The organism is Nocardia bovistercoris, from assembly GCF_015674855.1.
GTDB lineage: Bacteria > Actinomycetota > Actinomycetes > Mycobacteriales > Mycobacteriaceae > Nocardia > Nocardia bovistercoris.
In genome coordinates this window covers 487,995-603,337 of the sequence record NZ_JADMLG010000001.1, presented here as the reverse complement: position 1 = coordinate 603,337, position 115,343 = coordinate 487,995, and the positions used below count along the sequence as shown (strand labels likewise).

The window sequence follows — 115,343 nt, the reverse complement described above, 5'->3', positions numbered from 1 at the left end:
ACTATCTGGGCCGCATCCGCCAGAAGTACGCCGACGCGGGCCGTCCCGCGCCGACCAAGACCGACCTGTACAAGCGGGCGGTCGAAGACGGATGGTTGCCGGTCCCCGAGCGGCGCGGGCGCGGATGACGGTGTCCAGCACGCTGGACGCCCCCGACGAGCGCGCCGCCGCGCGCGAATCCGCACGCCCGCGTCGCCGCGGGATGTCCGAACGGTTCAGGAACGAACCCGCCGCCGACCGCATCCTGCGCAGGCTCGGCCTGACCTTCGGGTTGGCCGGGGTGATCGCCGGGGTGGTCGAGATTCCCGAGATGCTCGATCAGAGCCGGTTCGCGCCCGCGACGTGGAGTGTGACGCTCGCGATACTCGCGTTCGGGCCGTTCGCGGTGATGGCGGCGGTGTCCGTCGGCATGAGCAGGCGGGTCATCCAGGTGGTGGCGGGGGTGGCGGCGACGAGTTACGTGGCCGCGACGGCTTTGGCGCCGCTCGCCTACGGGGAGATGACCGAGCAGACCACCTCGCTGTGGCTGTACCGGGTTTTCTCGCTCGGTGTTCTCGCGGCCGCGCTGGCTTGGCGTCCGCCGCTCGCGATCGCCTATCTGGCGCTCGCCGCAGCCTTGGCGGCGTTGGCCAACCGCGGGGTGCTCGCCGGCGGCGACGCCTGGTCGCTCGCGGGCGATTTCGCGCGCGGCGCGGGTCTGTCGGCGTTGTTCCTGTGGTGCGCGGTGTACGCGCGCGCCGCCGCCGCGCGCGTGGACCGCGAGTCGGCGATCGCGAGTAGTCGCGCCGCCGGTGTGGCGGGGGCCACGGCCAGGGATCGCGAAAGGGCACGTTTCGCCGCGCTCATCCACGACGCGGTGCTGTCCACACTGCTCGACGCCTCGCGCGGGGGCACGGAGTCACCGGTGTTGCGCAGGCAGGCCGAACGCACGCTCGCCCAACTCGACGAGGCGCGCGGCGGCCACGGCGGACCCGACCGGCTCAACGCCCAGTCCGCGATCGGTTTCCTGCGGGCCGCGGTGCACGAGGTCAACCCCGCGGTCGATTTCACGGCGCGGCGCTGGGCGGGCCACGACGATCTGCGGATGCCGGTGCGGGCGGCGAGCAGTGTGGCGGCGGCGCTCACCGAGGCGGTTCGCAACAGCTTGCGGCACGCCACGATGCCCGGGCGCACGGTGCGGCGCGGCGTCACGGTGACGGTCAGCGCGGGCGGAATCCGGGTGATCTTCCGCGACGACGGCGCGGGTTTCGACCTGCGGGAAGTGCCCGCCGACCGGCTCGGCATCTCGGTGAGCATCCTCGGCCGTATGCGGCAGTTGGCGGGTGGTGCGGCGTTCGTGGAGTCCGAGCCGGGGGAGGGCACGACGGTGACATTGGTGTGGGGCAGCAATGGATGAGACCCCGCGCGGGACCGCGACTCCGGATGCCGACCACGCGACCGACGTGCGTGACACGCAGGTCGAGCGCTCCGCCGAATTCGGCCTCGGCGATCTGCTCGGCCTGCGCGGCCGGGCGGCGTGGCTGTTCCTCGTGATCCTCGAAGTGACGATCGGGCTCTTCATGGCCCGCAACTTCGACACCGCCCCTCTGCCCGCGGCGGCGGCCGCTCTGGTGCTGCTCGTCACGGCCGGTGTGCTCGTGGTCGCGGTGCCGGTCGACCCGTTGCCGTGGCCCGCGACGATCGCGGTGGCGGTCGCGGGACCGGTGTCGACGATCCTCACCACCCTCGATGTCGAACAGGACTGGACACGTCCGGTGTGGACGGCCTTCGCCTCGTCCTATGTCCTCGCGGTGCTCGTGTTGCGCGGCAGGCTCGTGGTGGCCTGGCTCGGGGTGGCGGGTATCGCGGTGGTGATCACGGTCCTCGGTTTCGTGGCGGGACTGCGCGGCGGTGTCATCGCCGGGTCGATCGTGCCGGTGGCGACGGTGGCAGGTGTTTCGGTCTGCGTGGCGATCATGCGGCCGACGCAGCGGTCGCTGCGACTGCTGCGGGAGGAGGCCACCCTGCGCGCGGCGGCCGAGGCGACGATGGCCGCCGAGAACACCGAACGCGTCCGGCAACTCGCCCGCCTGGACCGGGTGGCCAGACCGATTCTGGAACGGATCGCCGAGGGGACGGAGCTGACCGCCGTCGAGCGCGAGGAGTGCCGACTGCTCGAGGCGGAACTGCGCGACGGGTTACGCGCGCCGCAATTGGTGAGCGAGGAGTTGAGCAGCGCCGCCCGCGGCGCGCGCTCGCGCGGCGTCGAGGTGGTGCTGCTCGACGACGGCGGATTCGCCGCGGTACCGCGCTGGGTACGCGACCGAGTGGTCGAGGCAGCCACCCGCGAACTCGACGCCGCGAATGCCGGCGCCGTAACCATCCGGGTGCTGCCCGAGGGCAGACGCATACTCGCGACGGTCCTGGCCCACGCCGCCGACCAGGACCGCAGAACCGAGATCGACGTCACCGGAGCGGTTTCGGTCACCACCTGAGCACGATCCCCCAGCCCCAACGGAGCAAGCCCGACAAGCGAAGATTCACCCCCACCTCACCCCCCAAACCAACCCCGGTAACTCGAAGAGTGTCTCCTTCCAAGCCCCACCCCAGCCCACTCGGGAGCGAGCCCGACGAGCGACGGTTCGCGGCCGTCTCGCGTCCCAGCGTTCGAGACGATGCGACGCAGGAGCAAGTATCGAACGCTGGGACGCGAGACTGAGGGGCCGCGAACCCGCGGCGCCGAAGGCGACGCCAATAAACACTGTCGTACCCCCGTGGCATCCTTCGGCTATGCGGAAGATGAGTGCTGCGGAGGCGCGCAGGACGGCGTTGGCGGCGCAGGGGTTCGGCAGGCGGCGTCCGGCCGCGGTCACGAGGCGCACGATCCTCGACACCGTCGCCAGAACTCGCCTGCTGCAACTGGATTCGGTGTCGGCGGTGGTACGCGCCCACTACGCGCCGGTCTTCAGCCGGATCGGCCCCTACGATCGCACCCTGCTCGACGAAGCCGCATGGAGCGACACCGCCCGCCGCCCGCGCGCGCTGGTGGAGTACTGGGCGCACGAGGCCGCGCTGCTGCCGGTGTCGGACTGGCCGCTGATGCGCTGGCGGATGCGGCGCTACCGCAACGGCCGCTGGGCGGGCGTGCGGCGGGTGATGGAGCGCAACCCCACCTTGGGCAAGGACATCCTCGACGTGATCGCCGAAGTGGGGCCCGCCACCGCGGGCGAGGTCGAACGGCATCTGGAACTGGACAAACCGCGGCCGAAGGGTTCCTGGTGGAATCTGAGCGACACCAAGGTCATCTGCGAGCAACTGTTCGCGGCGGGGGAGCTGTCGGTGCCGCGCCGGGTCGCGTTCGCCCGTCATTACGACCTCACCGAGCGGGTCGTTCCGCCGGAGATACTCACCCGCGAGGTGCCGGAGGCCGACGCGGTGCGCGAACTGGTCCGGCGTGCGGCGTCCGCCCACGGCATCGGCACCGAACCGGATCTGCGCGACTATTACCGCCTGCACCGCGCTCAGACGGCCCCGGCCATCGCCGAGCTGGTGGACGCGGGGGAACTCGAAGAGGTCGAGGTGCAGGGCTGGGACCGGCCGGCGTACCTGCACGCCGAGGCCGCCACGCCGCGCCGCGTCACCGGGGCCGCCCTGCTGTGCCCGTTCGATCCGGTGATCTTCTGCAGGCCGCGGCTCGAACGTGTCTTCGATTTCCACTATCGCATCGAGATCTACACGCCCGAGGCCGAGCGGGTGCACGGCTACTACGTGTTCGCCTTCTTGCTCGACGGCGAACTCGTCGGTCGGGTCGACCTGCGCGCGGAACGGCCCGCCGGACGACTGCTGGTTCCCGGCGTCTTCGCCGAACCCGGCCGCGACACCCCGGAAACTGCTGCGGCGCTGCGGGTTTCGCTTCGTGAGATGGCCGACTGGCTGGAATTGGACGATGTGGTCATCGGCGCGCGCGGCAATCTCGCGCCGTTGATGTGAGATGCGCGTGATGTGAGGTGCGCGTGGCGTCAGATATCGCGTTTCGGTCCGCGCATCTGATCTTTGAGCGCACCGGAGACGGCGTTGGACAGCCACGCGTTGAGCGAGACCCCGTTCTGTGAGGCGGCCTCCTCGGCCTTGGCCTTCATCTGCTCGACCAGCCGCAGGGTGACCCGGCTGATATCGCCGGTCATCTCCTCGAACGTGGGGTGTTCCTCGGCGGCGCCGCTCTTGCGCACGTCGACGCTCGCGTCGGCGCCGTCCAGTGAAACGTGCACGGTGCGGTCGCCGAGGGCCGCGCTGACCTCGGCCGCCAGTTCCGACAGTGCGGCGAGCAGTGCGAGCCGGGTTGAGCTCTCCGTGGCGGTGGCAAGGGCGGCGGCGGTGGCCTGTGTCTTCTCGTCGCCGAGGGCGGCGGCCGCGACGAGGTCTTCGCGGATGCGTTCGGTGTATTTGCTCAGATCCATGACACCAGTGTGGCGTCACTTCTGACATCGCGCAACGAGCGATACGGCGTCATGTCGACGGCGAGAAGGGGGTGATCATATGGCATGTCACCCATTCGCCAGTCGTGGATGTCGAGGCCGCCCCCTCGAACGGGTAACCTTGCTGACCATGACGAACGGTGAATCGACGCCAACGGAGCTGCGCGCATCCGGCACGGTAGGTGTCGCGATGGTGACCCCCTTCGGCCCCGACGGCAAGCTCGATGTCGATGCCGGGGTCGCTTTGGCGGCCCGCCTTGTCGATCGCGGCGTCGATCTGCTCGCGATCTCCGGCACCACCGGCGAGTCGCCGACCACCACCGAATCGGAGAAGGCCGATCTGCTGCGCGCCGTCGTGGACGCCGTCGGCGAGCGCGCCACCGTGATCGCGGGCGCGGGCACCTACGACACCGCCCATTCCATCGAACTCGCGCGCAATGCCCAGCGGGCGGGCGCGCACGGCCTGCTCGTGGTGACGCCGTACTACTCGCGGCCGACCCAGGCCGGTCTGATCGCGCATTTCACCGCCGTCGCCGACGCCACCGATCTGCCGGTCACGCTCTACGACATTCCGCCGAGATCGGTGGTGCCGATCGCGCCCGACACCATTCGGGTGCTGGCCGAACACCCGCGCATCGTCGCGGTGAAGGACGCCAAGGGCGACCTGAACGCGGGCGCCGACCTGATCGCGAGCACCGGACTCGCCTTCTACTCCGGTGACGACTGCCTGAATCTGCCCTGGCTTTCGGTCGGGGCGGTCGGATTCATCAGCGTCATCGGACATCTGGCGCCCGAGCGCCTGCGCGAGCTCGTCGACGCGTACCAGGCGGGTGATGTGGTGCGCGCCAGACAGGTAAACGCGAGCCTGATTCCGCTCAACGCGGCGATGGCGGGTCTCGGCGGCGTCGCCATGAGCAAGGGCGGCCTGCGGCTGCTCGGCATGAACGTGGGCGAACCGCGGCTGCCGCAGTTGATGCCGAGCGCCGAGCAGCTCGAGCTGCTCGCCGCCGACCTGCGGGTCGCGGGGGTGCTCGCATGAGCGAACCGCTATCGCGTCGTCCTCGTCGTGGCGCGAGCCGGGCCGCCGGCGCGCCCGCGCCCGCTCCGCCCGCCGCCGAGCGCGCCGCCGCCGTGCGGGCGCGTGCTGCCGAATCTGCTTCCGCCGCACCGGCTTCCGCGCCCGAGACCACCGCGCGTGCGACCACTGTGCCCGGCCGGGGCGCGCCCGAATCCGCTTCGCCCGACACCGCCACACGCGAGACCACCGCGTCGGAGCGGCCGAAGAAGGCCGCGCGTGCCGCCGAGCAGCCGCGTCGCACCGGTCGCGGCGCCCGCCAGAACGGCGCGCGGCGCACCGAGACCCAGGCCCCCGAACCCGTCGTGGCCGCGCAGGACCGGCTCGGCGCGCCGCCCCCGTTGCCCGCCAACGGTTTGCGCGTGTTCGCGCTGGGCGGCATCGGTGAGATCGGCCGCAATATGACGGTCTTCGAATACGGCGGCAAACTGCTGATCGTGGACTGCGGCGTGCTGTTCCCTGAGGATCAGCAGCCCGGCGTCGACCTCATCCTGCCCGATTTCCGGCCCATCGAGGACCGGCTCGACGACATCGTCGCCATCGTGCTCACCCACGGTCACGAGGATCACATCGGCGCGGTGCCCTTCCTGCTGCGCGGCCGTTCCGACATCCCCGTCATCGGCGCCAAGTTCACCCTCGCGCTGGTCGCCGCGAAATGCCGGGAGCACCGGCTGCATCCTCGGCTCACCGAGGTGGTTGAGGGCGAGACCACGATCCACGGTCCGTTCGAATGCGAGTACTTCGCGGTCAACCACTCGATTCCGGACGCCATCGCGGTCGCCATCCGCACGCCCGCGGGCGTCGTGCTGCACACCGGCGACATCAAACTGGACCAGCTGCCGCTGGACGGCAGGCTCACCGACCTGGCCGGTTTCTCCCGGCTCGGCGACGAGGGCGTCGACCTGTTCCTGGTCGACTCCACCAATGCCGAGGTCCCCGGATTCGTCACCCCGGAACGCGAGATCGGCGGCGTGCTGGACACGGTCATCGGCAAGGCCCGCCACCGGGTCATCGTCGCCTCCTTCGCCAGCCACGTGCACCGCATCCAGCAGGTGGTCGACGTGGCCCAGAAGTACGGCCGCCGAGTGTGTTTCATCGGCCGATCCATGGTCCGCAACATGCAGATCGCGCAGGATCTGGGCTATCTGACGGTGCCCGACGGCGTCGTGGTCGACATCGACGTCGCGGCTACCCTGCCCGGCGATCGGCTGGTGCTGATCTCCACCGGATCGCAGGGCGAACCGCTCTCGGCGCTGTCGCGGATGGCGCGCGGCGACCACCGGCAGATCCACATCCGCCCCGACGATCTCGTGGTGCTGGCCTCCTCGCTCATCCCCGGCAACGAGAACTCGGTGTTCGCCGTGGTCAACGGGCTGGCTCGGCTGGGCGCGACGGTCATCACCCAGCAGAACGCCAAGGTGCACGTGTCCGGGCACGCCTCGGCGGGGGAATTGCTCTACCTCTACAACGCGGTGCGCCCGACCAACGCCATGCCGGTGCACGGCGAGTGGCGGCATCTGCGCGCCAATGCCGCGCTGGCCGTCGCGACCGGCGTGCCCGAGGAGCGGGTGGTGCTGGCCGAGGACGGTGTCGTGGTCGACCTGGTCGACGGGATCGCGGGTATCGTCGGTCGGGTGCCGGTCGGCCACGTCTACGTCGACGGCCTTTCGGTCGGTGATGTCGGCGAGTCGACGCTGTCGGATCGGCTCGTGCTCGGCGAGGGCGGTTTCATCTCGATCACCGTCGCCATCGATGAGACCACCGGCAAGGCGGTCAGCACGCCCGAGGTCAGCGGCCGCGGCTTCTCCGACGACCCGAGCGCGCTCACCGCGGCCGCCGAACTGGTCGAGGCGGAACTGCTGCGGCTCGCCAGCGAAGGCGTCACCGAGACCCACCGCATCGCCCAGGGCGTGCGTCGGGTGGTGGGTCGCTGGGTCGCCGACACCTACCGGCGTCGCCCGATGATCGTGCCCACCGTCATCGGAGTCTGATCCGACCGCGACCTCGCGGCGAAGTATCGCCGCGAGGTCGTCTCGGATCGGCCGAGTTCTCAGGGCGAGTGGATCGCACGGTCGCGGGACTGCGGCTTCGTTGCACACCGGCGACATCCCCGATGGTCACGCCCGTGTCGCAGGCTTTCCCGCGGATGAATGGGTGGCGCATCTCGGCCGGCGGGGCCGAGGGCGGGCCAGGCGATGCCTCGAATGCTCCCGGGCGGCGATCAGGAGCCGTTCTCGGGCGGCGGTCTCCGCGCGGAAGGTCTCGCGGAGTCGCCCGGTGCTCGGTGCGGCTGTGGTGCCGATCACATCGTGCACGATGCATTTGGTCTGCCGCGAGGTGTGGTGCATCGGATATGTTCGGCTGGTGAGTATGGCACAGCGCGAACGTCAGGAACTGGTCGGCGCGATGGCCGCGGCGGGGCCCGACGCGCCCACGCTCTGCGGTCGGTGGACGGTGCGAGATCTGGCCGCCCACTTGATCGTTCGTGAGCGTCGCCCCGACGCGTCGGGCGGCATCATGATCAAGGCGTTGGCCGGGCATCTGGAGCGGGTGCAGAACCGGACCGCGGCCAAACCCTTCCCCGAACTGCTCGATCTGGTGCGCACCGGCCCGCCGCTGTGGTCGCCGCTCAAACCGTTCGACGCCGTGGCCAATATGACCGAGATGTTCATCCACCACGAGGACGTGCGTCGCGCCGCTCCCGATTGGGAGCCGCGTGAACTGTCCGCCGAGGACGAGGCCAAGCTGTGGTCGACGCTGCGGCGCATGGGGCGCATGTCCTATCGCAAGGCCGCGGTCGCCGTCGCGTTGGAGACCCCCGACGGTCAGCGCGCGGTGGTGAAGAGCGGGCCGGGTCCCGAGGTCACGTTGATCGGCAAGCCCTCCGAACTCACCTTGCACGCGTTCGGCCGCGACGAGGTCAGGATCGAGACCCGCGGCGACGCCGACGCCGTCCGCACGGTGCTCGAACTCGATCGTTCGGTCTGAGCCCGACGCCGATCCGCCCGGCGTGCCGTGCGCCGCGTGCGGGCGGCCGGGTCGGGTGCGGTGCGCCGACCTGCGAATCCGCGCTGCTGGCCGGTCGCGAGGCGGGTGAGACCTGTGTTGCGGATGGTCCTGACGGTGCGTTTGCGGCTAGCCTGAGTCCATGGCAGGTAAGCCCCGCAGCACCACGACGAACAGTGCGCGGGCGGGATCGACTCGGGGGAGGACCACCGCGGCCCGGTCTCGCTCGGCCACCCCGCGCGCCGGGGGAGCCGCGCGCGGCGCGACCCCGAAGACCGCACAGCCCCCGAAAACGGCGCAGCCCCGGCGTCCCGCGCCCGCGCGCCGCCCGGCGCGCGCCGCGTCGAACACCGCCCCGCTGGCCGTGTTCACCCGCACCGTGAGCGCGGGCTGGACCATGCTGGCGCGGGGCGTCGGCGCCGCAACCCGCACGCTGAGCCGGGCGGGCGATATCGAACACGGCCACCGCCGCGACGGCATCGCGCTCGCGTTGCTCGCGCTCAGCGCGGTGATCGCGGCGGCGGTCTGGCTGTCGGCGGGCGGGCCGATCGGGCACTGGGTCGACGAGGCCATTCGCGCGGTCTCCGGATCCGCCTCGGCCGCCTTGCCGTTCGTGGCGACGGGCATCGCCGTCGTGCTCATGCGCACCGAACCGCGTCCCGAGGTCCGGCCCCGGCTGGTACTCGGCGGACTGCTGGTCGGTTTGCCGATGCTCGGCATCTGGCATCTGGCCGCGGGCGCGCCCGGTGACGCGCACGGGCGTTCGCGCGCGGCCGGTTTCGTCGGATTCGTGGTCGGCGGGCCGCTCGCCGACGGATTCACCGTCTGGCTCGCGGTGCCGATCCTGTTGCTCGCCATCGTGTTCGGCGTGCTGCTGCTGACCGGGACCACCATCCGCGAGGTGCCGCGCAGGCTGCGCGAATACTTCGGAACCGCCGCGGGCGGCGACGAATACCACCCGTTCGACGGCGAACAGCAGACCTTCCAACCCACCGACTACGAAGCGGGCAGCTTGCCCGCAGGCCGCACCCGCGCCCGCAGGCGCGGTCGCACACCGGCCGAGAACTATCCGCCCGACGAATTCGGCGACCCGAACGCCGTCACCGAGGCGCTGGGCGAACCGCCGCTGCGCGATGCCAAGACCATCGCCACCGCGGCCGAATTCGGCGCCGAGCTCGACGGCGTGCCTGCACCCGCCCCGGCTCCCGCACCGCGCAAACGCCCGGCCCCGAAGGTCACCGATCAGACCCCGCCGCCGCCGAAGGAACCGGAATTCGTCGCCGACCGGGTGATCGAGGGCGACTACACGCTGCCGCCGCTGACCTTGCTGACCGAGGGCGATCCGCCCAAGAAACGCAGCGCCGCCAACGAATCGATGATCGAGGCGATCACCGAGGTGCTGGTGCAGTTCAAGATCGACGCCGCGGTCACCGGATTCGTGCGCGGGCCGACGGTGACCCGCTACGAGGTGGAACTCGGCCCCGGCGTGAAGGTCGAGAAGATCACCGCGCTCGCCCGCAATATCGCCTACGCGGTCGCCACCGAGAACGTCCGGCTGCTCGCCCCGATTCCTGGCAAGTCGGCCGTTGGTATCGAGGTGCCCAATTCCGATCGCGAACTGGTGCGCCTGGCCGACGTGCTCAAGGCGCCGTCCACGCGCAACGACCACCATCCGCTGGTGATCGGCCTCGGCAAGAACATCGAGGGCGAGTTCGTCTCCGCCAATCTCGCCAAGATGCCGCATCTGCTCGTTGCGGGTTCCACCGGTTCCGGTAAGTCCAGTTTCGTCAATTCGATGCTGGTCTCGCTGCTGCAACGCGCCACCCCGGAGGAGGTCAGGATGATCCTGATCGACCCGAAGATGGTGGAACTCACACCGTACGAGGGCATTCCGCACCTGATCACGCCCATCATCACCCAGCCGAAGAAGGCGGCATCGGCGCTGGCCTGGCTGGTGGAGGAGATGGAGCAGCGCTATCAGGACATGCAGGCCAACAAGGTTCGCCACATCGACGACTTCAACAAGCGCGTGAAGTCGGGCGCGATCACCGCACCGCTGGGCAGCGAACGGGTGTACCGGCCCTATCCGTACATCCTCGCCATCGTCGACGAGCTCGCCGACCTGATGATGACCGCGCCGCGCGATGTCGAGGAGGCGATCGTCCGCATCACCCAGAAGGCCCGCGCCGCGGGTATCCATCTGGTGCTGGCCACCCAGCGTCCGTCCGTGGACGTGGTGACCGGTCTGATCAAGACGAATGTGCCGTCGCGCCTGGCCTTCGCCACCTCCTCGCTCACCGACTCCCGCGTCATCCTCGACCAGCCGGGTGCGGAGAAGTTGATCGGCATGGGCGACGCGCTGTTCCTGCCGATGGGCGCGGGCAAGCCGACGCGTCTGCAGGGCGCGTTCATCAGCGACGAGGAGATCCACGGGGTCGTCGAGTTCACCAAGAACCAGGCCGAACCCGAATACCGCGACGGCGTCACCGCGGCGAAGGCGGCCGAGAAGAAGGATGTCGACCCCGATATCGGGGAGGATCTCGATGTCTTCCTCCAGGCGGTGGAGTTGGTCGTCACCTCGCAGTTCGGTTCCACTTCGATGTTGCAGCGCAAGCTGCGGGTGGGTTTCGCGAAGGCGGGCCGGTTGATGGATCTCATGGAGACCAGGGGGGTCGTCGGCCCGAGCGAGGGTTCGAAGGCGCGTGACGTATTGATCAAACCGGACGAGTTGGACGAGCTGCTGTGGAGTATCCGCGGTGGCGGCGACGCGACGGAGGGCGAGTCGGACGACGCGTGAGCCGGGTCGTCCGCGGTGTTCCCTCGGCGAGATTCGAACTCGCAACTACCGGTTCCTAGGGCCGGCGCCTCTGCCAATTGGGCCACGAGGGATTGTCCTGCGTCACATATGGGAAAGGGTCACTCCCGGCGTGGAGTGACCCCTGTCTCGGTGCTGGTGACATCGAGATATCAGGGGCCGCTCCGCGAACGCGCGGGGCGAAGTGACACCTCGGTCGATAGTGCGAGGCGGCCGCGCCGGGCGCCGCGGTGCGACAGCTGTCGCTCCCGTTCGGCATTCCCGGCCATCGCCACACCCTTTCGGTATCCGCCTCACAGCGGCGGTCGATTTCGTCGTCCCCGAAACTAACATTTGGATTCGGTACGTGGAACCCATTCTCGCCCAGTGTCTCCTCGTGTTGCCGGTCGGGGGTTGTGGTCGGGTACGCGCTGGGGCACGCACCGCACGGGGTGAGTGCTCCTCGACCTGTGGAATCATCGACAGCAACTGATCCGCAACGGTACAGGAACGGACAAATCGGGCATGATGGCTGTCATGAGCTTCGATCGGACCACCGCATGCAGGTAACCGCACTGATCTGGGTGATCACCGTGGCGGTGATCCTCGGCCTGTTCGTCTTCGACTTCTACGCCCACGTGCGCACCCCGCACGAGCCGACCTTCCGGGAATCGGGATTCTGGTCGGCGGTCTACATCGGCATCGCCCTGCTCTTCGGCGGATTCGTCGCCTGGAAATGGGGCGGAACCTACGCCGGGGAGTACTACGCGGGCTTCGTCACCGAGAAGGCGCTCTCGGTGGACAACCTGTTCGTCTTCCTCATCATCATGTCCACCTTCGCGGTGCCGCGCATCTACCAGCAGAAGGTGCTGCTCATCGGCATCGTGCTCGCGCTGGTCATGCGCGGTGCGTTCATCGCCGTCGGCGCGGCCGCAATCAGCGCCTTCAGCTGGGTGTTCTACCTGTTCGGCCTGTTCCTGATCTACACCGCCGTCAAGCTGCTCAGCGAGAGCGGGCACGAGGTGGAGGCCGAACAGAAACGCGACAGCAAGATCGTCGCGCTGGCCAAACGCGTGCTGCCGACCACCGACGAGTACGACGGCGACAAATTGGTGACCCGCGTCGACGGCCGCCGCGTGCTCACCCCGCTGCTGCTGGCGCTGCTCGCCATCGGTTTCGCGGACCTGCTGTTCGCGCTGGATTCGATCCCGGCCATCTACGGCCTCACCGAACAGCCCTACCTGGTGTTCACCGCCAACGCGTTCGCGCTCATGGGGTTGCGGCAGCTGTACTTCCTCATCGGCGGCCTGCTCGACCGGCTGATCTACCTGTCCTACGGCCTGTCCGCGATCCTGGCGTTCATCGGCGTCAAACTCGTGCTGCACGCGCTGCACGAGAACACGCTGCCGTTCGTCAACGGCGGCGAGCACGTGAGCGTGCCCGAGATCTCCACACCGCTGTCGCTCGGTGTGATTCTCGGCATACTCGTGGTCGCGACCGTCGCCAGCCTGATCAAGACGCGAGGCACGGTGAAGTCGCCGCCCGCGGGCTGACCTGAGCCCGCGAACAGACCGACGGCCCCCGATCATCGCGATCGGGGGCCGTCGGCGTCTCGCGGCGAACTCAGTCGGCCAGCACGCCCATGACCGGCAGCCATTCGACCACCCGGACCGCGTCGATCAATCGCTGCACGGCGAACGGATCCTTGGTCAACAGCTCCCGCAGCGACCCCTCGTCGTCGTACCGGAAGATCAGCAGTGCGCCCGAACCGTCGGGATAGGGACCGCTGGTGAGCAGCGAACCCGCGTCGACCAGGGCGTCGAGCCAGGTGCGGTGATCCGGTCGGTGGGTGTCGCGGTCGGCGGCGGTGGCCTCGGAGTAGGTGTAGTGGACGGCGAAGATCGGCACGGTTGACGGTTTCCTGTCTCAGAGATTCAGCAACATTCGAGTATTGCCGAGGGTGTTCGGCTTCACATAGCTGAGGTCGAGGAATTCGGCGACACCGGTGTCGTAGGACCGGCACATCTCCGCGTATACCTCGGCGGTGACCGGGGTGCCGTCGATCTCGGTGAAACCGTGCCTGCCGAAGAACTCGACCTCGAAGGTGAGCACGAACACCCTGCGCAGTTCCAGCTCCCGTGCCACCGCGACGAGCCGCTCCACGATCAGCCTGCCGACGCCGTGCCCCTTCACGTCCGGATGCACCGCGACGGTGCGGACCTCGCCAAGATCCGCCCACAGCACGTGCAGCGCGCCGCAGCCGACGACCGCGCCGCCCAGCTCGGCCACCCAGAACTCCTGGACCGCCTCGTACAGGGTGACCAGGTTCTTCTCCAGCAGGATCCGGCCCGCGTAGACGTCGACGAGGCGCTTGATATCGGGGATGTCGGAGGTTCGCGCGCGTCGGACCACCGGGTCGAGAGACCGCGCGGCGGGAGCCGCGCCGGGCATGGCGTCGCTGGTCGAACCACCTTGTGGTCCCCGAGAGGTCATGGGGTGCACAGTAGTCGGCCGAGTTACCGATAGTCTGATCGTGTGTCGCACTTCCTGTCGTTCCGCTCACCGCATCGCGCCGGGCGCCACGACCGGGCGTCGGCGGCGGGCGCGAACCGCTCGCGACCCGGCGCGAGCGAGGCGGGGGCATGAGCGTGCAACCCGACGAGATCGGCACGCACTTCTCCGAGCCCGCGCCGCTACGTCCGGCGCCGCCCGCCGGACAGGCCGAGCCCGCGGCCGTGCCGCTGATGAACATCGCGAACGTGCTCACCATGGCGCGGATCGCGATCGTTCCGCTGTTCGTGGCCGCGCTGTTCGCGGGCGACGGCCACGAGACGAGTTGGCGGATCACCGCCGCGGCCCTGTTCGGCCTCGCCGCCATCACCGATCGATTCGACGGGCAACTCGCCCGCAAATACGGTCTGGTCACCGACTTCGGCAAACTCGCCGACCCCATCGCCGACAAGGCGCTGATCGGGTCGGCGCTGATCGGTCTCTCGGTACTCGGCGACCTCGCGTGGTGGATCACGCTGGTGATCTGCGGACGCGAGATCGCCATCACCCTGCTGCGGCTGGCCGTGGTCAGGCGCGGCGTCATCCCGGCCGGTCGCGGCGGGAAACTGAAGACCCTGGTGCAATCGGTGGCGATCGCGGTCCTGCTGCTCCCACTCACCGGTGCCGCCGCCACCGCGGGCATGGTGCTCATGTACGTGGCGGTGCTGCTCACCGTGGTCACCGGACTCGACTACGTCGGGCAGGCGGCCAGGGTGTGGTTCGCGGGCGGGTCACGGGCGCGCGGGCGATGACCGATCCGCTGGTCGAGGCGGCGCCCGCCGCCGAACTGGTGGCCGCGCTCGCGGCCGAGGGACAGACGGTGTCGACCGCCGAATCGCTCACCGCGGGTCTGGTGTCGGCCACGATCGCCGGGGTGCCGGGCGCCAGCGCCGTGCTGCGCGGCGGGCTCGTCGTCTACGCCACCGATCTGAAGCACGACCTCGCGGGCGTGAGCGCGGAACTGCTGCGCACCCGAGGACCGGTCGCTGCGGGCACCGCCGAAGCGCTCGCGGTCGGCGCACGCAGCCGGTGCGGGAGCGACTGGGGGATCGGCGTGACCGGCGTCGCCGGGCCCGATACGCAGGACGGGCACCCGGTCGGCACCGTCTTCCTCGGGCTGTCCGGGCCGCGGCATACCGAGGTGATGCGGTTGCGCCTGTCGGGGGACAGGTGGACCATCAGACTCACCGCGACCACGATCGCGGTGCGGGAACTGCTGCGGTGCGTCCAGGGCTGATGGTTCCGGACGGGAACCAACCGGCCATCCGCCGTCGTTGTGCCATGAAACAACGGTGCACGCTCGGCGTTCGGTCGCCGCGCGTCTACCCGGTCGACGCTGAGCGAAGGAGAAGAACATGACGCTGCTGCGAGAGGCGATCGGGGACAGTCTGCGGCGGGCGCGTCTGGCCCAGCATCGGACCCTGCGCGAGGTCTCCACGTCGGCGCGGGTGAGCCTCGGCTACCTGTCGGAGGTGGAACGTGGCCGCAAGGAGGCGTCGAGCGAACTGCTCGCCGCCATCTGCGCCGCGCTCGACGTGCCGTTGTCGCGCGTGCTGTGGGATGTGAGCACGCTCATGGCCGGCGCCGACGCACCACCGGTGAGCGAACAGGTCGACGTGCCCGAGCGGGAGACCGTGCCCGCGGAATCCGCGGCGGGGCCTGCGGCCGAACCGGCGGCCGAACCACCTGCCGAACCCGATCCGGCGCACGCGAGCGCGAGTATGACCAGGATCGTCATCCCCGCGCCGAAGTCGGACATGCTGGTGCTGGTCAAGAGCAACTGACGCTCTTGTCCTGCGCGAGGGTCACCGATGCTGTCGTCCTGCTCGAGGGGTGCTGAAGCTCTTGTCCCGATCGGGGGCACCGGTGCTCTCGGCCTGTTCGAGGCTGCTGACGCTCCGCCTGCCGCGGGCAACGCTGCGGTCCGATGCGAAAAGCGGATAGATTCTCTAGTAGGGGTCGCGCGGACCGGGATCGTCCGGTCCGGGCGCCGCATGGTGGAGGATAGGCACACAGCCGGCGCGTGACGGTCGCGCACCGGAGCCGCGCGAAGCGGTGCATCAGATGGAGGCGGGATCAATCGATGGCTAATCCGTTCGTCAAGGCCTGGAAGTACATGATGGCCCTCTTCGATTCCAAGATCGAGGAGCACGCGGATCCGAAGGTTCAGATTCAGCAGGCTATCGAGGAAGCCCAGCGCCAGCATCAGGCCCTGTCGCAGCAGGCCGCGTCGGTCATCGGCAACCAGCGCCAGCTGGAGATGAAGCTGAATCGACAGCTCGACGAGGTCGAGAAACTCAACGCCAACGCGCGTCAGGCGGTGCTGCTGGCCGATCAGGCCGCGGCGGCGGGCGACACCGAGAAGGCGATCCAGTACACCAACGCGGCCGAGGCGTTCGCGGCGCAGCTGGTGACGGCCGAGCAGTCGGTCGAGGACCTGAAGGTGCTGCACGACCAGTCGCTGCAGGCCGCCGCGCAGGCCAAGAAGGCGGTCGAACAGAACGCCATGCTGCTGCAGCAGAAGGTCGCCGAGCGCACCAAGCTGCTCAGCCAGCTCGAGCAGGCCAAGATGCAGGAGCAGGTCTCGGCCTCCTTGCAGCAGATGGACTCCACCCTGTCCGCGCCGGGCACCACCCCGAGCCTGGACGCGGTGCGCGAGAAGATCGAGCGTCGCTACGCCAACGCGCTCGGCGCCGCCGAATTGGCGCAGAACTCGGTGCAGGGCCGGATGATGGAGGTCCAGCAGGCCAGCATCCAGATGGCGGGCCACAGCAAACTGGAGCAGATCCGCGCCTCCATGCGCGGCGACGCGCTGCCCGCGGGCGGTGCGGCGGGGCAGTCGGCGATCAATCCCACGCAGCCGCAAGCCAATCCGGCGCAGCCGCAGATGAACAAGGGGCAGGCCGCTCAGCAGTAGCGGCCCGGAGATGGAGGACGGTTCGGTGAACAGGGTGCGGTGCGTATACGCGCGCACCGGCGCGCCGTCCGTCCGGTCTCGCCGCGCTCGCGGCCGTGTCGCGAAAAATCGGTCATGATGGAACCGAGTGAGGTGCGGTCATGATCGAGCGAATTCCGAGCGGTGCGCGTTCGGCGGGTTTGAGCGGGGTGTGCGGATGAGTCGGCGAACAACACCGGGGACTCCCGTGCCGTATCCGGATCCGCTCGGCGCGAGCGGTGGCATTCCGAGCGGCGGTATGGAGACCTTGCGCGATGTCGGCGAACACGCGCTCGGCGCGGTACGGCGCTGGGCCGATCCGCGCGAACGTGAACTGCGCAGGCGCCGCCGGGCGCGCCGCCGCAGTTTCCAGCTCGGCACCGTCTCCGGGCTGACCACCGCCGGAGCCGTTGGGCTCGTGGTGATCTCGGCGCCCGCCTGGGCGGTGGTGATACTCGGCGGCGGCGCGGTCGCGCTGGTCACCGGCACCGCGCTCAGCGCGAGACGCTATCTGCGCCTGCGCGGTAAACCGTTGCCGCAGGCCGCTTTCGTGCCGCGGCGACAGCCGCCGATGCGGTCGATCGCCCGCGCCCCCGTCGCCCGTCTGGTGCGCGCGGAACGGGTGTTGCACGGTCTGGTCACCCATCTCGGCGCCTCGAACCGGCTCCCGCGTGACGAACTCGCCGAAATGATCGAGACCGCGAATTCCGGTGCGGCGGCGCTGCACGCGCTGGCCGCCGACGTGGTCCAGATGGAACGCGCGACAAGTGTTGTCGGCCAGGGTAATTCTCCCGCGGCCGAGGCCATCGCGGGCAATATGCGTTTCGCTATGGACCGTTTGCACGCGGGCATCGGGGAATACGAGCAATTGGTCACCGCGGCGAGCAATATTCTCGCGGTTCCCGAGCAGACCGTGGTCGCGTATCGGTTCGAGGGGATCGTCGCCGATCTACGCCATGCCGCCGATCGTCTCGACGGGTGGGCTCAAGCCCTCGCCGAGATCGCCGATCGGCCCGTCATCAGCACCGTCGAGCCGCCCGGCTTCTCGAACTGAGTCGCTGCGCGCGTGCCGGTTCGGGGCGTGGCGAAATTTCGCGGCGGCACTCGGCGATCGCTCGAAAGCCTGTGCGCTTGGTATCCCAGCGCCTTGGAAAGTGCTCGTAGTAGCACTCGATAACGCTGTGCTCGAACAATGGGTGACGCCTGAGCAAATTTCAGGCAGAGCGGCGATAGAGACGTAATTGCCGCCCGTCGTTGATACCGGTCCGCGTATCTCCGACGCGTCGTAAGCGGTGCTCCGGAATGGGAGGGGGCGAATCCGCATCGCGGAAAGCGATGGCAGCGTGCGGATGTCGCGTAAGTGCCGTCGGCGAGCGCTCACTCGGGTCGGGCAAGGCGTGGTGTGTCGGTCACGGCGCGCCGGTGGCGGTGTGTCGAACGATCACGCGGGGCCGCCGGTACTGCCACCGGCGCAGGGTAATAGGTGTGCGTAGTGCAGCGGCGGGGTCGTGCGGGGGAGAATCGCCGCGCGCGGACCGGTCGGATTTCGTGTCGACCGGGTCTCGCGGTATCGCCCCGCACACCGTGCCGCGGTGTGCTGCGGATCTCTCACAAGGATTCCTGAAGTAGTCGAAACAGTGCTGAATCAACGACTCGACGGACGAAGACCATGACCGCCGATCAACATCCTGGCAGTTCCAACGGTTTTGGAGCACTGGTTTCCGAGAATTGATCGAATTCGGTGTCCGACAAGGTCTCGAAGGGGTCGGCATATCGCTGGTGAACGTACCGCTACCGTTCGGTAACCGCCCGTGGGGGTCGGTCAAGGGCCTTTGACCGTCGCGCGGTGTCGGCCACGGGTCGGGGACAACCCTGATTTGTACCCGGATATCGCGGCTGAGCTGCTGATTTCCGGGGACGGCACTGTCAGCATGGGAGAGGTCGGGTCGCCGGAGGGCGATTCGCCGCGGACTTCAGGAGGATCACATGCTGTGGAAGATCATCGGTGTCGTCGTACTGGTGTGGATCGTGCTCGCCGTCGTCGGCGCGCTCATCAAAGGGTTGTTCCCGATCCTGATGATCAGCGCCGTCATCTTCGGCCTGTATCTGCTCTACAAGGCGGTCTCGGGGTCGAACAACTCCAGTGTCGGCAAGCTGTGACGTCGAATTCCGCCGGGCGCCAACGGATGTCGGCGCGCTGCGGGAGATGGCCCGTCCGGTCCGCCCGACCTGCTTGAATGAGCGTCGTGGAGCAGTTACCCGAGGATTGGCAGCGCGGCCTTGTCATCGTCGCGCACCCCGACGACATCGAATACGGTGCGGCCGCCGCGGTCGCGCGCTGGACGCGCATGGGCAAGGACATCCGCTACGTCCTGGTCACCAGCGGTGAGGCCGGGATCGCGGGCATGCCGCCCGCGCAGGCGGGTCCGCTGCGGGAGGCCGAGGAGATCGCCTCGGCCGCCGTGGTCGGCGTGACCGAGGTGGAATTCCTCGGCCATCCCGACGGGCGGGTGCGCGAGGATCTGGACCTGCGCCGCGATCTCGCGGCCGCGATCCGCCGCCATCGCCCGGAAATGGTGCTGCTGTTCAACTTCGGCGACACCTGGGCGCCCGGCTTCGTCAACAGCGCCGACCACCGCGCGGTCGGGCGTGCGGGCCTCGACGCCGTCTCCGACGCGGGCAACGAGTGGATCTTTCCCGAACTGGCCGAACTGGAACCGTGGTCGGCGCGCTACGCCGCGGTCGCGGGCCCCGCCGCCACCCACGCGGTGGATGTGGCCGACACGGTCGAAGCGGCCGTCGCGTCCCTCGCCGAGCACCGGCGCTACCTCGAGGCGCTGAGCGACGAACCGGTGGAATCGCAGGTGCGCGCGATCATCGACATGACCACCGGCCCCAAGCCGGGTTTCCCCGCCGAACGCGCTGTCGGTTTCGAGCTGTACCACTTCGGAGGCTGAGCGCGGCCCCCGCGCGGTGCGTCGTGACCACGGCGGCGCGAGCCCGACGGGCCGCACGGGATCGCTCGTGCCGTGTGGCAGGGTGGGCGAATGCGTGTAGCCGTTGTCGCCGGGCCCGATCCCGGCCATGCGTTTCCGGCGTTGGCGCTGTGTGAGCGATTCGCGGCCGCCGGGGACGAACCCGTGCTGTTCACCGGACCGCGATGGTTCGACGCCGCGAAACAGGCCGGTATCGCGGTGCGGCGGCTCAAGGGCCTGGCGCCGCGTGCGGAGGACGACGACGCCGACGCGGGTCGCCGTATCCACGAACGCGCCGCCTACATCTCCACCGAGATCCTGCCGGATCTGAGCGCCATGCTCCCGGAGCTCGTGGTCTCGGATGTGCTCACCGCGGGCGGCGGCATGGCGGCCGAACGGCTCGGGGTGCCGTGGGTCGAATTGTCCCCGCATCCGCTGTATCTGCCCTCGAAGGCGCTGCCGCCCATCGGGAGCGGGCTCGCCGCGGGGGAGGGGGTGCGCGGCCGGATCCGCGACAGCGTGCTGCGCGCCATGACGGCCCGCGCCATTCGCAGCGGGCAACAGCAACGGGAGCAGGCCAGGCAGGGCGTCGGCCTGCCCGCCGTCGATCCGGGCCCGATCCTGCGCCTGATCGCGACCCTGCCCGCACTCGAGGTGCCGCGCCCGGACTGGCCCGACACCGCCCACCTGGTCGGTCCGCTGCTGTGGGAGCCGACGGACCGGATTCTCGCGCCGCCGCCAGGGGACGGACCGCTGGTCATGGTCGCCCCCTCGACCGCGCACACCGGTGTGGCGGGCATGGTCGAGACGGTGCTCGAAGCCATGGACGGGCTCGGCGTGCGGGTCGCGATCTCCATGCTCGACACCCCGCCCTTGGAGCTGCCGTCGTGGGCCACCGCGGGACTCGGTCGACAGGACGAGTTGCTCACCCACACGGCCGTCACCGTCGGCGGCGGCGGTCACGGCCTGCTGGCGAAATCACTGCTGGCCGCGGTGCCGGTAGTCACCGTTCCCGGTGGCGGCGACCAGTGGGAGCTGGCCAATCGCGCCGCCCGCCAAGGCGGTTCGCTGCTGGTCCGACCGCTGTCGGCGGACGCCGTGCGCGACGCGGTGCGCCGGATACTCGACCATCCGCGTTTCACCGCGGCCGCGGAGGAGGCGTCGATGAGCGCCGCGGAGGTCCGCGACCCGGTGGAACTGTGCCACGACGCGCTCACCATGACCGGTCCGCGATAGAGCAGGACGGCGCCGCACGCCCACAGCACTCGCAGGCATGACAGCGTGCGAGTACACGGCAGCGCTCGCGAGTGGCAGTGCACGTGGCGTGACAGCGCGCGCGGGGCGCTCGGGCGCGGTGGGACACGCGAACGCGGCTGCGCTCGTCGGTGTGGCAGGGCACGTGGGTGTGGCAGTGCACGCGAGTATCTTGAATACGGTGCGGTTGACTGAGTTCCAGGAACTGTTGCATACCGAGTTCGGGGTGGCGCGCGGCGACGCCCTGCTGAGCGATCACGTGATCCTCTCGTTGGGGGGTCGTACCGGGGCCGATGCGATCGAGGCAGGCACCGATCCGCGGGATGTGTGGCGGGCGCTGTGCGCCGAGTTCGACGTGCCGAGGGTGCGCTGGTGACGGGTGCCGAGCAGGACGTCGCGCCGCCGGATCGTTTCGACGAACGGCAGTGGATGATCCCGGTCGATCCCGAGGTGTTGGCCGCGCGGTTCGCCGCCGCCCGGCCCGAGGACTTCGTCGGCCATCGCCAGACCGGCATCGATGCCATGCTGCTCGGCCGGTACGAAGACGCGCTTGATCACCTGGACCGGGCGCTGGAACTCGCCGACACCGACGGCCGTCGCCTCACGGTCTGGATCAATCTCGGCGATGTCTACCAGTATCGGGGCGAGTTCGCCACCGCGACCCTGCTGTATCGCCGGGCGGTGGACGCGGCGCGCGCCGTCGCGCCCGACGCGCTGTCCTTCGCCGTCCAGCATCTGGGCAAGGCGCTGGCCGAACAGGGCGATCCGGACGCGGCGCGCGAGACGCTGGGGGAAGCGCTGCGGCTGCGGGTCGCCGAGGGTGACCCCGAGTTGATCGAGTCGACGCGGACGGCACTGGAAACCATCGAACAGTCGCCGATCCCGCTGCCGCCCGCGGTCACGGCCCTGCTCGGCGCCGCACCGGTCTGTTCGGATCGGCACGAGGGGATGAGCGGCGGCGTGGTCTCGGTCGGCGGCGCCTACTGGATGAAGCGGGGTCCGGGCGCCGCCGCGGAGTACGACCGGCTGCGCTGGCTGGCCGAACACGGTGTGCGGGTGCCGGAGATCGCGGTCTTCGAAGGGGATGTGCTTGTCCTGGTCGACGCGGGCGCGCGGAGTCTGGCGACGGTGGCGGACGACGGCGTGTCGGTCGGCGCGGCGCTCGGTGCGGCGGCCCGGCGGCTGCACGACCTGCCGATCGCGCGGTGCCCGTTCGACGGAGGTCTCGACGCGAGTCTCGCGCGGGCGCGCAGACGGGTGCTCGAAGGTCTGGTCGACACCGCCGACTTCGACGAGGAGAACGCCGGGCGCGCACCGGAGGAGATGCTGCGCCGACTTCTCGACACCCGACCGGAGGAATCCGATTTCGTGGTCACCCACGGTGACCTGACGCCCGCGAATGTGCTCGAGGGCGGCATCGTGCTCGATGTGGGCGGGCTCGGGGTGGCCGATCGCTACCGGGATCTGGCCCTGGCCGAACGCGATCTGCGCGGTGGCGGTGGCGGTGGCGAGCGGGCGGTGGCGGCCTTCTTCGAGGCGTACGGCCCGATCGACCCCGATCACGAGCGGTCGGCCTACTACCGACTGTTGGACGAACTGTTCTGAGTGCGCCGGTTCTGTGCGCCCGACTGTTTGAGCTTGCTGCCCGATGGGGCGCCTCTCGCCGGGGTTCTCGGTCGAATCGCACGGAATCACGCGGGTCCGGACGGTGGTCGTGACCGGGGCGAATGTGCGGGACGCGCAAATGTCCGACTTCGGTCCGGGCGCGTCGCTTGACTCGAACACCTGTTCGTTTAAGCTTGGCGCCGGAACTTGTCGGTGCCGCCCTCTACCGTGGGCGCCAACCAGAGAACGAGCTTCACCCGGCGGAAAAGGGGATCAAGGACATGGCACCACAGGCGTACGACCGTGACAAGGCGCTCGAACTGGCGCTGGCCCAGGTCGAGAAGAGCTTCGGCAAGGGCGCCGTGATGCGCCTCGGCGAGGAAGCCCGCCAGCCCATCTCGGTGATCCCGACCGGTTCCATCGCCCTTGACGTCGCACTCGGCATCGGCGGCCTGCCGCGCGGGCGCATCGTGGAGATCTACGGCCCGGAATCCTCGGGTAAGACCACCGTCGCCCTGCACGCGGTCGCCAACGCGCAGGCCGCGGGCGGTGTCGCCGCCTTCATCGACGCCGAGCACGCCCTCGATCCCGATTACGCGCGCAAACTCGGCGTCGACACCGACGCGCTGCTCGTCTCCCAGCCCGATACCGGTGAGCAGGCCCTCGAGATCGCGGACATGCTCGTGCGCTCCGGCGCCATCGACATCATCGTCATCGACTCCGTCGCCGCGCTCGTGCCGCGCGCCGAGATCGAGGGCGAGATGGGCGACAGCCACGTCGGCCTCCAGGCCCGCCTGATGAGTCAGGCGCTGCGCAAGATGACCAGCGCCCTCAACAACTCCGGCACCACCGCCATCTTCATCAACCAGCTGCGCGAGAAGATCGGCGTCATGTTCGGCTCCCCGGAGACCACCACCGGCGGTAAGGCGCTGAAGTTCTACGCCTCGGTGCGCTTGGACGTGCGCCGCATCGAAACCCTCAAGGACGGCACCGACGCGGTGGGCAACCGCACCCGCGTGAAGGTCGTGAAGAACAAGGTGTCCCCGCCGTTCAAGCAGGCCGAATTCGACATCCTCTACGGCCACGGCATCTCCAAGGAGGGTTCGCTCATCGATATGGGCGTCGAGCACGGCTTCATCCGCAAGTCCGGCTCCTGGTACACCTACGAGGGCGATCAGCTCGGTCAGGGCAAGGAGAACGCCCGCAAATTCCTGCTCGACAACACCGATGTCCGCGACGAGATCGAGAAGAAGATCAAGGAGAAGCTCGGTATCGGCGCCGATGTCACCGCCGACGCCGCCGAGGCTCCCGCGGACTTCTGAGTCGGCCCGGCATGAGCACGGCGTCCTCGCGCCCCGATGTGGGCACCGACCCGGTTTCGGACATGCGGCGGCGTCTGACCGAACTCGGCGTCGATATTCCCGCCCCCGCCCCGCCCGCGCGGCGCGGGGGAACCAGGCCGGTCCGGTCGGTCGAAGGTGGTTCGGCCGATACGGACTTCCCCGGTACCCGGTCGAGCGCGCCCGATCCGCTGCGGGCGCGCTCGGCCGGGGCCACACCGCGGGCGCGCGGTGCGCACGGTCGCAGGCGGCGGGAGGAATCCGCCCGCGAATTCGATGACGTCCCCTCGGCCGCAGGCAACGGCCTGATCGATGACGGCCCGACCGACGATGGCTCGTCCGGCGACGGCTTGTCCGGCGTTGTTCCGGCCGACGGAGATACGACAGGTCGAGGGGTGGATCCGGTGGCGGCCGGATCCGGGCGCGGTGCCGAGCGCACCCCGCGGGGCGGGACGGTCGAGCAGGCCAAGGAAGCAGGTCTGCGCCTGCTCGCCGTCCGCGCCCGCAGCCGCGCCGAACTAGGCGGACGGCTGATCGCGAAGGGGTTCACGGCGGAGGTCGCCGATCGCGCGCTCGGCCATCTCGCCGAGGTCGGACTCATCGATGACGCGGCCTTCGCCGAACAGTGGGTGCACTCCCGCCACACCTACTCCGGCAAGGGCAGGCAGGCACTCGCCCGCGAACTGCGCGACAAGGGGGTCGCCCAGTCCGACGCCGCCCCCGCCCTCGCCGCCATCACCGCCGAGGACGAGACGGCGCGCGCCACCGACCTCGTGCGCCGCAAACTCCGCACCATGCCCCGCGATCTGGATCGCGACAAGGCGATGCGCCGCTTGGTCGGTATGCTCGCGCGACGCGGCTACGGTCAGAGCGTCGCGTTCACTGTGGTGAAAGCCGAACTGGCACAAGCTGATCTGGATAACTTCGAAGGCGAGCCTGCTGATCACAGCCTGGATTGATGCGATTCACAGCTGTACCAAGGTGTTCGACTCGGGCGGCGGCTCAGTGTTCGCCGTAGAGCTTTTCGCCCGCGCGCCAGCGTTTCTCCAGGTCGGCCAGGATCTCGCCGATCGCGTCGAGGTTCAGGTCGGTCAGGCGCTTGAAGCGGATGCAGGACTTACCGCAGGACACCTTGCCGAGCCGGTCGGCGTGGATTTCTGGGACGTATCGTCCGTCGATGACGGCCGAGATGTAGAGCGACACATAGTTCTTGCGCGGCGCGAGCGAGACCACCGGCCATTCCGAGGGCTGCTTCATGCTCTTGGACTTGTACGGCAGCAGTCCGTACCCGAGCAGCGGCGCGCCGCCCGATTCGACCAGCACCGGCGCGAAACCCGGTGCACTGGTACGGATCACGGAGTGCAGCAGGCGCAATTCCTCGGCCCTCCGGCCGTCGACGCCCGCCAGGTATTCCTCGATGTCGGTGGGATCGGGAGCGGTCATTTCTTGGTGAGATCCATTCCGGGCGCGGCGTCGGCGATCACCGAGTCGGGGGCGAGTACGGCGCCGCCCTTGGTGCGCCGCCGGGTGCGCAACCGTCGTTCCACCACGGTCGCGACATAGGACAGCGTGCTGTTGAGGATGATCATGATGATCGCGACCACGATCAGCGCGGGGATGATGTTCTGCTCCGCGGCGCCGAGTTGCTGGCCCTGACGGACGATTTCGCCGTAGGTGATCTGGTAGCCGAGCGCCGTGTCCTTCAGCGCGACGACCATCTGCGAGATCAGCGCGGGCAGCATGGCGGTGATCGCCTGCGGCAGCAGGATCAGGCGCATCAACTGGTTCTTGCGCAGGCCGAGCGCGACGGCGGCCTCGGTCTGCCCCTTGGGCAGCGACCGGATGCCCGCCCGCACGATCTCGGCGATGACCGAACCGTTGTAGACGGTCAACGCCACCACCACCGCGGCCAGCGCCAGGTCGTCGGATTTGAAGATCTTGTATTCGGAGAACAACGCGAACAGGAAGATCATCAGGATCAGCACCGGGATGGCCCTGGCGAATTCGACGACCGCGCCCGCGACCAGCCGCACCCAGCGATGATCCGACAATCGCAGGATGCCGAAGATCATGCCGATGATCAGTGCGAACACGATGGACAGCGCCGCGGCGACGAGGGTGCCGCGCAGACCGGGCAGCAGATAGGTCTCCCAGACGTCGCCGTCGATGAACGGCTTCCATTTCTCGGCGGTGAGCTGCCCCTGGTCCGACAGTGTGCGGTACAGGAAGAACCCGGCGACCACGGCGGCCACGACCACCACCGCCGAGTACACGTGGTTGCGCAGGCGCGCGCGCGGACCCGGCGCGTCGAAGAGTACGGACGCGCCCGCGCTCATCGGGCCACCTCGAATCGTTTGGCGAGCCAGCCGAACAGCAGGCCGGTCGGGAGGGTCAGGCAGACGAAGCCGAGCGCGAAGATGGCGCCGATGGCGATGATCGCGGCCTCGTTCTCGGTCATCTCGGCCATCAGGTACGCGGCCTCGGCGACACCGATGGCGGCGGCGATGGTGGAGTTCTTGGTCAATGCGATCAGTACGCTGCCCAGCGGCGCGATCACGGAGCGGAAGGCTTGCGGAAGCACGATGTAGCGCAGGTTCTGGCTGAAACTCAGCCCGAGCGAACGCCCGGCCTCCGATTGGCCGAGCGCCACCGTGTTGATGCCCGACCGCAGCGATTCGCAGACGAAGGCGCCGGTGTAGACGCTGAGTCCGACGACCGCCCAGCGGAAGTTGTTGTCGGCGATGGACTCACCGGCGAGTTTCCAGCCCAGCGTGAGATACAGACCGAGCGAGCAGAACAGGATGATCAGCGTCAGCGGCGTATTCCGGAATATCGTCACGTAGGCGGTGCCGAGCGCACGCGCCACCGGGACGGGGGAGACCCGCATCGCGGCGACGAGGGTGCCCAGGATCAGGGCGCCGATCGCGGAGAGGACCGTCAGTTTGATGGTCACCCAGAACGCTTCGAGAATCCTGGTGTCGTACTCGGAGATCAGGTCGAACACGGTGGGCGCATCCCTCCGATCGGTGTGGACGGGCTAATCGGTGGCCGAATGCCCGCGGGTGGTCCGGAGGTTTCCCGGACCACCCGCGGGCGGAGTGCTCAGTAGCGGTTCACCGCGGGCGGCTGCGGCGCCGGGTAGCCGGAGCTGCCGACCGTGGAGGCGAACGCCTTCGACCAGGAGCCGTCCTTGATCATCTCCTCGATCGCGTCGTTGATCTTGCCGCGCGTCTCGGTGTCGCCCTTCTTCAGGCCGATGCCGTAGTTCTCGGTGGTGAACGGCTTGCCGACGACCTTCAACTGGCCGGGCGACTGCGCCGCGAAGCCCGCGAGGATGATGTCGTCGGTGGTCACGGCGTCCACCGAGCCGTTGCGCAGCGCTTCCACGCACAGCGAGTAGGTGTCGAACTCTTGCAGCTGGACGTCCTTGGCGTACTTCTCCTTGACGTTCTGCGCGGGGGTCGAGCCCTTCACCGAGCACAGCTTCTTGTTGCCGGTCAGCGATTCGACGCCGGTGATCTCGGTGTTGTCGGATTTCACCAGCAGCGACTGGCCCGCCACGTAGTAGGGGCCCGCGAAGTCGACCTTCTCCTTGCGCTTGTCGGTGATCGAGTAGGTGGCGACGATGAAGTCGACCTGCCCGTTCTCGATCAGCGTCTCGCGCTGCGCCGACGGCGACTCCTTGAAGGTGATGTTGTCCGGCTTGACACCCAGCTTCTCGGCGACGTACTTGGCGACCTCGACGTCGAAACCGCTGTACGAGCCGTCCTTGGTGCGCAGGCCGAGTCCGGGCTGATCGAATTTGATGCCGACGGTGAGCTTGCCGTCCTTGGCGCTGTCGAGGGCGGAGCCTTCGTCGCCGCCACCGCAGGCGGTGACGGTGAGCGCCAGGGCAAGCGCCGCGACGCCGTAACGCAGTGCACGAGAGATCCTCATCGAGTTCCTAACTCCTCTAATGGTTTTCGTTGCCGTGTTCCGGTGCGGTCGGGGTTCAGTGGCTCAGGATCTTGCCCAGGAAGTCCCTGGCGCGTTCGGATTTCGGCGCGGTGAAGAAGGCGTCGGGTGCGGTGTCCTCGACGATCTGACCATCGGCCATGAACAGCACCCGATTGCCCGCGCGCCGCGCGAAGCCCATCTCGTGGGTGACCACGAGCATGGTCATGCCCTCCTTCGCGAGGGCGACCATGACGTCGAGCACTTCGTTGACCATCTCCGGGTCCAGCGCCGAGGTCGGTTCATCGAACAGCATGACCTTCGGGTTCATGGCGAGCGCGCGGGCGATGGCCACGCGCTGCTGCTGCCCGCCGGAGAGCTGGGCGGGGTACTTGTCGGCCTGATTCGCGATGCCGACGCGTTCGAGCAGTTCCATGGCGCGGGTGCGGGCGGTGGCCTTGTCGACCTTGCGGACCTTCAGCGGCGCGAGCATGACGTTGTCGACGATGCTCTTGTGCGCGAACAGGTTGAAGGACTGGAACACCATGCCGACCTCGGCGCGCAACGCGGCCAACGCCTTTCCCTCGGCGGGCAGCGGGACGCCGTCGATGGCGATGTCGCCGGAGTCGATGGGTTCGAGTCGGTTGATGGTGCGGCACAGCGTCGACTTGCCGGAACCGGAGGGGCCGACCACGATCACCACCTGACCGCGCGGCACCTCGAGATTGATGTCGCGCAGCACGTGCAGATCACCGAAGTGCTTGTCCACCTTGCGCATCGAGATCATCGGCGGTCCCTCGGCGGACGCGGGGGCGGCCTGCCCGGCGGGTGTCGCGGTGGCGTCCGCTGTGGCGCTCTCGCTGAGCGGGGCGGCCCCGGTCGGGTCGGGCGCGGCGTCGGCGTCGGTCATGGTCACTGACCTTAAGCGGAAAACGCGGTTTTGCCCCGCTTTCTGTGACACGCCGCATCGCCACGCCGACTCGTCATGCGGACGTAACCTGCTGGTACCTCCTCCGAATTCCGTCGCCGCACGGCACGGCATCCGGTCTGCACGGGCAGAGCCTGCGCCGATGCCCGCGTCGGGCCGAATTCGGACGCCCGTACCCTGGACGGGTGGATTCGATCGGACAGACCGCGCTGCGTCCCGCCCCCCTCCCCGCGCTGCGTCCCGCCCTCCTCCCGCCCGAGGGGGATGCGCGCTCCTACGAGGTCCGCACCTTCGGTTGCCAGATGAACGTGCACGATTCCGAACGCTTGTCCGGCCTGCTCGAGGATGCGGGTTATGTGAAGGCCGCGCCCGGCGCGACGGCCGATCTCGTCGTGTTCAACACCTGCGCGGTCCGGGAGAACGCCGACAACAAGCTGTACGGCACCCTCGGCCATCTCGCCCCGATCAAAGCCGGTCGCCCCGGTATGCAGATCGCGGTCGGCGGATGTCTGGCGCAGAAGGACCGCGAGGTCGTGGTGCGCAAGGCGCCGTGGGTGGACGTGGTGTTCGGCACTCACAACATCGGTTCGCTGCCGGTGCTGTTGGAGCGGGCCCGCCACAATGCCGAGGCCCAGGTCGAGATCCTCGAATCGCTGGAAGCGTTCCCGTCCACGCTGCCCGCCAAGCGCGAATCCGCCTACGCGGGCTGGGTGTCGATCTCGGTGGGCTGCAACAACACCTGCACCTTCTGCATCGTGCCCGCGCTGCGCGGCAAGGAGGTGGACCGTCGCCCCGGCGACGTGCTCGCCGAGGTCGGCGCCCTGGTGGCACAGGGTGTGCTCGAGGTGACCCTGCTCGGGCAGAACGTCAATTCCTACGGCGTGAACTTCGTCGACCCCACCGAGGAGCGCGACCGCAGCGCCTTCGCGAAACTGCTGCGGGCCTGCGGCGAGATCGAAGGACTCGAACGGGTCCGCTTCACCTCGCCGCATCCGGCCGAATTCACCGACGACGTGATCGAGGCCATGGCGCAGACCCCGGTCATCTGCCCGCAACTGCACATGCCGCTGCAATCCGGCTCCGACCGGGTGCTCAAGGCCATGCGGCGCTCCTACCGCAAGCAGCGCTACCTGGGCATCATCGAGAAGGTCCGCGCCGCCATGCCGCACGCGGCCATTACCACCGACATCATCGTCGGCTTCCCCGGTGAGACCGAGGAGGATTTCCAGGAGACCCTCGACGTGGTGCGTCGCGCCCGCTTCACCAGCGCCTACACCTTCCAGTACTCCAAACGCCCCGGCACGCCCGCCGCCGATATGCCCGACCAGCTGCCCAAGGCGGTGGTCCAGGAGCGGTACGACCGGCTCATCGCCCTGCAGGAACAGATCTCCCTGGAAGCCAATCGCGCGCTCGTTGGCACCGAGGTCGAACTGCTCGTAGCCGATGGCGCGGGCAAGAAGAACGCGGCCACCGCGCGCATGAGCGGACGCGCCCGCGACGGTCGTCTCGTGCACTTCCGCCCCACCGAGACCGCCGCCCCCATCCGTCCCGGCGACATCGTGACCGTGGACATCACCGGCGCTGCGCCGCATCACCTCATCGCGGACGCGTCCGTCAAGACCCACAGACGGACCGCGGCGGGCGACGCCCACGAGCGCGGCGTCACCCCCAAGACCGAACCCATCGGCGTCGGCCTCGGCCTGCCGCGGATCGGCGCTCCCGCACCCGAGCCGGTCTCGGTGTCGGGCTGCGCCACCGGGTGCCCCAGCTAGAACGGACTACTGCGGGAGGTCGTGTGAACGGCGACGGCGCGGATTCAGGTGAACCGGATCGGTACGCGGACCACGCACGTCGAGGTCCCGAGGGGACAGGTACGCCGCCCGCGGCGGGTGACGGTGCTACTACCGAACGTAGTGGGTCGGCTGCGGCGCGGGCCGGGCGGGATGGCAGAGTGGACGTGTCCGGTGCGGTCGGCGATTCGGGTGAAGGAGGCGATGGCGCGGTGAGTGCGGGCGAGAACGGTGCGGTCGGGAAGGGCGCCGCCGGGAGCGGTGCGGTCGGGAACACCGACGGCGCGAACGGCGACGTTGCCTTCGAGCAGTTCCGAGGCGATATCGACGCCGTCGAACGCCGGATCGCGGGCGAGATCGATCCGGGCGTGCGCGCCATGGTGGTCGCGATCGGAGTCTTCGTGCTCCTGGTGTCGCTGGTGCTTCCGCACGCGGGTACCGCGCGCGGATTCGACGTGCTGCTGAACACCGACGCCGCCCGTATCGAACACATCGGCCTGCCCTCGCGCGTGTTCGTGTGGTTCGTGGTGACCTTCGGCATCGGGTTCTCGCTGCTGGCGCTGATGACCCGCCGGTGGGTGCTGGCCTGGATCGCGGTGGCGGGTTCGGCGATCGCGAGCGTCTTCGGCGTGCTCTCGATCTGGCACCGCCAGACCCCCGGCCTCGGCAATTACCAGGGCGCGGGCCCCGGCATCGGCCTGATCATCGGCGCCATCGCCATCGTCGTCCTCACCTTCCACTGGGTCCGCGTGGTGTGGAGCCGCACCATCGTGCACCTGGAAGCCGAGGAGCAACGCCGCATCGCCGCCGCACTCGCCGAACAGGACGATCGCCGCCGCCTCACCGGCGAATGACTACCTCGTGAAAGCCGAGCGAATCCCTGCGGTCGGTGAGTCGGTGACTTCGTTGTCCGAGCCGTTCAGCGGTTGCTGACCGCTCCTTCGGCGGCCTCGGCCCATTCACGCCACTGTTTGGCCTGCTCGAGCGCTTTTTCGGCGTCGCGTGCCTTACCGGCGGCTTGTGCCTTGGCGGCCTGTTCCTCGAACTGGGCGACCTTCTCGCGGAACTGGGCCGCGCGGGCCATGGCCTCGGGGTCGGAGCGGCGCCACTGGTCGTCGACGGCGTCGCGGACCCGCTTCTCGATGGTGCGCAACTTGCTCTCGAGTTCCTGGATGCGGTCGCGGGGGACCTTGCCGATGGCGTCCCAGCGGTCCTGGAGTTCGCGCAGGGCGGAGCGGGCGGTGTCGAGGCCGTTGGCCGGGTCGAGGTGTTCGTAGGCGTGTAGGAGCTCTTCCTTGGCGACGGCGTTGTGCTCGAATTCCGCGTCGCGTTCGGAGGCCGCGGCGTTGCGGGCGGCGAAGAACACGTCCTGGGCGCTCTTGAAGCGCCGCCACAGCGCCTCGTCGGCCTCGCGGGGCGCGCGGCCCGCGGCCTTCCACTCGGTGAGCAGGTCGCGGAAGATCGATGCCGTGCCCGCCCAGTCGGTGGAGCCCGACAGTTCTTCGGCGCGCACGCACAGTTCTTCCTTGCGCGTCTTGGCGGCCGCGCGTTCGCGGTCGAGTTCGGCGAAGTGCGCGCCGCGGCGGCGGTTGAAGGCCTCACGCGCCTTGGAGTAGCGCTTCCACAGCGCGTCGTCGACCTTGCGGTCCACGCCGCGGATGGACTTCCACTCGTCCAGGATCTCGCGCAGCCGATCGCCCGCGGCCTTCCACTGGGTGGATTCGGCGGCGATCTTCTCGGCCTCGAGGCACAGCGTTTCCTTGCGCTCGGTGTGCTCGTGTCTGGCGCGGTCCTTCTCCTCCTTGGCGTGCGCGGCCGCTTCCTCGGAGTGTTCGGTGATGGCCTGCAGGCGCCGGGCCAGGCCGTCGACGTCGCCGATCACGGCGGCGGTCGGCAGGGTTTCGGCCAGGGCGAGGGCGGCGGTCCTGGTCTTGCGGGCGTCGGCGCCCGCCGCGAGCCTGGCCTCGAGCAGCGCGACCTCGGTGGCCAGATCGTCGAAGCGGCGACCGAAGTGCGCGAGTCCCTCGGCGGCGGCACCGGCCTGCCACGAGCCGACCTCGCGTTCGCCGTCGGCGGTCTTCACCCACGCGGTGCCGTCCTCGTCGACGCGGCCCCAGACGCTGGGGTCGGTGACGGTCGGCACCACCACCGGGTGGGGGTGCTGCTGGGCGGGGCCCGGCGCCGGTTTGACCGCGTGCGGCTTCGGGTGGGGGGTCGAGCCGCCGGGTTTCGGGGCGCCGGACGGTCGCGGTGCACTGCCGGGGGTGGCCTTCGCGGTTCCGTTGCTGTCGCTCATTGCTCTCCGTCCCTGCCGCGCGTCACGGCTGCCTGGTTACGCCCTAGCTCATCCCATTGAACCCGGTCCGAGCCCTCGGGACGATCGATCCATGCCTCCAGCACGGCCCTCGCGGAGTTGTCAACCCGTGATGACCTGCGTGGTCGCACCTCGACACTATCAATCTCGGCCCGAATTGACGCAGAGACACTCGAAGCGGTCCACCGTGGTCGCCGGGACCTGCGCCTGCGCCGCTGTCGTAGGCAACGGCTACCGTTACGTGGTGTTCTCCATAGCGGCCCTGGTCCCGTCGCCGCCGATCCTCGTTCCCGAACTCGGCGGCGCCGTCGCGCGCGCGGATCGCGACGATCCCGCCGCACCGCTGCGTGCGGCGGTGCGGCGGGCGGTCGAGTCGGTGGCGGCGGTCGCGAGTCGCTGGACGGTGCTCGGGGCGGGGGCCGGGCAGCGATTCGTCGGTCCCGACGCGGTCGGCACGTTCGGCGGCTTCGGTGTCGACGTGCGGGTCGCGCTGTCCGAGTCGGCCGCCGCCGACCCCGACCCCGAGCTTCCGCTGCCGGTGCTGATCGCCGGCTGGTTGCGCGGGCTGGTCGCCCCCGAGGCAACCGTCGAGGCGCGCCTGCTCGCCGCGGACGCTCCGGCGGGAGACTGCGCGGCGGCCGGTGCGGCGCTGCGTCGCGAACTCGACGCCGCCGCCGAACCGCATGCGGTACTCGTCGTGGCCGATGGCGCGACGACGCTGACATCGAAGTCGCCGGGCTACCTGGACGAGCGGTCGGCCGACCGGCAGCGGGCGCTCGACGACGCGCTGAGCGCGGGCGACCGCGACGAGCTGCGCGCGTTGGACGCCGGACTGTGCGCCGAGCTGGGAATAGCGGGTCGGTCTGCATACCAGGCGCTCGCGGGTGTCTTCGCCGCCGACGCGACCGATCCCCGTGTCGAAACCCTGTACAGGGAAGCGCCTTTCGGTGTCGGATATCACGTGAGCGTATGGCGGCCGGGAGGTGTCTCGTGACCGGGGCGCGTACGCGAGGCCACATCGCCGAACGCGCGGGTGAGTCGGGGCGAAGGGGGAGCGCGTGACGATCACCCCGATCGCCGTCGTCGGCCCCACCGCCACCGGCAAATCCGATCTCGGACTCGAGCTGGCCGAACGGCTCGGTGGCGAGATCGTCAATATCGATGCGATGCAGTTGTACCGGGGCATGGATATCGGCACCGCGAAGCTGCCGACCGAAGAGCGCAGGGGGATCGCGCACCACCAGCTCGATACCCTCGAGGTCACCGAATACGCGACTGTCGCGGCCTATCAGAGCGCCGCGCGCGCGGATGTCGAGGACATCGCGGCACGCGGTCGGGTGCCGGTGATCGTCGGCGGCTCGATGATGTATGTCCAAGCGCTGCTGGACGATTGGGATTTCCCTGCGACCGATCCCGAGGTCCGGGCGCGCTGGGAGGACCTGCTGGCGCGCGCGGGGGTCGCGGCCGTGCACGAGGCGCTGCTGCGCGCCGATCCGGTGGCGGCGCGCACCATCCTGCCCACCGACGGCCGCCGCATGGTGCGCGCGCTCGAGGTGGTCGAACTCACCGGCCGCCCGTTCGCGGCCTCCGCGCCGACCATCGGCGAACCGCGGTGGGGCGCTCGCATCATCGGCGTCGACCGTGACACCGAGGAACTGGACGCGCGCATCGAGACCCGCACCGCGCGCATGTTCGATCTCGGCCTGGTCGACGAGGTGCGCGCGTTGATCGACCGCGGCCTGCGCGAGGGGGTCACCGCGCGCCGCGCCATCGGATACGCGCAAGTCCTCGCGTATCTGGACAACGAATACGACCTGAACCACGCGCGGGAACGCACCCTGATCGGCACCCGCCGCTACGTGCGGCGCCAGCGGTCCTGGTTTCGCCGCGATCCCCGGGTGCGCTGGGTCGACGGCGCCGATCCCGACCTGGTCGCGACCGCGCTGGCCCTGCTCGACTCGACGGAACGGACCGCAAGGTGATCGGACAGCTCGTACGGATGAATTCCGCGCGCCGGGCAGGTGCGCGATGACGAGTCCGGATTCCTACCGTGCCCGCCAGGGCCACACGGGTGCGCGGCGGGTCAGCACCCGCACCGCGTCGGTGCAGGTGTGGCAGGCGTATCTGACCAATCGGGCCACCCGCAACCGGGACGGCCGTTTCCTCGTGCAGGGCGTACGGCCCATCACCCAGGCGGTCGAGCACGGCTGGCCGCTGGAGACGCTGCTGTACCGGCTCGGCGCACCCGAGCTGTCGAGTTGGGCGCGTCGCCTGCTCGACACCGCCGAGGTGCCGTGCGTCGGGCTGGTGCCGGAGTTGATGGCCGAACTCGGCGAGAAGTCCACCGGCACACCGGAAGTCGTCGCGGTGGCGCATGCGCGCGGGACGGATCTGGCGAGCTTCGAACCGGGGGAGCCCGGGGAGGCGCCGCCGGTGGTCGTGGTCTTCGACCGGCCCAACTCGCCGGGCAATCTCGGCACCCTGATCCGCTCGGCCGACGCCTTCGGCGCGACGGCGGTCGTGGTCACCGGCCACGGCGCCGATCACTACGATCCGCAGGCCGTTCGCGCGTCCACCGGGTCGCTGTTCGCCGTTCCGGTATTCCGCGCCGCGGGAGCCGCGCAGGTGCTCGCGCTGCGGGACCGCCAGATCGCGCGCGGCATCCCTACCCGCGTGGTCGGCACCGACGAGAACGGCACGCACGCGGTGTTCGACCACGATTTCACCGAGTCGACGATTCTGGTGGTCGGCAACGAGACCGGCGGGATGAGCGCGGCGTGGCAGGCGGCCTGCGACGATCTGGTCTCCATTCCGATGGGCGGCAGCGCGAGTTCGCTCGGCGCGCCGTCGGCGGGCGCGGTGGCGTTGTACGAAATTTCCCGGCAGCGTCGAACGTTCGCCAAACGGTGAGGCCACGACGAGCGCGGCGGTGGATTCGCCGCGGCGGTGTTACCGGATAATCGACGTCGTCGAGTCGTCTAGTTCAGGAAGTGGGCAGCGTGGCGGATATCGAGTTCAGCAAGGGACACGGCACCGAGAACGATTTCGTGGTGCTGCCCGATCTCGACGTGCGCCTCGAGTTGACCGCCGAACGCGTCGCGGCGCTGTGCGATCGGCAGCGCGGCCTCGGGGCCGACGGCGTGCTTCGGGTCGCGCGGGCGGGCGCCCTGCGTGACGCGGGTGTGCTCGCTTCGATTCCGGAGGGCGTTGCGGCCGACGACTGGTTCATGGACTACCGCAACGGCGACGGGTCGACGGCGGAGATGTGCGGCAACGGCGTCCGGGTGTTCGCGCACTATCTCGCGGCCTCGGGGCTGGAATCGCGGGAGCGCTACGTGGTCGGCAGTCGCGCGGGCGCGCGACCGGTCGTCGTGCACGAGAGCGGGCCGACGCACGGCGAGGTCACGGTGGACATGGGTGTGGTCCGCGCGCTCGGCGCGTCCACGGCGACCATCGCGGGCTGGGCATATCCGGGCATCGGCATCGATGTCGGCAATCCGCACCTGGCCTGCGTCGACCGCAACCTGTCCGCTGAATCGCTGGCGAAGCTCGACCTGACCGTCTCACCCGGTTACGACCCCGACCTGTTCCCGCTCGGGGTGAATATCGAGATCCTGACCCCGCTCGGTCCCGACCGGGCCGCCGATATGCGCGTCTACGAGCGCGGTGTCGGCGAGACGCGTTCCTGCGGAACGGGAACCGTGGCGGCAGCCGCCGCGTTGCTGGCCGATGAGGGTTTCGATCTCGCCGTCGACACCGGTGAGGTGACGATCCGGGTGCCGGGCGGAGCCGTTGCGGTCGGACTAGAGGCGGGCGCCGCCCGGTTGCGCGGTCCTTCGGTCCTGGTGGCCGCGGGACGCATCGGCGAACAGTGGTGGAACGGGTTCTGAGGCGACGATCTCCGGCGCGGGAGCGGGTCCGATGGCCGCGTTCCGTTTCGCCGAGGACGAATATCGAATGCGCTGACCCGCGTCTACGTGGCAGCATGGATGGTGTATGAGGAATTCAGAGACTTTCGACATCAATACGGCCGCCGGTGACGACCTCGCCGACGAGACCGCTGATTCCGCCGACGCCTCCGCGTCCGACGGCGCTGCGGCGGTGAACGGTGACGTGGCGGCGAACGGTGACGTGGCGGCGAACGGTGACGTGGTGGCCGAGCATGCCGCCCGCATGCGCGCCCGCGACGAGCGGTTGCGCGGCACCAGGCACTCCGGGTGGGCCGCCGCCGAGCCGACCACCGGTGAACTCCAGTTGGAGGATCGCGGTTCGCTGCGCCGGGTCGCCGGTCTGTCCACCGAACTCACCGACATCACCGAGGTCGAGTACCGGCAGCTGCGGCTGGAGCGGGTCGTCCTGGTCGGTGTTTGGACCGGTGGCACCGCCGCGCGCGCCGAGGCCGATATGGCCGAGTTGGCGCTGCTCGCCGAGACGGCGGGCTCCCAGGTGCTCGAGGCATTGATCCAGCGCCGCGACAAACCCGATCCGGCCACCTACATCGGTTCCGGAAAGGCCGACGAGCTGCGGGCGGTGGTACTCGACACCGGCGCCGACACCGTGATCTGCGACGGTGAACTCACCCCGGCGCAGTTGACGGCGCTGGAGAAGGTCGTCAAGGTCAAGGTGATCGACCGCACGGCGCTGATCCTGGACATCTTCGCCCAGCACGCCACCTCCAGCGAGGGCAAGGCGCAAGTCGCGCTGGCCCAGATGGAGTACATGCTGCCGCGGCTGCGCGGCTGGGGTGAGTCCATGTCGCGGCAGGCGGGCGGTCGCGCGGGCAGCAACGGCGGTGTTGGTCTGCGCGGTCCCGGTGAGACCAAGATCGAGACCGATCGTCGCCGCATTCGCGAGCGGATGGCGAAACTGCGCCGCGAGATCCGTGAGATGAAGACGGCGCGCGACACCAAGCGCTCCCGCCGCGAGTCAAGCGGGGTGCCGTCGGTCGCGATCGTCGGCTACACCAACGCGGGCAAGTCGAGTCTGATGAACACGCTGACCGGGGCGGGCCTGTTGGTACAGGACGCGCTGTTCGCCACCCTCGATCCGACCACCCGCCGCGCCGCGCTCGACGACGGCCGCGAGGTGGTGTTCACCGACACCGTCGGATTCGTGCGACACCTGCCGACCCAGTTGGTCGAGGCGTTCCGCTCCACGCTGGAGGAGGTGACGGGCGCGGATCTGCTGCTGCACGTGGTCGACGGTTCCGATCCGATGCCGCTGGGCCAGATCGAGGCGGTGCGCGAGGTGATCACCGACGTGATCAAGGAGCAGGGCGCCGCCGCGCCGCCGGAACTGCTGGTGGTGAACAAGATCGACGCGGTGGGTCGCACGGAGCTGACCAGGTTGCGCGGGTTGCTGCCGGACGCGGCCTTCGTCTCGGCGCACACCGGCGCGGGCATCGATGAACTGCGTGCGCGACTGGCGGAGGTGCTCGGCGGTCTCGACGTCGAGGTCAGCGTGCTGCTGCCGTACACGCGCGGCGATCTGCTGGCGCGTATCCACGCCGACGGCCGGATCATCGGGTCCACGCACGAGGAGGGCGGTACCCGGGTGCACGCCCGCGTTCCGCACGCGCTGGCCGCGTCGCTGTCGGAGTACGCGCACGCCGGTTCCATCGCGTCGGAGTGATCGGGCCGGACTCTCGGAATGCCGGGTGGTCGATATCGATCGACCACCCGGTGTCGTATTCACATTTCTCGCCGGTCGCGGTTGTTTCGGTGTCGAGTACGCCACAGCCGTGTCATTGATCCGTTCCGCCATCGAATCGCGGACGGAGAGCATTTCCGGGTTACCTTGCGGCTAGCGGAAGTTGCCGCTGTGTGCGCGAGTTTCCTTCGTGGGCAACGAAATCCGCTGTGCGGGTGAATTCCGCCTTTTCGTGACATTCCATCGGGTCGGTTTCCGAAATGGGCCGTCGCCGTCCACTTCCCGGTCGCCCCGAGGTGGCGACCCGTTCCATTCCGATGCGGTACGGTTGGTCATCGAGGCCGCAGCTACGTGCGGCGCAGGGGCTGTTCATTCCATTACGACGAAGTGCTGGGATCCGACATTCGATGGGGACACCGATGCCTGAATCCTCGCCCGCCGAGGTAATCCTGACCGACGGCGCACCGCTGGATGTGGCGCTGGACGACACCGATATCCGAGTCCTCGAGACTTTGCTCGCCCCCTTGCGGGCATGGACGAGTCCGCGCTTCTACGGGTTGGAGAACATACCCGCCGAAGGCCCGGTGCTACTGGTCGGCAATCACAATCTGTTGGGGATCATCGACGCCCCCTTGCTGTTGCCCGAGGTGCTGCGCGCCCGGGGACGGCTGATCCGAGGACTCGCCGAGAACCTGCTCATCGCGGTGCCGGGCGTGCGGCATTTCCTGCACCACTACGGTTCGGTGCGCGGCACCCGCGACAACTGTGCGACGCTGCTCGGCCGCGGCGAGGCGGTGCTGGTCTTTCCCGGAGGCGGACGTGAGGCCATTCGCCGCAAGAACGAGAAGTACGTGCTGAAGTGGGAGGGCCGCACCGGATTCGCGCGCATGGCCATCGAGGCGGGCGCGCCGATCGTCCCGGTCGCCATGATCGGCATCGATGACGCCTTCGACATCGTCTTCGACGGTGGACACCCGGTCATGGCCCCGGTGCGCTGGGCGGTCGAGGCGCTCGGGTTGAAGACGGATCTGACGCCGCCGCTGCTGCGCGGCATCGGCCCCACCGTGCTGCCGCGCCCCGAGCGGTTCTACTTCTCGGCGGGCACGCCGATCGACCCCGCGCCCTGGCGCGACGCCGCCGACCTGGACGCCGCGGCCCTCGAGCTGTGCCAGGTGGTGCGCAAGGGCCTGGAAGAGGAGATGAAGTACCTGTTCGCCGAACGCGAGCGCGATTCCGGTCGCAGGCTCGCGGGTCGGCTGCGCGCGCTGCTTCCGGTCTGAGACCGCACCGGCGGGCGGGGTCGCCATTCGTTGGAAATCGGGATGTCGCTGCGGATTTACTCCAGGTGAGACAACAATTTCGGCACCGGAAGTGAACAACGGTTCTCATTCCGGGTACCGTATGTGGCAACGACGGGTCGGTGTGGACCGGCCGGTGTGGTCACTAGGAGGTTGGTGTGGAGCGCACACTGTTCGAACCCGAGCACGAGCTGTTCCGGGAGTCGTTCCGCAAATTTCTCGATCAGCACGTCGCCCCGAACCACGCGAAGTGGGAGGAGGCGGGCATCGTCGACCGGTCGGTGTGGCTCGAAGCGGGCAAACAGGGCTTCCTCGGCATGGCCGTGCCGGAGGAGTTCGGCGGCGGCGGCGTGCTCGACTTCCGCTACAACGCGGTGATCACCGAGGAGTCGTGCAAAGGCCAGTACTCGGGCCTCGGTTTCACCCTGCACAACGATGTGATCGCGCCCTATCTGATCGATCTCGCGAACGAAGAGCAGAAACAGCGCTGGCTACCCGGATTCTGCTCCGGTGAGATCATCACGGCCATCGCCATGACCGAACCCGGCACCGGTTCCGACCTGCAGGGCATCAAGACCCGCGCGATCCGCGACGGCGACGACTGGATCCTCAACGGCGCCAAGACCTTCATCACCAACGGCATCAACGCCGACATCGTGATCGTGGTGGCCCAGACCGATCCGGAGAAGGGCGCGATGGGGTTCAGTCTGTTCGTGGTCGAGCGCGGCATGGCAGGCTTCGAACGCGGCCGCAACCTGGACAAGATCGGCCTCAAGGCCCAGGACACCGCCGAACTCAGCTTCAACGATGTGCGGGTACCGGGCAAGAACCTGCTCGGCACCGAGGGCATGGGCTTCATCCACCTCATGCAGAACCTACCGCAGGAGCGCCTGTCCATCGCGGTCATGGCGGCGGCGGCCATGGAGGGCTGTCTGGACATGACCATCCAGTACGTCCGCGACCGCAAGGCGTTCGGCAAGCCCATCGGCGCACTCCAGAACACCCGTTTCGTACTCGCCGAACTCGCCACCAAGACCACCGCCGTGCGCGTGCTGGTCGACCGCTTCATCGAGGATCTCAACGCGAAGAAGCTCTCCGCCGAGGACGCCGCCATGGCCAAGTGGTGGAGCACCGAGGAACAACTCGACCTCGTCAACCGCTGCCTCCAGTTGCACGGCGGCTACGGCTACATGCGCGAATACCCGATCGCCAAGGCCTACACCGACGCCCGCATCCAGACGATCTACGGCGGCACCACCGAGATCATGAAGGAGATCATCGGACGGTCGCTCAAACTGTCCTGATCGTTCTCATCCGGGGGCGGTGCGGAGTCCGTCGAGGATCAGGTCCACGACGCGCCGCGTGGCCTCGGCGGTGTTCTCGCCCGCACGGGCGTAGATCTGCACCGTCATCAGGTTGGCGATGTCGGCGGTGCCGACATCGGTGCGCAGGGTGCCCTCGGCGTGCGCGGCGTCGGTCATCGCGGTGAGGTGATCGACCACGGCCGCGCGAATCTCCGTGAGTTCGGGGTTGTTTCGGATGCAGGTGTGCAGCGTCGGTTCGAGTGCGGCGGCGAGTGCGCCGAGCCGAGCCTGCGCGCATTCGTGCAGGAAGCGGGCCAGGGCGGTCCACGCGGTTGGTTCCTCGGCGCGTGCGGTCGCGGCGCGGGCGGCGAGGTCGGCCAGATAGGGGTGGGCGATGGCGGTGAGTACGGCGTCGCGATCCGGGAAATGACGGTAAAGGGTGCCGACGCCGACGCCCGCCAGGTCGGCGATCTCCTTCATCGGTACGTCGATGCCCTTCTCGCGGAATGCGATCAAGGCGGCGGCGAGGATCTGATCACGATTGCTCCTTGCGTCGGCTCGCACCGTCACACTCTCCATCCGGACGAAAGTATTCCGGTTACTGTACCGTCTATTAAGTGGACGAAATTCGTCCATTTAGTGAGGTGGGTGAACATGGCCGCGAACATACTGATTTCGGGAGCGGGAGTCGCGGGGGCGACGCTGGCCTACTGGCTGGCGCGGCGCGGCGACGTGGTCACCGTCGTCGAACGCGCGTCGGGGCAGCGGTCCAGCGGCAATCCGGTGGACGTGAAAGGCTTCGCGATCGACGTGGTCCGGCGGATGGGGATATTGCCGCGCCTGCGGGAAGCCGCGACCTCCGTCGACCGCATGACCTTCGTCGATGCGCGCGGCGAACACATCGCGGCACTGCCACTGTCGGCGTTCGGCAGCGGTTCCGAAGCACTGGAACTGCCGCGCGCCGACCTCGCGGGCATCTTGACGGAGAGTGCGCGCGAGATCGCCGACTTCCGTTGGGGGCAGAGCATCGCCGCGGTGGCACAGGACGCGCACGGCGTCGATGTGACCTTCGAGAACGCCGAATCCGGGCGGTTCGATCTACTGATCGGTGCGGACGGTCTGCATTCGGCCGTGCGGCGCCTGGCCTTCGGCCCCGAAACGCGGTTCCGTACCGACCAAGGCATGTACGTCGCGACTCTGCCGGTGCCCACGCCGTTCGGTTCCGAACGCGAGGCGATCTTCCACGGCATGCCCGGTCGCGCCGTCGGGGTCCATCCCGCCGCGGGTCGCGCGGTGGCGGCGTTCTTCTTTCGGCGTGATCCTGTTCCCGACCTCGACCACCGTGACCTCGCGACCCACAAGAGACTCGTGATCGAAGCCTTCCGGGACGCACGGTGGCGGGTGCCGGAACTGCTCGATCAGGTGCGTTCGGCCGATGATCTGTACTTCGACTCCGTGAGCCGCATCGATCTGCCGCGCTGGTCGACCGGACGCGTCGTCCTGGTCGGCGACGCCGCCTCCTGTCTGTCTCTGCTCGGCGATGGTTCGACCCTCGCCATCGCGGGCGCTTACCGACTGGCTGAATCCCTGACGGCGACGGTCGACCACACGGCGGGGTTCGTTCGGTACGAGTCCGCCCATCGCCGCTCGGTCGAACCTCGGCAACGAGGGTTCCGCGTCGGCGCCGCCCTGCTGGTGCCCGAGAGTCGCGCGGGTCTGCTGGCACGGAATACGGCCGTGCGCGTGATCGGGGCGGCTGCCGGTCGCCGTGCGCGGTGCGGTACTGGTGCCTGAAGCGGCGCGAAAGATGAAGACTTTCGTCGCGGGGATTCCCGGATTACGGTCGGAGCATGATCGGTGACGTGATCATCCTGACCGGACCGCCCGCTTTCGCCGACCTCGGGAATCTCGAACACCACGCTCTCGACACCGGCGCGATGGATGTGGACAGGACCGCGGCCGAGGTCAGGCTGCTGGTGGCCTCCGGCGCCTGCCTGCTGAGGTGAGTCGGGGGCGTCAGCGGTCGGGGTGCGCGGTCACTGCCGTCAGCACCGATCGCGGGGTCCACCTGAGGTTCGCGCCGGGCCTGGTGGCCAGGTATTCGGCGATTCGGGGGAGCGGCCAGTCGTGGGATTCGCGGAGTCCGGCGGCCAGGTGGCGCAGGTAGGCGGGAGACGGGGGATTGCCGGGCAGGGCGGTGTATTCGCGGGGCGCCGTGCAGGTGAGCATCGGGTGGCCATCGAGAGTGCCCGTGCGGATGAGGGTTTCGTAGCGTCCGGGGCCGATCGCGGCGTGGCCTGCGGACACGGCCGCGGTGAGGTCGAGATGGGCGTCGGGGGTGCGGTACATCTCCTGGGCGACGATATCGCCGAATTGTTCGGCGGTGACGAGATATGCGCGCGCGGCTGTCACACCGGCGGCCTCGGGGGTGTAGAAGGCGCGGCCGCCGGTCCAGGTGCGGGATTCGGTGGCGAAGTAGAGGAGTCCGGGCAGTGCGAGCGCGCGGGTGCGCCGCGGGGCGGTGCGGTCGCGGCAGCCGGGGAGATCGATCGCGCCGCCCTCGGGGGTTCCGCCCGCGAGGTAGCAGGCGAACCGAGCGGAATGCATATTCGATCCGTAGGACGCGTACCACACCAGATCTGTCATCGGTTCCATTGTCGCGCGCCCACCTCGAGTGGGAGCATCGGGTCGGTGGAGGATTCCGCTCGGTCTGATATTCGTTCTGGCAAAGTTTGGGCGAACGCATCGCGGCTATACCTGGTCTGTGCCGACACGGGATATGGACCGAATGGTCTCCACGCCGGGAGGGTCGCCGATCGCAAGCGAACGGTGATTTCGCGCGGCGGCAGCGTTTTTCGGGAGATCTTCCGGTCTCGGATTCGATCCCATCCCTGTTCCGTGTCACGTCGAATACCTGGTGAGTCAGCGCGACGGCGGTCAGGTCGAGGCGATGTCGATGTGCCCGCTCGCGGGAGCGAGCCGGTTTCGAAGTCTGTGCCCGCGTTTCGGTAGCGAGTTTAGGAGAAAGGAAGAGCCGTGATCCCGAACTTCATCGAGCAGCTCGTCAGCGCGTTTCAGAGTTTCCTCGGGATGCTTCTCATTCCTTGAGGAACGGCCGGGAGCGGTGACCACGGAACGCCGCTCCCGGCCGCAATTCCACCCGTACCCCGTATCCGGCGCAGGGGGCCGAATACGGGGTACGGGGATATAGATCGAGGTATCAGCAGCGCACGGGCGGTGCTTCGTTGCGGAATCTGGCCTCGAGGTAGTTCCAGGCGTCGGCGAAGCCCGCCGCCGCCGTCGTCATGTGCTCGGCGATCTCGTAGGGCACGAAGGTCAGCGGCGCGCCTGCGCGGCAGTACCGGTCCGCGACCTCCTTGACCGAATCGAACGGCGTCAAGGTGTCGTAGACGCCCTGCCAGATGTACATCGGCGCGGTCGGCGTGCCCGAGAAGCGACGCAGGCTGTTCTCGTAGAGGACCTCGCGGGCGGCGGGGCTGTCCATCAGCGACTTCGAGGCCGCGAGTTGATCGGCGCTGCGCATCGCCCCGTGGAAGAGTAGGAAGCGGCGGCATTCGTCGTGTGTGAATTCCCGGAACCACAGGCCGGTCGGGTTGAGCTGGTCGGAGATCGGCAGTCGGTCCGGGTATTCGCGCTCCAACCCCATGGCGGCCGCGAAAGCGAGTCCGAATCCGGGATGCGGTTCGAATCCGAGGCCCAGCGCCATCTGCTCGAGGTCGGCGGGAATACCGCCCGCGACGACGCCCGCGATCGGCAGTTCCGGTGCGTAGGTGGGCTGCAGGGCGGCCGCCCACGCGGAGGCCATGCCGCCGCCGGAATAGCCCGCGATGGCGACCGGGGAGGAGCTCAGGCCGATCTCGGTGGCGCGCCGCACCGCGCGCACGCCGTCGAGGGTGACCATTCCGCTCAATTTCGCGGCGCCGTAGGCGACATTGGGACCGAGATAATCCGGCAGTGAAATCGCCCAGCCGCGCCCGATCGGCAGCATCGCGCCCATCGCGTCCTGGAGTTCGCCGTTGAACAGCGATCGTGACGGATTACATTTGCTGCCCAGTGAATTGATCAGCGCCTGATACGACACCAGCGGCGGATTCTTCACCCCCACCGGCACCAATACGGTGGTGACGGCCATGATGGGTTTACCGCCGGAATTGGTGGAGCGGAACGCCACTTGCCAACCCTCGGTGCCGACATACGGTCCGGAATCTATGCGGCGGGTGCGAACGACATCGCCCGGCGCCTTGGACCCGAGATCGGCGGGCGCGGCGAAGAAAGGGTCGGGATCGGGTGATGGATAGAGCGGATCGGCGGCCGCGGTGGTCGTCAGCGAACCCGCAGAAAACAGGGTGATCAGGACCGCCAAGATCCTGGTCAATGTCCGAGGCAAGGGGATGATTCCTTTGTTTCCGGGAGTGTGGCGGCTGCACGGCAGCGGTGATGCCACCGGCCCCGACGCCGGATGCCACGGATACCGGCATCATCCGGATCCAGAGATTAGCCGAATGACTATGTCGCCGAACACTTCCGGAGTGCATGAATCATCACAAGGAATACCGGGCCGTTCGTGGTCGGTCACAAGGTAGGGTGGCGCTTCCGCCGCGGCGCCGATCCTCGGACCGGGTCAGGATCGGCGGGCTACGGTGAGTACATCGGGTACGAGCGCCGCGGGTATCGGGCGCCGTACCGGGCGTTGCACCGTCACCGAGAACCCCGCGGCGGTGACCATTTCCGCGAATTCGGCAGGCGCCGGGAAGTAGGCGATATCACGGAGCGCGCGCGGTTGCAGCGCGCGGGCGAGTGCGCCGGGGAAGTTGTTGAACACGATCGCGAGCAGTCCGCCCGGCGCGAGTACCCGATGGAACTCCCGCAGCGCCGCTCGGTGATCGAAGAAGTGGAAGGCATGGGTCGACACGATCGCGTCCAGCGCGCCGTCGGGTAGTCGGAGGTCCTCGGCGCCGCGTTCGAACCAGCGCACCCGCCGCGATCGGGCGCAGGCGCGGGTGAGCATGCCGGTGGAGGGATCGCAGCCGTAGACGAGGTCGGGACCGATCTCGTCGCCGATGCGCGCGGCGAGAATACCGGTACCGCAGCCGACGTCGGCGACGCGGCGCGCACCCGAGGTGCGCACCTGCTCGAGGATCTCGTCGTGCGGGGGCCGATAGGACAGCCGCTGGACCAGCGGCAGGTCGTAGGTGCGGGACAACGTCCCCCAGCCGCGGGTGACCAGGTCGTTGAGTGGGCGGGTGGTTGATGTGGACATCGGCGGCCCCCTTCGCGTCATCGCCTGTCGCGTTCGCTGACGATTCTGCCTCGCCGCGCGCCCGCTCGAGTGCCGGTGTGGCGGGATGGACGAGGGCGGCGACGCGAATGCGCCACCGCCCTCGGTTCCGGTACCGCGCTCAGATCTTGCGGATCACCGTCACGACCTTGCCGAGGATGCGCGCGTCGTTGCCCGGAATCGGTTCGAACAACGGGTTGTGCGGCATCAGCCACACGTCCGATCCGGTGCGCTTGAAGGTCTTGACGGTGGCGTCGCCGTCGATCATGGCGGCGACGATATCGCCGTTGTCGGCGACGTTCTGCTGCCGCACGACCACCCAGTCGCCGTCGCAGATGGCGGCGTCGACCATGGACTGGCCGACGACCTTGAGCAGGAACAGCGACCCGTCGCCGACCAGTTCACGCGGCAGCGGGAACACGTCTTCGACGGCCTGTTCGGCCAAGATGGGGCCACCGGCGGCGATGCGACCGAGGACGGGCACGTAGGTGGGTGTCGGATGGCCCGCGTCGCCGAGGGTTTCGGTGTCCGCGGCGGGCGCGGCGCCGGGCAGGCTGGTGACCGCGCGCACCGCCTCGTCGAGTCCGCGAACGTCCACCGCGCGCGGGCGGTTCGGGTCGCGGCGTAGATACCCCTTGCGTTCGAGTGCGCGGAGTTGGTGGGCGACCGAGGAGGTGGAGGTGAGGCCGACGGCGTCGCCGATCTCGCGGATGCTCGGCGGGTAGCCGCGCTCGCTCACCGAGGTGCGGATGACCTCGAGTACCTTGCGCTGACGCACGGTGAGATCTGCCCCGGTCAGGGACGGGTCCGCCCCGACTCCGCTCTCCTCACCCGTGTCGTCTGTGTGGCTCACCGGCAACCGCCTTCCTGTTGATGTTGTCGCTGTCTGAATTTAGTCCGGGTGTTCGAATGTTTCAAACATCTGTTCGACGTATGTCGGGTGTTCGAGCTGACTTTGTCGGCGGACCGTGGTAGAAATCGAACACCAGTTCTTCGAACATGTGATCGAATGCCGACTCTCCGAGCTACCCCACCGCACCCCTCACGGAGGTTTGTCCGATGAACACCGCGATCCGCGAAAACGTTCGAGCGACCGTCCAGTCTGATAGTGCCGAGCTGTTCGACGGCGCCGAACAGTCCGACAAAGCCGAGGCAGCGGCGTGCGCGCCGCGCCGGGCGGGCGCGCGGGCGCTGGAGGTCGCACCGCGGCGGGTCGCCAGGCGCCGCCCGCGCGACGGCAGGCCGGGCGCCCCGACGCGGCTGTACCGGCGCGGGCCGGTGCGTTCGGTGGTGCGGGCTCCGCGGGGTGAGCACCCCATGCGAGCGCGGGTCGAACAGGCAACGGTCGGCTTCGCGGTGCTCGCCGCGGCGGCGCTGCTCAGCGCGCTTGCGGTGACGGCGCTCATCGTGATCGCGCACTGGCGGGCCGGAACCCTGCCCGAGGAAACCTCGACGGTACCGGGCGTGGTCGAGCGCCATGACGTGCCGAGTGATCCCTTACCCCGCTGACGCGCCCGCGACACGCCTGCGCGCGCTGCGCGACTCCGGGCGAAACCCCCGGTGGTGTTCCGAGTATCCTCGAAGTGTTATAGAGGTGCGTCTGCCGTCATTCGGCGGTGCGCCTCGCGCCGGGTTCACGCCCTGTACACGAGCTCGTCGGACCGGTCACACCGGGACGGACGCGAGCGCGCGCGTCGTCGAAGGATCTCTCGGATGCATTGCCCGTACTGCCGACACCCCGACTCACGGGTGGTCGACTCACGCGAGGCCGAGGAAGGTGCGGCCATCCGTCGTCGACGCTCGTGTCCGACCTGTGGGAGACGATTCACCACGGTCGAGACCGCCATCCTGTCCGTGGTCAAGCGCAGCGGAGTCACCGAACCGTTCAGCCGGGAGAAGGTGATTCGCGGCGTGCGGCGGGCGTGTCAGGGCCGCGAGGTCGACGACGACGCCCTGAACCTGCTCGCCCAGCAGGTCGAGGACTCGGTGCGCGCGAAGGGTTCGCCCGAAGTGCCGAGTCACGAGGTGGGGCTGGCCATCCTCGGTCCGTTGCGCGATCTCGACGAGGTCGCCTACTTGCGCTTCGCCTCGGTGTACCGCTCCTTCACCTCCGCCGAGGATTTCGAACGCGAGATCCAGCACATGCGGACCGCGCGCGCGGCCGCCGCGGTCACGGTCGACTGAAGCGGCGGCGTACCGAGCGTGCGGTTCACCGCTTGACGGCGGCGATCGCCTTCTCGATGCGCTTGGCGGAGATCGGATACGGCGTGCCGAGTTTCTGTGCGAACAGGCTGACCCGGAATTCCTCGATCATCCACCAGATCTCGGCCACATCGGGCGCGTGACGGCGGTGCTCGGGCAGTGCCTCGAGCAGGCGGCCGTAGGCGGCGAGGACGCGATCCACCTCGACCATGCCCTGGCGGTCCCGGGTCGCCGAGCCGGGTAGGGATTCCAGGCGCAGCACTGCCGCGTCCAGGTAGCGGGGCAGCTCGCGCAGCCGGGCGCCGCCCCATTCGGAGAGGAAGCCGGGGAAGACCAGGTCGTCGAGCTGGCGGCGCACGTCCTCGGCGATATCCCGTTCGGAGGTGTCGGCCAGCGCCGTGGCGACCCGCTGCGCGCCCGCGAGCACCGGCACCGCGGCGCGCACCGAACGCGCTACCGCCGAGGTGAAGTCGGGGCGGATGGCGGCGACCAAGCGGTCGAAAGCGGCGGGATCGCGCACCGGCCCGCCCGCGGCGGCCACGAGTTCGTCGGCGGCCGCGGCGCGACAGTCCTCGACCAGCGCGTCGACGGTGCCGTACGGATTCTGGCTCAGGCTCAACCGGTCTCGCGGCGGCAGACTCGCGGTGACCGCGCGCACCGAGGTCGGCAGCGCGGCCAACACCAGAGCGCGGGTGCCCGCGCGCATGGCGGCGGCCTGCTCGGCGGGCGAACTCAACACTCGCACCGCGACGCCGTCGGTCTCGGGAACCAGTGCGGGATAACCGGTCACGGTCTGCCCGGCGACCTCCCTGCGCACGGTCGAGGGCAGCGTGCCGAGCGACTCCGAGGTCCACACCGCGGTCGGCGCGCGTTCGGCGCCTGCGGTGGCGCGCGCCACCGACTTCGAGACCTGTTCGGCCAGTTGCGTTTTCAACGCGGCAAGATCTTTGCTCTTGGCCGTCACCGAACCGTCGGCGGTGACGGCGGCGAAGGTGACGCGCAGATGGTCGGGCAGCGCGGCGGGATCGAGATCGGCCGGGGTCACGGTGATCGAGCCGAGACGCGACAGCTCCCGCGCGAGCCCGACGCGCAGTGGCTCCGACCGGGGGGTGAGGGCCGCGAGCGCGGCGGCGGCGAAGTCGGGCGCGGGAACCACGGCGCGCCGCAATGACTTCGGCAGTGTCTTGATGTAGGCGGCGGCGAGCTCCTCGCGCATGCCGGGCACGAGCCAGTCGAAGCCGACGGGCCGTACGTGCGCCAGCTGTTCGATCGGAATGGCGACCGTGACACCGTCGTCGGCCTGCCCCGGCTCGAACTGATAGCTGAGCGGGAAACTCAGTTCGCCCTGCCGCCAGGCGTCCGGGAAGGCGGTGGGATCCAGGCCCGTGGCCGAGGCGTTGACCACCGTCGACTTCGAGAAATCCAGCAGGGCCGGGTCGGTGCGCGCGGCGCGGCGCCACCAGGTGTCGAAATGGCGCACCGAGACGATGTCGGCGGGCACCCGGCGGTCGTAGAACTCGAACAGCACCTCGTCGTCGACCAGGATGTCGCGGCGGCGGGCCCGGTGCTCGAGGTCGGCGACATCGTCGAGCAGGGCGCGATTGCGGTGGAAGAATTCGTGCCGGGTCTGCCATTCGCCCTGGACCAAAGCGTGGCGCAGGAACAGTTCTCGTGACAGTTCGGGGTCGATGCGACCGTAGTCGACGGCGCGTCCGGTCACCAGCGGAATCCCGTAGAGGGTGACGCGCTCGTAGGCGCGCGCCGCGCCGCGCTTGCTCGACCAGTGCGGTTCGGAGTAGGTGCGCTTGACCAGATCGCCCGCGAGGCGTTCGGCCCATTCCGGTTCGACCCTGGCCGCCATCCGGCCCCACAGCCGCGAGGTCTCGACCAGTTCGGCCGCCATCACCCAGCGCGGCGGTTTCTTGGCGAGCGAGGAACCGGGGAAGATCATGAATTTGGCGTTGCGCGCCCCGAGGAATTCGCGTGATTCGGCCTCGCGGACACCGATGTGGGACAGCATTCCCGCCAGCAGGGCCTGGTGGATGGAGATGGAATCCCAGGTGTCGCCGTCGGATTCGGCGGGCGTGTTGGTGCTCGCGCGTTCGGTGCGTGGCGTGGCATCACCGGAGCGTCGCGCGTCGGGAGCGCGTCCTCGTCCGCGCCGCCCGCGTGTGCGTGCGCCCTGTCCGGAATCGTTCGCGCCCCCAGCGGTGTCGCCATCGTGTCGGGCGTTGCCATCGCCGCTCTGCGAGAAGGTGTCCTCGCCGCGCTGCGGGGAGGTGCCGTCGCCGCGTCGTGGGGAGGTGTCGCCGTCGCGTCGTGGGGAGGTGTCGCCGTCGCGTCGTGGGGAGGTGTCGCCGTCGCGTCGTGGGGAGGTGTCGCCGTCGCGTCGTGGGGAGGTGTCGCCGTCGCGTCGTGGGGAGGTGTCGCCGTCGCGTCGTGGGGAGGTGTCGCCGTCGCGTCGTGGGGAGGTGTCGCCGTCGCGTCGTGGGGAGGTGTCGCCGTCGCGTCGCGGGGAGGTGTCGCCGTCGCGCCGTGAGGAGGTGTCGCCGTCGCGTCGTGGGGAGGTGTCGCCTTCGCGTCCGAGGGCGGCTGCATCGGTCGACCACCCGAGTCCTCGTGTGATGGTGCGTAATTGGCCGTGCAGGTCCTGCCATTCGCGGATGCGCAGGTAGTGCAGGAACTCGTCGCGGCACATACGGCGGAACTGGTTGGACGACAACGATTTACGCTGCTCGGTGAGGTACTCCCACAGGCGCAGGTAGGCCAGGAAATCCGAGCCGTCCATCACGAAACGCGCGTGCTTGGTGTCGGCGGCCTGCTGGAATTCGGCGGGTCGTTCGCGCACGTCCTGGATCGACAACGCGGCGACGATGATCAGCACATCGGCCAGGCAGCCCGTCCGGTGCGCCTGCACGAGCATGCGCGACATCCTCGGATCGACCGGTATCTGGGCCATTTCTCGACCGGTGGCGGTCAGTGTCAGCGCGTCCTGCGGTGCGCTTCGCCTGCTCGCGGGAGCCTTCTCACCGGCAGTATCGGGGCTGGAGCGGGTCTCGACCTCTGATACGGCGCTCGAATTGGAAGTCGTGTGTGCCGTGTCGTTCGAGGCCGTGACGGCGACGGTGTTCGAGGACACGGCTGTTTCGGGGATCGAGGGGGTCGCGTCGTTCGACACGGCTTTGCCTTCGGCATTCGACGTGGCGCCGGATTCGCTGTTCGAGGCGGTGTCGGTCGTGGCGTTCGACGCCGCACGTGCTGCGGCTACGAACGCGGTGTCCGGAGCGAGCGATGCGTCGTCGGCTCCGATACTCGATGTCGTGACATTCTCGGAGTTCGACTTCGAGACTCCCTCGGGCTTCGCGGCGCCATCGGACGCCGATCCGCCGCGCCGGTCGATGTGCCTTACGAGTGCGCCCAACTCCTCCAGCAGGGCGATGCCGTCGCGTATGGCGCGCTTGTCCGGGGGTTCCACGAACGGGAAGCGCTCGATGTCGCCGAGTCCGAGGGCGGTCATCTGCAGGATCACCGCCGCCAGGTTGGTGCGCAGGATCTCGGGTTCGGTGAAGGCTGGGCGTGCCTCGAAATCGTCCTCGGAATACAGGCGCACCGCGATGCCGTCGGCGACGCGGCCGCAGCGGCCCGAACGCTGGCGCGCGGACGCCTGTGAGATCTCCTCGATGGGCAGCCGCTGCACCTTGGTGCGCATCGAGTACCGGGAGATGCGCGCGGTGCCGGGATCGACGACGTAGCGGATGCCGGGCACGGTCAGCGAGGTCTCGGCCACATTGGTCGCCAGTACGACGCGGCGTCCGGTGTGCGGCTGGAACACCCGGTGTTGTTCGGCCGCCGACAGTCTCGCGTACAGCGGCACGATCTCGGTGCGCGGCAGCCGCAGGTCGCGCAGCGCGTCGGCGGTGTCGCGGATCTCGCGTTCGCCGGACAGGAAGACCAGCACGTCGCCGTCGCCCTCGGCGAACAACTCGCGCACCGCGTCGCCGATGGCGTCCACCGGGTCGCGGTCGACGATGCGGGTGTCCTCGTCGTCGTCCTCGGCGGCGGCGGGCACCTCGAGCGCGAGCGGCCGGTAGCGGACCTCCACCGGATACGAGCGACCCGACACCTCGACGATGGGCGCGGGTTCGCCTCGGTCGTCGGCGAAGTGCCGGGCGAACAGTTCGGGGTCGATGGTCGCCGAGGTGATGATCACCTTCAGGTCGGGGCGGCGCGGCAGCAGCTGTTTCAGGTAGCCGAGCAGGAAGTCGATGTTGAGGCTGCGTTCGTGCGCCTCGTCGATAATGATCGTGTCGTAGCGGCGCAGCAACCGGTCGCGCTGGATCTCGGCCAACAGGATGCCGTCGGTCATGAGTTTGACCAGGGTGCGTTCGGACGCCTGATCGGTGAACCGGACGGTGTAGCCGATGACGTCGCCGAGTTCGGTGCTCAATTCCTCGGCGATCCGCTCGGCGACCGTGCGCGCGGCGAGCCTGCGCGGCTGGGTGTGTCCGATGGCGCCGCGAATGCCGCGCCCGAGTTCCAGGCAGATCTTCGGGATCTGGGTGGTCTTGCCCGATCCGGTCTCGCCCGCCACGATCACCACCTGATGCGCGGCGATGGCTTCGGCGATGTCGCCGCGGCGCTGGGTGACCGGCAGTTGCTCGGGGTAGGTGATGCGGGGCACCGCGGCGCGCCGCCGCTCGACGCGCAGTTCGGCCGCGTCGATCTCGGCGGTGATCTCGGCGAGTTCGGCGCCGCGAGCCCGGTCGAGTCTGCGTCGGAGCCGGTATTCGTCGCGCAGCGTCAGGTTCGCCAGCCGGGTGCGTAGTTCACGGGTCGCGGAGTCGGCTGTCCTGGTCATTGCGCACTCCAGCGTAGTGGTCCGACTCGGGTCCGTGCCGCGGGAGCCCGCCGCGCACGGGGCGACAACCGCGACCGCGGTGGTAGCCACTCGGATGCCAACTGCTGTTCGCGGGTGCTACCGGGTCAGGTTGTGCGACCATCGTGCGATGGGACCGGGTGCGGGAACGGTGTGGTGGGTCCGGGCGCTGCGAGTTGCTATCGGGCTGCTCGGTACGGTGGCCCTGGTCTGGATACCGCTGCGGGACGCCGATCTGGGCGCCTTCTCCCCGGCGAACTACTTCAGCTACTTCACCATCCAGTCCAATGTGCTCGGCGTCGTCGTGTTGCTGGTCGGTGGCCTGCGTGACCCGCTCGACCGAGGTTGGCAGTTCGTGCGCGGTGCGGCGACGCTGTATCTGCTGATCACCGGCGTCATCTACGCGGTCCTGCTGGCGAATATCGACGTGTCGCTCACCGACCGCTGGATCAACGATGTTCTGCACCGCATCCTGCCGATCGTGATGTTGCTGGACTGGGTGCTCGCGCCCGTCGCGCTGGGAGTCAGCGCCCGTTCGATCGGTGTGTGGCTGATCTATCCGCTCGTCTACGGCGCCTACACACTGGTTCGCGGTCCGTTCGCGGACTGGTATCCGTATCCGTTCATCGACCCGCGTCGGCAGGGATATGTCTCGCTGATCATCGGTCTGATCATCCTCGCCGGTGTGTTCGCGCTACTGGCGTCGGCCGTGCTGTCGATCGGCGCGTGGGCCACCCGGTGGCGCCATCACGGGCCCGCACCACGCGGCGCGGAAGTGGACGGCGTGAGATGAGTGCCCTCTGGCACGGATTCGCCGATATGGGCGCCGTCGAGCGGGACGGACCGTTCGTGGTGGCACGCGGGGATGGCGCCTACATCTGGGATGCCGCGGGCAAGCGCTACCTCGACGCGACGGCCGGGCTCTGGTTCGCCAATATCGGTCACGGCCGCGCCGAGGTCGCCGACGCGGTGGCCGCCCAGTTGCGCACCATCGCCCACTACTCGAATTTCGGCGACACCGCCGAACCGGTGACCGCCGAACTCGCTCGGCGGGTCGCCGCGATCGCGCCCGTGCCCGACAGCAAGGTCTTCTTCACCTCCGGCGGCTCGGATTCGGTGGACACGGCCGTCAAGTTGGCGCGGCGCTACTGGCGCGAGGTCGGCCGCCCGGCCAAATCCGTGGTGGTCGGGCGCAGCCTCGCGTATCACGGGATGCATGTCGGCGGAACGGCGCTCGCGGGTATCCCGCGCAACCACGAGGGGTACGGCGAGTTGATGGCCGACGCGCGCACCGTCGCGTGGGACGACGCGACAGCGCTGCTCGCCCTCGTCGACCGGCTCGGCGCCGACCGGATCGCGGCGTTCCTCTGCGAACCGGTCATGGGCGCGGGCGGTGTGCACCCGCCGCCGCCGGGCTATCTCGGCCGCGTCCGCGAGATCTGCCGCGCGCACGACATCCTGTTCGTGGCCGACGAGGTGGTGACCGGATTCGGCCGCATCGGCGGGCACTGGTTCGCCTCGACCCGATTCGGCCTCGAACCCGACATCCTGCTCGCCGCCAAGGGTCTGACCTCGGGTTATATGCCGATGGGCGCGGTGGTGGTCGCGCCGCGGGTCGCGGAGCCGTTCTTCGCGGGCGGCGTGTGGTGGCGCCACGGCTACACCTACGGCGGACACGCGGGTGCGGCCGCGGCGGCGTCGGCAACCCTCGCGATCACCGAGCGGGAACATCTGCTCGCCGCGGCGACGCGGCTCGAGGCGGTACTGCTCGACCGGCTCGCGCCGCTGGCCGACCATCCCGCCGTCGCCGAGGTCCGCGGCGGTGTCGGCGCGTTGGCGGCCGTGCAGCTCGCCGACCCGGATCTGGCCGCGCCCATGGTGAAAGTGCTACGCGCCCATGGGGTCTCGAGTCGGGCCGTCGGGCAGGGCGCGTTGCAGATCTCCCCGCCGCTGATCACCACCGACGAGCAAGTCGACGAGTTGGCGTCCGGATTCGCCCGCGCCTTGGGATGAGTCTCACAGTCGCAGGGTCATGAAGACGCTGTGCGGGTCAGGGACGTAGTCGCCGAAGGGTGCGCCGATCTGGAATCCGTACTTCGAATACAGGCGCACGGCGGGTCGGTAGTACTCGTCCGCACCGGTTTCCAGACTCAGCCGCCGATAGCGACGGGCGCGGGCGACCGCGATGATGCGGATCAACACCGCGCCCGCGACACCGCGACCGGTGTGGTCGACGGCGGTGCGCATGGACTTGACCTCGCCGTGCGCGGGATCGAGCTGTTTGAGCGCGCCGCAGCCGATCAGCAGCCCGTTCTCGCGTGCGCTCCAGAAGGTGACCGCCGGATCCCGCAGCGCCGCGACGTCGAGGGCGTGCATGCTGTCGGCGGGGGAGTGCGCGCGCATATCGTCGAGATGTTCGGTGAGCAGCGCGGTGATGTCGGGATCGGCCGGATCCTCGATCTCGATGCTGAGTCCGGTGTGGCTTTCGGCGTTCGGCACACCGCGATTGTCGTCCGACGAGGTTCCCGACGGCGCATCGGGTCGACCGACCGGTTCCCTCGAAAGGGCTGGATGCGAACCCCGCCTGGTTCGGCGGCGCCGCGCGGGATGGGTGGAGACGACGGTTCAGGCATGTCCGAGTAGGCGCCGCATTCCTGCCCGTCGCCGCGTCCGGTCCGCGATCACCGAGCGCAGCCACCCGGCGGCGGGAACCTCGACGAGTCCGCCGCGGCGGTGCTCGACACAGTCGACGATGGCGTCGGCCACCGCTTCCGGATGCGGTGCGTTGCCGGGTGCCACGGTGCTGACGATCACGCCCTCGTCCGCGAGTCCGTGCTGCAGCGCGGCGCCGAGTCCGAGCACGGCGTGTTTCGTGGCCGAGTAGACCGCCGCGCCGATGGCCGCCGTCACACCGGCCGCCGACCCGATATTGATGATCTGGCCGTACCCTTGCTCGGCGAATCGTATTCCGGCCAAGCGTGATCCGGTCACCACCGCGCGTACGTTCACATCGATCCGCAGATCGGATTCGCGCGCCGACTCGGTGAGAAACCCGTCGCCCGGACCGATCTCGGCGGCGTTCACCACCACGTCCAGACCGCCGAGCCTGCCCGCCGCGCCGTCGAGGAATTCGGCGAAACGATCGGCGTCGGTGACCTCCACTGGCAGCCCGATCATGTCCGCGCCGTGGATCCGACTCAGCTGCGCGGTGATTGCGCGCACTTTGCCGAGATCCGAATCGCCGATTGCGACATCCGCGCCCGCGGCCAGGAACGCCAACGCGGCCTCGGACAGGAACTGGCGCTGGTGCGCAATATCGTTGCGGCGCTCGGTGATCGGTCCGGAGTGGCGACCGAGGCTGGGCTGCGCACCCACGCCACCTCGCTCGGCGTCTTCGGGCTCGCGGTCATGGGCAGCCCCACCGTGCGCGCCGGAATCGACGTGGCCATGCGATATTTCAGCCTGATGACCTCTTTCGGGCGGGCCTGGCACGTCTACCACGAGCGCGAGTGGTGGCTGTATCTCGATGACAGCGCGATACCGAGCGACCTGCGCGGATTCCTGCTCGAACGGGATCTGGCGGCGCTGCTGTCGAATTGGCTCGTGGTGTTCGGCGCGCCGCCGAGAATGCTGCGCGGCGAGGTCGCGCACGGACTGCGGCCCTGGCTGCAACCGATCCTGCGGCGCTTCGACGTGCCCGCCGTGGACTGCGTCGGGCCGCATATCGCGGTCTTCGACGCCGTCGGCATCGATGCGCCGATGCCGCAGGCGAGTCCGCACACCGTGACCTACTTCGAGGAACAGTGCGCGGAACTGTCGCGCCGCCGCGGCCTCGCCGAGCAGACCGTCGCGGGGTCGGTGCGCGCGATCCTCATGCGGCGGATGAGCGGGCGCCTCACCCAGGAGGATGTGGCGGTCGGGCTGCACATGAGCCTGCGCACGATGCGCCGCCGCCTTGCCGAGGAGGGCACCTCCTATCGGCGGCTGTGCGCGGAGACCTACGGTGAGCTCGCCGAACAGTTGCTCGCGGGCGGGCTCACGGTCGAGGACGTCGCCTATCGCATGGGATACGCGGGCGCGCCGAGCTTTTCGGCGGCGTTCAAACAGTGGCGCGGGATGCCGCCCGGACGTTTCGCTCGCGCCGCCGCCGAGGGGCGGGCCGGCGCGGGCCGCACCTGATCCGGGTGTGGCGGTGTCGTGGCGTCGCGAAGGCATCGGAAGGGCGCGTGATCCGGTACCGGGCCGTCGTCGCGACTGCGAGGATGTAATCCGCGTGTCGAGAGGTGGTGCGGGGTGACACATTTCGTGCAGGAGTACGCCGCGTTGCGGTGGTCGGTGGTGGCGGCGTTCGCGGTGGCGGGAGTTCTGGTGCTCGCCCGGCTGTCGGCTCCGATGCCAGCCGCGGCCCCGGGATCGGATGCGCTCGTCGCAGGCTATCGCGGGGTGGCGGCGGACGGACACCGCGAGGGTGATGCCGCCCACCTGATCATGTGCCTGGTCATGGCGACCATGGTGGTGTTCCCCTCGGGTGTCGACCCGCAGGCGATGCGCGGTGTGCTGACCGCGACGACGGTGGCCTTCGCCCTGCTGCTCGCGGGCCGGATCGCGCGGTGGCGCGGTCGGTTGCCCGGCGACGAGGTACCCCGTGCCGCGGTGCTCGGCTATCACACCGCGGCGTCGGCTGCCATGCTCTCGGTCATGTCGGGTCACACCGCGACCGGGCATGCCGCCCCCGCTCCGATGCTCGCGTACGGGGCCGCCGCGGTGTTCGCGGTGGACGCGGTCGTCACTCTGCTCGCGCTCGGCCGCCGCCATTGGTTCGGGCACGGGTCCGGCGACGCGCCCGCGATGATCCCGCATCTGATCATGGATGCCGGGATGGTCTACATGCTGGTCGGCGCGGTCGCGGGCTAGCGGCGGCTCACAGCTCCATGACCGAATCGGCGGCGACCCGCCCGCCCAGGTGCACCCACCCGTCGGAATCCCACTGCGTGAACAACTGGGAGCCCTTGCCCTGGGTGATCACCAGACTCTGGCGCAGCAGCGCGGTGAGCGCCACCGCGGCCGCCCCGGTCGCCTCGTCCTCGGCGATGCCCATGGTCGGGGCGAACATCCGCGAACGCAGCGCGCCGCGGTGCTCGTCGGTCCAGGTCCACAGGTAGTGCGGGCCGCCGGTGAAATCGTCGGGGCGCAACGCGGCGAGTTCCTCGGCGTCGGCGAGTTGGTGGTAGACGAAGTCGGGAGCCCATTCGCCGCGCGCCTTGATCCAGGTGAGGCCGCCGGTGAACTCGACGCTCACCGGTCCGGCGGGCAGGTCGAGCACTTTCAGCGGGACGCCCTGCGCGGCGAACCACCACGCCGTACCCACCGAGGGGTGACCCGCGAAGGGCAGTTCGACGGTCGGGGTGTAGATCCGCACCCGCGAGATCTCGTCGACCGGGTCGGTGACGACCACGGTCTCGCTGTAGCCGACCCGCGCCGCCAACGCCTGCGGATCGGCGTCGGCGACGTCGATCGCCCTTGCGATGCCGAGTTCGTTTCCGAGCCGCCCCGCCGCATCGGTGAATACGCGCACCACCTCGACCCGTGTTCCCATGGCCTCCGGTACTCCCTGTGTGCCCATGCCGCGAGCCTACCGGCGCGCCCGCACGTGCCGAGGCACGTCGTAACGGTGCCGTCGCCGCCGCTGACCTGAGTTTGCGGTGAACCGCGTGGTCAGTGCGGACATACGACAAACCTGTGATTTTGCCGATAACCGTCTAATTGCTGAATCAATGAGATCGACCCCGCCTTCGCCGGGCGGGGTCGATCGGGAACGACGCGGATCAGACCGAGGCGCCCGCGAGGGACTCGCTGGACTGCACGGTCTGGCCGACGCCCGCGACGATGGCCGCCGCGCGCAGCGCCTCGAAGATCACCTCGCGGGAAACGCCCGCCTCGCGCAAGGTCTTCTCGTGCGCCTCCAGGCAGTGCGCGCAGCCGTTGATCGAGGAGACCGCGAAGGACCACAGCTCGAAATCGGCCTTGTCGACGCCCGGATTGCCGATGATGTTCATCCGCAGACCGGCGCGCAGATCGTCGTAGCGACCGTCGAGGAACGCCCTGCCGCGATAGAACACGTTGTTCATGCCCATGATGGACGCGGCGCCGAGGGCGGCGTCGTATGCCTGCGCCGACAGGATGTCGGCGGCCTCCTCGGCGATCTCGCGCAACGTCGTCGCCGACCGGGTCGCGGCCGCCGACGCGAGCAGGGTGCCCCACAGTTGCTGTTCGCCGAGCACCGTGGTGCGCGAGAGGGATGACAGGTTGAGTTTGAGGTCCTTGGCGTACTCGGGTAGGGAGTTCTTCAGGTTCTCAATGCTCATGCGTAGTCCTCGGATCACTCCCCGCGGGCGGGGAAACGGTCTGGATGTCGTTCGGTGACTGGAGCGCGAATCAGACGCTCGCGGCGAGCAATTCGCCCGCGTTGATGGTCGGATCGCCCTTCTTCCAGTTGCAGGCGCACAGCTCGTCGGACTGCAGCGCGTCGAGTACGCGCAGCACCTCGTCGACATTGCGGCCGACCGAACCGGCGGTCACCGAGACGAACTGCACCTCGTTGTTCGGGTCGACGATGAAGGTGGCGCGATCGGCGACCCCGTCGGCGTTGAGAACGCCGCTGGTGGAGGACAATTCGCGCTTGAGGTCGGACAGGATGGGGAACGGCAGGGTCTTCAGGTCCTCGTGCTGGGCGCGCCACTGGAAGTGCACGAACTCGTTGTCCACCGAGGCGCCGAGCACCTGCGCGTCGCGGTCGGCGAACTCGTCGTTCAGCTTGCCGAAGGCGGCGATCTCGGTGGGGCACACGAAGGTGAAGTCCTTGGGCCAGAAGAAGATGATCCGCCACTTGCCCGCGTAGTCGTCGCTGGTGACGGTGGTGAAATAGTCGTCGGGCTGCTGAGCGTCGACCTTCGACAGATCGCCGCCGATGACGGCGGTGAGGTTGTATGCCGGGAATTGGTCGCCGATGGTCAGCAGGGCCATGCTTGTCTCCTCGTTCCTGTGGATTGGTGCGCGTGCGAAGCCTTCGGTTGTGATCTTGCCCAACACGCGATGAAAGGTAAAGGTGATCAGTCGCACTACACTGATAGGCGTGACTGATCAGACTTATCAGCCAACACTGTCGCAGCTGCGTGCGTTCGTGGCAATCGCCGAGTATCGCCATTTCGGTACCGCCGCAGCCCGACTCAGCGTGAGCCAGCCCACGTTATCGCAAGCGTTGGCCGCCCTCGAAAACGGCCTCGGACTCCAGCTCATCGAGCGCAGCACCCGCAAGGTGTTGGTCACCGCGGCCGGTGTGCGGCTGCTCCCGCAGGCGATGGCGACCCTCGAGGCCGCCGATCGATTCGTCGCCTCGGCAACCGGCGACGGACTCGGCGGAACACTGCGCATGGGCATCATCCCCACGGTCGCGCCCTACGTCCTGCCCTCGCTGCTGCCGCAGCTGCGCAGGCGACTGCCCGATCTGCGCCCGCAGATCATCGAGGACCAGACCACCCGCCTGCTCGAGGGTCTGCGCGGCGGCGTACTCGACGTCGCGCTGCTCGCGCTGCCGACCCAGACCCACGGCATCGTCGAAATCCCGCTCTACGACGAGGAATTCGTCCTGGTCGCGCCGTCAGGCCACGAGCTGGCGGGCCGCGTCGACCTCACCCCGGACAGTCTCGACGCGCTTCCCCTGCTGCTGCTCGACGAAGGGCACTGCCTGCGCGACCAGACCCTCGACCTGTGCCGTTCGGTCGACGCGCACCCGGCCGCGGTCGGCGACACCAGGGCGGCCTCACTGTCCACGGTCGTGCAGTGCGTGGCGGGCGGACTCGGTGTCACCCTGATCCCGCAGATGGCGGTGGCCGCCGAGACCGGACGGGCCGCCATCGACACCGCGCACTTCGCCGCGCCCGCGCCGGGGCGTACCATCGCGCTGGCCTACCGCGCCTCCACCGCGCGCGCCGAGGACTACGAATTCCTGGCCGCCATCATCCGCGCGCATCGCCCGCACTGACGCGCGAAAGTGCTTGAGCATCGAACGAACGGGTAGACCATTCTTTGTGATACCGCTTGTGACACGACATCGGTTCCGCGATCGTCAGGCGGACGACCCCTACGGGCAAGGGCGGAGCAACCTCTGCCCGGTTCCCGTGCGTGCTCGGCGCGAGTAGGGGACACTGGATGCGGAGCATCCGGGGGCCGTGTCACCGGACACGCGGCTCGACGGGTGGCACGGAGGCACTGGCTATGGTTGCGCGCATCGTTCTGATCGTGCTCTTCCCTGTCGCCTGGCCGATCTATTTCGTCCTCTGGTGCAAGCGCAACCCGGAGGAAGTGCGACACGCCGTCGGCTCGGCGCGCGACCTGATCCGCCGCCACCCCAAGCGGGCGGCGTGGCTCGGCGTGGTGTTCGGCGTGATCGGACTGATCGGGCATCTGGCCGATGGCGAATTCCTGGCGATGGGTGTCGGCGCGGTCGTCGCGAGCTGGTGCGCGCTGCTGCTGGTCAAATGGAAACGGCAGGAGACCGGGGCGGCGAAGGCCGAGGTGGTCGCACCGGGTCTCGATGACGTAGTCGCACCTGGTCTCGATGACAGTGGCGAGCGTTTCGATGTCACGACTGCGGAGCCGATCGGGTCCGCGGGCGGGAAGCGGGTCGGTGTGGTTGGCCGGGAGCGTCGTCGAGGCGTGAGCGCGCGCGCCGGAGATGAAGGCGAGGCGTATGCCGAGGTCGGTGCGCAGCGCCCCGGGGGAGTCGCTTCCGGGAACGACTCGCTGTTCGTCTACGGCACCCTGCAATTTCCCCGTGTGCTGCGCGAACTGATCGGGCGCAGTCCGGAATCCGCGCCGATCACCGTCGCGGGATGGCGGGTCGCCGCGCTGCCGGGACGGATCTATCCCGGCCTGGTGCCCGACACCGATGGCCTCGCGCACGGCCTGCTGCTGCGCGGACTCCACGCGGACGAACGGGCGATCCTCGACGCCTTCGAGGACGCGGAATACGAACTGCGCGTTCTCGATACCGAACACGGGCCGGTGCCGACCTACGTGTGGACCGCCGACGTCGCCGCCCAGGACTGGCACCCCGCCGACTTCGCCGCCACCCACCTCGACTCGTTCGTGACCGAATGCGAGCAGTGGCGCGCTGCCTCGTGAAAACCGTTGGAAGCGCTGGTATTTCGCTTCAGCTTACGGTGTCGACGGGAAACGCCCCGCCGCCGAGGATGTTCGGCGACGGGGCGTCCCGGTCGTAGCCGAACTACCGACCCGCGCGCAGCGCGTACGGTTCGATGGCGCCGCGAGTCAGCGCGCGGGCATCGATGGTCAGCGGCCGATACGGCAGCGTGGCCAGGCGACCGGTCATACCGGGGACCGGATCACCGACCTGTTCGTTCAACCCGAACAGGAACGACCACTCGTGTTCGTCGGAGGTGTAGAGCACGACACTCGCGAACTGGTCGTGGAAGCGATCCCAGGACCGCTTCAACGTCTCGTTGCGCCACATGGTCGCGCAGCCCGCCTGCGCGCACAGGACGCCGCCGGGTGCGAGCAGAGCCCGACATCGGGACAGGAACTCCGCTTCGTACAGGCGGTTGTGCTGGGCGTCCTCGACCCGCTCGTCGGGCAGATCGATGACGATCACGTCGTATCGCTCGCCCGAGGCCTTGGCCTGGGCGAGGAAGTCCCAGCCGTCGGCGTAGTGCACCGTGACCGGCCCCTCGCCCCGGACCGCGGCCGCGAGTTCGTCGCTGGTGTAGCCGTAGGGCAGGTGTTGGGCACACAACTCGACCTCGAGCTGGTCGATGTCGACATGATCGACGCGGGTCGCACCCGCCGCGACCGACATCTGGCTGGCCACGCCCTCGCCGGAACCGATGATCAGCACCCGGTCGAGTTTCTCGGCCAGCACGAAGGCGGGGACCATCATGGCTTCGTGATAGGTCAGCTGGGAGAACTCGGTGGACTGGCGGTCGTCGTCGGAGAACAGGCTGATGCCCTGCTCGGTCCTGGCGATCACCATGTGCTGGAACGGGGTGCGGGTGTCGACGATGACATCGCGCAGATCCCAGACGCGGGTCAGACCGGAGCCGACCGGCTCCCTGATCTGTTCGGCGCCGTGGCCGCGTTGGATCACCTGCATCCTGACGTCAGCGGGCGACAACTTGTCACGGAGCAGTTCGACCGCCTTCGTGGCGCCCGCACCGATGCTTCCGCAGGTGAAGACGTCGACGAAGATGTCGCCGGACTCCGGATAGGTGTGAATCGAGGCGTGGGACTCCGACAACAGCGCGAGGACGGTCACCCCCTGCGGATCGAACTTCTTGTGCACGACATCGCAGATGGTGACGCCCGCCGCGATCAGGGACTCACGCAACGCCGATTCGAGTCGTTCGAGGTCGTCGCACAGCGCCGCGTCGACACCACCGAACTCGGCCAGCACATGCCAGCCGGTGAATTCCGCCGTCATGGGCAAACTCACTCTCGCTCAGCGCCCGAGACATGAACCGTCAGGGGCGGAAAACCATTGAAGGACACCGACGAATAGCTCGCGGTGTAGGCGCCGGTATGGGGGATTCGGATGGAATCACCGGCTCGCAACGTGGTCGGCAGAAGGACACGCGTGCGTTGGTACAGTACATCGTCGCCGTCGCAGGTCGGTCCGGCGACCACCGCCTCGTCGACGGGATCGCCGTCGCGGTCGGTCAGGAATCGATAGGCGATGTACTCGTTCTCGGTCTCGGCCATGCCGTTGTAGCGGCCGATGTCGAGATACACCCAGCGTCGACCGTCCGGCGCCACGCGCACGCCGACGACCTCGGCGTGGATGGTGCCCGCGTCGCCGACCAGCGCTCGGCCCGGTTCGACCACGAGTGCGGTTGCGGCAGGCAGGAATCGGGTCGCGGCATCGGCGATGACCGCCGCGAAGACGTCGAGTTCGGGAGCGGTGTCGGCGTACGAGATGGGCAGTCCGCCACCGATGTTCACGGCGCGCACGGCGATTCCCTTGTCCGCCAACGCCTCGGTGATCTCACCTGCCTGGCGGATGCCGATCCGCCAGGCCTCGGGATCGAGCTGTTGGGAGCCGACATGGAAGTAGGGACCAGCCACCGTCAACCCGAGATCACGGGCGCGCGCGAGCAGGCGCACCGCCTCGGCGGGCGCACAGCCGAACTTGGTGCCGAACGGGGTGCGCGAGGCGGGAGCCGACGACAGGAAACGACATTCGACCTCGGAACCTGGCGCGTGCTCGGCGACGCGGACCAGGTCGTCCTCGGTGTCGAAGGCGTAGCGGCGCACACCGAGCGCGTTGGCGCGGGCGATATCGGCGGCCTTCTTGATGGGATTGCCGTAGCAGAGGGAGGCGGGCGAGACGCCCAGTGACAGGCATTGGTGGATTTCGCCGAGACTGGCGACATCGAATTCGGCGTTCTCGGCGGCGAGCAAGGTGATCAGCTCGTCCACCGGACTCGCCTTGACCGCGTAACGCACGCGGGTCGGACGGTCGGATCGCAGGGACAGGACGGAGGAAAGGGCGCGGTAGTTCGCGCGGACTCTTCCAGGGTCGATGAGCAGATACGGTGATTCGGGCATAGTTGATCTTTCGCGTCGGCAGCGGGGGAGAGAGTATCAGCGCCCGCTACCCGGAAACGAATCCGTCAAACCTCGGAAACGCCCCGTGTGCGAGCGGAGGCCGGTCAGTGCGTCTCATACGCCGCTGACCGGCGCTTATGCGGGGTTCCGGCGGGTGCTCAGCCCGCGGTCACGGCGATCTCGTCGAAGACGATCTCGCCCGCGGCGTCGGACTCGGCCACATCGATGGTCGCGTCGATGGACCAGCCGTGATCGCCCGCCGGATCGTCGAGCACCTGCCGCACCCGCCAGAAACCGGGTCTTCGTTCGATCTGGAACAGTTGCGGACCCCTGGCGTCGGGACCGGTGCCGATCGCGCCGTACTCGGCGAAATAGGGGGCCAGCGCCGCGGCCCAGTCCGGTCCCTCGCCCAGTTCGGCCAAGCCGTGCCAGTCGCGCAGCGCGGCGAACTCGACGCGCCGGAACATGGCGTTGCGGACCATGACGCGGAACGCGCGCTCGTTGGCCGAGATGGGCCGGACCGTTTCCGCGCCGAAGGCGACCTGTTCGGCATCGGCCTGCGCGCCGGGACCGGTCAACTGCTCCCACTCGTCGAGCAGACTCGAGTCCACCTGACGAACCAGCTCGCCGAGCCACTCGGTGAGATCCTCGAGATCCTCGGTGCGCGCGGACTCGGGCACCGTGCGGCGCAGCGCGCGATAGGCGTCGGCCAGATACCGCAGCACAACGCCCTCGGACCTGGCCAGCTCGTAGAAGGAGATGACCTCGACGAAGGTCATCGACCGCTCGACCATGTCGCGCACCACCGACTTCGGCGACGGCGCGAACTCCGAAACCCACGGATGGCCACCGCGATAGGTCTCGAAGGCCGGTTCGATCAACTCCGCCAGCGGTTTCGGCCAGGTGACCTCCTCGAGCAGTTCCATGCGCTCGTCGTATTCGATGCCGTCGGCCTTCATCTCCTGGATCGCCGCGCCGCGCGCCTTGTGCTGCTGGGCCATCAGCAGCTGACGTGGGTCCTCCAGGGTGGATTCGATGAGCGACACCACATCGAGGGTATAGGTCGGCGAGTTCTTGTCGAGCAGGTCGAAGGCGGCCAGCGCGAACGGCGACAGCGGCTGGTCGAGGGCGAAGTCGCGTTGCAGGTCCACCGTGAGCCGCGCGTGCCTGCCCGCCGCGTCCGGTTCGGGAAGCTGTTGCACCACACCGGCGTCGCGCAGCGCGCGGTAGAGCCGGATGGCGCGCAGGATGTGTTTGCGCTGGGCGGGACGCGGTTCATGATTGTCCTCGAGCAGATGCCGCATCGCCTCGAAACAGTTTCCGGGACGGGCGATCACGTTCAGCAGCATGGCGTTGGTCACCGCGAAGCGCGACACCATCGGCTCGGGCTGCGCCGCGACCAGCCGGTCGAAGGTCTCCTCGCTCCAGGACACGAATCCCTCGGGCGGCTTGCGGCGCTGGACCTTGCGCTGCTTCTTCGGATCGTCGCCCGCCTTCGCCAGCAGCCGCGTGTTCTCCACCTCGTGTTCGGGCGCCTGCACCACCACTGTGCCCATGGTGTCGAAACCCGCGCGTCCGGCGCGCCCGGCGATCTGATGGAATTCGCGGGCCTTGAGCCTGCGGGTGCGCACCCCGTCGAATTTGGTGAGCCCGGTGAGCAGCACCGTGCGGATCGGCACATTGATCCCGACACCGAGGGTATCGGTGCCGCACACCACTTTCAGCAGTCCTTCCTGGGCGAGGCGCTCCACCAGCCTGCGATATTTCGGCAGCATTCCGGCGTGGTGCACGCCGATGCCGTGGCGAATAAGCCGCGACAACGTCTTGCCGAATCCGGCCGCGAAACGGAATTCGCCGAGCGCCGCCGCGATGGCGTCCTTCTCGGCGCGGGTCGCGAAATTCACGCTGGTCAGCGCCTGGGCCCGTTCGAGCGCCGCGGCCTGGGTGAAATGCACGACGTACACCGGCGCCTGGTGGGTGGTAACCAATTCCTCGAGCGTTTCGGTGATGGGGGTGCGGGCGTAGGAGAAATGCAGCGGCACCGGACGTTCCGAGCCGGCCACGATCGCGCTGGACCGGCCCGTGCGGCGTTCCAGATCCTCGGCGAAGAAATCGACCTCGCCCAGAGTCGCCGACATCAGGAGGAACTGAGCGCGCGGCAATTCCAACAACGGCACCTGCCAGGCCCAGCCGCGATCGGGATCGGCGTAGAAATGGAATTCGTCCATCACCACCTGCCCGACCACCGCGTCCCGGCCTTCGCGCAACGCCATGTTCGCCAGGATCTCGGCCGTCGCGCAGATGATGGGCGCTTGCGCGTTCACCGCGGCGTCACCGGTCACCATGCCGACCCGGTCCGCCCCGAAAACCTCGCACAGTGCGAAGAACTTCTCGCTGACCAGCGCTTTGATGGGTGCGGTGTAGTAGGTGCGCTCGCCTCGGGTCAGCGCGAACAGATGCGCGCCGACGGCGACGAGGGATTTGCCGGAACCCGTTGGGGTGGCCAGGATGACATTGGATCCGGCGGCCAGCTCCAGCAGCGCCTCGTCCTGCGCGGGATATAGGGGGGTGCCCCGTTCGGCCGCCCACGCGCCGAACGATTCGTACAGTGCGTCGGCGTCGGTCCCCGGTATCTCGAGCAGTTCGGTCAGATCCACTCCGACCACCCTACGTGCTCGTCCGCGCGCGTCCGAGGCGGCCGCCGCCCGGTAGCGGGCGGTCAGCGCGTCGCCGGGACCAACCGTTCGGTTCGGACTCGCTTCGGCTCAGCCCTTCTGGGCGTCGCCGTCCCAACCGCCCTGTTCGGCGAGGAAGCGCTCGAACTCGGCGCCGAGCTCGTCGCCGCTGGGCAGCTCACCGTCGCCCGCCAGCAGACTCGACTGCTGTTCCTGGGCGGTGACGAAGCTGTCGTACTGGCGTTCCAGCGCGTGCACCACCGTCTCCACCTCGGCATTGCCCGCGATGTGCTCGTTGACCTGTTCGCGCACCCGCGCCGCCGCCTCGCCGAGCGCGGCCAGCGGAATCTCGAGGCCCGCGTTGTCCGCGACGTTCTCCAGCAGTGTCTGCGCGGCCTCCGGATAGGAGGTCTGCGCCAGGTAGTGCGGCACGTGCACCGAGAAGCCCACCGATTCGTGACCGTGCTGGGCCATCCGGTATTCCAGCAGCGAGGAGGCGCTGCCCGGCACCTGCAACTCGCCGGGCCAGCGCTGATGGTCGCCGACCAGGTCGCGATTCGACGAATGCGCGGTGACCCCGAGCGGGCGGGTGTGCGGAATCGCCATCGGGATCGCGCTGAGCCCGATGCTGCGGCGCACGCCGAGCTGTTCGGACAACAGGCGCACCGCGGTGGTGAACTTCTCCCAGCGCAGATCGGGTTCCATACCGGCCAGCAACAGGAACGGGGTGCCCGCGGTGTCGCGCAGCGCCCACAGATTCAGTTCGGGCTCCGCGTAATCGGCGAAGTGGTCGGTCTTGAAGGTCATGAGCGGACGCCGCGAGCGGTAGTCGAGCAACTCGTCGACGTCGAACGAGGCGACCAGTTCGGTCTCGAGGCTCTCGCGCAGGTGCGTGGTGGCCAGCCGGACGGCATGACCGGCGTCGGTGAATCCCTCCAGCCCGTGCACGAGGACCGGCCCCGAGCCGTCGGCGGACGACAGCTGCGGAGCGGGGAACTCCAGTTCGTACATTCGCGACTCGTAGTCCATCGCGTACTCCTTCCTGCGCGGTCCGCACCTGCGTGCCGGATACGGTGGCGGGACCTCCGTGTCCCGGCACCCGGTGCGCCGCGCGCGGGGGAACCTCGTTCATTGTCCCCTATGACGGCGACACCCACCGCACACGGTGTGACACCGCCCGACAGTCCAGCCAACAGCGGTCGGGGTGTGTGCATTCCCCACACCGGATGTACGAAACCCGCGTCCGGTCGCACCGCGGTGCGATCCCGTCGCGCCGCCGCACCGTTCGCGGTCGGGCACGGGCAGGTCAGGGCCGTTCGGCGTGGCGACACGGACGGCCGAGCGGAGTTTGACACAGTGGGTCCGTGACGTGGCCGGAGTCGATTCCGAGGCGGGGTTCGATCATCGCCGTATCCGGCGTGGTCTCCACCATCGTAGCGCTGGCGGCGGGGTGTTCGGGCATCGTGGCGGGACATCCGATCGCCGCCGAACCGACCACGGTGAACCGGCGAATTCCGGGCGACCTGAACGCGCTGCTGCCCGATCCGACGCGATTCCCGGCCGGATACCAGGCGGTGGTGCTCCCGCCGGAGGCGGCGGCGCAGGCGGCCGAGGACCTGACCGGCGTCGCGCGCGGCGCGACTGTGCTGCCCGCGCGCTGCACACCGCCGCAACAGGGCAACGGACCCGATCGCACCGCGATCGCCGTCGGCACGGACAACGACACCCGCGCCACCCTGACCGTCGAGCTGACCCGCACCGACCGGCCGCTGGGGGAACTGCGCGCGCAGCTGCGGGGCTGCGGCGAGATACGGGTCAGCAAATCCGGTCTGGTGACCACCGTCGGCACCGAATTGTTCGACGCGCCGCCCGTCGACGCCGACGACACGCTCGGCCTGACGCGCACGGTACGACCCGACGCGGGCGGGACCGGGACGGTCCGGACCATGCTGACGCTGGTCGGACAGATCTCCGATGTGCGAATCACGGTGACCTACATGAGCTTCGGCGATGCGCGACCCGATGCGGAGGCACTCGACGAACTGTTCGCGGTCGCGGCCCGTGAGGTGCGCGAAGCCTAGTTGTCCACAGGGGTCACATTATCCACAGGCCGGGAGAAACCCCAGGTCGTCGCACCTACGGCCGTGCGTCCGCAACGCATTCTCGGTCCATGAGCACATCCACCGAACCGCACGATCGCGGCGCCGAAGCCGATTCGGCCGAAGCTGATATGGCCGAGGCCGAGATCGCCGAGGCCGAGATGTTCGCCGACCGTCGCGACGTGCTGCCCGCACGCGCCTGCCGCAACGCCCCGCGCCGCCCGGTCGCGGGCGACGGCCTGCGGCGGGGCGCGCGCCGAATATCCGACGTCCCCGACGATTTCGGTGCCTTCACCACCGTGATAGCGCCCACCGCGCTGTGCCGCGAGTCCGGTCCGCGCTACGGCGCGCTGCGGGTCGACGATCCCGGCGAACTCATCGCCGCGTTGCCCGCGATGGTCGGATTCGTCCCCGAATGCTCACTGGTGGTCGCCGTCCTGCGCCCCGGCCCGAGCCCGACGATCGAGGCGGTGGTGCGATTCGACCTCGGTGACGGCGGCCACGAACGGATCGAGACGTACGCGGCCTGCCTCGCGCAGATCTGCTCGGTGGAAGGTGCCCGCGAAGTGCTGGCCGTCGTCGTCGACGATCGGCTACCCGAACCGGTGGGTCCGCACCGAGCCCCGCGTCCGGGGCCCGCGAGCGCGCTCCCCGACGACCGCGCACCGGGCCGGGTGGTGACGGCGCTCGACAAGCAACTGGCGCGGCGCGGCATCGAGGTCTCGGGCGCGTGGGCGGTGTGCGCGATCGAGACAGGTCGGTGGTGGTGGAATCTGTTCGATCCGGGTGAGCGGGGTGTCGTCGCCGACCCCACGGCGTCGCCGGTGGCGCTCGCGCAGGTCCTCGACGGGCGCACCATCCACCGCTCGCGCGCCGAACTCACCGCGCTGCTGGCGCGCGACGACGAACTGAGCGAGCGGGTCGCGGCACGGCTCGGCGCCGCCACCGACGCCGCGCACGACCGCTTCACCAGGGCGGTGCGCCACGACGATCTCGACCACTACCGCCGCAACATCGTCGAATACGCGCTGTGGCAGGTCGCGAACGCCGAATCCGGCGCCGAACTCGGCGACACCGAAATCGCCCGGCTCGTCGTCGGTTTGCGCGATCAGGTGGTGCGCGACAGCCTGTTCGCGCTCGCGATCGGCGAGCACGCCGCCGCGGCCGAGGACGTGTGGCTCACCATGGTGCGCGCGAGTTCAGGATCCGACCGCGCCGATGCCGCCGTCCTGCTGGCCTACAGCGCCTATGTCCGGGGCGACGGCCCGTTCGCCGGAATCGCCCTCGACACCGCGCTGACCGCCGAACCGGTGCACTCCCTGGCGCAACTGCTGGAGACCGCGCTGCGCAACGGTCTGCGGCCGGAATCCCTGCGCAGGCTCGGGCGCAGCGGGCACGCCACCGCCGCCGGTCTCGGTCTCGACCTCGGCCCGGAGGCGCTGTGACGAGGGTTCGGTTCGCCCCGCTCGCGGGAAACGGGTCGCCTGGTTCGCCCGAACCGGGCGGAGCGAGTGCGCCGTGCGCGCTAACGCGGGTGCAGGGTCACCGGTATGGCCGAGGGCGACAGCACGAAATCGCGATTGGAGGCGCGCACCACGTAGCCGGGGTCGGGCACCGGCCGCCAGCGCGCGAGCAGCGCCGCGGAGGCCAGGGTGATCTCGAGGGTCGCGAAATGGTCGCCGAGGCAACGGCGGCGACCGACACCGAAGGACAGAATCGCCTTCTTGTCGATATCGTCGGCCCGATCCGGCGACCAGCGGTCGGGATCGAAGGTCTCCGGGGCGGGATAGTAGCGCGGATCGTGTTGCACCATATAGGGACTGAACATGACGGCGGCGCCCGCGGGAATGGTGAGCCCGCCGATCGTCACGTCGCCGTCGGCGTTGCTCCCGCTGATCCAGGTACCCCAGAACCGCAGCGTCTCCGCCACCACCTGCCGCAGATAGGGCAGCGCGTGCAGATGCGCGGGTCCGACCGGCCCGGCACCGACCACGGCATCGAGTTCGGCGTAGAGCCGTTCGGCGATCGGCGGCCGGGTCATCACCTCGTGCCACAGCCAGCCCGCCAGCGACGCCATGGAACCCACGCCTGCGGCGAGCATGAGGATCGCCTCGTCGATGATGTGCTCGTCGGACAGCCGCGCCCCGGTCTCGGCGTCGGTGTGGCGGATGAGCGCGGACACGACATCGTTGAAATCCTCGTCGTGGCGTCGGTATTCGGCCACCACGCCGCCGATGACCCCGCGCAGGTGGCGCGCCTTGCCGCGCCACCGGTAGTTGGCGATCAACCGCATGCGGCGCACCTGCGGCGGCAGAGCGGTGCGCAGGAGTACCTGGCTCAGCAGCCACGGCACGTTGTCGCGGATGGCGCGGCGCGCCTCGTCGCTGAAATCCGCGGTGAACAGCGTGGAGGAGACGGTGTCGAGGATCAGGCCGTGCGCCTCGTCCATCAGATCCACGCGTTCACCTGCGGGCAGTCCGCCCGCCCAGGTGTGCGCGATGTCGGCCGCGGCCGCGGTGTATTCGGTCAGTCGGCTCTGGCGCAGCGCGGGCGCGATCATCCGGCGGCGCAGTTTGTGCTCGGGGCCGCGCAACACGTTCACCGAACCGCCCGCGACGTCCTCGATCGCCTCGCGCAGGTCGTCCCGGTTGAATTCGACCTCGCCGAGGCCGACTTCGCGCACCAGATCGGGGGTGGTGAGCACGTATCCGGTCTTGCGGCCGAACCGGATACGCACGACCGGGCCGAGATCCGACAGCGAGGTGACGAAGCCGGGGGCGTCGCGCAGCGCGCGCAGGCTGTGTCCCACGAACGGCACCGACCCCGGCGCGGTGGGCACCTCGGCGAGGGTACGCGGCATCGGCGCTACCGCGACGCGGCGGCGCGCCGCCGCGCGATAGACGTCGAGTACCTCCGCTACCTGCCGGGACATGCGCACCGAATCCGCCTGCGCGGCTACGATCTCGCGCATCCGCGACAGTTTCGCGCGATCCGCGTCGAGTTCGGCGATGGTCCGCGCGAGCGCCGCCGCCGACGGATCGGCGGCGCACACACCGCCGCCCTCTGGCACCGACTCGGCCAGAGCCGGATCGCAGTGGACGATCGGCACCCCGGCCGCCACCGCCTCGAGCAGGACCAGGCCCTGGGTGTCGAAATCGTGCGAGGTGGACAGCACCACGTCAGCGTGTGCGACCGTGGCGACCCAACGCTCGCGGGGCACCCTGCCGTGCGCGCGGATGCGGTCGGCGAGTCCGTCACGGTCCACGACGGCGCGTATCCGGTCGCGCAGATCGCCTTCGCCGAACAGGTCGAGGGTGCAGCCGGGGGTCATGCGCACGGCTTCCACGGCGGTCAGCGGTCGCTTCTCGGCCGAGAGTCGTCCGCTCCACACCAGCCGCAGCGGACCCTGTGTCCGCAGGTCCTCGGGCGCCGCGTCGCGCAGGCGGTCCACGAGTTCGTCGTCGACGCCGTTGGACACCACCCGCAGTGGCGCCGTCAGCCCGTGCGCCAGCAGCGCCTGGGCGAAATGCCGGGTCGGAGCGATCACATGGTCGGCCGCCTGCGCCTGGCCGACGATGGTCCGCCAGGCGTGCCGCGCGGCCCGACTCTCGGCCACGCGCGGCATGCGCCGATCGTGCGGGACGAAACACCCGTGAAACGCCCGCAGCGCCAATGCGGCGGCCAGCGGCGCGGGGGAGGTGTGCTCGAGGAAGTTGTCGTCACGGCTCTGCGCGGTGTGCACCAGCGGGACGCGGTGCCGACGGGCGGCTTTCATGCCCGCGATGGACACACCGTAGGTGGTGTGGGTGTGTACCACGTCGAAGGGGCCGCGCGCGGCGAAGACCGCGTCGATCAACTCGTCGTTGCGCGCCGTCGGCAGCACCATGGGGAAATCGTTCACACGTGGACCGGATGCGTGCAGTTCGACCACATCGGCGAGGGTCGGCGCGGCTGCACTGGAATGCGGCGCTCCATTGGAATGCGGCGCCACGAACAGGGTCACTCGGTGACCCGTACGTTCGAGGCCGCCTCGGAGCGCGGCGACTGCGGTCTGGATGCCGCCGAGCGTGTCCGGGTGGAAGTCCATGAACATCGCTACATGCACAACACGGCACTGTACTCGGCTGTACTGCCGTGCGAGAGAGCCGATTTCCACAAATATCTCGCCGTGCGTTGGGAAGGGTGCGATCTGTGACCGTGCGCCATTGCTCAGTGTTCTTCGATGCGTTTATGGTCGCTTCTGTGAATTCGAAGGAATGGGCGGCGTCGCGGAACTTCGAGTACGTGGCGGCGTCGTGAAAATAGCGATTCCGCTCACCGGAACCCGCGGGGATGTGCAGCCCGTGGTCGCGCTCGGCCTCGAACTGCGCGGCCGCGGCCACGACGTGATCCTCGGCGCTCCGCCGAATCTGGTCGACTTCGTCACCGCGACAGGTCTGCCCGCCGTGTCCTGCGGCCCGGATGTCCAACAGCTCTACAGCTCCGAGGAGGGGCAACGCGCGCTAGCGGCGGGCAACACCCTGCGCCTGATGCAATTGGTGGCGCGGCAGATGGCGGGTTACGCCGAGCGGATGAACCGCGAGGTGATCGAGGTCTGCGCAGGCGCGGATCTGATCGTGGCCAGCACCGTGACCGAGGACAGAGCGAGTTCGGTCGCCGAGGCGATGGGGGTGCCGCTGGTCAGCCTGCATTACTTCCCGTGCCGAGACAATGGCGCCTACCCCTTTCCCGGCTCGCTTCCGCCGCACTGGAATCCGCCCGCGTTGGTGAATCGCGGCACCTGGCTGCTCGCCGAGAATGTGCGGCGGGTGGTCTTCATGCGCTATCTCAACGCGCTGCGTGCGACGCTCGGGCTCGCGCCGTCGCGGGCGAGCACGGCGGCGGTCCTGGCGCGCGCCGGGGTCCCCGAGATCCAGATCTACGATCCCGCGCTGGTGCCCGGCCTGCCGGAGCAGTGGGACGAGCGCAGGCCGTTCACCGGATTCCTCACCCTGGACGCGGCGGCCCGCGCGGCGGTCGGCGAAACCGGCGGCGCGCACGAAGACATCCTTGCCTGGATCGAACAGGGACCGCCGCCGGTGTTCTTCGGATTCGGCAGCATGCCGATCCGCGACACCGCCGCCGTGGTCGACATGGTCTCGCGGGTATCGGCGCGGCTCGGGGTGCGCGCGCTGGTGAGCGCGGGCTGGAGCGACCTCGACCTGGACCGGGCACGCGAGCGCGGCGGCCCCGAACTGGCGGTGGTCGGCCCGTTCGCCCACGACCTGGTGTTCCCGCACTGCGCGGCCGCGGTCCACCACGGCGGGATCGGCACCCTGTTCGAGGGTCTGCGCGCCGGACTGCCGACCCTGGTGTGCTCGGTGTCGTTCGAGCAGCCGCTGTGGGGAGCGCAGGTCGAGCGCCTCGGGGTCGGTGCGCATCTGCCGTTCACCCGGCTCGGGGCCGACCGCCTCGAACGCGCGCTCGAGCGGGTACTGCGACCCGAACGGCGCACCGCCGCCGCGCGATTCGCCGCGACCCTGCGCACCGAGGGCACGGCCGCGCACGCCGCCGACATCGTCGAGGCGCGGGCTCGATGATCGCGGCCGTCGTCGCCGATTCTTCGGTCATGCTGCGCAGATGCGTGCGGCATACGCTGCGCAGCAGGGACACGCTGATCATCTCGGTACTCATGCCGATCTTCGTGATGCTGCTGTTCACCTACGTCTTCGGCGGCGCCATCGATGTCGGCGGGTCGTATCTGGACTACGTGGTGCCCGGCATCATGATGCTGTGCACGGGTTTCGGCTCCTCGATCACCGCGACCGCCGTGTCGACGGATATGACGCGCGGCAGCATCGACCGTTTCCGCACCCTGCCGATGTTCCGGCAGGCGGTCCTGGTCGGACACGTCGTCGAGGGGGTGCTGCGCAATCTCGCCGCGATCGCCATCGCGGTGGCCGTTGCGGTGGCCCTCGGATTCCGTCCGCACGCCAGGATCTGGCAGTGGCTGGGCGCGGCGGCGGTGATCACCCTGTTCGTGGCGGCGATCTCGTGGATCTCGGTAGCGCTCGGCCTGCTCGCCCAGAATCCCGAGGCGGCGGGCGGGTTGACCTACGCGATCATGTTCGTGCTCTACATCAGCAGCGCGTTCGTGCCCACCTCGACCATGCCTGGCTGGTTGCGCGGCTTCGCCGAGCACCAACCCGCCACACCGGTGATCGACACCGTGCGCGAATTACTCGGCGGCAGCGGAGCGGGCGGGTCGGCGACCGCGGCCGTGCTCTGGTGCCTCGCGCTCGGATCGGCGGGCGCGGCCTGGTCGACGCTGATCTTCGGCCGCCTGTCCCATCGTTGACCGACGGCCGAAGAACGGCTGTACAGCTCGAGCAGCCCGGCGCTATCCGGCGCTGTGCGCGCGATCGCCGAGGGAACGCAGGAACGACCAGGCATCGGAGACGATCTCGTCGAGATCGTTGTGCTCGGGCCGCCAACCCAATTCGGCGACGGCGCGATCACTCGAGGCGATCAGCACGGCGGGATCGCCGGGACGGCGCGGCGCGTCCTGAGCGGCGATCGGTAGGCCGGTGATCCGCTCGCAGGCCGAGATCACCTCGCGGACCGAGAATCCGGCGCCGCTGCCGAGGTTGTAGACGCGGTGTACGCCTGCTTCGGCGGTGTCGAGGGCGAGCAGATGGGCCTCGGCCAGATCGCGGATGTGGATGTAGTCGCGGACCGCCGTGCCGTCGGGAGTCGGCCAGTCGGTGCCGAAGACCGAGATGGCCTTGCGGTGGCCGAGGGCGACCTGCAGGACCAGGGGGATGAGATGGGTTTCCACGACGCGGTTCTCGCCGAGGCCGCCGTAGGCGCCCGCGACATTGAAGTAGCGCAGGCTCGTCGCGGCGAGGCCGTGGGCGATCGCATAGGAGGTGACGGCGTGATCGATGGCGAGCTTGGAGGCGCCGTAGGGGTTGGTCGGGCGTGTCGGTGCGTCCTCGGTGATCGGGACCTGTTCGGGCTCACCGTAGACGGCGGCGGTGGAGGAGAACACCAGCCGTGGCGTGCCCGTGTGCCGCATGGCCTCGAGCAGGCGGAAGGTCTTGACGACGTTGCCGTCCCAGTACTTCTCCGGCTGCTGCACCGATTCGCCGACCAGCGACTGGGCCGCGAAATGCAGTACGCCGTCGAAGGTTTCGGCGCGCAACAGCTCGGGGGCGGTCTCGGCGACATCGCCGTGCACGAAACGCGCCGCGCCCGGTACGCCGTCGGCGTTGCCGGTGCTCAGGTCGTCGACCACGACCACCTCGTGGCCGCGCTCGGCCAGCACCTGGGCGCAGACGCCGCCCACATACCCAGCACCGCCGGTGACCAGGAGTTTCACGCGGCGACCAGCTTCACCTGGACGGCGTGCGCCATTTCGTCGGGCAGTTCGAAACCGTGATGCCCCGGCACGGTGATGACCACCGAACCCGGCTTGGTCTCCACGGTGACGCGGGCGTCGGGCACCACACCGGCCTCGCGCAGGCGGCCGATGACCTCAGGGTCGGTCTGGATGTGCTCGGCGAGGCGACGCACCACCACGGCGTGCACATGTCCGTGCGGGAGATCGGAGAGCCGGACCAGGCTCTCGACGGAATCGCTGGGGGCCGCGATGCCGAGCTCGTCCAAGCCGGGGATCGGGTTGCCGTATGGGGAGGTGGTGGGATGGTTGAGCACCTCGACGAGGCGGCGCTCGACGTCCTCGCTCATCACGTGCTCCCAACGACACGCCTCGGCGTGCACGTTCTGCCAGTCCAGCCCGATGATGTCGACCAGCAGACGCTCGGCGAGGCGGTGCTTGCGCATCACCGCGACGGCCATGCTGCGGCCCTTGTCCGTCAACTCGAGGTGGCGGTCACCGGCGACCAGCAGCAGACCGTCGCGCTCCATACGCGCGACGGTCTGGCTGACCGTCGGACCGCTCTGCTCGAGACGCTCGGCTATTCGGGCGCGCAGGGGCACCACGCCCTCTTCCTCGAGGTCGTAAATCGTACGGAGGTACATCTCCGTGGTATCGACCAGATCCTTCACCTGTAACCCCTTCGTCGGCCCGAAATACTACCCACGCTCGACCACATCTCCGCGTGGAGGATCGTCAACAGTCGCGCGGTCAACGGACGTTGTCCGCGCCGCCCGCGATGACGTCCTCGTCGCCGGAATTCCGCGCGGGGTCCGGCGGGCCACCGCATCAGCACATGCCTCTATTTCTACTGCATGACAACGTGGAACGGGGGTGTCAGCTTCCCGCGTACCGTTGCGATCATGGCCACTACCCCGCCCGAGGAACACGACCCCGCACTCGGGACCGGGCCGTCACCGTCCCGCGCGGCGGCGCGGCCCGCCTCGGTGGTGTGGACCGACCGATTCCTCGACTACGCCTGGACCCCGCGCCACCCCATGACGCCGGTGCGCCTGAAATACACCATGGCGCTGGCGCAGGGGCTCGGCGTCCTCGACGGAATCGAGTGTCTGACCCCGGATCGGGCGAGCGAGCAGGACCTGTTGCGCGTGCACACCGCCGACTACGTCGAGGCGGTCGAACGCGCCGTCACGCCATCGGCCGAGCTCGTCGACCCCCCGTACGGCCTCGGTTCCGCGGACAACCCGGTGTTTCCGCGCATGCACGCCGCCGCGTCGGTGATCGTCGGCGGGACGCTCGCCGCGGCCCGCGAGATCGCCGAGGGCCGCACCCGGCGCGCGGTGAGCATCGGCGGCGGCATGCATCACGCCATGCCGGGCGCCGCCGCCGGGTTCTGCGTCTACAACGACGCCGCGGTCGCCATCTCCTGGCTACTCGACAACGGCTTCGACCGGATCGCCTATCTCGATGTCGATGTCCACCACGGCGACGGGGTGCAGCGGGTCTTCTATTCCGATCCACGGGTCTTGACGTTCTCGGTGCACCAGCACCCGGCAACCCTGTGGCCGAACACCGGATGGCCGGAGGAGATCGGCGCGGGCGCGGCCGAGGGCACCGCGATCAACCTCGCGGTCATGCCCGGCACCGCCGACGCGCAATGGCTGCGCGGCTTCCACGCGGTGGCGGCGGGCGCGCTCGCGGCGTTCCGGCCGCAGATCGTGGTGTCGCAGTGCGGCGTCGACACCCATCGCGAGGATCCGCTGGCCGATCTGGAGCTCACCGTCGACGGCCAGCGCGCGGCCTTCCGCGCGATGCGCGAGTTGGCCGACCGCTACGCCGAAGGTCGCTGGCTCGCCGTCGGCGGCGGTGGATACTCCCCGGTCCGGGTGGTGCCGAGGGCATGGACCCACCTGTTGGCCACCGCGTTGGATCGCGATATCGCCCCGGAGACCGCCCTGCCGTCGTCGTGGCGGGAGCTGATGGCCGCCGAGGCGCCCGGCGTCGACCTGCCGCGCACCATGGGCGACGGCGGCGATATCGCGTATCGCCCGTGGGACGGGCCGGGCGGTGCGGGGGAGACCGGCGACCCGCGCGTCGACCGGTCGCAACGCGCCGTGGATATCGCCGTGCTCGCCACCCGCCGAGCCGTCTTCGGACTGCTCGGCCTCGATCCCGAGGATCCCCGTGACTGATTCCGTGCCCGTACCGGATTCACCGAGCACCCCGGCCGTGCCGCCGCCACCGCCGCAGCACTGGTTCGCCGACGTCCTGGCCTCCGACGGGCGGGTGGTGCGTCTGCGCCCCATCACCGCCGATGACGTCGACCCGCTCCAGCGTTTCCACACCGAACTCTCCGACCGGACCCGCTACCTGCGCTACTTCGGCCCGTACCCGCGGATCTCGGCCAAGGATCTGTACCGGACCACCCACGTCGACTACCGCGACCGGGTCGGCCTCGTCCTCGAACTCGGCGAGCAGATCATCGCGGTCGGGCGCTACGAACTGCTCGACCGACCTGGACCGCGCGCCGCGGAGGTCGCCTTCGTGGTCGCCGACAGCCATCAGGGTCGCGGCCTCGGCTCGATCCTGCTCGAACATCTGGCGGGTGCGGCCGCGGAGAACGAGATCGACACCTTCGTCGCCGAGGTGCTGGCCGAGAACACCACGATGGTCACCGTGTTCCGCGAGGCGGGCTATCAGGTCGAGCGCAGCCGTGACGGCTCGGTCCTGCACCTGGAATTCGCGATCGACCCCACCGAGGCGCTGGTGTCGGTGCGCGACGCCCGCGAGCGCGGCTCCGAGGCGCGCAGTGTGGGCAATCTGCTCGCGCCGCGTTCGGTCGCGGTGATCGGCGCGACCCCGGCCGCGGGGCGGGTGGGCGGGGTGATGCTGGCGAATCTGCTGTCGGGGCTGTTCCAGGGGCCGGTGTATCCGGTCAACCCGAACCGGCGTTCGGTGCGCGGGGTGTTCGCCTATCCGACGGTGCGTGACATTCCGGACGAGGTGGATCTGGCGGTGGTCGCGGTGCCCGCGGTGCCCGCGGCGGCCATCGGGTCGGTCCTCGACGACTGTATGGCCAAGGGCGTCAAGGGTTTGGTCGTGCTGACGGCCGGATTCGGCGAGACCGGTCCCGAGGGGCTCGCCGCCGAACGGGCCCTGGTGTCGGCGGTGCGCGGGCACGGGATGCGGGTGGTCGGCCCGAGCGCCCTCGGCATCGCCAACACCGATCCCGCCGTATCGCTGAACGCGACCCTCGCCTCGATCCTGCCGCCGCGCGGTCGCATCGGATTCTTCTGCCAGTCCGGGCCGTTGGGCGCGGCCATTCTCGGCGAGGCCGCGGCGCGCAATCTCGGGCTGTCCACGTTCGTCTCGGCGGGCAACCGCGCCGACGTCTCCGGCAACGACCTGCTCCAGTACTGGGACAGCGCCGCCGACACCGACGTGATCCTGTTGTATCTGGAGAGTTTCGGCAATCCGCGCAAGTTCTCGCGGATCGCGCGGCGGGTCGCGCGCACCAAGCCGATCGTCGCGGTCAGCAGCGGGCGGCTGGCCGCGCGCGCCCAGCCCGCGGGCGATATGGACCGGTCCATCGTGCGTGACCTGTTCGCGCAGGCGGGCATCGTGCAGGTCGATTCGATCTCCGAACTGTTCGACTGCGCCGCCCTGCTCGGCTATCAGCCGCTGCCCGGCGGCCCGCGCCTCGCGGTGATCAGCAACAGCACCGCGCTGAGCTGGCTGGCCGTCGACGCGGCCCGCGGCGAAGGGCTCGAGGTGGGTGAACCGGCGAATCTTGGCCCGCAGGCCACGCCCGGCGACTATCTCGATGCGGTGGTGGCGGCCCTGCGCGATCCCGGGATCGATTCCGTGATCGTGGTTTACGCGCCGCCGGTGGCGCTGCCGACCGCCGCGTTCGCCGACGCCGTCCGGGCGGCGGCGCTCGCGGTCCCCGAGGCGAACACCCCGATTCTCACCACCTTCGTCGCCGAGCAGGGGATCCCGAATCTGCTTGCGGTGCGCGGTCCGGGCGGCATCGCCGCGCGTGGGTCCATTCCGTCCTACCCCGATCCAGAGCGGGCCGCGCGTGCGCTGGCACGGGTGCGCCGCTACGCCGAATGGCGCACCGGACCGGTGTCCTCGGTGGTGCGCCCGGACGGGATGGATACCGAGCGCGCCCGCCGGATGGTGGCGGCGTGGATGGCGGGCGACGGCGGCCGCTGGCTGACCGACCTGGAGACGGCGGAACTGCTCGGCTGCTACGGCATCCACGTGGTCGAGTTCCGCGAGGCGCGCGACGCGGACGAAGCCGTCGCGGCCGCCGAGGAACTCGGCTATCCGGTGGCGGCCAAGGCGACCGGTGAACTGTGGCGGCGCCGCCCCGACCTCAGCGGCGTGCGCCTGGACCTGTGGCGGCCGGACGCGGTGCGCCAGGCGTACCGGGATCTGGTCGCGGTCTGCGGCGACCCGGTGCTGCACATCCAGAAGATGGCCCCAACGGGCGTCGGTTGTGTGCTGCGGGTGCAGGACGACCCGTCCTTCGGCTCGGTGATCGAATTCGGTCTGTCGGGTCTGATCATCGAATTGCTGGGTGATCGCGCCTATCGGGCGCTGCCGCTGACCGAGGCCGAATCGGAGGCGCTGATCGACGCGCCGCGCGCGGCGGTGCTGTTGTCGGGCACGCCCGCGAGTCCGCGCGTCGACAAGGCCGCGCTGGCGGAACTGGCCCGCCGCATCTCCGCGTTCTTCGACGATCTACCGCTGCTGCGTGAGCTGTCCTGCGACCCGGTGCTCGCGGCGCCCGCGTCGGCCTCGATCCTCTACGCCAGGGTCCGCATCGGCCCGGAGCCGAGCCGCTTCGACATCGGTCCGCGCCGACTCGCCTGACTTCGCGCGCGGGAACTCGCTCGAGCCGGAACGACGCTCGAGCCGGAACAACCACACGGATTGCCCGGAAATGGCCATGCCGACACGCCGCTGACACCCCGCCGGAATCGCACGCACCCGGCGTGGCGCGTCAATGGGTCTACGCGGCGGGCCGACTCGAGGCACGATACAGATCCCAGACGAGAGGTAGTCACATCATGAAGAAGTTCGCCGCTGCCGCGCTGCCGCTGTTCGCCTGCGCGCTGGCCGCGTGTTCGGTGTCGATCGGTTCCGACCCGAAGATCGATGAGAGCGCATTGGAGAAGTCGGTCAAGCAGACGCTTACCGAGAAGGTGGGACAGGAGCCCGATTCCATCGACTGCCCCGGTGATCTGAAGGGCACGGTCGGCACCACCATGCGCTGCACCCTCACCGCGGGCGGTGATCAGTTGGGGCTGACGGTGACCGTCACCAGCGTGCAGGACGACACCGTGAACTACGACGTCGAGGTCGACCAGAAGTGAGCGTCGACCGGGACCGAGCGGTGTGCGCCCGCACCTGATCGGGGGTTCGCCGACCGGCTCGCGCGCACCCGGAGGGGGCGGGACGCGCGGACACCGGTCGGCGTCGGGACGGTGACCGGAATCGGTCACCGGGTATCGCGGCGATCGGGCTGGATGAGACCCTTCGCCGGGGTGCGACCCGACCTGTCACCACGCGATGGTCGTCTCGTCGACCCGCTCGCGGGGGTTTCGTCGGTCGCCGTGGAGACGCGCTCGCGGCGGCAGGGCTCAGCTGGCGTAGGCGCGCAAGCGGTCGGCCCGCTCGCCCTTGCGCAGTTTGGACATGACCTCGCGCTCGATCTGGCGCACCCGCTCGCGGGAGAGCCCGAACAGCTTGCCGATCTGGTCCAGCGTGCGGGGCTGGCCGTCGTCCAGGCCGAAGCGCAGGCGGATGACCTGCTGCTCACGCTCGTCGAGGGTGGCAAGCACGCTACGCACATCGTGGTGCAGCAGGCCCGCGATGACCGCCGATTCGGCGGAGGTGGCCTCGGAGTCCTCGATGAAGTCGCCGAGCGGGGCTTCCTCGTCGTTGCCGACCGGCATGTCGAGGCTGACCGGGTCGCGGCTGTGGTCGAGCAGATCGGAGATCTTGTCGACCGGGATGCCGGACTCGTTGGCCAGTTCCTCGTCGGTGGCCTCGCGACCGAGCTGCTGGTGCAGTTCGCGCTTGATCCTTGCGAGCTTGTTCACCTGTTCCACGAGGTGCACGGGCAGGCGGATGGTGCGGGACTGATCGGCCATACCTCGAGTGATGGCCTGGCGAATCCACCAGGTGGCATAGGTCGAGAACTTGAAGCCCTTGGCGTAGTCGAACTTCTCCATCGCGCGGATCAGACCGAGATTGCCCTCTTGGATCAGGTCGAGCAGCGGCATGCCGCGACCGGTGTAGCGCTTGGCCAGGGACACCACCAGCCGGAGGTTGGCTTCGAGTAGGTGCGAACGAGCAGTCTGACCTTCGCGGACGACCATCGCGAGATCCCGCTTGCGGGTGGCCGACAGTCGCTTGCCGGTCTCGAGCAGATGCTGCGCGTAGAGGCCCGCCTCGATGCGCTTGGCCAGTTCGACCTCGTCGGCGGCCGTGAGCAGCGCGGTGCGACCGATTCCGTTCAGGTACACGCGTACCAGGTCGGCTGCGGGGCTCTGGGCGTCGAGGTCGGAATCACTGGTGCGCACGCGAGTGGTGGCGGGGCTTGTCATGACTTGCCTCCTGTCGGTGGTGTCTCACTCCGAACAACGGACCCGACCTCAGGAAAGTTCCCGCTCCGGACCGCGATAAACCGCTCTGAGCTGCGGTTTGTCGGCCTCACTTCTGAGAAGTTCCTGAGAACCATCCGCTGTCGGAACACGCCGGGAGGCGACCGCCCGGATCACACGGGCCGAATCAACCCGTGCCGCACCAATCCGGCCACCACCGACAGCGCGTCGGTGGCGAATTCCGCGCTCACCCCGTCGGATCCGTGTGCCAGGGCGAGAAGTTCGACCAATTCCTGCAACGGCAGACCGTCCTGGCGCATTCCCGCTACCAGCCCGGCGGTGGACTCGTCCACCTCGTGCTGCCAGCGCGGGCCGTCACCCCGGTGCAGCCGTGCCACCCGCTGCTCCCAGCCCTGTTCGCCCGGCAGGTACACCCGCTCCAAGGCCGTCGCCGGATCGACCGTGAAACGCGCCGACCAGGCGATATCGGGATCCGCGGCGACCGAACGCAACCATGCCGAACGCTCGAAGTACGCGGTGGCCTCGGCGCCGAGCGGATCCTCGAATCCGTGCGTGAGGTCCTCGGCCAGCAATTCGGTGGGTCCGTCGATGGCGCGCAGATAGACGAAGCCGAAGCCGATGCCCTCGACCTCGGCGGCCTCGAAGGCATCGAGCCAGCGGTCCGAGCGGTCCTGCGACCGCGGATCGCGCGGGTCGAGTCCGGCGTCGCGCAGCCAGGTTCCCACGTACAGGGCCGGGTCGGCGACATCGCGCTGCACCACCCACGCCTCGACCCCGTGCGCGGGCAGCCAGGACGAGACCCGCTGCCGCCAGTCCTGGCCGTCCACGTGGATCCACGCGCCGAGCATGGCCGCGGTGCCGCCAGGGGCGAGCAGCCCGGGAGCCTGCGAGATCACCAGTTCGCTCGCGCCGTCCATGGCGAGCCCGGAATCGCGGTAGGTGTGCTCGACTCGCGCCGGACCGACCACGAACGGTGGATTGGCCACGATCCGGTCGAACCGGCGCTCGGCGACCGGCTCGAACCACGAGCCGTCGAGCAGTTCGATCGACACCCCGTTGAGCGCCGCCGTGGCCTCGGCCAGCCACAGCGCCCGTCGGTTCACGTCGGTGCCGGTGACCGAACGCGCGCTCGACGCGGCGTGCACGGCCTGGACGCCGCAACCGGTGCCGAGGTCGAGCACGGTGCCCACCGGATCGGTGGGTGTGGCGCGCAGCAGCGACAGTGACGCGTGGCCGACACCGAGCACGTGATCCTCGGTGAGGGTGCGTCTGCGCATCGAATCGTCCAGATCGGACAGGATCCAGCGGGTGCCCGCACCGAGATCGATCGGGCGCAGATCCAGCGCCGCGCGCACCAGATCGCCCTCGCGTTCCAGCAGTCCGGCCGCGACCGCCCGGTCGACCGGCAGCGGCGCCAGTGCGCCCGCGACCTCGCGCTCGGCGACGGCGTCGCCAAGGAGCAGCAGCCGGATCAGAACCCCGAGTCCACCCGCCGCGCGCGCGGCCCGGCGCACCGGGACCGGCTCCTGCCGTCCGAGGGCGGCGTGCGCGTCGGGCCCGAGCGCGTCGAGCAGGCTGTCGGCGTCGTAGCCGACCCTGGTCAGCGCGGTGCGCAGGTCTTCGGACAGCGCGGTGAGCAGGGATCCGGCGGCGGTTCGGCGGGTGGGCACATCGGTACTCTGCCACCGCGATCGCCCGCCGGACGCGTGCTGTACGCCGTGTCACACTCGACGGGCTCAGACGCCGTTCGGGTCGCGGGCGGTGACGCAGTAGACGCTGTCGCCGGGATCGGTGAGCACGATCCAGTTCTCGTAGCGCGCGACGACGGTCGCGCCGAGCGATTCGTGCCAGATCGCGGCGGCCTCGATATCGGATACGGCGATATCGATGTGCGCGCCTGCGGGACGGTCCTCGCCGAGCCGTTGCAGGAGGAAGTGAACGGGCAACTCGGCGGTGCGCAGCCGGGCGAATTCGGGCAGTCGCCCCAGCGTGTGCTCCCAGCCGGTGAGCGCCCGCCAGAACTCGGTCTCGCGCTCGTAGTCCGCGTCGCCGATATCGAGGCAGATCTGGTCGACCCGGCTAAGCGTGCCGTCGGGGGCGCGGAACGCGGGTGCGTGCCTGCCTTGCGCGCGCCCGGCCGGGGTGACGCAGAAGATCTGGCCCGATGGCGAGCGCAGTACGGCGTAGTCGCGATGGTTGGCGACCAGCTCGGCGCCGAGCTCGAGGGCGGCGCGGACCGTGGCGGGGATATCGTCGACGTCGAGGTCGAAGTGGACGCGGCCGAATCCGGTGACCGCCTGCATCTTGACGCTCGCCGCCGCGAACAGCGCCGGATCGGGCAGCAGCGTGAGGAATTCGTTGTCGGCGCCGCGGCGTTCGGAGGGTTCGGTGCCGGTGACCGCGGCCCAGAACTTCGCGCATTCGTCGAAACGCTGCGCCGGGCGGTCGAGGAATGCCCAGACCCACCGAATCATGTGGTCGCTCCTGTGTGTTGTGGGACACAGCACATGATGCCCCCCGGCACACAGTAGGTGTCGCTCGCGGCGGTGTCGAGCCGATTACGCACTGCTCGCGGGTCGGGACCACCCGGTGCGGAAGGTCTTTCGATAGTTCTGCGGCGTGAGGCCGAGCTCGCCGCGCATGTGGTGACGCAGCGAGGCCGCGGTGCCCATGCCCGCCGCGCGCGCCACCGCGTCGACCGGCAGATCGGTGCTCTCCAGCAGATGCCTGGCGTGTCGCAGTCGCTGCCGCAGCAGCCAGGCGCCCGGCGCCAGCCCGGTCTCGGCCTTGAACCGCCGCGTGAAGGTCCGCACGCTCATGCGCGCGTGCGCGGCGAGGGCATGCAGGTCGAGGTCGCGCTCCAGGTGGCGCAGCGCCCACGCGCGGGTCGGCGCGGTGCCGTCGGAGCCGGGATCGGGCACCTGACGGTCGATGAACTGGGACTGTCCGCCCTCGCGCCACGGCGGCACCACACAGTAGCGGGCCGCGCGATTGGCGATCTCGCTGCCGTGGTCGGCGCGGATGATGTGCAGGCAGACGTCGATGCCCGCGGCGAGACCCGCCGAAGTGCAGAGGTTGCCGTCCTCGACGAACAACAGGTTCTCGTCGAGCAGGACCTTCGGGTACATGGCGCGGAAGTCGTCGGCGAAGGCCCAGTGCGTGGTCGCGCGCCTGCCGTCGAGCAGGCCCGCGGCCGCCAGCGCGAACGCGCCGGTGCAGATCGACACGATGCGGGCGTCCGGGCGGATGCCCGCCAGCGCCGCGATCAGTTCGGGGCTCGCGCGGCCCTCGCGGCGCGGCCCGTCGACGCGGGTTCCCGGCACGATCACGGTGTCGGCCTCGGCCAGCAGTTCCGGGCCGTAGTCGGGCACGATCGTGTATCCGGCGGTGGAGCGGACGCCCGCGCGGTCGAGTCCGCAGATGTCCACCCGGTAGCGCGGTGTGCCGTCCTCGCCGACGGCGGCGCCGAGCACCGTGGGCGGGATGGTCATGTCGAAGCCGACGACGGGGTCGAGCGCGAGGACCGCGACCCGGTGCGCTGGCTGGTTCGTTTCCACTAGCGGCCTCCGATCGAGGTTGCGCGATCCGGCGATGGCCAGATCTTGACGTATTGTGTCATTCAAGCCACTCGTACGCGAGGACGGCATCCGGCAGGCTCGGTCCGTGACCGAATTGGAGAACCGAGAGCCGTTGTCGGACACCGCGTTGTCGGACACCGTGGCTCGTCCTTACCGCGGATTGCATCCGGCATGGCTGGTCGCCTGCGTCGGATTCGTCGCCCTGCTCGGCGCGGCGGCCTTCCGTTCCGTGCCCGGCGTGCTGATGGAACCGCTGCACCAGGAATTCGGCTGGTCACACGGGACCATCGGGGCGGCGGTCTCGCTGAATCTGCTGCTCTACGGGCTCATCTCGCCGTTCGCTGCCGCGCTCATGGACCGCTTCGGCATTCGCAGGGTGGTGGCGAGCGCCTTGGTGCTCGTCGCCGCGGGCAGCGGGCTCACGGTGTTCATGACCGAGGCGTGGCAACTGGTCGTGACCTGGGGGCTGCTGGTCGGCATCGGCGTCGGATCGATGTCCATGCCTTTCGTCGCGACCATCACCGGACGCTGGTTCGTGCGGCAGCGCGGCCTGGTCACCGGCGTGCTGACCGCCGCGGGCGCGACGGGGCAACTGGTGTTCCTTCCGCTCATCTCGGCGCTGGCCCGCGACCACGGGTGGCGGCTGCCGTCGGTCATCGTCGCGGCGACCGCGCTGGCGGTGGTCCCGCCGGTGCTGCTGTTCATCCGCGACTACCCCGGTGATGTCGGCGTCACCGCGTACGGCGCGCCACCCGGCAGCACGGTCGGGCTGCGCGTTCCGGCGCACGGTGGTGCGGGGCGGGCGCTCACGGTGCTGGCCCGCATCGCGCGCACCCCCGGATTCTGGCTGCTCGCGGGCGGATTCGCGGTGTGCGGCGCCTCCACCAACGGACTGGTCGGCACGCATTTCGTGAGCGCCGCTCACGACCACGGCATGCCGTCGACCGCCGCCGCGGGCCTGCTCGCGGTGGTCGGCGTCTTCGACGTGGCGGGCACCATCGCGTCCGGCTGGCTCACCGACCGCGTCGATCCGCGCTACCTGCTGCTGGCCTACTACACCCTGCGCGGACTGTCGCTGCTGATCCTGCCCTCGCTGTTCGCGCCGCACACCGAACCGAGCATGTGGGTGTTCGTCATCTTCTACGGCCTGGACTGGATCGCCACCGTGCCGCCGACCGTCGCGCTGTGCCGCGAACTGTTCGGCGAGGACGGACCGGTCGCGTTCGGCTGGGTATTCGCCTCGCACCAGATCGGTTCGGCGGTCGCGGCGACCGGCGCGGGCGTCATCCGCGACCTTCAAGGCAGCTACGACACCGCCTGGTACACGGCGGGCGCCCTGTGCGGCATCGCCGCGCTCATGTCGGTTCTGGTGCGCAGACAGCGTCCGGTCCGCGCGTGAACGGGTTCCGGCGGCGCGGGCGCTCGGCCCTCGTCGTGATCGGATAGCGGGCGATACCGAGCAGCCGTTCAGCCGTCGATGGCGTTGTGCGGTTTCGATTCGATGGCGAGGTGGTCGCCTCTGCCGTCCCAGCGGCTCGGTTCGTCCTTGCGTCGGGGCGGGCGGTCGTTGGCGATGAGCACCGCGATCCACGGCAGCGGTATGGAAGCGCCGATGATGAGCAGGGCGACCAGCGCGCTGCCCCAGACGCTGTAGGCCACCGCCGCCAGGACCAGACAGGGCAGGCGGAAGGCCATGATGAAGGTGTAGCGGCGCACGCGCGAGCGGTGCTGCTCCTCGAGCGACGGCGCGGCCTCGGTGATCAGGACGGCGTGATCGTCGTCGCTGCCGGGGAAGTATCCGCGCGAGCGGGTCCGTGCGGCGGACTCGCCGGACTCGGGGCGAGCAGCGCCGCGACCGGCGTTCTCGGATTCCCCGTGTTGTTGCATGTATTCGAGTCTCCCACGCGGGCGGTCGGCGTGCACACGCGCAGGTCACGCCGTCGAGGGCGGGTGCGGCGCACGGATCGCCCGCGGCGCCGTCGTAGGCGCGGGAATCGGTGATGGGGCATCATGGACGGCGTGAGTACCGACACCCTGGTTCGCCCGGATACGACGACCGACGAGACGACGGGCGACGACACCCCGAAATTCTTCCACTACGTGAAGAAGGACCGCATCGCCGAGAGCGCCGTCATGGGCACCCACGTGATCGCGCTGTGCGGTGAGGTCTTCCCGGTCACCCGCTCGCCCAAGCCCGGTTCGCCGGTCTGCCCGGAGTGCAAGAAGGTCTACGACGGCCTGCGCAAAGGCGAGTGAAGCCCGTCCGTAGCCTGCGGTTTCCGCGCCGAGGATCGGCCCGCGGTCGTTGCGGCGGTCGCGGGTGCGTCGCTGCCCGTCGACTCGTCGTCGCGTGCGTGTTCTCCTGACACGTCCGAGCCGTTGGCGCGCGCATCGACGTTCGAGCCGTTGGCGCGCGGATCAGCGGCTTCGCGGGCGATTCCGTCGGCAGGCGGTTCATCCGTGGCGACGCTCCGCTCGCAGGCGGCATCCTTTGTCTCGGCGGTCGTGACGTCCTTCGCTCGGACGCTCGCGTCGCCCGCCGGTTCGGCGGCGCCGATGCCCCGAGTTGCCTCGGTCCTGACGCCTCGCGCCGCGTCATCGGTGCTGCTCTTCGCCGCCGCGGTGGAATCCGTGGCGTCCTCGGGACCCGGACTCTCGCCGCGCACCTGGTTGGAGATCCATTCCTTCATCTGCTCGAGTCGCGTCACGCGCGCGGGCCAGAACTCCTGCACCGCGGCGTTGAACTCGGCGCCGAGAATCACCGCGAAGCCGAGGAAATAGGTGAACAGCAGGAAGGCGATCGGCGTCGCCAGCGCGCCGTAGGTGACGCCGGTCTCGGTCACCCATCCCAGGTAGCGGCGCAGTCCCTCGCTGGCCGCCATGAAGAACACGCCCGCCACCAGCGCGCCGCCGAACAGCCGAAGCCACGGCAGCGACCGGTGCAGCGCGAACTTGTACAGCGTGGTGAGGCCGATGATGAGCAGCAGGCCGACGCCGGGGTAGTAGAACGAGTCGAGCAGTCGCAGTCCCGGTTCGAGCCACGAGTCCGGCAGCACCCGGCCGATGATCACGGGACCGAGGGCGACCAGCGGCAGGATGAACACCGCAGCGATCAGGAACACCACGTACAGCAGCAGCGCGAAGATGCGCTGCCACACCGGGTGACGCGCGTCCTGCTGGTCGTGCGCCTCGACGATGGAGTCGACGAAGGTCGCCATGGCCGAGGAACCCGCCCACAGCGACAGCACGAAACCGACCGAGACGACCGCGCCGCGCCCGCGTCCGAGCACGTCGGTGACGGTGGGTTCGATGAGGTCGGAGACCACCGACGGACTGAACAGGTCGCGGCTGAAGACGATGATCTTGGTGCGGACGATCTCGACGGTGTCGGGCCCGAACCAGCCGCCGACGTACCCGAGACTGCCGAGCACGCCGAGCAGCAGCGGCGCCAGCGACATGGTCTGCCAGAACGCGGCCGCCGCCGATTTGGCGAAGATCGAATCCTCCCAGCATTTGACCGCGACCCGCGCCGTCAGCCGCCACGCCCGCCTGCCGAACCGCCGGGCCCAGCGGCGCACGTCCGCGCCCCGCGACTCCACGGCGCCCGCACCACCGCCGTGGATGGGCGCGGCGCCGGGCGATTCGGCTTCGGATAAGGCGCTGTCGTCGGTCATCGTGCCTACAGCATCGCGCACCCGCGCTTTCCGCACCGGATTGCGGGGTCGACGTGTCGATGCGCAACGCGTGAACACGACGTGGCCCGCCGCTGAAAGACCGCCGGTCCGCCCTACCGCGCCGGGGTCCGCGAATGCCGACCGTTCGCGAGCGGCGGTGGGTCTGTCCTGGTACGCCACCGTGTCGGGTGGTCCGGCCGGTTCGGGTGCGGCCACCGCCCCGTGGCCGCACTGTGATGCCCATCGCCCTCCGTCGAGTCGGTTTGGCGACACGCCGCGAGTGCCGAGTAGGGTCGTCGGCGTGACTGAATCGGGTGGCGCTGCGGCGGCCGGTAGCACCGCCTCGCCGGGCGATTCGGGATCGACGGTCGCGGCGGGGGGCTCGCTGCGCGCCTGGCAGCGGCGGGCGCTGACGAAGTATCTGACCACCAAGCCGAGGGATTTCCTCGCGGTCGCGACACCGGGCGCGGGTAAGACCACCTTCGCGCTGCGGGTGGCCGCCGAACTGCTCGCCGATCGCACCGTCGACCAGATCACCGTGGTCGCGCCGACCGAGCACCTCAAGCATCAGTGGGCCGAGTCGGCCGCGCGCGGCGGCATCGCGCTGGACTCGCGGTTCTCCAACGCCACCGGCGGCACGTCGGGGGACTATCACGGCGTCGTGGTCACCTACGCGCAGGTCGCCTCGCATCCGTCGCGGCACCGGGTGCGCACCGAGAACCGCAGGACGCTGGTGATCCTCGACGAGATCCACCACGCGGGCGACGCGAAGAGCTGGGGCGAGGCCACCGCCGACGCCTTCGGCGACGCCACCCGACGCCTCGCGTTGACCGGAACCCCCTTCCGCAGCGACGACAGCATGATCCCGTTCGTCACTTACGAACCCGGCGAGGGCGGGCTGCCGCAGTCGCGCGCCGACCACACCTACGGCTATGCCGAGGCGCTTGCCGACGGCGTCGTGCGTCCTGTGGTGTTCCTCGCCTATTCCGGCGAGGCGCACTGGCGCGACAGCGCGGGCGAGGAGTACTCGGCGCGCCTCGGCGAACCGCTCAACGCCGAACAGACCGCGCGTGCGTGGCGCACCGCGCTCGACCCGGCGGGCGACTGGATCTCCGCGGTGCTGCGCGCCGCCGACACCAGGCTGCGCCAGTTGCGCGGCTCCGGCATGCCCGACGCGGGCGGCTTGGTGATCGCCACCGATCAGGAGCGCGCCCGCGACTACGCCGAACTGCTCGAACACATTTCGGGGGAGCGGCCCGCGCTGGTGCTGTCCGACGATCCGACGTCGTCGAACCGCATCGCCGAGTTCAGCAGGAACACCCAGCCGTGGATGGTCGCCGTGCGCATGGTGTCCGAGGGCGTCGACGTGCCGCGTCTCGCGGTCGGCGTCTACGCGACCAGCGCCTCGACCCCGCTGTACTTCGCGCAGGCCATCGGGCGTTTCGTGCGTGCGCGCAGACCGGGGGAGACGGCGAGCGTGTTCCTGCCCTCGGTGCCGGTGCTGCTGGATCTGGCCGCGCAGTTGGAACTCCAGCGCGATCACATCATCGGCAAACCGCATCGCGAGAAGGACGGTCTCGACGACGAACTGCTCGTCGACGCCAACAAGCAGAAGGACGAACCGGGCGAGGAGGAGCGTTCCTTCGTGGCGCTGGCCGCCGACGCCGAACTCGACCAGGTGATCTACGACGGATCCTCCTTCGGCACCGCGACATTCGCGGGCAGTGACGAGGAAGCCGACTACCTCGGCATTCCGGGTCTGCTCGACGCCGAGCAGATGCGGGCGCTGCTGCGCGAACGGCAGACCAAACAGGTCGCCGAACGCGAACAGGCGCGCGTGCCGGAACCCGCCGTGCGAGTGGCGGCGTCGGCGGAACGGGTGGCCACCGCCGACCGGCTCGGTGAGCTGCGCCGAGAGCTGAACAGCCTGGTCGCCATGCATCATCACCGCACCGGCAAGCCACACGGCGTCATCCACGGCGAACTGCGCCGCGAATGCGGCGGCCCGCCGACGGCCTTGGCCACCGCCGACCAACTCGGCGAGCGCATCGCCGCCCTGCGCCGAAGATAGTGCTGCCGAGCCCGGGGTTCGTGAACCCGGGATGTGGGGTTCAGCGCGCGAAGTAGCGCACCGGCGACATGCCGACCGCGCGTCGGAACGCCGCTACGTAGGCGCTGGCGCTCGCGTAGCCGACTCGCGGCGCGATCCTGGCTACCGGGAGTCCCTCGGCCAGCAGGGGCAGGGAGGCGGCGAGGCGGATCTGGGTTCGCCATGCACCGAATCCGAGACCTGTTTCCGCACGGAAGAGGCGGGCCAAGGTTCTGGTGCTCGTGGCCGTTTCGGACGCGAACTCGGCGAGGGTGCGCGGGTCGGACGGGGTGCGCAGCAGTGTCTCGGCGACCGTGGTCGCGCGCGGGTCCCGCGGCATCGTCGCGCCGATCGGGACGACCTCGACCGGTTCGAGCAGGTCGAAGACGACCGCTTCGGCGCGCGCTCGCGGCCCGGGATCTGTGGTGTCCGCGTGCGTGGGGATGAGTGCCTGCGCACCCCGCGGTGTCGCGGTGAGGTGGTCGAACAGTTCGTGCAGCAGTCGTGAGACCCGCAGCATGGTCGGTGCGGCGAAGGCGACCGGGGTGCGCGGCGGTTCCAGGAAGATGCCGCGCATATCGGCCCCGCCGACGGTGCCGGTGCGGTGGGCGAGGTCGCCGGGAATCCACAGCGCGCGCGTCGGCGGCAGCACCCATCGCCCGTGCGCGGTTTCGACCGCGATGACTCCTCGTGCGGCCCAGGCGATCTGGTGCTGCGGATGGCGGTGGATGTCGAACCACAGGCCCGCGGGCAGCGTGCCCGCGCCGACGACCATGGCGGTCGGTCCGGCGGGGGCGGGCAGCAGCGGAGTCTGGCCGTTTCGCGACACGATCTGTCACGCTAGCCCGTCGTCGCGGCGGCGTGGTGTGCCTAGCGTCGATGCCATGCCTATGAACATCTTTCACCGGATGCTGTGCCGTTCCTCGATGTGGGAGCGGATCAGTGCCACCTCGATCGTCCCGTGGGCCCTCGCCGATGTCGATCTGGGTGCGGGAGCCCTCGAGATCGGCCCCGGCTACGGCGCCAATATCGGCAGTCTGCTCGGGCGCACGCCCGCGTTGACCGGCCTCGAGATCGATCCGGCGCTCACCGAGCGGCTGCGCACCCGCCACGGCGACTCGATGACCGTGGTTCAGGGCGACGGCGCGGCGATGCCGTTCCCGGACAACAGTTTCGATGCCGTCGTCTGCTTCACGATGCTGCACCACGTGCCGAGCCGACGGCAGCAGGACGCGCTGTTCGCCGAGGCGCTGCGGGTGCTGCGCCCCGGCGGCGTGTTCGCGGGCAGCGACGGACTCGACAGCACCGCCTTCCGCCTCATGCACCTCGGCGACACCTGCCTGCCGGTCCCTCCGGACACCGCCGAGGACCGTTTGGCCGGTGCGGGTTTCGGCAAGATCGGCATCGCCACCAAGGGGACCAGCTTCCGCTTCCGGGCGACCAAGTCGAGCTAGGGCGGGTATGTGTCCGGTGTTGTCGACCGGTCCGCCTTCGGGCGACCGAGTCGGTCCATAGGGCAGTCGTGTCCGGCGATTCGAACGAGTCGGCCCTCAGGACAACGAGGTCCGCGGCCGTGCCCAGTGGCAGCCACTGGTGCGCAGGCCGGGCGACCTGGTCCGACTACGGCCAGTGGTGTGAGCCACCTCGCGCCCGGGCGGCGAAGTCCGGATAGGGATCGGCCGCGTCGAACGGTGTCGGCCGAGTCGCTGTCCGGGTGACCGAGTTCGGCGAAGGCAGTGATCGCCCGGTTGTGAGCCGGTCGCCTTCGGGCAGCGAAGTCCGGCTAGGGGTCGGCCGGGTCCGGCGGTGTGAACCAGTCCGCCGGGTCGAGCGTGTGGATCGGTGTCCAGCGCGGCGCTTCGGCCAGTTCGGGTATATCGTCGGCGCTCGCGTCGAAACAGCCCTGGAGTTCCAGAGCCAGGCGGGGGTTCTCGTCCACGCGGCGCGCGGTGTCGTACAGGACCGCGAGCACGTGTACGCAGCGCGGCGTGCGGGCCGAGCAGGAGCAGTCGGTGGCCGCGAGAACCGGTGCGGGACGGTGGCCTTCGGCGAGCAGGGCGCGGTGGGTGTCGTCGGTGACGATGCCGGCCGCGCCGAGCAGTCCGGTGACCGCGGTGACCGCGGCCCGTGTCGCGGCGGCCACTTCGACGTGCGTCACCGACGCCTGACCGCCGCGATGGATGGCGGCCCGCACCACCCGGCCCTCGGTCTCGGCGCTGACGCCGCCGTTGCGGGCGATGCTGCGGGCCCGAGGCAGCAGCGGCTCCGGGCGGGTCGCGCGCAGCGGTTCGGCGAGCCGGACCCAGTCCATTCCCCACGCGGTGTAGCCGAATTCGTTGTCCGCCATCAGTTCCGCTCCCGTTTGCGGCGCAGGATCGCCACCAGCCGTTCGTCGTCCAGCCGGGCGAGCGCGGCGATGCCCGCGCTGTCGGACAGGTCGGTGAGCGCGGATTTGCGGTCGTGCATGCTCGCGATGTGCTCCTCGACGGTGGTGGCACAGGTGAGGGTGGTGACGGTGACGGTCCGGGTCTGCCCGATGCGGTGCGCGCGATCCGAGGCCTGCGCCTCCACCGCCGGATTCCACCAGCGGTCGAAGTGGATCACGTCGGCGGCCCTGGTCAGTGTCAGTCCGGTGCCCGCCGCGCGCAGGCTCAGCACGAGGACCGCAGGGCCGTGCTCGGCCTGGAAGTCGTCGACGATCGCGGTGCGTTCGCCCGGCGTGAGTCCGCCGTGCAGGAATGGGGCGGCGATGGCGAATCGTTCGCTCAGGTGCCGGACCAGCAGGTCGCCGGTGCGTCGGTACTGGGTGAAGAGCAGGGTCGGTGCGTCGTTCTCGAGATTGGCGGCGACGATGTCGGCGCACAGGTCGAGTTTTCCGGAGCGGCCCGCCAGTTCGTCCAGGTCACCGGTGATGAGGCCGGGATGGTTGCAGACCTGTTTGAGCGCGGTGAGCGCGGCGAGCACCCGGCCGTGGCGCTCGGCGCCCGCGCCGAATCCGTCGTCGATCGCGCGGTCGAGCAACCGGTCGTAGAGCTGTTCCTGTTCGGGGGTCGGATCGCACAGCAGATCGGTGTGGATCTTGGCGGGCAGCGCGGCGGCGACTTGTGTTTTGCGCCGGGCGAGCAGGACCGGTTCGACGGTGTCGCGCAGCCGCGCCGCCGCGGTGGTCGAGCCGTCGGCGATGGGGCGCACGAATCTGCGGCGGAACTGTCCTCGGTGCGCGAACAGCGCCGGTGTGACCAGGTTGAGCAACGCCCACAGTTCCTCGAGGTGGTTCTCCACCGGGGTGCCGGTGAGCGCGACGGCGGCGTCGCGGGTGATCGCGCGCGCCGCCTTCGACACCTGGGTGCGCGGATTCTTCAGGGTCTGGGCTTCGTCGAAGACCGCCGTGACCCAGTGCCGCGCGCTCAGCGCCGCGGCATGCAGGCGCAGGGTGGGGTATCCGACGATCAGCACCGCGCCCGCGTCGGCGAGGTCGGCGAGCGGTTCGGCCGCGCGCCACGGTATCGGGCGAAGTCCGGGGGCGAACGCGGTGATCTCGCGTGCCCAGTTGCCGACCAGCGAGGTCGGGCACACGACCAGTTGCGGTCCCGCCGCCGCCCGCCCGAGCAGGAAGCCGATGGTCTGCACAGTCTTGCCGAGCCCCATCTCGTCGGCGAGCAGCGCCCCGCCGTGCGCGTCGGCGGTCTCGCGCAGCCATCCGATGCCGCGCGCCTGGTACGGCCGCAGGTCGGCGGTGGTCACGTGCTGGAGCGCGAGGGTGTCGCGCAGGGTCCGCAGCGCGCGCTCGGGCGAGACGACGGCGCCGCCGCCCGCGTCGGGGACGGCGTGCGCGGCGATCGGCAGCGCGGCGATCTCGGCGCCGTCGATCGCGCGCCGCCAGAGCAGCAGCGAAGGTGCGGGGTCGGTGATCGCCGTGTCTGCGGCGAGTTCGTCAGGGGTGACGATCACACAGTCGACCTCGATGATCTCGACGCGCCCGTCGACGGGGACGGCCAGTGGCACCGTCTCGCGTACGCCGAGGCATGCGGGCGGACCGCCCGGCCGATGACCGGTCCAGGTCCAGAGTGCGAACATGTGGCGGTCGGGCAGATAGGTGGCCTGTGTGCTCGACAGGGTGATACCTCGATCGTCGTATGGCGTACGGAGTATCGCTATAACGTACACTGTACCGAATTGATTCCGCATCGCGAGGGCATCCGTGACCGAGGACACCGCCACCCATCAGGTCGAGCAGCTGATGACGCTGCTGTGGCGTCATATGGCGCCGCCGCGCGGAGGTATCCGCGGACCCAAACCGAAGGTCAGCGTGGACACCGTGGTCGCGACCGCCATCGCCGTCGCCGATCGGGACGGCTACGAGCGGGTCTCGATGCGGACCGTCGCCGCCGAACTCGGCCTGCGCCCGATGAGCCTCTACACCTATGTGCCGAGCAAGGAGGCGCTGACGGTGCTCATGGTCGACGCCGTCGCCGAAACCGACGCCCCCATCGACCCCTCGGCGTCCCCGCGCCGCCGGATGGGCGCCATCGCCCGCGGCGTCCGCGACGAATACCTGGCGCACCCGTGGCTGCTCGAGGTCTCCCCCTGGCGACTCGTACTCGGACCGGGACGCATCCGCCGCTACGAACGGCAGCTCGCGGCCGTCGACGGCATCGGTCTGTCGGATCTGGACATGGACCGGGTGATCGCGACGCTCACCGATTTCGCCACCGGCAACGCGCGTATGGCGATCGCCGCGATCCGGGAGACGCGGGCGCTCAGCGACCAGCGGTGGTGGGAGGAGCACGGACCGCTGCTCGACGAGCTCATGCCCGAGTCGGAATTCCCGCTCGCCGCGCGGGTCGGCGCGACGGTGGGGGAGCACTACCAGGCGCCGGGCGATCCGGACGACGCGTTCGAATACGGGCTCGCGCGCCTGCTCGACGGCATTTTCGCGGATCCGGCGGGACCGAGACGCTGACTCCCGCTCCGCCGTGGATGCCGTCCTGCCCCGGCGGGATGCCCTCCTGACACAGCGACAGCGGGCGACGTTGTCGCCCGCTGTCGGTCAATGCGATGTTCTGTTGTTCGATGCTGTTGTGTCGGGACGCGAATACCACCGGTTCAGAGCGCGGGCGCAGACTCCGTATCGATCACGGCGTCCAGCTCGCGCAAGCGATCCATGTGTTCGTTCGCGTGGTGCTGGCAGAAGAGCAACTCTCCACCTGCGGGCAGCGTGGCACGTACCCGTGCCGCCGCACCGCAGCGGTCGCAACGATCGACCGCGGTCAGTGGGGTGCTTGTCAGGGTTCCTGGCATGACTCCTCCGTCCTGGCTCCCGGCACTACAGTCCGTTCACCTGGTGTGGGGCCTCGTGGTCACTCCGCGAGGCTCGCAACCGCTACTTCCCAGCAGTGGTATGACTACTTTGTCAGACGTTCGGGACGGGGGCTTTGTTCCCGCGAATGATTCAGTGTGTTTTCGATAACATGACCTGCGATTACGCCGTCAGCGAACATCGCGGCCTCGGTTCGTCCACCACCTTCTCGTTCACGCCTCGATCCGGCCGATCCAGTTGTCTACCGGGAGATTACCCGTGATCCACGACACTCACACGCTTGTTCATCTGTGCACTCTCGAAGAATGGCTGACCGCGCGGCAAGCCGGCGGATATCGGCCATCCTCGTTCGAGGACATAGGCTTCGTGCACCTGTCCACGCCCGCGCAGGTCCACCTGCCCGCCAATCGGCTCTTCGCCGGTCGCCGCGATCTGGTGCTGCTTCGCGTCGACCCCGCGCGGGTCGGTTCGCCCGTGAAATGGGAACCGGGGGTACCGGGCGACCCGGAATCGATGCTGTTTCCCCACCTGTACGGCCCGCTGCCGGTCGGCGCCGTGGTCGCGGTCCAGGAGTACCGGCCCGGTCCCGACGGCGTCTTCGCGCCATTGGTAGCCGAGCAGTCGTGAAACGCGGCCCGGTCGAGCCTCGGCCCGATCGAAATCTTCTCACCGTGACTCGACTCAGTCCGCTCGACCGTCGAGCCCGCGCACGAGGATCGCGGCCTGCACCCGCGACCGCACGCCCAGTTTGGTCAGCACTCGTGACACGTGGGTCTTCACGGTGGTCTGCCCGATGAACAGACGGGCCGCGATCTGGGCGTTGGACAGGCCGTCGCCGAGGCAGTCGAGCACCTCGCGTTCGCGCTCGGTCAGTTCGTCGAGCCCGACGGGGGCGGCCGCGGTCTCGGCATCGCCCGCGGCGAAGCCGCTGATCACCGCGCGCGTCACCTCCGGTGCGAGCACCCCGTCGCCCGCGGCCACCGCGCGCACCGAATCCACCAGCGCGCGAGCCGAAGTCGACTTGAGGATGAATCCGGACGCGCCGGCGCGCAGGGTGCGCAGCACGTAGTCGTCCAGGTCGAAGGTGGTGAGCACAAGGACCTCGGCCAGGCCGTCGGCGGTGATCCGCTCGGTGGCGGTGATGCCGTCGACGCCGGGCATCCGCACATCCATCAGCACCACATCCGGGCGCAATGCCCTGGCCTGGCGGATCGCGATATCTCCGTCGGCGGCCTCGCCGACCACCTCGATGCCGTCGGCGTCGTCGAGGATCATCCGCAGACCGACGCGGATCGCGCCGTGGTCATCGGCGATCAGCACTCGAATCGTCATCTACCCTCCCGATTCTCGCGGACGAGTCCGCGCGCGATGTCCGCCCGCGCGCCGGTGTCGGTCAGTGGGAGTTCGGCGCGGACCTCCCAGTCGGACCGGTCACGGCCCGCGCGCAAGGTGCCGCCGAGGACCGTGGCGCGTTGCCGCATATTCGCCAGGCCGCGATGTCCGGTCGCGCTCTCGGCGCGCGAGTGGCCGGGCGCGGGCAGCGGATTGCGGACCGAGAGCAGCAGACTCGTCGCGTCGGCGCGGACGGTGAGGTCTACGGCCCGGCCCGGCGCGTGTTTCATGGCGTTGGTCAGCGCCTCCTGCGCGATGCGATAGGCGGCCTGGTCCACCGCCCTCGGCAGCGCCGCGCACCCGCGCGAATCCCGCACCCGCACGACGGTTCCGGCGGCCCGCGCCGCGTCCGCCAGAATCGGCAACTGGTCGAGCCCGCGCGGCGCCGCGGTCTCCTCGTCGTCGCCGTCGTCGCGCAACAGGCCGATCATCGTGCGCATCTCCCGCAGGGCCTCGACGCTGTTGGCGCGGATCGAACCCATGATCCCGGACACCGGATCGTCCTCGCGGCGGCCGAGCACCCCGAGCGCGGCCTCGGATTGCAGTGCGATGGCGCTGAGATGTCCGGCGATCACGTCGTGCAGGTCGCGTGCCATGGTGGTGCGCTCGTCGGCGATGGCGGCGCGTCGGTCCAGATCGGCCACCAGCGACATCGCCTGCGCGCGGTGGCGTTCGGCGGCGGCGATCTCCTTGTGGGTGCGCACCTGCAGCGCCCACCAGATCGGGGTGCCGACGAAGGCGAGCGCGCAGGCGCAGGCCAACGCCAGATTCCGCCAGTCGCCGGTGGCAACGAAGATCCCGACGGTCAGCGTGGCGGATACGGCGGCGCAGATCCACAGGACCGCCCTCGCCCGCGCGCGGGCGCCGTAGAGGACGGCCGCGTAGATCAGGTCGGAGTACAGCAGCCACACCGGCACCGTCGCGCCGAGCGCCAGGTCGAGGCCGAACGGCACGAGTCCGGCGGCCAGCGCGACCACGGGGCGCCGTCGCCGCCACAACGCCACCGCGCAGAGCAGGGTGAGCACCGCGAACCGCGTCCACAGCGGCTGCCGGGTCGCCCCGCCGGACATCGGGTACAGACCGGACGCGTAGAGCACCGCGCCGACGGCGAACCCGAACAGTGCGATCAGCACATCCTGTGCGGTATCCGACAGCGCAGCCCACCGCTTCATCGCCCCATCACAGCACAGCGCGCGCCGTCGGCGAGTCGGTCGAACTGATGAGTCGCATCGGCGAGCCGCGCCGACGGGGCTGTCCGGCGCGACGGGCGCGTCGAGAGTTAGTGTGGAGAGGTGAACGTCGATGTCACCGCATTGCCCGGAATCGGGGTACGCAAGGACTTCCAGGCCCGCTCCGGCCGCCGCATCGGTGTGGTCGACCACCGCGACGGCGGCATCGATCTGATCGTCTCCAAACTCGACGATCCCGACGCCTGTGCCGCGCAGATCCCGCTCACCACCGACGAAGCCGCGGTCCTGGCGAATCTGCTCGGCGCGCCGCAGCTGGTCGAACAACTCCGCGAGGACCACCGCGAGCTACCGGGAATCACCACCAGGCAACTCCCGGTGAACTCCGATTCCCCCTACGAGGGGCGCACACTCGGCGAGACCGCCATGCGCACCCGCACCAAGGCGTCCATCGTCGCGGTCATGCGCGCGGGTCAGCTGCATCCATCGCCCGGCCCCGATTTCACCTTCGCCGCCGACGACGTGCTCGTGGTCGTCGGCACCCCGGACGGCCTCGACGCCGCCGCGAAGATCCTGTCGCACGGGTGACCCGTGCACGCCACCGCGCTCGCGTTACTCGAGCTCGGGGCGGTGTTGTTCGCGCTGGGAATGCTCGGCCGCGTCGCCGACCGGGTCGGCATGTCGCCCATCCCGCTGTACCTGCTCGGCGGACTCGCCTTCGGACAAGGCGGATTCGTCGAACTCGGCGCGGCCAACGAATTCGGCCAGATCGCCAGTGAGATCGGCGTCGTCCTGCTCCTGCTGCTGCTCGGCCTCGAGTACACCGCCGCCGAACTCGTGACCGGCCTGCGGCGCTCGTGGGCGGCGGGACTGGTCGACATCGTCGCCAACGCCACACCGGGCGCGCTGGTGGCCCTGCTGCTCGGCTGGGGCTTCGAGGGGGCCATCACGATGGCCGGGGTCACCTACATCTCCTCCTCGGGCATCGTCGCCAAGGTGCTCAACGACCTCGGCAGGCTCGGCAACCGCGAAACCCCGGTCATCCTGTCGATCCTGGTGTTCGAGGATCTGACGATGGCGATCTACCTGCCGGTGCTCACCACCGTGCTGGCGGGCATGAGCCTGTTCGCCGGGCTGGAAGGGCTCGGGATCGCGCTGGCCACGGTCACCCTGGTGCTCGTGGTCGCGCTGCGCTACGGGCGCTACGTCTCGGCCATCGTCGACAGCTCCGACAACGAGGTGTTCCTGCTGAAACTGCTCGGCGCGGCGCTGCTGGTCGCGGGCGCGGCCTCGGCGCTCAACGTCTCCGCCGCGGTGGGCGCCTTCCTGCTCGGCATCGCCATCTCGGGATCCACCGCGGCCGAAGCCGCGAAACTGCTGGAACCGCTGCGCGACCTGTTCGCCGCCATCTTCTTCGTCGCGTTCGGGCTGAGCACCGATCCGCAGGCGATCCCGCCGGTGCTCGGCTGGGCGATCCTGCTCGCGGCGCTCACCCTGCTCACCAAGGTCGGCACCGGCTGGTGGGCGGCGGCGCGGCAAGGCATCGGACGGATGGGGCGCGCCCGCACCGGCGCGGCGCTGGTGGCGCGCGGTGAGTTCTCGATCGTCATCGCGGGGCTGGCCGTGACCATCGGCGCGGTCGACGGGGACCTCGCGGCGCTTGCCTCGGCCTACGTGCTGTTGATGGCGATACTCGGGCCGGTGGTGGCCAGGGTGGCCGAACCGGTGTTCGGTGCGTTCCAGCGGCGCACCGGCCCCGCTGTCTCGGGTTGATACGGGCCCGCTCAGTGCTGTTCCGCGGTCTCCGCTACCGCGCGAGCGGCGCGGTAGCGTTCGATTCTGCGCCAGAACACGCTTGCGACGGATCCGACCAGCAAGCCGATGACCGCGGCGCAGAGGTGTCCGTAGTCGGTGAAGGTCGGGCCGAAACCGAGTGCGGTCAGCAGCACCGCCAACAGTGCGCAGGCCCACAGCAGGCGCACCAAGCCGCGGAAGCGGAAGGCCATGGCCGCCAGGACCGCGGTGAATCCGTAGCTGGTGCCGACGTCGGCGGCCATGGCGACGCGTACGGGGATCAGGCCGCGGTCGATGGCGTGATCTATTGCGGTCACGGTGAGCAGGGTCGCGCCGATGTGGCCGGTCGCGAACAAGGCGATCCAGCGGGTGGTGCCGAGCCAGCGTTCGGCGGCGGCCATCAGGACCAGGAATTCGGCGATGGTCAGCCAAGGGAAGTCGCCCTCGGTCCAGAAGGCCGAGGCGACCAGTACCTGGACCGGGTTGTGGCGCATGTTGTAGAGGTTCGTGGAGGCCGACAGGATCAGGCGGCGTTCCACGGCGGGGCCTACTCCGCGTAGGGTCCACCACGTTATGAACAGGGTGAAAGCGTAGGCGGTGCTGGCGGGGGCGGCGCCGAGGTGGGCGCGGATGGCGGGGAGGATTCGGTGGAGCAGGCGTGGGGCGCGTAGGTGGTCCGCGGCGGTGCGTAATTCCTCGCGGAGGCTGATGGTGTCGGTCCAGGGGGACGGTGTTCGCGCAAGGGGGGTGGCGTCCACGGTATGAGTCTGCCGTGTGTTGAGGCAGTTGGTGGGGTGGGCCGGGTGAACTGCGGGTTTCGGGGTACGTGGGTGGGTTGTTCGGAGGGTTTGGGGATTGCCTGCCCGTATGGAGTTGAGGGTTTCGGCCTACCCGACGGGCTGGGTCAGCGGGCCGGTGGGCGGGTCGATGGCCAGTACGGGGTTCCCACCGGGTCGGGAGGGATGGTTCGGCCGAAGTTATCCGGTTCGGGGAACATGTCTTTCGGAGGTGGGGCTATGTCGTCGGTGGTCGGTCGTACGGTGGCGGGGCGGACCGGTGGCAGGTCGATGTCCATGTCGCGTTCGATCGAGGTCAGGCTTACCGCGATCAGCAGGAGCATGGTGATCAGGCTGCTGGCCACGATCAGGGGGGCGAGCATGGACAGCGGGTCGGTGCCGGTGGGGGCGCCATGGTGACCGAGGTGCGCGTGGGTGCCTGCCATGCCGGTGTAGTGCATGCCGCAGACCGCTACGCCCATGATCAGTGAGGCGCCTACGGCGGCGGTCATACCGCGTACGTGAACGGTGAACCAGAGGGCCGCGGTGGCCGCTACGACGGCGATCACCAGTGACAGCACTACGATTCGCCAGTCGTAGCTGATCTCCGCGTTGGATTTCATCGCGAACATGCCGGTGTAGTGCATGCCGCCGACGCCGAGGCCGGTGATCGTGCCGCCCGCGCCGAGCGCGAGCGGATGTGGTTGCGGCGCCAGCACGAGTGCGAGGCCGATGCCAACCACGACGACGGCGGTGGCGGCGCTCAGGAGCGTGACCGGGACGTCGAAGCGGATCTGTGCGCCCCGGATCGAAAACCCGAGCATCGCGATGAAATGCATGACCCAGATGCCGGTGCCGCCGATGGCCAGTGCGGCCAGCCCGAGCCATAGTGGCCTGCTCTCACCCGCGCGGGCGCGCGCGGCGCACTGCAATCCGAGCAGTGAACCGACGAAGGACATGATGTAGGCCAGCACGGGCGTCAGCCACCCGTAACTGAAATGGTCAATGTGTAGCACTGGATCCCCGCTACCGGCTGAGTCGGTCCGGCGGAACCGGACTGATTGGTCGCTCAGACGATACGGCCGGGTGTGGTCGACCGTGCATTAAAAAGGAATCCCACTCGGTGACGTCAGTCACATTTAAGTTTGCTCGAGCAATGCCCGGATACGCTCCGCCGTCACGCCGTGCGTCGAGTGCACTGCTGTGAGCAGGCAAGCGAAAGATATTGTGTGACAACGCTATACAATTGCCTCGCCGCGAACACTGGCTCGGGCTCGCATGATTCGGTCCGCAAAAATAGATCGAGCCGCCCACCGGTGCGGGTAGGCGGCTCGATCCGGGACACGCGAATTCAGTCGAGATAGTCCCGCAGCACCTGAGAGCGGCTCGGGTGGCGCAACTTGCTCATGGTCTTGGACTCGATCTGACGGATGCGCTCGCGGGTGACCCCGTACACCTGGCCGATCTCGTCGAGGGTGCGCGGCTGGCCGTCGGTGAGGCCGAACCGCAGGCGCACCACGCCCGCCTCGCGCTCGGACAGGGTCTCCAGCACCGACTGGAGTTGATCCTGCAACAGCGTGAAACTCACCGCGTCGACCGCGACGACCGCTTCGGAATCCTCGATGAAGTCGCCGAGCTGGCTGTCGCCCTCGTCGCCGATGGTCTGATCGAGGGAGATGGGCTCGCGCGCGTACTGCTGGATCTCCAGCACCTTCTCCGGCGTGATGTCCATTTCCTTGGCCAGCTCCTCCGGGGTGGGCTCGCGGCCCAGGTCCTGGAGCAGCTCGCGCTGGATGCGCCCGAGCTTGTTGATGACCTCGACCATGTGCACCGGGATGCGGATGGTGCGGGCCTGGTCGGCCATGGCGCGGGTGATGGCCTGCCGGATCCACCAGGTGGCGTACGTGGAGAACTTGTAGCCCTTGGTGTAGTCGAACTTCTCCACGGCGCGGATCAGGCCGAGGTTGCCTTCCTGGATGAGGTCGAGGAAGGCCATGCCGCGGCCGGTGTAGCGCTTGGCCAGCGAGACCACGAGGCGCAGGTTGGCCTCGAGCAGGTGGTTCTTGGCGCGGTTGCCGTCGCGCACGATCCAGTTGAAATCGCGACGGGTGGCCACCGGCAGCTTCTCGCCCGCGTCGGCCCACTCCCTGACCTTCTCCGCCGCGTAGAGACCGGCCTCGATCCGCTTGGCGAGTTCGACCTCCTCCTCGGCGTTGAGCAGGGCGACCTTGCCGATCTGCTTGAGGTAGGCGCGCACCGAGTCGGCGGAGGCGGTGAGCTCGGCGTCCTTGCGCGCCTGGCGCAGCGCCTCGGACTCCTCTTCGTCCCAGACGAAATCGCCACTGGCCTTGTCGGCCGCGGTCGGCTCGTCGGCCTCTGCCTCCTCGGTGGTCTCCTCGGCGGCCTCCTCGACGAGATCTTCGGTCTCGTCGGCGAGATCGTCTTCGGAGACCTCGAGGTCCTCGAGTTCCTCGAGGTCTCCGATCGACTCGTCCTCGAGTGCTTCGTCGGTGCCCGGCTCGCCGTCGGGGCCCACTTTCTTGGCGGCGGCCTTCTTGGCGGGCGCCTTCTTCGCGGCGGCCTTCTTCGCCGGAGCCTTCTTGGCGGCGGCCTTCTTCGCCGGGGCCTTCTTCGCGGCAGCCTTGCGGACCGGCCGTGCTTCGGTTACATCTGCGGAGTCGGCGTCGGCCGATTCGGCGGTCTGACGGGTCGTGGCTACCACGTACGCCCTTTCGTGACGGTCTCGTGCGGCGTCACGCCAGAGTGGTGATCCGGCGGAGCGGTCTGTCGGGTTTCACCGGCGGAGGGCCGGTCGGGTTTCTCCGGCTCACCGCCGGGCATGTTCCATTGTAACGATCCAACCAGGGTACCCATGGCCACCTTGCGTATTGCGGTGTCGCGTCACCTGCGCGGCTGCGGTGCTCCCCGTGGTGTTCGCCGGGTGTGTCGCGGGCCGGGCCGACGCCGTAGGCGGCCGGGCCTGGCGGTCACGGGAACAGGCCGGAATCGATCGCCATCGCGGCGCCGACGATGCCCGCGGTGTTGCGCAGATGGGCGGGCAGCACCGGAGTCCGGTTGGTGAGCAAGGGAATCCACTGATCCGAGTCGCGGCTGATGCCGCCGCCCGCGACGATGATCTTCGGCCAGAACAGGTTCTCCAGGCCGATCAGCACCGTGCTGACCTCCGCGGCCCACTGCGGATAGCTGAGGCCGTCGCGATCCTTGATCGAGGCCGCCGCGCGGTGCTCGGTCTCGCGCCCACCGATCTCGAGGTGGCCGAGTTCGGAGTTCGGGACCAGCGTGCCGTTGTAGAGCAGCGCCGACCCGATGCCGGTGCCGAAGGTCAGCAGCAGCACCAGCCCGTCGAAATCCTTTGCCGCGCCGTACCGGTCCTCGGCGAGTCCGGCGGCGTCGGCGTCGTTGAGCACCGAGACCGTGCGTCCGCCGAGGGTGGCGGAGAACAGCGTCCTCGCGTCGGTGCCGATCCACGCCCTGTCGATGTTGGCGGCGGTGCGGGCGACGCCGTCGAGTACCACCGAGGGCAAAGTGATACCTACCGGTCCGTCCCACTCGGCCTCGGCGACCAGTTTCGCCACCGCGTCGGCGATGGCCTGCGGGGTGGCCGGATGCGGTGTCGGGATCTTGATCCGGTCGTGGAGCAACTCGCCGGTGGCCAGGTCGACCGCGGCGCCCTTCACGCCGCTGCCGCCGATATCGATGCCGAATGCGTGCCCCCGAGCGGACATGACCAACCCCTCGTTCCGTATGCGTGGTGTGTGCGGACGATCCGGTCGGACGCCTACCGGCCGGTTGTGACAGCGCTGCCGCGGCGGCTCCCACGCGTCCGGGGTACGGAGATGACGGGGATGCCCGACGCGGCGTTGTGTCGTGCACGACAAGAGTAATGGGAGTTCGGTGCTGCGCACGCCGGCGGATATGTGATGCGATGGGTGCGTGCCCGAATCCACCACGTCAGTCGCTGCCGAATCCGTCGACCTGCCACCGGAAGAGGTGGCCGAACTGCGCCGCATCGCGGTCGATCTCGCCGAATCCGCCGCCGCGCACGTGCGCGCCCGACGCCCGGAGGTGTTCGGCCCGGCGGGGGCCGCGGCCGAGGACGCCGTCCGCACCAAGGACCATCCGACCGATCCGGTCACCGTCGTCGACACCGAGGCCGAGGAACTGATCCGCGCGCGCCTGGCCGAGGCGCGGCCCGACGATCTCGTGCTCGGCGAGGAGGGCGGCGGCGCGCGCGTCGGCGCCGAGGGCGACGCGGTGCACTGGGTCATCGACCCCATCGACGGCACCGTCAACTTCCTCTACGGCGTGCCGGGCTACGCGGTCTCGGTGGCGGCGATGCGCGGCGGCCGCTCGGTCGCGGGCGCGGTCGTCGACGTCGCCCGCGCGGTCACCTACAGCGCCGGACTCGGCCTCGGCGCGATCTGCGTCGACGCCGACGGCGCCGTGGAGCATCTGCGCTGCACGCCGGTCGACTCGGTGTCGCTGGCCCTGGTCGCCACCGGCTTCGCCTACGGCACCCACCGCAGGACCAGGCAGGCCGCGCTGATCGCCGAGATCCTGCCGAGGGTGCGTGACATCCGCCGCTTCGGCGCCGCCGCGCTCGACCTGTGCTACGTCGCCGCGGGCCGGGTCGACGCCTACTTCGAACACGGGCTCAACGCGTGGGATTGGGGCGCGGGCGCGCTGGTCGCCGCCGAGTCGGGCGCGCTGCTGCTGTTGCCACCGGCCGCGGCGCCGGGCGTCGACGGTGACCTTGTGGTCGCCGCGGCCCCCGGCATCGCGGCCGAACTGCACGCGCTGCTCGCCTCGGTCGGCGCGACCGACCCCATTCCGGATCGCTGACCGGTCCCGAGACACGCCGACGGCCGGAACCCGACAAGGGTTCCGGCCGTCGCCGTTCGGGTGCGGCCTCAGCAGCGCGCGGTGCGGGCGGCCTCGAGCAGTGACATATCGATGGAGCCACCGCCGGGCGTGGCGTTCTTCAGCGCGCGCAGCACTTCCTCGGCGTCGTTGCTCGGCCGGATCTCCCGGAAGAGCGAACCGAGTACGAGGTCGACGGTGTCGTCGGCGCGCGGGTCCTCGATCAGTTCCGCGCACGGTGTGACCAATTGCACCGACGCGGCGGCGGAGCGGCCGTTGACCCCGAAACGGATCTGTCCGGCGCATTCCAGGTCGCCGTTGACGTATACCGAATCGTTGCCGTACTGCGTGCCCGGCGCGCTCGCGAAGCCGAGGTCGCCGAGCTGGGCCGCGACGTGCGCGGCCTGGCCGCGCTGGTTGTTCGCGTTCAGCACCCTGACCTTGCTGTTCGCCAGCGGAGCCGGCTCGACGACCTGTAAGCGCGACGCCCCGACCCGGTCGCCCAGCTTCGCGGGCGCCGCCGCGCCGGGATCGCTGGCCGGACTGGGGGAGTTGCAGGCCATCGCGGAGGTGTCGGCGTCCTGCGTCGTCAGCGCCTTGATCCACACGACGGCGCAGATCAACGCCATGATGCCGAGCATGATGAGCCATGGGCGTGGGCGTCTACGGAGATAGGGTCGTCCCCTGGGGTCCGTTGCGCTGCCTTCGGTGATCAGTGAAACCACCAGCACACTCTACGAAAGCCGAGCGCGGTCGGTGCGAAAGGTCTCGGCGAGTTCGACGGCCGGTGTCGATTACCCGTCGGTTTCGACTCGTCTGTGTTTTGATTGCGACTTTTGCCGTGCGGTCCGCTATTGTCTGGCGGCCCAGATCGAATCACCAGCGGCGAAATCGGTGGTCGGTCGCGGGAACAAGTAGGGCATGTCCTGCGTTTACCGAGCGCTGTCGGGAGTGGATCGATGTGATCACACCCGAGAGAGCAACGGTGCATGTGTGATGTGCGCCACCGGCGGGGCGGTCCGGGGCACACGGATTCCGGCAGGAATCGGCGTGACACGAGCCGGTCCGGGATATACGGAGTAAGGACGAGGGGAAGACGACATGGCAACCGACTATGACGCACCGAGGCGCACCGAATCCGACGATGTGTCGGAAGATTCGCTGGAGGAGCTGAAGGCTCGTCGCAACGAGGCACAGTCCGCCGTCGTGGATATCGACGAATCCGATACCGCGGAGTCGTTCGAACTTCCCGGCGCGGATCTGTCCGAGGAAGTGCTGACGGTTCGGGTCATCCCGAAGCAGGCCGACGAGTTCACCTGTTCCAGCTGTTTCCTGGTCCATCACCGGAGCAGGCTCGCCAGCGAGGCGGGCGGACAGTTGATCTGCATGGATTGCGCCGCCTGACCCGTACCGGGACAGGCCGCACGACCCGTTCCGGGTCACGCTGCCTGCTCTCGAGGCGGGCTGTTCTTCAGGCAAGACGCGACAGCGGGGATCGGATACCCGCGAAGGCCGGATCGACGGCCGGATCACAGCCCTGATTCGGCCTGCCTTTCCGCCGCGGATCTTTCAGCCGCGGATCTTCCAGTTGTGGATCTCGGCCTCGATTCAGCCCGCGCTCGGTAGTCCGAGCGCGGCGAGGACCTTTTCCGGTCGACGGGTACTGATCAGCCAGTACGGCGTCGGATCGTCGGGGTCGTCGAGGACGAGCAGGACCATCGGCCCCACCCAGGGGCGGTGACACACATAGGCGGCGGGGTCGAGTTGACGACCGAGCGCCGCGCTCTTGGCCGTGGGAGCGACGACGGCCGCGCGCGAGACGAAGCTCACCGGGAGGTGGGCTCGGTCGGCGTGCAGTTCCGGCGTGCCATCGGCATCGGCGCGCACCTCGACGCGGTGCCTGCCGAGCCAGATCAGCGCCCAGACCGGCACCGGGAGCAACAACACGTACGGCAGCCAGGCCCGCAGACCGGGCGCGCCCATATGGATCTCTGCCGCGAGCAGACCGGTGACGGCGAAGGCGATCGGCCACCACCACAGCGGCACCCACAGGCGCTCGCGGTAGGCGTGCGCGGCCGGTGTCTTGTTGTCCGTCACGGCTGGGTTGGGCTGGTCCGACACGACTCAACACTAAGTCACGGCGCTCGTGGGCGTGCGCGTAGGCTCGTCAACCGTGAGGGAGCGAACCGTAGACACATCACCCCGGCTCTCGGTCCGGTCGAGCGCCGGTGAGGCGCGGCCGTGAGCGAATCGATCACCGCGACGGCCGTCGAGCCCGTCGCGAGTGCCGCGCCGATCGGCGCGGTCGCGTTGCTGCGGCTGGATCCGGGCATACCGGTGCCTACGCGCGCGCACGCGGGCGACGCGGGCGTCGACCTGTGCACCACCGAGGACGTCGTCATCGAACCGGGGGAACGCGTGCTGGTCGGCACGGGTGTCGCGGTGGCGCTTCCGGTGGGCACCGTCGGCCTGGTCCATCCCCGCTCGGGGCTTGCCGCCAAGACCGGGCTCTCGGTGGTGAACACTCCCGGCACCGTGGACGCGGGCTATCGCGGCGAGATCAAGGTGTGCCTGATCAATCACGATCCGCGCACTCCCATCGAGCTGCGCCGGGGCGACCGGATCGCGCAACTGTTGGTGCAGCGGGTGGAGTTGGTGGATTTCGTCGAGGTCGAGTCGTTGGACGAGACCGCGCGCGGTACGGGTGGTTACGGCTCGAGCGGCGGGCACGCGAGCTTGTCGGACGGTGAGCGGAAGGCGGAGACCGGCGATGTTCGGTAAGAAGAAGAAAAGCGCCGACCTGGACTACGACGAGACCTACTACGACGACGAGTCCTACGCCGCGGAATATGACGACGCGGCATACGAGGGCGACTCCTACGACGGTGTCGATTACGACGCCGACTACGACGACCTCGACATCGACGAGGACGCCGACACCGCCGACATCCCGACCATCGACCCCGCCGACGCGAAGAAGGCGGGTCCCTACGACTTCGACGACGTCGCCGAACTGCTCACCGACGTCAACGATCAGCGACTCGACCTGGGTTCGGTGATCCTTCCGGTGCCGCCCGGCGGTCAGCTCCAGGTGGAGATGACACCGGACGGGACCCCGCAGGCGGTCCATCTGGCGACCGATCACGGCAGGCTCACCGTCGCGGCCTACGCGGCGCCCAAGTCGCCGGGGCAGTGGCGCACGGTGGCCGCGGATCTGGCCGAGTCGCTGCGCAAGGACGGCGCGCGGGTCGCGGTGGAATCCGGTCCTTGGGGCCGCGAGTTGCTCGCCGTGACCGAGGGCGCCGACCTGCGTTTCATCGGCATCGACGGCTACCGGTGGATGGTTCGCCTGGTCGCCGCGGGCCCGTCCGGCTCGGCCGACGACGGCACGCCGCTCATCGCCGCCGCGCGCGCGATCCTGCGCGAGACGGTCATCCGGCGCGGCACCGATCCGCTGCCGGTGCGCGATCCGCTGCCGGTGGTGCTGCCGCCGCAGTTGGCCGAGCAGTTGGCCGCCGCCCATCAGGCGCAGGTCGAGGCGCAGCAACAGCAGTTGGCCGCCCAAGCCGCTGCGCAGGCGACGCCCGCCAGCGTCATTCCGCCGCGCATGCCGCAGGAGCCGCGCCGCGGCGCCGACGGTTCGGCGATGCAGCAGCTCGGGCTGACCTGACGGGTCACCCGAGCGGTTCGCCCCCGTCGACGACGGGAAAGCCGAAGGCGGCGAATCCGAGTCTGCCGAGGATCGCCGGATCGTCCCCGAGTTCGTCGAGGGTGATCCGGCGCAGCGCGGCCGTCGGAAGCAGGCGCGCCCACTGTTCGCCCACCTCGATCGGATGCACCGCGTCATCGGTGGCGGCCACCACCGCCACCGGGATGCCCGCGGTGGCGAGGCGCCCGGTGCCCGGCCACGGGTATCCGGCGACCTCCTCCAGCGCCGAGGGCAGCAGCGGCCACTGGGCGCGCCAGGACCGGGCGAGGGTGTCGCCGAGCCAGCGCGGACTCGTCGCCCGCATCCGTTCGACGACCGCGTCGAGTCCGTCGGCGCGCAGCTGTCGCGCGGTGAAGGCGGCGCTGAGCGCGGCGGGGCAGTCCGCGGTGTCGGTTCCGGTCCACGCGGGTAGCGCGGCGATGACGCCCGCGGTCGACCCGGGATGTTCGGCGGCCCATTCCAGGGCCACCGCCGCACCCAGTGATATGCCGGTGGCGAATATCGGGCCCGTGCTCGCGGCGGCTTCGAGGGCGGCCCGGTAGCTCGCCACCACACCCAGCGGATCTGGTTCCACCGCAATCAGTTCCAGGCCCGCCGCGGCGCACGCGGGGCCGAACGCGCTTCGCGCGAACTCGGCATCGGATCCGGTTCCCGGCAACGCCACGGCTACCCGCGCCGAACTCGAAGGTTTCAACCGCACCCGCTCGGGGGAATTCAAGGCCATGGATCGACGATCTTGCCGCACCGGGTGCCGCGGGACGAACACCGGGCCGTCCGTAGCGGGGGCCTCCCGAGGCATCTAGAGTGGCGTTGTACGGCCGATCGCCGATCGACCGTTGGAAAATACGATGGCGTGCGACCCATGCCATCTGCTCTAGCAGGAGAGCGTGCAATGCCATCCGCTGCCTCAGGATATTTTCGCCGTCTGGGCCGCAGACTGACCGAGGACATCGATCAGCTCGACGCCGAGGAACTGGCCGAAACCGCGGAGGCGTCGGGAGCGTGCCGGGCGTCGGAGTGTCGCCGCGGCGACGAAGCCACCATGCTCGGCAGACTGCGCAGCGTCGAGGCCTGTCCCAAGGCCGCGGGCGCCAGTGTGCAGGCGGAGTTCTTCGATGGCACCGACGCCATCACCCTGGTGTGGATCGGGCGGCGCCGCATTCCCGGCATCGAGCCGGGGCGGCGCATCCTGGTCCGCGGCCGTGTCGGGGACCGCGACGGCCGTAAGGTGATCTACAACCCCTACTACGAATTGCGCGGGAACAGCTGACACGTATGCCATCGAGCGACGACTACGGCGCCGAGACCGGCGCGCCGACCGAGACCGGGGTGCGCGGATCCGCCGCCCATCGCGTCGACTCCGCACGCGCCGATGCCGCGCCACCCGAGCGCGAGGAGAAGGCCGAACAGACCCTGCTCGAACAGCTGGGCGGCATCAGCGGCCTGATCTATTCGACGTTGCCGGTGGTGGTCTTCGTTCCGGTGAACGCGCTCGCCGGGCTGACCGCGGCGGTGTGGTCGGCGCTCGGCGTGGCCGCTGCCATCCTGATCTGGCGGCTGTGGCAGCGCGGCCCGATCCAGCCCGCGATCTCCGGATTCCTCGGCGTCGGCATCTGCGCCTTCATCGCCTACCGCATGGGTGAGGCCAAGGGCTTCTTCCTGTTCGGCATCTACACCAGCCTCGTGTACGCGGGCATCTTCCTGGTTTCCATCCTGGCCCGCTGGCCGCTGGTCGGCGTGATCTGGGGCTATCTGAACGGGCACGGCACCGACTGGCGCGCCGATCGCCGCCAGACCCGCCTCTACGACGTGGCCACCTCCACCTGGGTGGTGCTCTTCGCCGCGCGCTACCTGGTGCAGTCCTCGCTCTACGATTCCGACCACACCGGCTGGCTCGCCTTCGCGCGCATCGCGATGGGGTGGCCGCTGACCGCCGTCGCGCTCGCCGTCACGGTGTGGGCGGTGCGTCGCGCCGGACATCTCCCGGTGCGCGGGGCCGCCGCCTCCTGACCCCCGGCGCGCAAGGTGGGCACGGACCCACCGCCGAGGTGGGGTGTTCCCCACCCTGGGGTACCTGGCTCGAGCTTCGAGTTCATCAGACGATCGTTGTCGACACGAGATACGTAACGATCGGCTGGAAAGGACTCGGAAAGTGGCTACCGAGCACAAGATTGCGACCCCGAGGACCCGCGCTGCCAAGAATGCCGCGGCCTCCACCGAGACGGCCGTCAAGGGCACCGCCAAGAGCGCTGTCACTTCGAGGGGCGCCGTCACCTCCAAGAACAACGCGCACTCCAATCCGGCTCTGTCGGAGAGCAGGCGCGTCAGCGCCGAACTCGACACCCTGATCGGCCCGGCCGCCGCGGGCGACCAGCGCGCGGTCTCCGATATCGTGCGCCTGGTCCACCCGCTGGTGCGGCGCTACTGCGGCGCCCGCCTCGGCAACACCGCGCACCTGCACGTCACCGCGGACGACGTGGTGCAGGAAGTGCTGATCGCCACCGTGAAGGCGATCCCGCGCTACCGCGACCAGGGCAAGTCCTTCCTGGCCTTCGTCTACGGCATCGCGGCCAACAAGGTCGCCGACGCGTTCCGCCGCTCGCAGCTGCACCCGACCTACCCGATGGCCGAGATGCCCGACGAGCCGTGCGATTCGGCCGGGCCCGAGGAGTGGGCGCTGGCCTCCGAGCGGCGTGAGGCCACCAGGGAACTGATGAAGATCCTCGCCCCGGCCCACCGCGAGGTGCTGGTCATGCGCATCGTGCTCGGCTGGAGCGCCGCGCAGACCGCGGAGGCCATCGGCACCAGCCCGGGCGTGGTCAGGGTCATGCAGCATCGCGCGCTGAACAAGCTGCGCGCCCAGCTGCAAGTGGCGTGGGGGGGGGGGGGGGGGGGCCCCCCCCCCCCCGGGGGGGGGGGGGGGGGGGTTTGTTGAGAAGCGGCGCGCCCCCCC

At 69.4% G+C, this 115,343-nt stretch carries 108 protein-coding genes and 1 tRNA gene (1 of these 109 only partly in view); 62 read left to right on the top strand and 47 right to left on the bottom strand.

Annotated features, from left to right (window positions below):
- The 4 genes from IT779_RS02750 to IT779_RS02735 all read left to right on the top strand — a co-directional run.
- Positions 1–128 carry the 3' portion of a response regulator transcription factor gene (locus IT779_RS02750; protein WP_196147495.1) on the top strand. Its footprint begins 568 nt before the window's first position, so the window shows 128 of its 696 coding nt (coding positions 569–696); its start codon lies off the left edge, out of view; its stop codon occupies positions 126–128.
- Positions 125–1,396 carry a sensor histidine kinase gene (locus IT779_RS02745; RefSeq protein WP_196147494.1) on the top strand — a complete coding sequence of 424 codons (1,272 nt, stop codon included), beginning with the start codon at positions 125–127 and terminating at the stop codon, positions 1,394–1,396. The genes IT779_RS02750 and IT779_RS02745 overlap by 4 nt, the downstream gene beginning before the upstream one ends.
- Entirely contained in the window at positions 1,389–2,474 is a 1,086-nt protein-coding gene (locus IT779_RS02740) for a hypothetical protein (protein ID WP_232541354.1), read from the top strand. Before IT779_RS02745 ends, IT779_RS02740 begins: the two co-directional genes overlap by 8 nt.
- A gap of 295 nt (positions 2,475–2,769) precedes the next feature.
- Positions 2,770–3,969, top strand: coding sequence for a winged helix-turn-helix domain-containing protein (locus IT779_RS02735; RefSeq protein ID WP_196147493.1), 1,200 nt, complete (start codon positions 2,770–2,772; stop codon positions 3,967–3,969).
- A gap of 29 nt (positions 3,970–3,998) precedes the next feature.
- On the opposite strand, the gene IT779_RS02730 is transcribed toward IT779_RS02735, so the two are convergent.
- Positions 3,999–4,436 carry a hypothetical protein gene (locus IT779_RS02730; protein ID WP_196147492.1) on the bottom strand — a complete coding sequence of 146 codons (438 nt, stop codon included), beginning with the start codon at positions 4,434–4,436 and terminating at the stop codon, positions 3,999–4,001.
- Positions 4,437–4,584: 148 nt separating this feature from the next.
- Here IT779_RS02730 and dapA point away from each other — a divergent pair, with 148 nt between their 5' ends.
- The 4 genes from dapA to IT779_RS02710 all read left to right on the top strand — a co-directional run bounded on the left by dapA (position 4,585) and on the right by IT779_RS02710 (position 11,332).
- Positions 4,585–5,493 carry a 4-hydroxy-tetrahydrodipicolinate synthase gene (dapA, locus tag IT779_RS02725; RefSeq protein ID WP_196147491.1) on the top strand — a complete coding sequence of 303 codons (909 nt, stop codon included), beginning with the start codon at positions 4,585–4,587 and terminating at the stop codon, positions 5,491–5,493.
- The gene (locus IT779_RS02720; protein ID WP_232541353.1) at positions 5,490–7,520 is read left to right on the top strand and encodes a ribonuclease J; all 2,031 of its coding nucleotides are present in this window, start codon (positions 5,490–5,492) and stop codon (positions 7,518–7,520) included. The genes dapA and IT779_RS02720 overlap by 4 nt, the downstream gene beginning before the upstream one ends.
- A gap of 373 nt (positions 7,521–7,893) precedes the next feature.
- Complete coding sequence (locus IT779_RS02715; protein WP_196147490.1) at positions 7,894–8,517, top strand: TIGR03085 family metal-binding protein; 624 nt, start codon at positions 7,894–7,896, stop codon at positions 8,515–8,517.
- A 160-nt stretch (positions 8,518–8,677) separates the two neighbouring features.
- Positions 8,678–11,332, top strand: a complete 2,655-nt coding sequence (locus tag IT779_RS02710) for a DNA translocase FtsK (protein ID WP_196147489.1) — start codon at positions 8,678–8,680, stop codon at positions 11,330–11,332.
- A gap of 18 nt (positions 11,333–11,350) precedes the next feature.
- Here the strand turns inward: IT779_RS02710 and IT779_RS02705 are convergent.
- A tRNA-OTHER gene (locus tag IT779_RS02705) sits at positions 11,351–11,424 on the bottom strand.
- A gap of 465 nt (positions 11,425–11,889) precedes the next feature.
- Between IT779_RS02705 and IT779_RS02700 the strand changes: the two genes are divergently transcribed.
- Positions 11,890–12,882 (top strand): TerC family protein, encoded by a 993-nt coding sequence (locus IT779_RS02700; protein WP_196147488.1) that lies wholly within the window; start codon positions 11,890–11,892, stop codon positions 12,880–12,882.
- Between the two features lie 70 nt (positions 12,883–12,952).
- Here IT779_RS02700 and IT779_RS02695 read toward each other — a convergent pair whose 3' ends face one another.
- Both IT779_RS02695 and IT779_RS02690 read right to left on the bottom strand, forming a co-directional pair.
- Positions 12,953–13,237 carry a YciI family protein gene (locus IT779_RS02695; protein WP_196147487.1) on the bottom strand — a complete coding sequence of 95 codons (285 nt, stop codon included), beginning with the start codon at positions 13,235–13,237 and terminating at the stop codon, positions 12,953–12,955.
- Positions 13,238–13,255: 18 nt separating this feature from the next.
- Complete coding sequence (locus IT779_RS02690; RefSeq protein WP_196147486.1) at positions 13,256–13,822, bottom strand: amino-acid N-acetyltransferase; 567 nt, start codon at positions 13,820–13,822, stop codon at positions 13,256–13,258.
- 149 nt (positions 13,823–13,971) lie between these two features.
- Between IT779_RS02690 and pgsA the strand changes: the two genes are divergently transcribed.
- The 12 genes from pgsA to recX all read left to right on the top strand — a co-directional run bounded on the left by pgsA (position 13,972) and on the right by recX (position 24,947).
- The gene (gene pgsA, locus IT779_RS02685; RefSeq protein WP_196147485.1) at positions 13,972–14,631 is read left to right on the top strand and encodes a CDP-diacylglycerol--glycerol-3-phosphate 3-phosphatidyltransferase; all 660 of its coding nucleotides are present in this window, start codon (positions 13,972–13,974) and stop codon (positions 14,629–14,631) included.
- On the top strand, positions 14,628–15,116 hold the full coding sequence (locus IT779_RS02680; protein ID WP_196147484.1) for a CinA family protein: 489 nt from the start codon (positions 14,628–14,630) through the stop codon (positions 15,114–15,116). Before pgsA ends, IT779_RS02680 begins: the two co-directional genes overlap by 4 nt.
- A gap of 118 nt (positions 15,117–15,234) precedes the next feature.
- Positions 15,235–15,663: a helix-turn-helix domain-containing protein gene (locus IT779_RS02675; protein WP_196147483.1), complete on the top strand. Its 429-nt coding sequence runs from the start codon at positions 15,235–15,237 to the stop codon at positions 15,661–15,663.
- Between the two features lie 299 nt (positions 15,664–15,962).
- Positions 15,963–16,796: a phage shock protein PspA gene (gene pspA / locus IT779_RS02670; RefSeq protein WP_196147482.1), complete on the top strand. Its 834-nt coding sequence runs from the start codon at positions 15,963–15,965 to the stop codon at positions 16,794–16,796.
- Positions 16,797–16,992: 196 nt separating this feature from the next.
- Complete coding sequence (gene pspM / locus IT779_RS02665) at positions 16,993–17,868, top strand: phage shock envelope stress response protein PspM (RefSeq protein WP_232541352.1); 876 nt, start codon at positions 16,993–16,995, stop codon at positions 17,866–17,868.
- A gap of 932 nt (positions 17,869–18,800) precedes the next feature.
- Complete coding sequence (locus IT779_RS02660; protein ID WP_196147481.1) at positions 18,801–18,974, top strand: hypothetical protein; 174 nt, start codon at positions 18,801–18,803, stop codon at positions 18,972–18,974.
- 86 nt (positions 18,975–19,060) lie between these two features.
- A complete protein-coding gene (locus IT779_RS02655; RefSeq protein ID WP_196147783.1) occupies positions 19,061–19,771 on the top strand; it encodes a PIG-L deacetylase family protein in 711 nt (236 codons plus the stop codon).
- 90 nt (positions 19,772–19,861) lie between these two features.
- Positions 19,862–21,025, top strand: coding sequence for a glycosyltransferase (locus IT779_RS02650; RefSeq protein ID WP_196147480.1), 1,164 nt, complete (start codon positions 19,862–19,864; stop codon positions 21,023–21,025).
- 199 nt (positions 21,026–21,224) lie between these two features.
- Positions 21,225–21,419 (top strand): DUF3046 domain-containing protein, encoded by a 195-nt coding sequence (locus tag IT779_RS37400; RefSeq protein WP_196147479.1) that lies wholly within the window; start codon positions 21,225–21,227, stop codon positions 21,417–21,419.
- On the top strand, positions 21,416–22,648 hold the full coding sequence (locus tag IT779_RS02640; RefSeq protein WP_332838618.1) for a phosphotransferase: 1,233 nt from the start codon (positions 21,416–21,418) through the stop codon (positions 22,646–22,648). Before IT779_RS37400 ends, IT779_RS02640 begins: the two co-directional genes overlap by 4 nt.
- 281 nt (positions 22,649–22,929) lie before the next feature.
- Positions 22,930–23,970: a recombinase RecA gene (recA, locus tag IT779_RS02635; RefSeq protein WP_196147478.1), complete on the top strand. Its 1,041-nt coding sequence runs from the start codon at positions 22,930–22,932 to the stop codon at positions 23,968–23,970.
- 422 nt (positions 23,971–24,392) lie between these two features.
- Positions 24,393–24,947, top strand: coding sequence for a recombination regulator RecX (recX, locus tag IT779_RS37395; protein WP_332838644.1), 555 nt, complete (start codon positions 24,393–24,395; stop codon positions 24,945–24,947).
- Positions 24,948–24,990: 43 nt separating this feature from the next.
- Here recX and IT779_RS02625 read toward each other — a convergent pair whose 3' ends face one another.
- From IT779_RS02625 to IT779_RS02605, 5 genes are all read right to left on the bottom strand, one after another.
- Positions 24,991–25,431, bottom strand: coding sequence for a DUF1801 domain-containing protein (locus IT779_RS02625; protein ID WP_196147477.1), 441 nt, complete (start codon positions 25,429–25,431; stop codon positions 24,991–24,993).
- Positions 25,428–26,324, bottom strand: a complete 897-nt coding sequence (locus tag IT779_RS02620; RefSeq protein ID WP_196147476.1) for an amino acid ABC transporter permease — start codon at positions 26,322–26,324, stop codon at positions 25,428–25,430. Before IT779_RS02620 ends, IT779_RS02625 begins: the two co-directional genes overlap by 4 nt.
- On the bottom strand, positions 26,321–26,992 hold the full coding sequence (locus tag IT779_RS02615) for an amino acid ABC transporter permease (RefSeq protein WP_196147475.1): 672 nt from the start codon (positions 26,990–26,992) through the stop codon (positions 26,321–26,323). Before IT779_RS02615 ends, IT779_RS02620 begins: the two co-directional genes overlap by 4 nt.
- A gap of 98 nt (positions 26,993–27,090) precedes the next feature.
- Entirely contained in the window at positions 27,091–27,924 is an 834-nt protein-coding gene (locus IT779_RS02610) for a glutamate ABC transporter substrate-binding protein (protein WP_196147474.1), read from the bottom strand.
- A 55-nt stretch (positions 27,925–27,979) separates the two neighbouring features.
- Positions 27,980–28,708 (bottom strand): amino acid ABC transporter ATP-binding protein, encoded by a 729-nt coding sequence (locus IT779_RS02605; RefSeq protein ID WP_196147780.1) that lies wholly within the window; start codon positions 28,706–28,708, stop codon positions 27,980–27,982.
- Positions 28,709–29,082: 374 nt separating this feature from the next.
- Between IT779_RS02605 and miaB the strand changes: the two genes are divergently transcribed.
- Together miaB and IT779_RS02595 are read left to right on the top strand one after the other, a co-directional pair.
- Positions 29,083–30,621, top strand: a complete 1,539-nt coding sequence (gene miaB / locus IT779_RS02600) for a tRNA (N6-isopentenyl adenosine(37)-C2)-methylthiotransferase MiaB (RefSeq protein ID WP_269781530.1) — start codon at positions 29,083–29,085, stop codon at positions 30,619–30,621.
- 230 nt (positions 30,622–30,851) lie between these two features.
- A complete protein-coding gene (locus IT779_RS02595; protein WP_456299683.1) occupies positions 30,852–31,493 on the top strand; it encodes an Rv2732c family membrane protein in 642 nt (213 codons plus the stop codon).
- Positions 31,494–31,558: 65 nt separating this feature from the next.
- On the opposite strand, the gene IT779_RS02590 is transcribed toward IT779_RS02595, so the two are convergent.
- Positions 31,559–32,935 (bottom strand): DUF349 domain-containing protein, encoded by a 1,377-nt coding sequence (locus IT779_RS02590; RefSeq protein WP_196147473.1) that lies wholly within the window; start codon positions 32,933–32,935, stop codon positions 31,559–31,561.
- A 205-nt stretch (positions 32,936–33,140) separates the two neighbouring features.
- Here IT779_RS02590 and IT779_RS02585 point away from each other — a divergent pair, with 205 nt between their 5' ends.
- The 7 genes from IT779_RS02585 (at position 33,141) to IT779_RS02555 (ending at position 41,204) form a co-directional block, all read left to right on the top strand.
- Complete coding sequence (locus IT779_RS02585) at positions 33,141–33,947, top strand: class III extradiol ring-cleavage dioxygenase family protein (protein WP_408637709.1); 807 nt, start codon at positions 33,141–33,143, stop codon at positions 33,945–33,947.
- A 64-nt stretch (positions 33,948–34,011) separates the two neighbouring features.
- A complete protein-coding gene (gene miaA, locus IT779_RS02580; protein ID WP_196147472.1) occupies positions 34,012–34,935 on the top strand; it encodes a tRNA (adenosine(37)-N6)-dimethylallyltransferase MiaA in 924 nt (307 codons plus the stop codon).
- 46 nt (positions 34,936–34,981) lie between these two features.
- On the top strand, positions 34,982–35,863 hold the full coding sequence (locus IT779_RS02575) for a TrmH family RNA methyltransferase (RefSeq protein WP_196147471.1): 882 nt from the start codon (positions 34,982–34,984) through the stop codon (positions 35,861–35,863).
- A 98-nt stretch (positions 35,864–35,961) separates the two neighbouring features.
- On the top strand, positions 35,962–36,843 hold the full coding sequence (gene dapF, locus IT779_RS02570; protein WP_196147776.1) for a diaminopimelate epimerase: 882 nt from the start codon (positions 35,962–35,964) through the stop codon (positions 36,841–36,843).
- A 283-nt stretch (positions 36,844–37,126) separates the two neighbouring features.
- Positions 37,127–38,584, top strand: a complete 1,458-nt coding sequence (gene hflX / locus IT779_RS02565) for a GTPase HflX (RefSeq protein WP_196147775.1) — start codon at positions 37,127–37,129, stop codon at positions 38,582–38,584.
- 437 nt (positions 38,585–39,021) lie between these two features.
- On the top strand, positions 39,022–39,882 hold the full coding sequence (locus tag IT779_RS02560; RefSeq protein ID WP_196147470.1) for a lysophospholipid acyltransferase family protein: 861 nt from the start codon (positions 39,022–39,024) through the stop codon (positions 39,880–39,882).
- Between the two features lie 176 nt (positions 39,883–40,058).
- The gene (locus tag IT779_RS02555) at positions 40,059–41,204 is read left to right on the top strand and encodes an acyl-CoA dehydrogenase family protein (protein ID WP_196147469.1); all 1,146 of its coding nucleotides are present in this window, start codon (positions 40,059–40,061) and stop codon (positions 41,202–41,204) included.
- Positions 41,205–41,210: 6 nt separating this feature from the next.
- On the opposite strand, the gene IT779_RS02550 is transcribed toward IT779_RS02555, so the two are convergent.
- Positions 41,211–41,783 (bottom strand): TetR/AcrR family transcriptional regulator, encoded by a 573-nt coding sequence (locus IT779_RS02550; protein WP_196147468.1) that lies wholly within the window; start codon positions 41,781–41,783, stop codon positions 41,211–41,213.
- 75 nt (positions 41,784–41,858) lie between these two features.
- On the opposite strand from IT779_RS02550, the gene IT779_RS02545 reads away from it, so the two are divergent.
- Together IT779_RS02545 and IT779_RS02540 are read left to right on the top strand one after the other, a co-directional pair.
- Entirely contained in the window at positions 41,859–42,998 is a 1,140-nt protein-coding gene (locus tag IT779_RS02545; protein WP_196147467.1) for an FAD-dependent monooxygenase, read from the top strand.
- A 56-nt stretch (positions 42,999–43,054) separates the two neighbouring features.
- Complete coding sequence (locus tag IT779_RS02540) at positions 43,055–43,210, top strand: hypothetical protein (protein ID WP_196147466.1); 156 nt, start codon at positions 43,055–43,057, stop codon at positions 43,208–43,210.
- 10 nt (positions 43,211–43,220) lie between these two features.
- Here IT779_RS02540 and IT779_RS02535 read toward each other — a convergent pair whose 3' ends face one another.
- The 4 genes from IT779_RS02535 to lexA all read right to left on the bottom strand — a co-directional run bounded on the left by IT779_RS02535 (position 43,221) and on the right by lexA (position 47,302).
- On the bottom strand, positions 43,221–43,850 hold the full coding sequence (locus IT779_RS02535) for a histone deacetylase (RefSeq protein ID WP_196147465.1): 630 nt from the start codon (positions 43,848–43,850) through the stop codon (positions 43,221–43,223).
- 574 nt (positions 43,851–44,424) lie between these two features.
- Positions 44,425–45,612 carry a lipase family protein gene (locus IT779_RS02530; protein ID WP_196147464.1) on the bottom strand — a complete coding sequence of 396 codons (1,188 nt, stop codon included), beginning with the start codon at positions 45,610–45,612 and terminating at the stop codon, positions 44,425–44,427.
- A gap of 234 nt (positions 45,613–45,846) precedes the next feature.
- Complete coding sequence (locus tag IT779_RS02525; RefSeq protein ID WP_196147463.1) at positions 45,847–46,485, bottom strand: class I SAM-dependent methyltransferase; 639 nt, start codon at positions 46,483–46,485, stop codon at positions 45,847–45,849.
- 139 nt (positions 46,486–46,624) lie between these two features.
- Complete coding sequence (lexA, locus tag IT779_RS02520; RefSeq protein ID WP_198428139.1) at positions 46,625–47,302, bottom strand: transcriptional repressor LexA; 678 nt, start codon at positions 47,300–47,302, stop codon at positions 46,625–46,627.
- A 260-nt stretch (positions 47,303–47,562) separates the two neighbouring features.
- On the opposite strand from lexA, the gene IT779_RS02515 reads away from it, so the two are divergent.
- Positions 47,563–48,012, top strand: a complete 450-nt coding sequence (locus tag IT779_RS02515; RefSeq protein WP_196147461.1) for a hypothetical protein — start codon at positions 47,563–47,565, stop codon at positions 48,010–48,012.
- A 204-nt stretch (positions 48,013–48,216) separates the two neighbouring features.
- Positions 48,217–48,687 (top strand): transcriptional regulator NrdR, encoded by a 471-nt coding sequence (gene nrdR, locus IT779_RS02510; protein WP_196147460.1) that lies wholly within the window; start codon positions 48,217–48,219, stop codon positions 48,685–48,687.
- A gap of 25 nt (positions 48,688–48,712) precedes the next feature.
- On the opposite strand, the gene hrpA is transcribed toward nrdR, so the two are convergent.
- Positions 48,713–53,563, bottom strand: a complete 4,851-nt coding sequence (hrpA, locus tag IT779_RS37390; RefSeq protein ID WP_232541351.1) for an ATP-dependent RNA helicase HrpA — start codon at positions 53,561–53,563, stop codon at positions 48,713–48,715.
- 148 nt (positions 53,564–53,711) lie between these two features.
- Here hrpA and IT779_RS02495 point away from each other — a divergent pair, with 148 nt between their 5' ends.
- Together IT779_RS02495 and IT779_RS02490 are read left to right on the top strand one after the other, a co-directional pair.
- Positions 53,712–54,374, top strand: coding sequence for a Pr6Pr family membrane protein (locus tag IT779_RS02495; protein ID WP_196147459.1), 663 nt, complete (start codon positions 53,712–53,714; stop codon positions 54,372–54,374).
- Entirely contained in the window at positions 54,371–55,594 is a 1,224-nt protein-coding gene (locus IT779_RS02490; RefSeq protein WP_196147458.1) for an aminotransferase family protein, read from the top strand. Before IT779_RS02495 ends, IT779_RS02490 begins: the two co-directional genes overlap by 4 nt.
- A 3-nt stretch (positions 55,595–55,597) precedes the next feature.
- Here IT779_RS02490 and IT779_RS02485 read toward each other — a convergent pair whose 3' ends face one another.
- Together IT779_RS02485 and IT779_RS02480 are read right to left on the bottom strand one after the other, a co-directional pair.
- Positions 55,598–56,080 (bottom strand): GNAT family N-acetyltransferase, encoded by a 483-nt coding sequence (locus IT779_RS02485; RefSeq protein WP_332838617.1) that lies wholly within the window; start codon positions 56,078–56,080, stop codon positions 55,598–55,600.
- 126 nt (positions 56,081–56,206) lie between these two features.
- Entirely contained in the window at positions 56,207–56,860 is a 654-nt protein-coding gene (locus IT779_RS02480; RefSeq protein ID WP_196147457.1) for an SDR family NAD(P)-dependent oxidoreductase, read from the bottom strand.
- Between IT779_RS02480 and IT779_RS02475 the strand changes: the two genes are divergently transcribed.
- Positions 56,768–57,760, top strand: a complete 993-nt coding sequence (locus tag IT779_RS02475; protein ID WP_196147456.1) for a helix-turn-helix domain-containing protein — start codon at positions 56,768–56,770, stop codon at positions 57,758–57,760. The genes IT779_RS02480 and IT779_RS02475 overlap by 93 nt on opposite strands.
- 114 nt (positions 57,761–57,874) lie before the next feature.
- Positions 57,875–58,495, top strand: coding sequence for a DUF5134 domain-containing protein (locus IT779_RS02470; protein ID WP_196147455.1), 621 nt, complete (start codon positions 57,875–57,877; stop codon positions 58,493–58,495).
- 7 nt (positions 58,496–58,502) lie between these two features.
- On the opposite strand, the gene IT779_RS02465 is transcribed toward IT779_RS02470, so the two are convergent.
- The 3 genes from IT779_RS02465 to IT779_RS02455 form a co-directional block, all read right to left on the bottom strand.
- Positions 58,503–59,177, bottom strand: coding sequence for a PhzF family phenazine biosynthesis protein (locus IT779_RS02465; RefSeq protein ID WP_196147773.1), 675 nt, complete (start codon positions 59,175–59,177; stop codon positions 58,503–58,505).
- Positions 59,178–59,406: 229 nt separating this feature from the next.
- Positions 59,407–59,946: a carboxymuconolactone decarboxylase family protein gene (locus IT779_RS02460; RefSeq protein WP_196147454.1), complete on the bottom strand. Its 540-nt coding sequence runs from the start codon at positions 59,944–59,946 to the stop codon at positions 59,407–59,409.
- Positions 59,947–60,016: 70 nt separating this feature from the next.
- Positions 60,017–60,604: a peroxiredoxin gene (locus IT779_RS02455; protein ID WP_196147453.1), complete on the bottom strand. Its 588-nt coding sequence runs from the start codon at positions 60,602–60,604 to the stop codon at positions 60,017–60,019.
- Between the two features lie 109 nt (positions 60,605–60,713).
- On the opposite strand from IT779_RS02455, the gene IT779_RS02450 reads away from it, so the two are divergent.
- Both IT779_RS02450 and IT779_RS02445 read left to right on the top strand, forming a co-directional pair.
- Positions 60,714–61,622, top strand: a complete 909-nt coding sequence (locus tag IT779_RS02450; protein WP_196147452.1) for a hydrogen peroxide-inducible genes activator — start codon at positions 60,714–60,716, stop codon at positions 61,620–61,622.
- Positions 61,623–61,855: 233 nt separating this feature from the next.
- A complete protein-coding gene (locus IT779_RS02445; RefSeq protein ID WP_198428048.1) occupies positions 61,856–62,764 on the top strand; it encodes a gamma-glutamylcyclotransferase family protein in 909 nt (302 codons plus the stop codon).
- Positions 62,765–62,867: 103 nt separating this feature from the next.
- On the opposite strand, the gene speD is transcribed toward IT779_RS02445, so the two are convergent.
- The 4 genes from speD to IT779_RS02425 form a co-directional block, all read right to left on the bottom strand.
- Positions 62,868–64,076 carry an adenosylmethionine decarboxylase gene (gene speD, locus IT779_RS02440; protein WP_196147451.1) on the bottom strand — a complete coding sequence of 403 codons (1,209 nt, stop codon included), beginning with the start codon at positions 64,074–64,076 and terminating at the stop codon, positions 62,868–62,870.
- Positions 64,077–64,084: 8 nt separating this feature from the next.
- Positions 64,085–65,200 (bottom strand): type III PLP-dependent enzyme, encoded by a 1,116-nt coding sequence (locus IT779_RS02435; protein WP_196147450.1) that lies wholly within the window; start codon positions 65,198–65,200, stop codon positions 64,085–64,087.
- A gap of 158 nt (positions 65,201–65,358) precedes the next feature.
- Complete coding sequence (locus tag IT779_RS02430) at positions 65,359–67,833, bottom strand: DEAD/DEAH box helicase (RefSeq protein WP_408637720.1); 2,475 nt, start codon at positions 67,831–67,833, stop codon at positions 65,359–65,361.
- A 132-nt stretch (positions 67,834–67,965) separates the two neighbouring features.
- Entirely contained in the window at positions 67,966–68,904 is a 939-nt protein-coding gene (locus IT779_RS02425) for a proteasome assembly chaperone family protein (RefSeq protein WP_196147448.1), read from the bottom strand.
- Between the two features lie 335 nt (positions 68,905–69,239).
- Between IT779_RS02425 and IT779_RS02420 the strand changes: the two genes are divergently transcribed.
- On the top strand, positions 69,240–69,956 hold the full coding sequence (locus IT779_RS02420; protein WP_332838616.1) for a sensor domain-containing protein: 717 nt from the start codon (positions 69,240–69,242) through the stop codon (positions 69,954–69,956).
- Between the two features lie 89 nt (positions 69,957–70,045).
- Entirely contained in the window at positions 70,046–71,419 is a 1,374-nt protein-coding gene (locus IT779_RS02415; RefSeq protein ID WP_232541350.1) for a DUF4192 domain-containing protein, read from the top strand.
- 80 nt (positions 71,420–71,499) lie between these two features.
- Here IT779_RS02415 and IT779_RS02410 read toward each other — a convergent pair whose 3' ends face one another.
- Positions 71,500–74,079 carry a cytochrome P450 gene (locus IT779_RS02410; protein ID WP_196147447.1) on the bottom strand — a complete coding sequence of 860 codons (2,580 nt, stop codon included), beginning with the start codon at positions 74,077–74,079 and terminating at the stop codon, positions 71,500–71,502.
- Positions 74,080–74,269: 190 nt separating this feature from the next.
- Between IT779_RS02410 and IT779_RS02405 the strand changes: the two genes are divergently transcribed.
- The gene (locus tag IT779_RS02405) at positions 74,270–75,553 is read left to right on the top strand and encodes a glycosyltransferase (RefSeq protein ID WP_196147446.1); all 1,284 of its coding nucleotides are present in this window, start codon (positions 74,270–74,272) and stop codon (positions 75,551–75,553) included.
- Positions 75,550–76,311, top strand: a complete 762-nt coding sequence (locus IT779_RS02400) for an ABC transporter permease (protein WP_196147445.1) — start codon at positions 75,550–75,552, stop codon at positions 76,309–76,311. Before IT779_RS02405 ends, IT779_RS02400 begins: the two co-directional genes overlap by 4 nt.
- 42 nt (positions 76,312–76,353) lie before the next feature.
- Here IT779_RS02400 and galE read toward each other — a convergent pair whose 3' ends face one another.
- Together galE and IT779_RS02390 are read right to left on the bottom strand one after the other, a co-directional pair.
- Positions 76,354–77,334, bottom strand: coding sequence for a UDP-glucose 4-epimerase GalE (gene galE / locus IT779_RS02395; protein WP_196147444.1), 981 nt, complete (start codon positions 77,332–77,334; stop codon positions 76,354–76,356).
- A complete protein-coding gene (locus IT779_RS02390; RefSeq protein ID WP_196147443.1) occupies positions 77,331–78,023 on the bottom strand; it encodes a metal-dependent transcriptional regulator in 693 nt (230 codons plus the stop codon). Before IT779_RS02390 ends, galE begins: the two co-directional genes overlap by 4 nt.
- Before the next feature lie 231 nt (positions 78,024–78,254).
- On the opposite strand from IT779_RS02390, the gene IT779_RS02385 reads away from it, so the two are divergent.
- The 3 genes from IT779_RS02385 (at position 78,255) to IT779_RS02375 (ending at position 82,736) form a co-directional block, all read left to right on the top strand.
- Positions 78,255–79,544, top strand: a complete 1,290-nt coding sequence (locus IT779_RS02385) for an acetoin utilization protein AcuC (RefSeq protein WP_196147442.1) — start codon at positions 78,255–78,257, stop codon at positions 79,542–79,544.
- A complete protein-coding gene (locus IT779_RS02380; RefSeq protein WP_196147441.1) occupies positions 79,537–82,233 on the top strand; it encodes a bifunctional acetate--CoA ligase family protein/GNAT family N-acetyltransferase in 2,697 nt (898 codons plus the stop codon). Before IT779_RS02385 ends, IT779_RS02380 begins: the two co-directional genes overlap by 8 nt.
- Before the next feature lie 197 nt (positions 82,234–82,430).
- Positions 82,431–82,736, top strand: coding sequence for a DUF4333 domain-containing protein (locus IT779_RS02375; RefSeq protein WP_196147440.1), 306 nt, complete (start codon positions 82,431–82,433; stop codon positions 82,734–82,736).
- A gap of 267 nt (positions 82,737–83,003) precedes the next feature.
- On the opposite strand, the gene IT779_RS02370 is transcribed toward IT779_RS02375, so the two are convergent.
- The 4 genes from IT779_RS02370 to IT779_RS02355 all read right to left on the bottom strand — a co-directional run bounded on the left by IT779_RS02370 (position 83,004) and on the right by IT779_RS02355 (position 87,547).
- On the bottom strand, positions 83,004–83,972 hold the full coding sequence (locus IT779_RS02370) for a sigma-70 family RNA polymerase sigma factor (protein WP_196147439.1): 969 nt from the start codon (positions 83,970–83,972) through the stop codon (positions 83,004–83,006).
- 170 nt (positions 83,973–84,142) lie between these two features.
- Positions 84,143–85,660 (bottom strand): DUF7782 domain-containing protein, encoded by a 1,518-nt coding sequence (locus IT779_RS02365; RefSeq protein WP_196147438.1) that lies wholly within the window; start codon positions 85,658–85,660, stop codon positions 84,143–84,145.
- 66 nt (positions 85,661–85,726) lie between these two features.
- Entirely contained in the window at positions 85,727–86,464 is a 738-nt protein-coding gene (locus IT779_RS02360) for a VOC family protein (protein ID WP_196147437.1), read from the bottom strand.
- An 84-nt stretch (positions 86,465–86,548) separates the two neighbouring features.
- Complete coding sequence (locus tag IT779_RS02355) at positions 86,549–87,547, bottom strand: GlxA family transcriptional regulator (RefSeq protein WP_332838615.1); 999 nt, start codon at positions 87,545–87,547, stop codon at positions 86,549–86,551.
- Positions 87,548–87,662: 115 nt separating this feature from the next.
- Between IT779_RS02355 and IT779_RS02350 the strand changes: the two genes are divergently transcribed.
- Positions 87,663–88,967 (top strand): MFS transporter, encoded by a 1,305-nt coding sequence (locus tag IT779_RS02350; RefSeq protein WP_408637719.1) that lies wholly within the window; start codon positions 87,663–87,665, stop codon positions 88,965–88,967.
- A gap of 68 nt (positions 88,968–89,035) precedes the next feature.
- Here the strand turns inward: IT779_RS02350 and IT779_RS02345 are convergent, their stop codons facing one another.
- Complete coding sequence (locus IT779_RS02345) at positions 89,036–89,455, bottom strand: DUF3099 domain-containing protein (protein ID WP_196147435.1); 420 nt, start codon at positions 89,453–89,455, stop codon at positions 89,036–89,038.
- 132 nt (positions 89,456–89,587) lie between these two features.
- On the opposite strand from IT779_RS02345, the gene IT779_RS02340 reads away from it, so the two are divergent.
- On the top strand, positions 89,588–89,824 hold the full coding sequence (locus IT779_RS02340) for a DUF3039 domain-containing protein (RefSeq protein WP_196147434.1): 237 nt from the start codon (positions 89,588–89,590) through the stop codon (positions 89,822–89,824).
- Here the strand turns inward: IT779_RS02340 and IT779_RS02335 are convergent.
- Positions 89,797–91,167 (bottom strand): YihY/virulence factor BrkB family protein, encoded by a 1,371-nt coding sequence (locus IT779_RS02335; RefSeq protein WP_408637718.1) that lies wholly within the window; start codon positions 91,165–91,167, stop codon positions 89,797–89,799. The two genes, IT779_RS02340 and IT779_RS02335, sit on opposite strands and share 28 nt — an antisense overlap.
- A gap of 460 nt (positions 91,168–91,627) precedes the next feature.
- Here IT779_RS02335 and IT779_RS02330 point away from each other — a divergent pair, with 460 nt between their 5' ends.
- Positions 91,628–93,313: a DEAD/DEAH box helicase gene (locus tag IT779_RS02330; protein ID WP_196147768.1), complete on the top strand. Its 1,686-nt coding sequence runs from the start codon at positions 91,628–91,630 to the stop codon at positions 93,311–93,313.
- Positions 93,314–93,353: 40 nt separating this feature from the next.
- Here IT779_RS02330 and IT779_RS02325 read toward each other — a convergent pair whose 3' ends face one another.
- Positions 93,354–94,160, bottom strand: coding sequence for an AraC family transcriptional regulator (locus IT779_RS02325; protein ID WP_332838614.1), 807 nt, complete (start codon positions 94,158–94,160; stop codon positions 93,354–93,356).
- A gap of 55 nt (positions 94,161–94,215) precedes the next feature.
- Between IT779_RS02325 and IT779_RS02320 the strand changes: the two genes are divergently transcribed.
- Positions 94,216–94,785: a class I SAM-dependent methyltransferase gene (locus IT779_RS02320; RefSeq protein ID WP_232541349.1), complete on the top strand. Its 570-nt coding sequence runs from the start codon at positions 94,216–94,218 to the stop codon at positions 94,783–94,785.
- Positions 94,786–95,114: 329 nt separating this feature from the next.
- Here IT779_RS02320 and IT779_RS02315 read toward each other — a convergent pair whose 3' ends face one another.
- Positions 95,115–95,678, bottom strand: a complete 564-nt coding sequence (locus IT779_RS02315) for a hypothetical protein (protein WP_196147433.1) — start codon at positions 95,676–95,678, stop codon at positions 95,115–95,117.
- Positions 95,678–97,408, bottom strand: a complete 1,731-nt coding sequence (locus IT779_RS02310; protein WP_196147765.1) for a DEAD/DEAH box helicase — start codon at positions 97,406–97,408, stop codon at positions 95,678–95,680. The genes IT779_RS02315 and IT779_RS02310 overlap by 1 nt, the downstream gene beginning before the upstream one ends.
- A gap of 163 nt (positions 97,409–97,571) precedes the next feature.
- Between IT779_RS02310 and IT779_RS02305 the strand changes: the two genes are divergently transcribed.
- The gene (locus IT779_RS02305; RefSeq protein ID WP_196147764.1) at positions 97,572–98,294 is read left to right on the top strand and encodes a TetR/AcrR family transcriptional regulator; all 723 of its coding nucleotides are present in this window, start codon (positions 97,572–97,574) and stop codon (positions 98,292–98,294) included.
- A 143-nt stretch (positions 98,295–98,437) separates the two neighbouring features.
- On the opposite strand, the gene IT779_RS02300 is transcribed toward IT779_RS02305, so the two are convergent.
- On the bottom strand, positions 98,438–98,632 hold the full coding sequence (locus IT779_RS02300) for a DUF7455 domain-containing protein (protein WP_196147432.1): 195 nt from the start codon (positions 98,630–98,632) through the stop codon (positions 98,438–98,440).
- 280 nt (positions 98,633–98,912) lie between these two features.
- Between IT779_RS02300 and IT779_RS02295 the strand changes: the two genes are divergently transcribed.
- Positions 98,913–99,278 (top strand): DUF952 domain-containing protein, encoded by a 366-nt coding sequence (locus IT779_RS02295; RefSeq protein ID WP_408637717.1) that lies wholly within the window; start codon positions 98,913–98,915, stop codon positions 99,276–99,278.
- 54 nt (positions 99,279–99,332) lie between these two features.
- Here IT779_RS02295 and IT779_RS02290 read toward each other — a convergent pair whose 3' ends face one another.
- Both IT779_RS02290 and IT779_RS02285 read right to left on the bottom strand, forming a co-directional pair.
- Complete coding sequence (locus IT779_RS02290) at positions 99,333–99,983, bottom strand: response regulator (protein ID WP_196147430.1); 651 nt, start codon at positions 99,981–99,983, stop codon at positions 99,333–99,335.
- Positions 99,980–101,215: a sensor histidine kinase gene (locus tag IT779_RS02285; protein WP_196147429.1), complete on the bottom strand. Its 1,236-nt coding sequence runs from the start codon at positions 101,213–101,215 to the stop codon at positions 99,980–99,982. The genes IT779_RS02290 and IT779_RS02285 overlap by 4 nt, the downstream gene beginning before the upstream one ends.
- A gap of 120 nt (positions 101,216–101,335) precedes the next feature.
- Between IT779_RS02285 and IT779_RS02280 the strand changes: the two genes are divergently transcribed.
- Together IT779_RS02280 and IT779_RS02275 are read left to right on the top strand one after the other, a co-directional pair.
- Positions 101,336–101,818, top strand: a complete 483-nt coding sequence (locus tag IT779_RS02280) for a cation:proton antiporter regulatory subunit (protein WP_196147428.1) — start codon at positions 101,336–101,338, stop codon at positions 101,816–101,818.
- A 3-nt stretch (positions 101,819–101,821) separates the two neighbouring features.
- On the top strand, positions 101,822–103,003 hold the full coding sequence (locus IT779_RS02275) for a cation:proton antiporter (protein ID WP_196147427.1): 1,182 nt from the start codon (positions 101,822–101,824) through the stop codon (positions 103,001–103,003).
- An 11-nt stretch (positions 103,004–103,014) separates the two neighbouring features.
- Here the strand turns inward: IT779_RS02275 and IT779_RS02270 are convergent, their stop codons facing one another.
- From IT779_RS02270 to ppgK, 4 genes are all read right to left on the bottom strand, one after another.
- Entirely contained in the window at positions 103,015–103,782 is a 768-nt protein-coding gene (locus IT779_RS02270) for a rhomboid-like protein (protein WP_196147426.1), read from the bottom strand.
- A gap of 146 nt (positions 103,783–103,928) precedes the next feature.
- Positions 103,929–104,816, bottom strand: coding sequence for an MHYT domain-containing protein (locus tag IT779_RS02265; RefSeq protein ID WP_196147425.1), 888 nt, complete (start codon positions 104,814–104,816; stop codon positions 103,929–103,931).
- A 335-nt stretch (positions 104,817–105,151) separates the two neighbouring features.
- Positions 105,152–106,522 carry an RNA polymerase sigma factor gene (locus tag IT779_RS02260; RefSeq protein ID WP_196147424.1) on the bottom strand — a complete coding sequence of 457 codons (1,371 nt, stop codon included), beginning with the start codon at positions 106,520–106,522 and terminating at the stop codon, positions 105,152–105,154.
- A 265-nt stretch (positions 106,523–106,787) separates the two neighbouring features.
- Positions 106,788–107,546: a polyphosphate--glucose phosphotransferase gene (ppgK, locus tag IT779_RS02255; protein WP_196147423.1), complete on the bottom strand. Its 759-nt coding sequence runs from the start codon at positions 107,544–107,546 to the stop codon at positions 106,788–106,790.
- Positions 107,547–107,754: 208 nt separating this feature from the next.
- On the opposite strand from ppgK, the gene IT779_RS02250 reads away from it, so the two are divergent.
- Entirely contained in the window at positions 107,755–108,663 is a 909-nt protein-coding gene (locus tag IT779_RS02250; protein WP_196147422.1) for an inositol monophosphatase family protein, read from the top strand.
- Positions 108,664–108,731: 68 nt separating this feature from the next.
- Here IT779_RS02250 and cei read toward each other — a convergent pair whose 3' ends face one another.
- Positions 108,732–109,406 (bottom strand): envelope integrity protein Cei, encoded by a 675-nt coding sequence (gene cei, locus IT779_RS02245; RefSeq protein WP_196147421.1) that lies wholly within the window; start codon positions 109,404–109,406, stop codon positions 108,732–108,734.
- A 376-nt stretch (positions 109,407–109,782) separates the two neighbouring features.
- On the opposite strand from cei, the gene IT779_RS02240 reads away from it, so the two are divergent.
- Positions 109,783–110,085 (top strand): DUF4193 domain-containing protein, encoded by a 303-nt coding sequence (locus tag IT779_RS02240; RefSeq protein WP_054814135.1) that lies wholly within the window; start codon positions 109,783–109,785, stop codon positions 110,083–110,085.
- A gap of 204 nt (positions 110,086–110,289) precedes the next feature.
- On the opposite strand, the gene IT779_RS02235 is transcribed toward IT779_RS02240, so the two are convergent.
- Entirely contained in the window at positions 110,290–110,802 is a 513-nt protein-coding gene (locus IT779_RS02235; RefSeq protein ID WP_196147420.1) for a DUF3093 domain-containing protein, read from the bottom strand.
- A gap of 174 nt (positions 110,803–110,976) precedes the next feature.
- Here IT779_RS02235 and dut point away from each other — a divergent pair, with 174 nt between their 5' ends.
- Complete coding sequence (dut, locus tag IT779_RS02230; RefSeq protein WP_196147763.1) at positions 110,977–111,462, top strand: dUTP diphosphatase; 486 nt, start codon at positions 110,977–110,979, stop codon at positions 111,460–111,462.
- Entirely contained in the window at positions 111,452–112,351 is a 900-nt protein-coding gene (locus tag IT779_RS02225) for a DUF3710 domain-containing protein (RefSeq protein ID WP_196147419.1), read from the top strand. The genes dut and IT779_RS02225 overlap by 11 nt, the downstream gene beginning before the upstream one ends.
- A 4-nt stretch (positions 112,352–112,355) precedes the next feature.
- Here IT779_RS02225 and IT779_RS02220 read toward each other — a convergent pair whose 3' ends face one another.
- Positions 112,356–113,114 (bottom strand): alpha/beta hydrolase family protein, encoded by a 759-nt coding sequence (locus IT779_RS02220; RefSeq protein WP_196147418.1) that lies wholly within the window; start codon positions 113,112–113,114, stop codon positions 112,356–112,358.
- Between the two features lie 168 nt (positions 113,115–113,282).
- Between IT779_RS02220 and IT779_RS02215 the strand changes: the two genes are divergently transcribed.
- The 3 genes from IT779_RS02215 to IT779_RS02205 all read left to right on the top strand — a co-directional run bounded on the left by IT779_RS02215 (position 113,283) and on the right by IT779_RS02205 (position 115,325).
- On the top strand, positions 113,283–113,660 hold the full coding sequence (locus tag IT779_RS02215; RefSeq protein WP_196147417.1) for an OB-fold nucleic acid binding domain-containing protein: 378 nt from the start codon (positions 113,283–113,285) through the stop codon (positions 113,658–113,660).
- 5 nt (positions 113,661–113,665) lie between these two features.
- The gene (locus tag IT779_RS02210) at positions 113,666–114,400 is read left to right on the top strand and encodes a DUF3159 domain-containing protein (RefSeq protein ID WP_196147416.1); all 735 of its coding nucleotides are present in this window, start codon (positions 113,666–113,668) and stop codon (positions 114,398–114,400) included.
- Between the two features lie 142 nt (positions 114,401–114,542).
- Positions 114,543–115,325 carry a sigma-70 family RNA polymerase sigma factor gene (locus tag IT779_RS02205; RefSeq protein ID WP_332838612.1) on the top strand — a complete coding sequence of 261 codons (783 nt, stop codon included), beginning with the start codon at positions 114,543–114,545 and terminating at the stop codon, positions 115,323–115,325.
- Positions 115,326–115,343: the final 18 nt, after the last annotated feature.

Coding starts and splice junctions, on each gene's coding strand:
- IT779_RS02745 (WP_196147494.1), top strand. CDS start 125: ATGACGGTGTCCAGCACGCTGGACGCCCCCGACGAGCGCGCCGCCGCG.
- IT779_RS02740 (WP_232541354.1), top strand. CDS start 1,389: ATGGATGAGACCCCGCGCGGGACCGCGACTCCGGATGCCGACCACGCG.
- IT779_RS02735 (WP_196147493.1), top strand. CDS start 2,770: ATGCGGAAGATGAGTGCTGCGGAGGCGCGCAGGACGGCGTTGGCGGCG.
- IT779_RS02730 (WP_196147492.1), bottom strand. CDS start 4,436: ATGGATCTGAGCAAATACACCGAACGCATCCGCGAAGACCTCGTCGCG.
- dapA (WP_196147491.1), top strand. CDS start 4,585: ATGACGAACGGTGAATCGACGCCAACGGAGCTGCGCGCATCCGGCACG.
- IT779_RS02720 (WP_232541353.1), top strand. CDS start 5,490: ATGAGCGAACCGCTATCGCGTCGTCCTCGTCGTGGCGCGAGCCGGGCC.
- IT779_RS02710 (WP_196147489.1), top strand. CDS start 8,678: ATGGCAGGTAAGCCCCGCAGCACCACGACGAACAGTGCGCGGGCGGGA.
- IT779_RS02700 (WP_196147488.1), top strand. CDS start 11,890: ATGCAGGTAACCGCACTGATCTGGGTGATCACCGTGGCGGTGATCCTC.
- IT779_RS02690 (WP_196147486.1), bottom strand. CDS start 13,822: ATGACCTCTCGGGGACCACAAGGTGGTTCGACCAGCGACGCCATGCCC.
- pgsA (WP_196147485.1), top strand. CDS start 13,972: ATGAGCGTGCAACCCGACGAGATCGGCACGCACTTCTCCGAGCCCGCG.
- IT779_RS02680 (WP_196147484.1), top strand. CDS start 14,628: ATGACCGATCCGCTGGTCGAGGCGGCGCCCGCCGCCGAACTGGTGGCC.
- IT779_RS02675 (WP_196147483.1), top strand. CDS start 15,235: ATGACGCTGCTGCGAGAGGCGATCGGGGACAGTCTGCGGCGGGCGCGT.
- pspA (WP_196147482.1), top strand. CDS start 15,963: ATGGCTAATCCGTTCGTCAAGGCCTGGAAGTACATGATGGCCCTCTTC.
- pspM (WP_232541352.1), top strand. CDS start 16,993: ATGAGTCGGCGAACAACACCGGGGACTCCCGTGCCGTATCCGGATCCG.
- IT779_RS02660 (WP_196147481.1), top strand. CDS start 18,801: ATGCTGTGGAAGATCATCGGTGTCGTCGTACTGGTGTGGATCGTGCTC.
- IT779_RS02650 (WP_196147480.1), top strand. CDS start 19,862: ATGCGTGTAGCCGTTGTCGCCGGGCCCGATCCCGGCCATGCGTTTCCG.
- recA (WP_196147478.1), top strand. CDS start 22,930: ATGGCACCACAGGCGTACGACCGTGACAAGGCGCTCGAACTGGCGCTG.
- IT779_RS02625 (WP_196147477.1), bottom strand. CDS start 25,431: ATGACCGCTCCCGATCCCACCGACATCGAGGAATACCTGGCGGGCGTC.
- IT779_RS02620 (WP_196147476.1), bottom strand. CDS start 26,324: ATGAGCGCGGGCGCGTCCGTACTCTTCGACGCGCCGGGTCCGCGCGCG.
- IT779_RS02610 (WP_196147474.1), bottom strand. CDS start 27,924: ATGAGGATCTCTCGTGCACTGCGTTACGGCGTCGCGGCGCTTGCCCTG.
- IT779_RS02605 (WP_196147780.1), bottom strand. CDS start 28,708: ATGATCTCGATGCGCAAGGTGGACAAGCACTTCGGTGATCTGCACGTG.
- IT779_RS02590 (WP_196147473.1), bottom strand. CDS start 32,935: ATGAGCGACAGCAACGGAACCGCGAAGGCCACCCCCGGCAGTGCACCG.
- IT779_RS02575 (WP_196147471.1), top strand. CDS start 34,982: ATGACGAGTCCGGATTCCTACCGTGCCCGCCAGGGCCACACGGGTGCG.
- hflX (WP_196147775.1), top strand. CDS start 37,127: ATGCGCGCCCGCGACGAGCGGTTGCGCGGCACCAGGCACTCCGGGTGG.
- IT779_RS02560 (WP_196147470.1), top strand. CDS start 39,022: ATGCCTGAATCCTCGCCCGCCGAGGTAATCCTGACCGACGGCGCACCG.
- IT779_RS02550 (WP_196147468.1), bottom strand. CDS start 41,783: ATGGAGAGTGTGACGGTGCGAGCCGACGCAAGGAGCAATCGTGATCAG.
- IT779_RS02545 (WP_196147467.1), top strand. CDS start 41,859: ATGGCCGCGAACATACTGATTTCGGGAGCGGGAGTCGCGGGGGCGACG.
- IT779_RS02540 (WP_196147466.1), top strand. CDS start 43,055: ATGATCGGTGACGTGATCATCCTGACCGGACCGCCCGCTTTCGCCGAC.
- IT779_RS02535 (WP_196147465.1), bottom strand. CDS start 43,850: ATGACAGATCTGGTGTGGTACGCGTCCTACGGATCGAATATGCATTCC.
- IT779_RS02525 (WP_196147463.1), bottom strand. CDS start 46,485: ATGTCCACATCAACCACCCGCCCACTCAACGACCTGGTCACCCGCGGC.
- IT779_RS02515 (WP_196147461.1), top strand. CDS start 47,563: ATGAACACCGCGATCCGCGAAAACGTTCGAGCGACCGTCCAGTCTGAT.
- nrdR (WP_196147460.1), top strand. CDS start 48,217: ATGCATTGCCCGTACTGCCGACACCCCGACTCACGGGTGGTCGACTCA.
- hrpA (WP_232541351.1), bottom strand. CDS start 53,563: ATGACCAGGACAGCCGACTCCGCGACCCGTGAACTACGCACCCGGCTG.
- IT779_RS02495 (WP_196147459.1), top strand. CDS start 53,712: ATGGGACCGGGTGCGGGAACGGTGTGGTGGGTCCGGGCGCTGCGAGTT.
- IT779_RS02490 (WP_196147458.1), top strand. CDS start 54,371: ATGAGTGCCCTCTGGCACGGATTCGCCGATATGGGCGCCGTCGAGCGG.
- IT779_RS02465 (WP_196147773.1), bottom strand. CDS start 59,177: ATGGGAACACGGGTCGAGGTGGTGCGCGTATTCACCGATGCGGCGGGG.
- IT779_RS02460 (WP_196147454.1), bottom strand. CDS start 59,946: ATGAGCATTGAGAACCTGAAGAACTCCCTACCCGAGTACGCCAAGGAC.
- IT779_RS02455 (WP_196147453.1), bottom strand. CDS start 60,604: ATGGCCCTGCTGACCATCGGCGACCAATTCCCGGCATACAACCTCACC.
- IT779_RS02445 (WP_198428048.1), top strand. CDS start 61,856: ATGGTTGCGCGCATCGTTCTGATCGTGCTCTTCCCTGTCGCCTGGCCG.
- speD (WP_196147451.1), bottom strand. CDS start 64,076: ATGACGGCGGAATTCACCGGCTGGCATGTGCTGGCCGAGTTCGGTGGT.
- IT779_RS02435 (WP_196147450.1), bottom strand. CDS start 65,200: ATGCCCGAATCACCGTATCTGCTCATCGACCCTGGAAGAGTCCGCGCG.
- IT779_RS02425 (WP_196147448.1), bottom strand. CDS start 68,904: ATGGACTACGAGTCGCGAATGTACGAACTGGAGTTCCCCGCTCCGCAG.
- IT779_RS02415 (WP_232541350.1), top strand. CDS start 70,046: ATGAGCACATCCACCGAACCGCACGATCGCGGCGCCGAAGCCGATTCG.
- IT779_RS02400 (WP_196147445.1), top strand. CDS start 75,550: ATGATCGCGGCCGTCGTCGCCGATTCTTCGGTCATGCTGCGCAGATGC.
- IT779_RS02385 (WP_196147442.1), top strand. CDS start 78,255: ATGGCCACTACCCCGCCCGAGGAACACGACCCCGCACTCGGGACCGGG.
- IT779_RS02375 (WP_196147440.1), top strand. CDS start 82,431: ATGAAGAAGTTCGCCGCTGCCGCGCTGCCGCTGTTCGCCTGCGCGCTG.
- IT779_RS02370 (WP_196147439.1), bottom strand. CDS start 83,972: ATGACAAGCCCCGCCACCACTCGCGTGCGCACCAGTGATTCCGACCTC.
- IT779_RS02360 (WP_196147437.1), bottom strand. CDS start 86,464: ATGATTCGGTGGGTCTGGGCATTCCTCGACCGCCCGGCGCAGCGTTTC.
- IT779_RS02345 (WP_196147435.1), bottom strand. CDS start 89,455: ATGCAACAACACGGGGAATCCGAGAACGCCGGTCGCGGCGCTGCTCGC.
- IT779_RS02320 (WP_232541349.1), top strand. CDS start 94,216: ATGCCTATGAACATCTTTCACCGGATGCTGTGCCGTTCCTCGATGTGG.
- IT779_RS02315 (WP_196147433.1), bottom strand. CDS start 95,678: ATGGCGGACAACGAATTCGGCTACACCGCGTGGGGAATGGACTGGGTC.
- IT779_RS02310 (WP_196147765.1), bottom strand. CDS start 97,408: ATGTTCGCACTCTGGACCTGGACCGGTCATCGGCCGGGCGGTCCGCCC.
- IT779_RS02305 (WP_196147764.1), top strand. CDS start 97,572: ATGACGCTGCTGTGGCGTCATATGGCGCCGCCGCGCGGAGGTATCCGC.
- IT779_RS02300 (WP_196147432.1), bottom strand. CDS start 98,632: ATGCCAGGAACCCTGACAAGCACCCCACTGACCGCGGTCGATCGTTGC.
- IT779_RS02290 (WP_196147430.1), bottom strand. CDS start 99,983: ATGACGATTCGAGTGCTGATCGCCGATGACCACGGCGCGATCCGCGTC.
- IT779_RS02285 (WP_196147429.1), bottom strand. CDS start 101,215: ATGAAGCGGTGGGCTGCGCTGTCGGATACCGCACAGGATGTGCTGATC.
- ppgK (WP_196147423.1), bottom strand. CDS start 107,546: ATGTCCGCTCGGGGGCACGCATTCGGCATCGATATCGGCGGCAGCGGC.
- IT779_RS02240 (WP_054814135.1), top strand. CDS start 109,783: ATGGCAACCGACTATGACGCACCGAGGCGCACCGAATCCGACGATGTG.
- IT779_RS02225 (WP_196147419.1), top strand. CDS start 111,452: ATGTTCGGTAAGAAGAAGAAAAGCGCCGACCTGGACTACGACGAGACC.
- IT779_RS02220 (WP_196147418.1), bottom strand. CDS start 113,114: ATGGCCTTGAATTCCCCCGAGCGGGTGCGGTTGAAACCTTCGAGTTCG.
- IT779_RS02215 (WP_196147417.1), top strand. CDS start 113,283: ATGCCATCCGCTGCCTCAGGATATTTTCGCCGTCTGGGCCGCAGACTG.
- IT779_RS02210 (WP_196147416.1), top strand. CDS start 113,666: ATGCCATCGAGCGACGACTACGGCGCCGAGACCGGCGCGCCGACCGAG.